Origin of the sequence: Marinococcus halophilus, from assembly GCF_900166605.1 — a bacterium.
Lineage (GTDB): Bacteria > Bacillota > Bacilli > Bacillales > Marinococcaceae > Marinococcus > Marinococcus halophilus.
In genome coordinates, this window is the sequence record NZ_FVZD01000004.1 from 57,672 (window position 1) to 173,014 (window position 115,343).

Sequence of the window (115,343 nt, forward strand, 5' to 3'; positions counted from 1 at the left end):
AGCATGGAGTCAAACCAGCGCGTGGAAAAATATCCTGCCACTGCAATAGCGGCAATACCTGCAATACGGACACTATGCCACGGCACGTATTTTAGAAGCAGATAAAAGCTGATTTCTACCACAAACAGGCAGGTTAAAAACCAGATAGCCGGGTTATAGGTAAGCAGATAGTTGTCTCCGGCAGAATAAAAAATGCCAAGAGCGGGGATAGCAGCGTCGATGTCATCTTTGCCCAGAAGAGGGCGCTCCAGGAAAAACCAGAAGGCATATGTAATAATGGAGAAAGAGAAATACGGAATAAGCAGTGAACGGCCTTTTTTCCGGGCGAAATCAACTGGCCGAAGATCTGTATAGCTGCCTTTAAAGGTCACGCCGGATAAAAGAAAAAATAAAGGCATATGGAAGGCAAAAATATACTGCCGCAAAATATCATCAATGGGAGCGTGGCCAAGGACAACGAGAATAATGCCGAGTCCTTTAGCGACATTGACCCATTCAAAGTGCTGATTCATCATTATCACCTGCGTCAACTGTTAATTTTAGTGCTGAGGCTGCTGAGAATAAAGCATATCATGAAGAAAAAGTGAGAACTATCGCAGTCGTGTGTAAAAAAATAAAATGCTTTTAGGAGAAAAGCACTCTATTTTATATACCCTGTATATTGTTATTGTATACGATAAAATAAAACAATACTGTAAATAAACACAGAAAGGGGCCTATCCTCATGCAGGAATATCGCCTGACTAAAATAAAACTCGAAAGCCCGGGAAAAACGATCAGCATTTCGCGCGGCTCTCTGACCGTTTATAACGATGAAGCGAGCCTATGGTACGCAGAAATCGAACAGCCATCCGAGGTGGAAGTATTTCACGAATGGAAGAAAAGTAACCAGGAAGAGGAAGTTACGTTTTTTACAGATGGCCACAGTGCAAGAATCGGTTATGCCAAAATTACAAGAATAACAGAAAGCAGCTCGGGAGTCAGCGCGAGCTTTAAGGGAGAAGGAGAGCTGAGTCTGGTGGGGGCCAAATAGTATTAGGGAAATCTGCAGCAGCTGAATGAGCGTCTAGATTGGTTAATGCCCCCGTAGAGCAAGCAAATAAAATGCAAGCGCTTTAAATTACTTTTAAAATGTGTGAAAATAGGGAAAAGTATTAGGAAAAATAAAATACAGAACCGGCTTGGAAGTCTTTAGATCTCATTAAGGGGGGCGTTACCGGTGAAAGAGTATCGCTTGACGAGACTGAAGTTTGAACATTCGCACACACCATTGACGTTCGATAAAGGACTTTTAACGGTATATGATTACGAACCGGCAGAAGTATGGTATGTAGAACTCGAGAATCCGCATCATATCGGGCTGTTTGAAGAAATGCACGAAAACTGTGATGTGCGCAGCATGATTTTTTACACCGAACGAAACAGTGCACGGGTGGGCAAAGCAAACATTACCAGAGTGTTAAAAAGCGACGGGAAAGTAAGTGTCAGTATTAAGGGTGAAGAAGCATTAAAGCTTGTAGGCAGCTAAACAGTGGAATCCGGGGGACGGTCCCGGGTTCTTTTTTGACCTAACCTGCCAAAAAACAGGTTCCGAAAGAGCCCGAACGGGAAAGAACAGAGCAGAACACATAGAAACAGAATGGAAGATGGAAGATGCTGATAGATGTCAAAAAAGAATGGGAAAAAATCATTGGGCCGTTTACAAGCGTGCGATTAACGGGAGGATTTAGCCATCACACTTTTTTAATCACCCAACCGTCTGGCCAGCGCGTATTGAAAATTGAAAAGGGGAGAAGCGGCTATCTGCGCCGGGAGTACGAGGTGCTTGAAGAGCTGCGTGGTTCTTCCTTCTTGCCGGCACCAGCCGGCCGTTTGCAGCTCGGTGATTATTTTTCGTTTATGCAAAGCTATCATGAGGGAGAAAATGTTTCCCAATTGAATTCGCAATCATCCTACTGGTCCGAAGCTTATAAAAAACTTGCTGTCACGCTTGCTTCGAAAGTACACAGCCGGCCGGGAAATATTCGGGAATATGACCGGAATGCAGCGCCTCTTCGTCGGCGAAGAGAGACTTTTGTGCCGGAGGAAATGCACGATAAGGCTGTAGATATTTGGGAGGCGCGTACGCCGGTGGGAACGACATTTATCCACGGTGACGCCGGCCCTCATAACGTAATTCTGAATAAAAAAGGAAATATAATCCTGATTGATTGGGAATGGGCAGGGTGGAATGATCCAATGGTAGACATTAGCTGGGCGTTGTGGAACGCAGCTTTTCATGCCCCAAAAAAGTACCATGAACTCCGCCGTATCTTTTTGAAGGCCTATGGAAGCATCCGTCCGGTGGAAATTACGGACGCTAATATTAAAGCTTATAGTCTTGTGGTGATTTACCGGGCGCTCGGCAGAGTAAAACATTCTCCAAAAGCTATTCAGCGCAGGTGGATAAAAAGGCTCGAATGGACTTTGCACAGTAGCTGGGAAAAGGGGGGACCGCTTTGAATATTCAACCAATGAAAGAAATTGGCTGGCAGAAGAAAAAAGATTTCTTTGCCACCTGCTGGGACACAAATGAGATGCATGTTAATAACCAGACGTATGTACTGCCGGAGCTTGAAGGATTTTGTATCCAGGAGGATGGTGTAATTACTGCGGCGGTTACTTATACATACGAAGGCAGCATCGGCTTAATTGTATCTTTGGACAGCATAATTGAAAAACAAGGGTATGCTAGTCACTTGCTTATGCATACAGAAGAATATTTGAAAAAGAAAGGAGTAGAAGACCTGCGGGTTGTAATTACTAACGAAAATGAATATGCTCTGCGTTTTTACCGGCGCCGGGGCTTTCAGCTGGCGAGCGTGCACGTGGATGCTGCCAGAAAAGCAAGAGAGGATAAACCGTCTATTCCGCTCGTTGGAGTAAACGGAATAACCATCCGTGATGAATGGCATTTAAGAAAATGGTTATAGCAAAAGAGAGCCGCGCATGATGCGGCTCTCTTTTTAAGATCCAAATATTGGAGAAGCGGCCTGCTCTTCACAAAGATTATACGGTAGGCAGAGAGGCATGCCCGAACGGGGGTCTTTAATAATATCGCTTTTAATGCCAAATACTTTTTCAATAATGCCTGCTTCCATCACTTCGTGGGGAGTACCCGTTTTTACGACGTTGCCATGTTTAATGGCAACAATATGATGGGCATAGCGGCTGGCATGATTCAGGTCGTGCACGACCATTACGATCGTCCGGTGCTCCTGTACGTTCAGTTTTTCAAGGATGTTCAGCACTTCCATCTGATGGGCCATATCAAGAAAAGTCGTGGGCTCATCCAAAAATAGGGTCTCTGTTTCCTGTGCCAGTGCCATGGCAATCCACGCCCGCTGGCGTTGCCCGCCGGATAAATGGTCAATCGGGCGATTGGCAAACTCCCGCATGCCAGTAATTTCGATGGCCCAGCCAATCATTTCTTTGTCGTGAGCTTTTAACGAACCAAAGCCACGCTGATGGGGAGCACGTCCATATGTTACAAGCTCCGTAACAGTTAAACCCTGAGGCGCTTCCGGATTTTGGGGAAGAATGGCCATCTGCTTGGCAAGCTCCTTTGTTTTTTGGCTGTGAATAGAGCTGCCGTTTAAGTAAACGACGCCTTTTGAAGGCTTCATCAGTCGTGACAGAGCTTTTAAGATGGTAGACTTTCCGGAACCGTTCGCGCCGACAAGCGCGGTAATTTTACCAGAAGGAATCTCAATATTTAAATCGTTTACGATTGTCTGCTGATCATAACCAATATGGAGTTGATCTGTTTCGATCATCGCATAAACATCCTTTCAGGGTGATAAAGTTAGACATTGCTTCTGGCAAGCAGGTATAGAAAATAAGGAGCGCCGATAACGGCCACAACAATTCCCGCGTGAATCTCCGACGGTTGAATAATAGTCCGGCCGAGCGTGTCTGCAAACAGGAGCAGCAGCCCTCCCAGGAGGGCTGAAGCAGGCAGGGCCAGCGCATGGTTGGGGCCGACCAGTCTCCGTGCTATATGTGGAGCAATCAGCCCGACAAAGCCGATGCCGCCGCTGATAGAAACTGCCGAGGCTGCAAGCGCTACAGAGGCGAAGGTGAGCAGAAGGCGTTCTTTTTCCACCCGAAGGCCAAGCCCCTTCGCCATCTGTTCGCCGAATGTAAGCGTATCGAGAGCCCGCCACCGGTAATAAATAAAAACCGACAAAATAATAAACCAGGGAAGAAACGAATATACATAAGGCCAGGTGGAACCGTAGATTCTTCCCGCCAGCCATATAGCCACAAAGTCAAACTGCTCCGGCTGCAGACGCAGCATCAGGACGGTCATTAGGGCATTAAGCCCGGCGGCTACTGCAATGCCGGTCAGTATCATTCTCATTGGCACAAGCCCGAGCTGCCGGTCATAAGCAAGAATATAAATTAGCGCTGCAGCAAGCAGCCCGCCAATGAGTGCGAATACCGGCAGCAGATACGGAGAAGCAGCACTAACAGTACTGAAAAATGAAATATACAAAACAACGAATAATCCTGCCCCGGTAGTAATACCGAGAATGCCCGGGTCCGCCAGGCTGTTACGGGAAATTCCCTGCAGTACGCATCCCGAAACGGCTAGAGCGGCGCCGACAAGCAGCGCGATAACAATCCGGGGGAGGCGGAATTGAAATAACACGAGACTTTGGTTACTGTTGCCGAACCCAAACAGCGTCTTTAATACTTCGAGCGGCCCTAACGGGGTTACTCCAGAATTCATGCTGAACAGCAGCACGGTAAATATTAGAACAGCAAGCGAACTGAACACGAAAATGCGGCGTCTGCGGCGCTTGCGTTCCCACTCGCCTGAAAATATAGAATGCATTTAGAGCTCCCTCCTCTCGCGGCGGGCGATGTATAAAAAGAATGGTACGCCGATAAGAGCAAAAAGAGAGCCGAGAGGAGTTTCATATGGCGGATTAATGATCCGGGCGCCGATATCGGCAAGCGACATGAAAATGCCGCCTGTCACAATGGAGCACGGAATGATAGCCCTGTAGTCGACCCCTACAAAAAAACGGACGACGTGAGGGATAACCAGGCCGACAAATCCGATGGGACCGGCAATAGAGACTGCAATACCGGCGAGAAACAGAACGGCAAGCGTGCAGAGTAATTTAATCAAGCCAACACGCTGCCCCAGTCCTGAAGCAATGTCGTCCCCAAGGCTTAAAATAGTAACGGACCGCGAAAGGGTGACCGCAAACAAAAGCGCCCCTCCCATCCATGGCAGGGCGGGGAGCAACTGCTCCCACCGGACGCCGGAAAGCCCGCCGGCATACCAAAAGGCAATGTCCTGGCTGAGATCAAAGTGAATGGCGATACCTTCGCTTAGCGCAGTAAACAGAGCATTGATTGCGGCCCCGGCAAGCACCATGCGAAGCGGAGTTAAGCCGATGCGCGAAAGTGAGGCGATGCCAAAGATCAACCCCATGCTGATTGCCGCTCCCAAAAACGAAAAGACAATCAGCAGATTATAAGAAAGACCCGGCAAAAATGCAAAGCAGATCGCTACCATGAAAATCGAGCCTGCGTTAATGCCGAGAATCCCGGATTCTGCCAGAGGATTTCTTGTCATTCCCTGCATAATAGCACCGGCTACGGCAAAGCAGGCACCAACAATAACATCTGCAATAGCTCTGGGGAGACGCAGCTCGCGTATAACAACATGGTCATTTATGGAAGCGTCGTAATGAAACAAGGCGTTCCAAACAGTCCCAAGCTCCACATCTGCTGCGCCTACAGAAATTGAAAGTAAAAATATAAAGCCCAGTATAGGAAGGCCGATAATAAACATTAGAACAGCTGTTATAGGACGTGAAGTAATATCGTCTTTATAGGTGGACGGTTCTGTTTGTTGACGCATGTTATATCCTCTTTCAGCACTAAAAAATCATTCTGTAGTGATAATCATTATCAATCAATACTTATCATATCAGCTGTATTTCTTTCTGTCCATGTTTTCCTGTATAAGCAGCGGCAATACAAAAATCCGGACTCTTTCCAATCGAATAGAGTCCGGATTTGTATGAGTTTTATTTCTTCCAATTATCTTATTTAAAATCTAAATAATTATGTGAATTAAACTTTTATTCAGCCAGCCGGCTCATCTGTTCAGCAGGCAGGACAGTATCCGGAGAATTTGCCGTTACGCAGATGACAATACCTGAGGGATCGTTGACATAAAAAGCATTTTCTTCGCGGTGAAATGAATAGCCGGCTGCTTCCAGCCGTTCGGCGACGGGTTCGAGAGCGGGGGCAGAGGAAAGCATAATCGTGTACATGTCAAGTCCCGTGTTTTGTATGGAAGCTTTAGGGGCCTGTCTTCCGGCCCATGGGTTGAGCCCAACGTGATGGTGATAGCCGCCGGCGGCTATAAAAAAAGCAGGAAATTTCTTCGGATCAGCAGTTAATTCAAATCCAAGCCCATTAACATAAAAATGATAAGCCTCTTCCATGTCGTGGACATGCAAATGAACGTGGCCCATTTTCGTGCCGGACGGAACTCCGTGCCACTTTATCCCTTCTCCCTCCTGGAGCAGCTGATGTTCGTGCAGGGGGTCCACCGTCATGTGCACGAACCCGTCAGCATCATATTTCCATTCCTCCCGTGCCCGGTCACGATAAACCTCGATGCCGTTGCCGTCCGGATCAGTCAGATAAAGGGCCTCACTGACACTGTGGTCGGCAGCTCCGAAATGCTCGCCCACATCGTGGAGATGGTGTATGAAAGCTCCCAGGGAGGCGCGGTCCGGAAGCAGTACAGCAAAGTGATACAGGCCGGCATAAGTGCGCGGAGGGGTAATGGAACCTTCCACTTTCCGCAGCATCACGAGCGGGAGCCCGTCCGATGGCACGCCGAGCACGGCAGCGGAAGATGAACGCCCGAGTAACCTTAGGCCGATTACATGCTCATAATAGGCAGCTGCCCGGTCGATATTCTGTACTCTAAGCTGCACGGGCCCGAGAGAAAAATCGGTATCAATTACATTAGTCATGCTGCATTCTCCTTTAATTTTTAGAATAGAACGAAAGCAGGTCTCAGTTTCATCATACTGGGAAGAAGGGTGGGAATGGAAGTGCCCACTTTAAAGTGGTATAGTACCCCAAATGATACTAATGAGCACCATTTCTGCAAAAGGTATAATAAAGGGTTTCTTTTATCCCGGGCAGGAGAGAGTGGGGGGGAACGAGAAGAAAACAAAAACACTTTTATTACAGGCAAGGGGGCAGAGGGATGAACGAGAAAAGCAGTTTATCAGCAGTCGACAGGTACAATTTTTCTGGTACGCCCGAAGAAAGGGAGCTTAAGAACGCGATTGTTTCTGCAGAAATTGAAGGGTTTATTTTTTCAGAAAAAGACATCGAAGCCGTGCGTAAGCTCCGCGACGGGGAAATGACTATTAAAGAAGTGACAGCTTTTGTAGCGGAAGGGCGTTTATAATATGGGTGAATCCTATTATACGTATGGGGACAGCGGCGTGCTTGTGAACAAGATGAATTTTCGGGAAAAAGCCAAAGCAGAGAAAATCGAACAGATTATTACTACGTACCGTCTGCAGCAGATGATGACGGCAAAAAAAGTGCTGGGATCCTTCGATGAAGAGCATATACGGCGTATTCACCGTCGGCTGTTTTCCGATGTATACGCCTGGGCAGGAGAGTTCCGTACGGTGGATCTTGCTAAAGGAAGAACATCCTTTCTACCCGCAGCGTTTATTGACCGAGGTCTGCGCCACCTCAAGGAGTCTGTCCAGGAAAAAAATCAAAAAACGTATGCAGAAAGGGAAGCTTTTGCCGAAGCCTTTGCCCCAATCTACAATGACCTTAATCACATTCATCCATTTCGGGAGGGGAACGGTAGAATGCAGCGGGAGTTTATTCGCCAGCTTGCCTGGCACCACGGCTACGATATGAACTATACCCCTGTTCAACAGAAAAAACTGTTTGAAGCCTCCGTGGATGACGATGAAAATAAAGCCGCTGGAGCACTGGTGGAAGGGTTGATCGAAAGCTGAAAAAGCAGCCTCCCATGGGAAGCTGCTTTTGGCTTATTGCTTTTCAATTAAACCGCCCTGTCGTGAAGAACGTGGCTTCGGGCTTGCAAGGGGCCGCGAAGCGGCAATTTTTCCTTTAGCTGTACTGAGGACAAAAGCGGTGGCTATAATGGAAAGCGTGGAGTAAGCGCCTGCGATTAAGCCGACAGAAGCGAGTCCTACAGCTACAGCAATTACATCAAAAGATAAATTGACTTTACCGGGGTTCCACTGGAGCCGCCGCTGAAGGAATAAAGCGAGTATGTTCGCGCCTCCAAGCGAGGTGTTATTCATAAATAAAATCGAAATGCCTGCTCCTATGCTGATCCCGCCGAAAATGGCTCCGGCAGCAGGTTGTATACTGAAAGCAGGAAGAAAATAATCAAGGCTTGTAAGAGCAGAAAGCAGAGACACGGCGGCGATTGTATTCAACGTGAACTTCCACCCCATATGCACGATAGAAAACACGTAAAAAGGCAGGTTAATCAAAAAGAACACGGCCGAAAAAGATAGCGGGAGTAAATACGTTAATCCAAGCGCCAGGCCTGCGGTGCCCCCTGTGACCAAATCAGCGTGCTGAAGCAGAATAATGCCGAAGGCAGCTAACAAACATCCGGCGAGGACTTGTAGTAGATTGGTTATGTTTATCAACGGTCGTCTCTCCTTCAACAATAGGTTACTTTAATTATAAGAAAGAACAAGGAACGAGTGAATGGTTATATGAAGGATAATTAGCCTAAAATGAATAAAAATGAATACATATTTGATTATTTACATTCAATAAGAAAGGTGTAGTGCATTCATATGGATCAAATTGATATCAGCATGCTTGAGATCCTCCAGGAGGATGGGAGAATATCCGTAAGTGATTTATCCAAAAAATTAAATTTAAGCCGTCCAAGCGTGTCAGAACGAATGATAAGGCTGCAGGAAAAAGGAATTATTGATCAGTTTAGTGCCGTGGTTCCGCCGGCTGCTGTAGGTCGGGACACGCTGCTCATGATTCAGGTAAGCGAACTGAAGGACACCATTCAGCATTTTGAAAAAATGATCGCAGAGGATACCCGCGTGCTTGAGTGTCACCGTGTGACCGGCGAGGTCAGCTATTTTATTAAAGCGGCAGTAGAGGGAATGGAAAGCTTAAGGGAGCTGGTCGATACCCTGATTTCCTATGGAAACATTAATACATCGATCGTACTGAAATCACCGGTTGAACGCAGAAAAATACTGCCTGAACACCGGGAGGAGGAGTAGCCGGTTTTCTTCCGCGGACAGAGTAATTGTGATAAGATTAATATGAATTATAGAGCGAGAGTATATACAATAATAGGGGGAGAAAGATATTGGTGAACGAACGTGAAGCGTTGCAGCGTGTCATCGAAAACGTGCAGCAGGTTGTAGTCGGAAAAAAAGCTGAGATTGAATTGAGCCTGACTGCACTCCTGGCCGGCGGGCATATTCTGCTTGAAGATGTCCCCGGCGTGGGAAAGACGATGATGGTACGGGCGATTGCCAGGTCCATTGGCGCTAGTTTTAAACGAATACAATTTACTCCGGATCTTCTCCCGTCAGACGTTACAGGCGTTTCTATATACAATCAGCGGACGATGGAGTTTGAATTCCGCCCCGGCCCTTTAATGGGAAACGTTCTGCTGGCAGACGAAATTAACCGTACCTCTCCAAAAACACAGTCGGCTCTGCTGGAGGCTCTGGAGGAAAAAAGCGTGACGGTGGACGGGGAGACGCGAAACCTTGAGCGTTTATTTTTCGTAATGGCCACACAGAATCCTGTGGAATACGGAGGGACGTATCCTCTTCCGGAAGCGCAGCTCGACCGCTTCCTCTTTAAGCTGCGCCTCGGTTACCCGACAGAAGAACAAGAAATCAAAGTGCTTGAACGGGTGGAATTTACACATCCGATTGACGAGCTCTCCTCTGTTATGAGCCTTGAAGATGTCTTGAAGGCTCAGGAACTCGTGAAAGATGTACATGTGGATCATTCGGTGAAACAGTACATTGTCTCTATCGTGCGGGAAAGCAGAAACCACCGCGATATTTATCTTGGTGTAAGTCCGAGGGGTTCCATTGCGCTGATGAAGGTGTCACAGGCGTATGCTTTTGTGAGGGGAAGAGACTACGTGACACCCGATGATGTAAAGTATCTTGCTCCCTTTGTAATGGGGCACCGTCTCATTCTGCAGACAGATCAGCAGATGGCGGACAAAGACGGGGAGAGCGTGGTGAGAGATATCTTATCAAGTCTTCGCGTGCCTTCCTCGGACAGTGATTCGGCGGTACGGCCATGAAAAGGTTTTTGCGGATTGGCAGAAAAGTAATGCAGCTGGCAGCTGTTGTGGCTGCATTAGCTGTATTATTTATTTACGCCATGTTTCAAGGGGGGTTTGTCAGCTGGTTTTTGTTCTACAGTGTAACGACCCTTGCGGTGATGCAATTATTATTATTAGTTTATCCCCTCCGTTCCTTAAAGGCTGAGCGCAGGCTCGGTGCTGACATGCTTTCATTTAACGGGCACACAGAGGCTGTAGTGACGTTAGAGAAAAGAATTCCGCTTCCGCTGATGTATGTAAAGATTCGGGATCATCAGCCATATGGAGTCCGGGATTGGGAAGCGTCAGCTGAAACTCTTGTTTTTCCTTTTTTTCAAAAGCGGGTATCCTATTCGTACAGCCTGAGGGGAAGAAGACGGGGAAAGCACAGCATCGACTATCTCCAAGTCCGTTCCGGCGACTTGTTTGGCTTTGTAGAAAAAGACTATGACATTTCGGTGTCTTCGACGGTAGTAGTACTTCCAAGAATGAGAAAGCTGGCAAACTGGAATACGGCGGCAGACAATTCTTCAGAATCAGTATCGCTTTCGCAGCGGATAAAAAACGAATCTGTCAACGTGGCAGGGGTCAGAGATTATACACCCGGGGACCGGATGGCCAATATTGACTGGAAAGTGACAGCCCGAGCTGGAAAACTTGTTACAAAAGAATTTGAAGCTGAAAAAGGAGAGGGTTATTTTCTGCTGCTTGAAAATGCAGCTGATATGTCTGCTGAGCCATTTGAAGCAGCGGTGGAATTTGCTGCTTCGTTAACCGAATACGCCTACCAAACGAAGATGCCCGTTGGTTACGGGGTCACGGCTTCCGAACAGCCCCTGCAGCAGCCAGATACCTCGAAGGAGCATTTCCAGCGTATTTATCAAGGCCTGGCGTATGTGGAGTTGATTCCAGAAACGGAAGCTTCGCCGTTTTTACGAAAAGCCCCGGGGCTTGAAGCGTTAATTTACGTGACCCCGGTACTAACTAATACTAGAATCAAAGAGTTAAAGCAGTGGGCCGGGCAAAAGCGTTCAATTATTGTAGCACTGCTTCCTGACGAAAGCGGGTTCTCCCGCCGTGAAAGTGTGGAAGCGCTGCGGCATGCCAATATTCATATTTACTATGTTCAGCCGGGGGATGCTGGCTTTGAGGTGCTATAGAGGAGGCATAATTATTTGGTTAAACCGGAGCATACCTGGAAAAAGTTGATTGTTTATATTCTTGGTTATTTTCTATTGGCAGAATGGCTGCTCCCTTTGCCGGAAGCAACCGGAACAGGGTCAGTGACCGTGTTTATGGTGGTTTCTGCAGCGTTTTTTATTGTAATTTATCTGCGTCCGCCCTGGTGGGCAGTAGTTGGCAGTATACTGCTGATTATAATGGCAGGGGTAAACAGCGTTTTTTATGAGGGATCGCCGCTGCAGCTGAACTGGCTGGTTTCTATGGTGGCGGAAGTGCAGACAAATGTTGTTTATATCATCAGCGGCCAATGGTATGCACTGACAGATATGTTCCGGAGTGTACTGTTTATGCTTCTGCTCGCTATCATGAGCTACTTGATTTATTTTTGGGTGGTGCAGTCTCGCAGGATTTTACTGTTTCTGACATTCACAATTATTTATATTGGGGTCATGGATACATTCTTTGAGTACGATGGAATGTTTGCGATTATACGTACCTTCGTTATAGGGTTTCTGCTTTTGGGGATGCTTCAGTGGGAGCGTATTGTGTTACGCGCAACAGACAGGAAGGCCCAGAGAACAATTTTTGTACGGTGGACGCTGATTATGGCTGCCTTTTTAATTACTGCCGGAGGTGTAGGGGTGCTTGCCCCTAAAAGCGAACCCCGGTGGCCTGACCCCGTTCCGTTTTTAACATGGGGGGAGAGCAGCACCGGAAGCTCCCAGGGCGTGCAGAAGATTGGATATGACGGCACCGATGAACGGCTTGGCGGCGGCTTTCAAATGAGTGACATGCCCGTGTTTACAGCCTCCGGGGATATTAACGGATATTGGCGGGGGGAAGCAAAAAACGTATATACCGGCCTTGGTTGGGAAATAGATACCCCTGGCGAAACGTCTTTAGAAGCTGGTTTATACGATGAAAGTATCGAAACAGAAGAACAGGAAGTAAATATTGAAATGGCGGAAACCCAGGAGTTTGATTTTGCCTTTTATCCGGGCTCTTTTTTGTCTATTGAAGAAGACGTGGAAACGTCAGCGAATGCTTGGACGACCCAGGTATCGTTTGGGGCCGAAGGGGAGGCGGCATCATTAAATAATTATACTGTAGCGTATGAAACGGCAGACTTTCCAGTGGAAGAGATGAGCGCCGTTACTGATAATACAGAGGACCCGGAAGAAATCATCGAATATTTTACACAGTTACCGGAGGATCTGCCTGGAGAAATTCAGGAGCTTGCTGAAGACCTTACAGCTGATGATGACAACCGCTATGCGAAAGCGAGAACGGTGGAAAGATATTTACGGGGCCCTGATTTTTCCTACCAAACGACAAATATTCCAGCTCCATCGGAAGGCGGGGATTACGTAAGCCAGTTCTTGTTTGAATCACGCGCCGGTTATTGTGATAACTATTCGACTTCGATGGCTGTGCTGCTTCGGACGCTTGATATACCCACGCGCTGGGTCAAAGGTTTCACAGAAGGTGACCAGGCGCCGGGAAATGAAAATGAGGTAGAGGTCACAAATGAAAATGCGCATTCCTGGGTGGAGGTGTATTTTCCTGAGGTCGGATGGGTGCCGTTTGAACCGACGAAAGGTTTTTCCTCAGATTTTAACTACACGTATGAAAACAATGAAGCTGCAGAAGAAGCTCCAGAAATTGAAGAAGAGGAGCCGCAGGAAGAGGAAGCCGCCCCTGAAAAAGAAGAGGCAGCACCTGAGGCAGGGAATGTAGGCGATGAACAGGAGGATGCATCCGGAGAAGAAAGCTTCGACTGGAAGCTTCTGCTATGGGCGCTGCTTACAACAGCAGTTCTCCTCGTTGGAGCGGGATGGCTCTTCCGGAAAAAGCTGCTGAGTGCCTACTTTCTTTTCAAATACCGTCATATGAAGTCTGACACAGAATTTATGAACGCCTATCAGGCCCTGATACGGCTTCTGCAGACAGCGCGCGTGAAACGAAATGCTGGCGAAACGCTGCGGGAATTTGCTGGACGGGTGGACGAAGTCTATGACACAAGCGATATGGAGCGTCTGACGGAAAAATATGAGCGACTGTATTACGGACGCAAAACAGGTGACGGAGCCGAGCCGGAAACGGTGGCAATATGGAAACGAATGGTAAAGAAAATCCGTTCTTGACCGGCCTGAAGCCGGCTGTTAAAATTTATTTCATGTTTACAGGTGAATACCTCGTATAGTTTGGGATCAGGCTCAAATGTCTCTACCCGGCCGCCGGAAAATGGCTGGACTACGAGGGCAGTGAGAGGCAGTCGGCAGCAGAAGCCTAGCTGTATGCCTCCAAGTTGAAGCTGCTTTCGTATATTACGAAAGCAGCTTTTTTTGGTCTGCGAAGGAAAAATTATTACTGAAACATCCGAGGCCCGGGGAGCTGCAATCGAAATCAGACAGTTGCCGGGAAGCGGTCATTCCTTTAAAGTAAACCTTGCACGTACATATTTGAAAAACAGTTAGGGGTAAAAACAATGAGCGTAGGAAATATCAGTGAAACGATTATTGTCCTGGACTTTGGCGGCCAGTATAATCAATTGATTACACGCAGAATCAGGGATCTCGGCGTTTTTAGTGAGCTGCATCCGAATACGATCAGCGCAGAAAAAATTAAAGAATTAAATCCAGCGGGGATTATCTTTTCCGGCGGCCCGAACAGCGCGTATGCCGAAGGCGCGCTTACCTGTGATCCAGCTATTTTTGACCTGGATATTCCTATTTTGGGAATTTGCTACGGTATGCAGCTGATGACGCTGCATTACGGAGGAAAAGTGGAAAAAGCCCAGCATAGGGAGTACGGCAAGGCAGATATCCATGTGCAGGCGAACCCGGTGCTATTTGAAGGCCTGCCGAAAACCCAGAACGTGTGGATGAGTCATGGGGACTTAATTGTCGAGCCGCCGGAAGGTTTTACGGTGGATGCAACCAACCCATCATGTCCGGTAGCTTCCATGAGCGCTCCGGAAAAGAAAATGTATGGCGTTCAATTCCATCCGGAAGTACGCCACACTCAGTTTGGCGATGACATGCTGAAAAACTTTGCTTACCGTATTTGCGGATGCTCAAGCGAATGGACAATGGCAAATTTCATTGATGAGCAGGTGGACGTTATTCGTGAGCAGGTGGGCAGCCGTAATGTTCTTTGCGCATTGAGTGGCGGTGTGGACAGCTCGGTAGCCGCAGCACTTGTTCATAGGGCAATCGGGGACCAGCTTACATGCATGTTTATCGATCACGGCCTGCTGCGCAAAGAGGAAGCTACAGGCGTTATGGAGTCTCTTGGACGTGGTTTTCAAATGAATATCGTGAAAATAGACGCGGCAAAACGTTTTCTCGATCAGCTCAACGGCGTGAGTGATCCAGAACAAAAACGGAAAATTATCGGTAATGAATTCATATACGTGTTTGAAGAAGAGGCAGGAAAGCTTGAAAATGTGGATTTTCTTGTTCAGGGTACGCTGTATACAGACGTTATTGAAAGCGGAACGGATACAGCACAGACGATCAAGTCCCACCACAATGTTGGCGGCCTGCCGGAGGACATGAAATTTGATCTGATCGAACCTTTAAATACGCTGTTTAAAGATGAAGTCCGCAAGCTCGGCACGGAACTTGGAGTGCCGGATGAAATTGTTTGGCGGCAGCCGTTCCCAGGGCCGGGACTGGGGATTCGTGTGCTCGGAGAGATCACGGAGGAGAAGCTTGAAATTGTGCGTGAATCAGATTATATACTGCGGGAAGAAATCAAAAATGCCGGCCTTGACCGTGAAATCTGGCAGTACTTCACGGCGCTCCCGGATATGAGAAGTGTTGGCGTAATGGGCGACAGCCGTACGTATGACTACACTGTCGGTATTCGGGCGGTTACGTCGATTGACGGTATGACTTCAGATTGGGCCCGTATTCCATATGACGTTCTCGAAAAGATTTCCACAAGAATTGTCAACGAAGTCCAGCACGTTAACCGTGTAGTGTATGATGTCACGTCTAAGCCGCCTTCGACGATTGAGTGGGAGTAAGGTTTACAGCTTAACCTCCAAGATTAATATATAATAGAACAAGAGAGAGTTTTGCCTGGGGAGAGGAAAGAGAGGAAGAGATAAGAGTATGGATCGTTTTTTTGAATTTGCGAAGAATGAGACGAACTACAAGAAAGAATCGTTAGCCGGTTTAACGACTTTCCTTGCGATGGCGTATATTTTATTCGTCAACCCCAGTATTTTAGCCGAAGCCGGAATGAACGAATCCGCCGTTTTTGTGGCAACAGCATTAGCAGCGGCCATTGGGACACTAATTATGGGGCTGCTTGCCAGGTATCCGATAGCTCTGGCCCCGGGGATGGGGCTTAATGCCTTTTTCACATATTCCGTGGTGTTGACAATGGGGATTCCCTGGGAGCTTGCTTTATTCGGGGTGTTCTGCTCCGGAATGATTTTTATCGGTTTAACAACATTTGGCATTAGAGAGAAAATTATCAATGCGATTCCAGAGGAGCTGAAGTATGCCGTCTCTGCCGGTATTGGGCTGTTTATCGCCTTTGTCGGCCTGCAGGGGGCACAGATTGTGGTAGCGGACGAGTCTACTCTCGTCACGCTCGGTACACTTACTTCCGGACCGGCTGCTCTTGCGGCATTCGGGCTTCTTGTCACTGTCATACTGATGACGCTTGGCGTCCGCGGTGGGATTTTTTACGGAATGGTGGTGACAGCGCTGGCTGGAATTCTCGTGGGCCAGATTCAGCCGCCGGGCCAGATTGTCTCCGGGGTGCCAAGTATTGCCCCGACCTTCGGAGCGGCTTTCACCTCTCTTGCTGACTTTTCGTGGGACTCAAGCTTTATTATTGGATTCATCATCGTTGTCCTCACGTTTTTGTTTGTAGATTTTTTTGATACAGCAGGGACGTTGTTCGCGGTAGCCAATCAGGCTGGATTTGTAAAAGACAACAAACTTCCGCGTGCCGGCCGCGCACTGGTGGCCGACTCATCGGCGACCGTCATCGGTTCGATTCTGGGAACATCGACGACGACAGCATATATTGAATCTTCAGCTGGTGTAGCTGTCGGTGGCCGCACTGGCTTTGCTTCCATTATTACAGCGCTGCTTTTCCTTACCGCTTTGTTTTTCTCACCGCTGCTTGGCGTAGTAACAAGTGCTGTAACGGCTCCGGCTCTTATTATTGTTGGGGCGCTGATGGTATCGTCGCTTCGTTTAATTGAGTGGCATCGTCTCGAAATTGCCGTGCCGGCTTTTTTAACCGTGGTATCCATGCCGCTTACCTACAGCATTGCGACCGGTATTGCCATGGGCTTTATCTTCTACCCGATCACGATGGTTCTGACTGGGAGAGGAAAGCAGCTGAACCCGATTATGTACGTTTTGTTTTTTGTATTTATTATCTTTTTCCTATTTTTAACACCGTAGCAAGCAGCACGTGCTTCCTGAAGGAGGCGCGTGCTTTTTGTTTTTTTATCTTCTGCATGGAATGAAGCTTTAATGGGAATAGGAGAAAGGATTAAATTATGGAGGTGGAAATATGAGCACATTTAAGGCATTGGTCGTGGATAAAAACGAGCAGGGAGAAGTTACAAAGGAAGCACGCACGCTGGAGGAAGGGGATCTGCCTGAAGGCGACGTCACCATCGATGTACACTATTCAAGCATCAATTATAAAGACGGCATGGCGGCAGCATCTGGAAGCCAGATTGCGCAGGGGTACCCACTTGTGCCGGGCATCGACCTCGCCGGTACTGTGGCTTCATCCAGTGATTCAAGATATCAGCAGGGAGATGAGGTACTCGTCACAGGCTATGAATTAGGAGTCGCCCACCACGGCGGCTATGCGGAAAAAGCAAGAGTGCCTGCTGATTGGGTAGTCCGGCTTCCGGAAGGAATGACGCCGAGAGAAGCAATGATTTTTGGCACTGCCGGATTTACAGCGGGCTTATCAGTCGTTCGCCTTGAGGAAGAGGGAGTTACCCCGGACCAGGGCGAAATCGTCGTGACTGGCGCTACCGGTGGTGTCGGTAGTATGGCAGTAGCTATGCTGCATTCGCTCGGATATGAGGTGGCAGCTGTCACGGGAAACGCCGAAGCCCATGATTACCTCCGGGATATCGGTGCTTCGCGCATTCTCTCCCGCGAAGATGTGAATCCCGATAAACGGAAGCCGCTCGGGAAAGCAACGTGGGCCGGAGCTGTAGATCCCGTTGGGGGAGAAACGCTTGCCTACCTGCTGAGTACAATGAAATATCACGGTACTGCAGCTGTCAGCGGCCTTACCGGAGGGACAGATGTTCCCACGACAGTTCATCCGTTCATTCTCCGCGGAATAAATCTGGCCGGAATTGATTCTGTTTACTGTCCGTCAGAAAAAAGACAATATGTATGGAATCGCCTCGCCAGCGACCTGAAAGTTCAATCGCTTCTTGACGCAATCGCCAGCGAGACTACATTGGATCACTTGGCAGAAGATCTTGACGCTATATTGGAAAGCCGCATTCAGGGCCGTCGCATCGTGGCTCTGAAATAACAGCCCTCATGCCCTCCACCTGGAAACGTAAGGATTACCTGTTTCAAAAAAGCGCCACGGATAATGACGGGCTTCACCGCTCCCGGAAATGCCAACTCGTGGACCGTTTTCCACTGCAGGTTCAGATTCCTTTGGAGACAAATAGAGTGGTGGCTGGTCAAGTTCATGGCCGTAATAGCTCATATCAATACCAAGCGCTTTCGTTAGTTTGCCGGGGCCGTTTGTCTGCTGAATTCCGCGGGCGCGGTGCCGGCGTTTTTGAATGAGTTCAAGGCCTGTTACGGGCTCTATAGCACGGATAAGCACGGCTTCGGGGGAATCTTCCACTCCGCTGACGATGTTTAAAAGCGCGTGGGTATGCATAGTATACATATAGACGTGGCCCGGCGAAAAAAACATGACATTTGTCCGTTTGGTTCTGCGGTAATTATAGCTGTGCGCTGCACGGTCTACCGGTCCTATATAGGCTTCCGTTTCAACGATTCTGCCAGCTGCAGGGCCCTCCGGCGTTTCATGTACAAGCACGCAGCCGATCAGCGCTCTGGAAAGCTCGAGGGTCGGTTTTTCATAAAAGCTTTTTGGAACAACAGAATAAAGTGTCATTGGGAAAGAATCCTTTCTTTTGGTGTATACGAAAAGGAATATATTGATTATGATAGAAATATAATGTATATGCTTTTACATAGCAATCAGCAAGCGTTTTTTAGTGTACCAAATCCCGGGTCATAGTAAAAATATTAAGGCAGGAGATGGAAGAGGTGCTCATATGGGTATAGCGGTCACGGTTATTATAGCTTTAATTATTATTGGAGCAGTCATTTTAATTCAGCGCGATCAGTATTTAAAGAAAGTCCGGCAGTATGACAGAAAGATGGAAGAAGAAATCGAAGGAAAAAGCTCGCAGTATCGCGAGGATATTCAGGCGATACGTGGTAAATACGAAGAAGAAAAAGGGAAACTGACAGATTACATCTATCACCTGGAGAAAATTTCCCGGGAACCGGAAGAGATGAAAACACATGAACTGCTTCGAAGCATTAAAAATGATCTTGTCGAAGCAAATAAAATCGCCGTAGATGAAATGTTGATTTCCGGACACGTATACGTGCCGCTCGATGAACGGTCAGAGCTTTCCACCCGCCAGGTGGACCACGTTGTTTTGACGACCCGGGGGCTGTATGTGCTTGAGACGCAGAAATGGAAAGGCCATATTATTCACGGGGTCAGTAAGCACAATGCCGGAACGCTTGATTTTGTGCTTGATACGCTGTATCCCGATCTCGAAGAAGATGTGGAAACGACGATGGTTTTTCAAAATACGAGCCGGGGGCACGTTCGTTCAGGAACGTTCGAGGTGCACGACAGTCCAATAGAGCATGCGAAAGCGACAGCTTCGATTACGGAAAACTTTCTGCGCAGGGAAAAGCACAATCCGGGAGAAGTCACGCCGATTATTTTTTTCGGCCATTCGAACACGCAGGATGACCGGTTTGTCCAGGACGTTTCGGTGGATGCTTTCACCCACCGGTTCACGACAGAGGCAGCACTGCGGGCCTTCTTTCATGAACAGTTTTCCCAGAACGAGCCCCTGTATTCCCAGGAGCAGTTGTATCAGATGGAACGCTCTATCATTACAACGAATTACGTCTCCTAAAATGCTTTCAGGCAAGAAACGCCGCAGCCAATCGCTGCGGCATTTTTTTGTGCCAAAATACGGCTGCACCTCTCCATTCCTAAAGGAAATTTAAAGATTTTCCGCTTTTGAAAACAGTAAACTTTTTCTTATGTTAAGCTACTTTTGACATGCTTAAATAGTATATAATGGAAAATAGATAATAATGGTTAGAAGGGATATTATTATGGCGAATCAATATCAGGAAACCTTTATTGCAAATATTAAAAAACAGCACGAATACTTAGAGCAAAAACAATATGAAGATTTTAAAGAAATGTACAGATGGCTTCATACAATTAAAGGCACCGGAGCCACGCTGGGCCTGGGCCAGGTGGCTGAAACAGCAGAGGAAGCGATGTGGAGGCTCAATGCTGGCACTCCGGCAGAAACCCGGAGTGCCTATGCAGAAAAAATTATGAACATGCTGGAAGAGGGAGAGCGTGCAGATAAATTCACCATTTCCTATTATGCTTTAGAGGAAGAATCTTCATTTGTGCTTCTCGGCCATACGTCTCTGCACGTTTTGTATGAGGTGAAAGAGCAGCTTGAAGCGCTTGGGCATCATGTGCTGCTTGCCTCTGACCGCAGGAAGCTGGTGGAGAAAATCGAAGAGTACCATCCCGAAATGATTCTTCTCTCTGAGGCTTTAGCCATGCGGGGGCGCCGGACCATTATTAAGCGCATTAAAGATGCAGCGAGAGATGAGCTGCTGCCTGTCGTCGTATTTTGTAACGGCGGAATAGACACAGAGAGAGCAGATCAGTTTTATAAAGACGGGGCTGCTTTTGTGATCAAGCCCCCTTATTCCACGATGGAAATGGTGCAGGTTATTCACCGCCATCTGGAATGGCAGGCGCCGATGAAAGAAGCGTTAACGGTAGATGAGCTCACGGGGGCCTATAACCGGAAAATGCTCGAAATGGAGGAAAGTCGTCTGTGGGCGGAGTTTAAACGGAGCGGTAAACCTTTCTCTATAGCATTAACGGACCTTGACCATTTCAAGCAGATCAATGACAGCTACGGCCACGAGGAAGGCGATCAGGTGCTCAAATGGTTTGTCAGCCATATGCTTTCCCGGAAGCGCCCGAGTGATCATTTGATCCGCCTGGGCGGGGACGAGTTTTTGTTTATTTTTCAGCAGACGTTTGCGGAAGAAACAGAAAAGATAATGAAGCGGCTTCAGCAATCCTTTGCGGAATTTGTATCAGCCCGGCGCCTGCCGTACCGGCTCGGATTTACAGCTGGTATGTCTACAGCGACTACTGTGCACGCTTCCTTGCAGGAGCTGATCAATGAAGCAGATGCAGCGATGCTCGAAGCAAAAGGCTCCGGCCGGAATGCAGTCGTTTCCTATTCGGGAGAAACGACCATGGATCTTCCTTACATAAACGTATTTATTATCGATGATGACGAAGCAATGGCTTCCTTTGTCGCCGATCAGTTTCATCAGTTAAATGTTGCGAGGTACCGGGTACGGACAACATATTTTTCCTCTGGCGAAGCATTTTTTGAAAAAGAAAATTACGAACGCGGGCAGCGCTATTTTGTTGTGCTGGACGTTACCATGCCTGGGATGGATGGATTTGCAGTGCTTGAGAAGCTTCGGGGAAAATATCCGTCGAGTAACATGATTGTATTAATGCTCACAGGCAATCGGAACGAAGAGGATATCGTTCATGCGCTGGAACTTGGAGCGGATGATTATTTAATGAAGCCATTTCGAAAAGAAGAACTGGTCGCACGCGCGAAACGATTGATACAGCGGGTGCTGTGAACTGGGAAAGGCGGGGGAAATGTATAAAATACTAGTAGCCGACGATGCGGAAGTACTTCGCATGCTCATCGTAGATACTTTAGAGGACGAAGAAGAATACATGATCGACGAAGCGGCAGATGGAAGGGACGCATATGAAAAAGCGAGTGCTGCTTCCTATGATCTTTTAATTATCGATAATATGATGCCGGAGTATAACGGAGTGGAAGTAGTCTCCATGCTTCGGGAAGACGGTAGGCTTGAAAATATGAAAACGCTGATGATTACAGCGAAAACCCAGGACAAAGATAAAGAGGAAGCAAGAAAAGCAGGTGTGATGGAATTTGTATCCAAGCCGTTTAGCCCGGCTCTGCTAATTACGATCGTGGAGGAAATGCTCGATGCGTAACTACATAAAAAGCCGGCTTCACCGAAGATTCAGTATCATCTTTCTACTCGTGCTCGTGCTTGCCGCTGCTGGAGGCATTGGGCAGCATATCTATATGAGTGCGAATCAGCAGGGACTCCAGAATGAATCGAGGCAGTGGCGGGAAACACAGAACGTTCTGGCAGATCTGGAGTTTTATACCCAGCAGATTATTATCGCAGGTCGCGGCTACCTTGCTTTCGGAGACGGAAGTGAACTGGATGACACTGAACGGAACCTTAGTGCTGCACGGGCTCAGCTCGAGGAATACCGGAGCCTGGGCAAAGCGGATACCGATCTGGTGGCTCAGACAGAAGAATTTTTGAACGATTATAAAAACGAATGGCTGCCTCAGCTGACTGAAGCAGTGGAAGCCGGAAGCACCACGATTGAGAATCGCGAGCAGATAAGCTCTCAGGCCGGAGCCCTCATTAACAGCTTATCGAGCGGCCACGATCAGGCTGAGGCTGCACGAATGAACGTAAATGACCGGTATTTTGAATTGAACGAGAATTCGAATCTTGCCTACCTTCTGTATTTGATTGGCATGTTGAGTGCGCTTGGCGTTATTGTATGGCTGCTTCTGCGAAAAACTACCGGTCCGCTATGGGAGATGAAAAATGCTGCTGCCAAAGTGGGGAGTGGTGAAGAGATAGCAATTTCCGACAATCACCGCAGTGATGAGATAGGAGAATTGAGCCGTTCCTTTAATGCGATGGCATCGAGTATTCAGCAAAACCAAAACGCGATTATGGATCGAAACGAAGAGCTGGTCGTTCAGCAGAACGAGCTTCAGGAGCAGCAGGAATACCTGCGGACATTAAACGAACTGAACGAAACGTTCAGCGGTTCGATGGGCAAGCAGGTGCTGATGGAGCAGCTGCTTGCAAAAATGTACGATCTTTTTCATTTTGACAAAGGAATGGTTGCAGCTTTGGAACCGTCCTGGCAGGCTGCCTGGTACGGAATGAGTGAAGAGGAAAAACAGCATTTCGAGACCCATTCCGCCGATAGTCCGTTTGCTTTAATCGAAAACACGAAAAAGGCCCATGTAATTGAGCGGAAATCATACGGAGGAGAAGAAGGGCTGAGTACCAAAGAAACGACAGTATATGAAATGTATCTGCCGGTGTTCAGCAGCAAGCAGGAAATGATCGGAGCGGCGGTATTTACTAGGACCGGAAAGAATTTTTCTGGGCGGGAGCGTGAGACCATGCAAGGAATTCTCCGCCAGGCCTCTATTTCCTTCGGGCGTATTCTGTTGTTTGAGAAAACAGAAAAGGAGCGCTTTTTGTATCAGCGTATTATCGACAGCGTCGATGAAGGTATTCAGTATATTGATGAAAGCGGAACGCTGGAGCATGCGAATCATTGGACGTGGAGCATGATCGGAGCCGGGGCGCAGAATGAGGCTCAGGCGCTGCCGTTTGGGGAATGGACCTCTGAATGGCTGAAGCAGATCGATGAAGACTGCCGGGAAAAAGTAGAGAATTATTTCCAGGCGTTTATCGATAATGGAACAGGACCGGATTTCAGCATCGAGTACAAAATTACAACAGACAGCTCCGTGCATGTGTACGAGCTGTATGGACGTAATGTACAAATGGAATCTGAAGAAAAGGGAACAATCTTTGTGCACCGCAACCGGACGAAAGAATTCGAGCTTGACCAGATGAAATCAGATCTTGTCAGCACGGTGAGCCACGAACTTAGGACTCCGCTTTCGAGCATTTTAGGCTTCGCCGAGCTGCTGCTCGTTAAAGATTTGAAGCCGGCCCGCCAAAAAAAGTATATAGAAACCATTCACCGGGAAGGGGGAAGGCTGACTTCATTAATAAATGATTTCCTGGACCTGCAGCGGATGGAAGCGGGACGACAGGAATATGAGATGGAAGAAGTTGATCTCAGCAGCCTGATGCTTGAAGTGGTGGATACATTTGAACCCAACCAGCCGGAGCACACGTTTGTAGTAAAAGACCGGCTGCAGTATGGACGTATCCATGCAGACAAAGGTAAAATCGTGCAGGGCGTTACTAATATTATTGGCAACGCGGTAAAGTTTTCTCCAGAGGGCGGGGAAGTGAAAATTGAGCTTGCCAATGAGCAAAATATGGTTCGTGTGAAAATTTCCGACGAAGGCCTTGGAATACCGGAAAAAGAACTTCCGCATCTTTTTAGTAAGTTTCATCGTATAAATGATGAAGATCGGCGGAAAATACGGGGTACCGGCCTGGGCCTTGCAGTAACAAAACAAATTGTAGAAGACCACAAGGGGCGGATAGAGGTTGCTTCGACGGAAGGGGAAGGCAGCAGCTTCTGCTTATTCTTCCCGCTGGCAGGAGTGGAATTTGATATGGAAGAACTGCCGGAAGGAAGTGAGCTGCACTCGGTGTTGATACTCGAAGACGACCGAAGCCTTGGGATGCTTCTTTCAGAAGAGCTTCGTCATGCCAGGTATGAAGTGGTGCACTACTTTAATCCTTACAAAGCGCTGGAGGCGCTAAAGCGGGGGCTGAGGCCGGAAGTTTTTGTGGTGGACCTGATGCTTGGAGAAGAGATGGACGGATGGAAGTTTATTGAACGGTTGAAATCGTTCCGACATACTGAAGATGTGCCGATTATTGTTTCCTCGGCCCTTCACGAGGATAAAGAACGAATGGCCCGTATGGATGTGCGGCATTACCTGACCAAGCCGTATCCGCCCAATAGTTTGTCCCAGCAGGTGCGCCGCATCATTGAGCAGACTGATAACCATGGCGAAGTATACGTTCCTGATTTTAATGAAGTGTAACGTTTTTTCCGTTGTGTTAGGCTGAGAGAAAAGAAGGAGTGATGATGCTTTGGGTAACGAGGGATTCAGCAGGCAGCGTCTGCTTCAGACAGTTGAGGAAAGCAGGGGCTTTCCCTCAATCGATCCCGAAGTTCTGGCCGCCCGCCTGGCAGAAATGGCAGCGGTCGGCTGGACGGAAGAAGGCGGTATTACGCGTTATGTTTATACAGAGGATGAACAGAAAGCAAAAAATCTTTTCCGTTCCTGGATGGAAGAAGCTGGGCTGAGTATAAGAGAAGACGGCGTGGGTAACATCTACGGCCTGTGGGAGTCAGCCCGGGCCGGAGCTCCAATTATCCTTACCGGTTCCCATTTAGACACTGTGAAAAACGGAGGTGCTTTTGATGGAGCCCTCGGGTGCGTATCGAGCCTGATGGCTGTAGAAGCGTTGAAAAAAGAAGGCGCTGAGCTGGATTGTTCCGTAGAGATTGCCGTCTTTGTAGATGAAGAGGGCGCACGCTTTGGAAGCGGCCTGCTCGGAAGCCGGGCAGCCGTTGGCGATATATCGAAGGATGCCTTTTTTCAAATGCGTGATGATGAAGGAATTACAGCAGCGGAAGCAATGAAGCTGATGGATTATTCGCCGAACAAGCTCGAAAATAATATTTACCCGCGCGAACGTCTGCGGGCGTATTTGGAACTGCATGTTGAACAGGGGAAACAGCTCGAACAACAGGAAGCCAGCATCGGAGTGGTTGAAGGAATTGCGGGACCCTCCTGGCTTGAGGTTCATTTTTTCGGGGAAACAGATCATGCCGGCAATACTCCGATGAACATCCGGAAAGACGCAGCAGCCGCGGCTGCAGAATTTATTCTTTATTTAGAGCAGCTTCCGGCCATGCACAGCGACACGGCTGTAGCAACAGTAGGGAGGCTCTCTTTGGAACCGAATGGTTCAAACGTGATCGCCGGCGAAGCCCGGCTGACAGCCGACATCCGGGATCTTGATGAGGGCGTTCGGGATCAGATGATCACCCAGGCACGAAGCGAAGCTGAAAGAATAGCAAAACGCCGCGGGATTACTGTCTCTCATGAAGTGGCTTTCAGAGTAAAACCAGTACCGGTGCCTGAGTGGATCCGGCGTTCAATTGAGGATGCTTCCCAAAATATTGGTCTTGCTACCGAATCGCTCGTATCGGGAGCCAGCCACGATGCTATGATGTTTGGTGCTTACGTGCCGTTTGGCCTTCTGTTTGTGCCGAGCTTTGAAGGTAAAAGTCACACGCCGGAAGAATTTACCGAATTAAAGGATTGTGTAAACGGGGTGGCTGTTTTAAAAGAGACCATACGAAAGATAGGCACAGGGAAATAACGATAAATAGACGAATGAAGCGGAAAACGGTATTCTGCTTCATTCGTTTTTTTTAGAAAAAACCTGTTATAATTAAAATGTTGAAGTAAAGTAATAAGGAGTAGCGAACTGAATGGCAAAAAATAAACAAACTTTTTATGTAGAGGAAGAAGAAACCGTAGAAGAATGCCTCGCCCGGATTACTGCCGAAGGTTTTATGCCGGTACGCCGGATGGAAAAGCCCGTATTTGAAGAACGTACCATTAATGGAGAGGTGCAGTATGTGCCGGTAAGGCAGGAAATCAGCTTTGAAGCAAAAAGGAAATAAACGAACGATTATGCTTTGTTGTTTCTGATTGTTCGATTTTTGATTGACAGATAATATAACAACTTGTTAAGCTAAAACACGTAAGCTAGAAAAGCAGAACGATGACAATCCTCATATACTTTCGGGAATAAGGCTCGAGCGTCTCTACCCGGCAACCGTAAATTGCTGGACTATGAGGAGAATGATCAAACGAAGCCTTTGTCTGAAATAGTAGAAGCTTCGGCTTGAATTTTTCTTCTATAGTAGAGCTTATACGTTCACGAGACCTTCCCCGGCGTGTGGAGGACTATCCTTTTTAAGGGTGGATCCGGCACCGGGGCTTCTTTATGTCAAAAAGTACGTGAGGAAAAGTAAAGGAGTGGCGCAAGTGGAACCTCAGGTAGGAGTAGTTATGGGCAGTACGTCCGACTGGGAAACAATGCAGAAGGCATGCGGGGTGCTCGACGAGCTCGGAGTACCGTATGAAAAAAAAATCGTATCTGCTCACCGGACGCCGGACTATATGTTTGAATACGCGGCAGCAGCAAGAGGGCGTGGCTTAAAAGCGATCATCGCAGGGGCCGGCGGAGCAGCTCATCTGCCAGGGATGCTGGCGGCAAAAACGACTCTTCCAGTCATTGGGGTGCCAGTCCAGTCCAAAGCTTTGAGCGGATGGGACTCGCTTTTATCCATCGCCCAGATGCCCGGCGGCGTGCCGGTAGCGACCGTAGCAATTGGAACGTCCGGGGCAACAAATGCGGGGCTGCTTGCCGCCCAGATGATTGCAGCCTTTGACGAAAAGCTGGCAGATAAACTCGGTCAGCGTAGAGAACAAATGCGTAAGCAGGTCATGCAGTCAGGAGATGAACTATGGAACGAATAATGAAGCCAGGACAGACAATCGGAATACTTGGAGGCGGACAGCTCGGACGGATGATGGCGTTTGCGGCTAAGCCGATGGGCTACCGGGTTGCCGTGCTTGAACCAAAAACAGGCTCCCCTGCCGGTCAGGTGGCAGATGTTGAAATTGAAGCTTCTTACGACAATCGTGCAGGAGCGGACAGAATGGCAGAAGCGTGTGACGTATTAACTTATGAGTTTGAAAATATTGACGCAGAAACAGCCAGACATCTGGAAAACATCCTTTATCTTCCGCAGGGAAGCTATCTCCTTCATACGGCGCAGCACCGCCTGCGCGAAAAACATGCTATTGAAGCAGCGAATATTAAAGTAGCCCCGTATCACCAGGTTACCTCCCGCGAGGAGCTTGCGGCAGCGGTAGAGCAGATCGGCGTGCCCAGCGTATTAAAAACATGCCGCGGCGGCTACGATGGTAAAGGCCAGGTAGTGTTAAAAGCAGCAGAGGAAGCAGAAGCGGCGTTTGAAACTCTTGGCGGAACCGATGGCAAAGAGCTAGTACTCGAGGCATGGATCCCGTTTCAAAAAGAAATTTCCTGCATTGTCACCCGGAGCGTACACGGCGAGACCGGCGTGTTTCCAGTCGGAGAAAACATCCATGTTAATAACGTGCTGCACCAGACCATTGTACCGGCACGAATCTCGCGGTTCGTGAACGAAGAGGCGATCCGTATCGCCCATCGGCTTGCCGAGCATGTGGATCTTATTGGCACCCTTGCAGTGGAAATGTTTGTTACAGATGATGAAACGGTGTATGTAAACGAAGTGGCGCCGCGACCGCACAATTCAGGCCATTATACGATTGAAGCCTGTGAAACCTCCCAGTTTGAACAGCACATCCGTGCCATCTGCGGTCTTCCACTTGGCCCTGCCGGACTGAAGCAGCCAGTGGTGATGACCAATATTCTCGGTGAACATGTCGAAGCAGTGACCACGCATATGGAAGAGTGGAGCAAGGACCATGTGCATCTGTACGGCAAGGATGAAGCCAAGCCTGGCCGGAAGATGGGGCACTGGACAGTGCTGAGGGAAAATCTTCAGGATGCGCTCGACCGGTCCACAGACGTATGGAAGCAGTACATAGAGAAATAATTATTAAAGAGAAGAGTGGAGGAACCTGACTATGATCGATCGTTACACACGCCCGGAAATGGGAGCCGTCTGGACTGAGGAGAACCGCTTCAACGCCTGGCTGGAGGTCGAAATCTGTGCCTGCGAAGCCTGGTCGGAGCTTGGGGATATTCCAAAGGAAGATGTGGAAAAAATACGGGACAACGCTTCGTTTAATATCGAACGGATCCAGGAGATTGAAGAGGAAACACGCCATGACGTTGTGGCGTTTACACGGGCGGTGTCAGAGACGCTCGGCGATGAGCGCAAATGGGTTCATTACGGCCTGACCTCGACTGATGTGGTGGATACAGCTCTTTCTTATTTAATTAAGCAGGCCAATGATATTTTGCGGGCCGATTTGGAACGCTTTCTCGAAATTTTAAAAAACAAGGCAAAAGAGCATAAGCATACGATCATGATGGGGCGCACCCACGGAGTGCACGCAGAGCCAACCACCTTCGGCATCAAACTCGCTCTCTGGTATCAGGAAATGAAGCGCAATATCGAGCGCTTTGACGCAGCGGCCGAGGGCATCCGCGTTGGGAAGCTCTCGGGAGCAGTGGGCACATTTGCCAACATTCCGCCGGCTATCGAGGAATCGGTTTGCCGGAAGCTTGGCCTTCAGGCGGCGCCGGTATCGACGCAGACGCTGCAGCGGGATCGTCATGCAGATTACATGAGTACGCTCGCGTTAATTGCTACTTCGATCGAAAAAATGGCCGTCGAAATCCGCAGCCTTCAAAAAAGTGAAACCCGGGAAGTGGAAGAATTTTTTGCCAAAGGACAGAAGGGCTCCTCGGCGATGCCGCATAAGCGCAACCCAATCGGATCAGAGAATATGACTGGACTGGCCCGGGTGATCCGCGGCCATATGCTGACCGCTTATGAAAATGTGCCGCTCTGGCATGAACGTGATATTTCCCACTCTTCGGCCGAACGGATTATTATTCCAGACGCGACTACGGCACTTAACTACATGCTGAACCGTTTTGGCAATATCGTGAAGAACCTGACAGTGTTTGAAGACAACATGAAAGCAAATATGGACAAAACGCTCGGCCTTGTCTTCTCCCAGCGCGTGCTGCTTACGCTGATCAACAAAGGCATGGTCCGCGAGGAAGCGTACGACACTGTACAGCCTAAAGCGATGGAAGCATGGGAAAAAGGCATTCCATTCCGGGAGCTTGTAGAAAATGAACCGGCCATTACGAATGTGCTAAGCAGTGAAGAAATTGAGGAATGCTTTGACCACCGCCATCACATGAAGGAAGTCAATACAATCTTCGCCCGTGCCGGTATCGAATAACAAGGGATAGTCCAAAGGAGGAGCCTGCAATGGAAAAACGCGCTCTATTGTATGAAGGAAAGGCCAAAAAATTGTATGAAACAGACGTAGAAAATACGCTCTGGGTAGAGTACAAAGATGATGCGACAGCGTTTAATGGAGAGAAAAAAGAAGTGCTGGTCGGCAAAGGCAAGTTAAACAACGAAATATCCTCCCTGTTGTTTCAAAAGCTGCATGAAGAAGGCATAAACAATCACTTCGTAGACCGGCTCTCCGAAACGGAGCAGGCGGTTAAAAAAACAACGATCGTTCCGCTCGAAGTTGTAGTGCGAAATATTGTCGCCGGCAGCCTCCACCGTCGCACCGGCATTGAGGAAGGCACGGAAGTGGACCGGCCAGTAGTGGAATTCTATTATAAAGATGACGAGCTTGGGGACCCTTTAATCAATGATGATCATATCCGGCTGCTGCAGGCTGCTTCTCCGGTGCAGGTGAAGGACATGAAGCAGGTGGCCGAGCATGTGAATGAAACGCTCAAAAAGCATTTTTCCGACCACGGTCTGCTTTTGGTGGACTTCAAAATTGAATTTGGCACGACAGAAGACGGGAAGCTGCTGCTGTCTGATGAAATTTCCCCGGACACGTGCCGGCTGTGGGATAAAGAAACCCGGCAGAAATTTGACAAAGATCTATTTCGTTACGGCATTGGTTCTCTGCAGGAAGGCTACACCGAAATATTACAGCGATTAGGAGGAGCTGCACATGGTTAATGTTCAAGTGTATGTGACATTAAAAGAGGGAGTGCTTGATCCGCAGGGAAGTACGATTGAAAACGCTCTGCAGACGATGGGGTACCATGAAGTGGCATCTGTGCAGACCGGCAAATATATTGGACTTGAAATAGAGGAAGGAAACGACCTTGAAGCCCGGATCGAAGAAATGTGTGAAAAGCTTCTGTCCAACCCTGTGATTGAAGATTATACGTATACGATTGGAAAGGGCGTGTCCTGATGAAGTTCGCGGTTATCGTGTTTCCAGGCTCCAACTGTGACGATGATATGTACTACGCAATCCAGGAAGGTCTCGGGGAACCGGTAGATAAAGTCTGGTACACCGAAGAAAGCGTTGCGGACTATGACGGTATTCTTCTTCCCGGCGGGTTTTCCTACGGAGACTATCTGCGTTCTGGTGCAATTGCCCGTTTTGCCCCGGTCATGGCTAGCGTCGTGGAGCAGGCGGAAAAAGGAAAACCGGTTCTTGGCGTGTGCAATGGCTTCCAGGTGCTGCTTGAAGCCGGCCTGCTTCCGGGAGCGATGCAGCGGAACCGATCGCTGAAGTTTATCTGCCGTCCGGCCCGTCTGGTGGTGGCAAATCATGAGACCGGCTTCACCTCCGAATATGAAGGGGAGGAGAGAATTACGATCCCGGTAGCCCACGGTGAAGGAAACTACTACTGTGACGATGAGACCCTGAGGGATCTGCAGACCAACAGCCAGATTGTGTTCACCTACGAGGACAATTTTAACGGCTCCAAAGAAGCGATTGCCGGCATTGTAAACAAGCAGGGCAACGTGATGGGCATGATGCCGCACCCGGAACGCGCAACCGATCAGATTCTTGGCAGTGACGACGGATTGAAAATCTTTCAGTCAATATTGAAGCAATGGAGGAAATCCCATGTCCTTACTACTTGAGCCTTCTGCAGAACAGATTGAACAGGGAAAAGTTTATCAGGAAATGGGCGTTAAAGACGAAGAATTCGAAATGATTAAAAAAATTCTCGGGCGCCTGCCAAACTATACAGAAATCGGCCTGTTTTCGGTCATGTGGTCGGAGCACTGCAGCTATAAGCATTCAAAAGCCCAATTGAAAAAGTTTCCGACAGAGGGAGAGCATGTGCTGCAGGGCCCCGGCGAAGGGGCCGGCATTATCGATATCGGCGACGAGCAGGCCGTGGTCTTCAAAATGGAAAGCCACAACCATCCGTCAGCGATTGAGCCTTACCAGGGCGCAGCTACCGGCGTCGGCGGCATTCTCCGGGACGTGTTCTCGATGGGGGCCCGTCCGGTCGCTATTATGAATTCACTTCGTTTCGGGGAGCTGGTCAAGCCGCGGGTGAAGTATTTATTTGAAGAGGTTGTTGCCGGGATTGCCGGATACGGTAACTGCATCGGCGTGCCGACGGTCGGAGGCGAAGTGCAGTTTGATCCGAGCTACGAGGGTAACCCGCTCGTTAACGCTATGTGCGTCGGGCTTATTGATCACAAGGATATCCAAAAAGGTATTGCCAGCGGAGCTGGAAACACAGTGATTTACGTTGGGGCAAGCACCGGTAAAGACGGTATCCACGGGGCTACTTTTGCTTCGGAAGAAATCAGCGACGAATCGGAAAGCAAGCGTCCATCCGTACAGGTGGGGGACCCGTTTATGGAAAAGCTGCTGCTTGAAGCATGCCTTGAACTCGTGAAGTGTGACTCGCTCGTGGGGATTCAGGACATGGGAGCTGCAGGGCTGACTTCTTCTTCAGCAGAAATGGCCAGTAAAGCAGGATCGGGCATCGAGATGAACCTCGATACGGTGCCGCAGCGGGAACTTAACATGAGTCCGTATGAAATGATGCTTTCCGAGTCCCAGGAGCGGATGCTTCTGGTCGTTAAGCAGGGAGAAGAAAAGGAAATTCACGACATCTGCAGTCATTGGGGGCTTCATTCAGCGGAGATCGGGCGTGTAATCGATGAACAGCGGCTTGTACTCTGGCACGGCGGGGAGAAAGTAGCGGACGTGCCCGTAGATGCGCTCGCGGAAGACGCACCGGTGTACCATCCTGAGTCCAGGGAGCCGGAAGCGTTCCGCAAACGGCAGGAGCAAAAGGCGTGGCGGCCGGATGTGAGTGATGCGAAAGAAACGCTCACGGCTCTGTTAAAGCAGCCGACTATAGCGAGCAAGGAATGGGTGTATGACCAGTACGATTACATGGTCCGTACCAACACAGCTGTTCAGCCTGGCTCTGATGCGGCGGTGCTCCGGGTGCGTGGCAAAGACAAAGCGCTCGCGATGACGACCGACTGCAACGCGCGCTACCTCGGGCTTGACCCGGAACAGGGCGGCAAAATTGTCATCGCAGAAGCTTCACGGAACATTATCTGCTCAGGCGGCCTGCCACTCGGCCTGACGGACTGCCTGAACTATGGGAATCCGGAAAAACCAGAGATCTACTGGCAGTTTGAAAAGTCGATTGATGGTATAACTGAGGCGTGTAAAACTCTTGAAACTCCGGTCATTGGCGGAAACGTTTCGCTTTATAATGAAACGCAGAATGGCGCAATTTACCCAACGCCGGTCGTTGGCATGGTCGGCTTGATTAAAGAGCTTGCCCACATCACGACTCAGGAATTTAAGCAGGCGGGAGATGCCGTATACATTATCGGTGAAGCAGGAGAAGACTTCGGCGGCAGTGAGATCCAGGAAATGCAGACCGGATCGATTGACGGACGGGCCCCGGAGCTTGACCTTGAAACGGAACTCCACAGGCAGCGCAGCGTGCTGGAAGCTATTCAAAAGGGTCTGGTTCAGTCAGCACATGACGTATCCGAAGGCGGACTTGCTGTGGCGGTGGCGGAGAGCACGTTTGGCACCGGCCTTGGTGCTGAGATAGTAATCAACGGAAACGTTATGGAGGAATTGTTTGCAGAAACGCAGTCCCGCTATGTAATTTCCGTAGCGAGAGAGAATCAGGAAGCCTTCGAACAAATAGTAACAGACGCCAGGTATGCCGGCAGCGTGACAGAAGAAGCGACATTGCATTTATCTAAAGAATCGGGAGAGACGATTCTTCAAGCTTCTGCCAAGGAGTTGGAGAACGCCTGGAAAGGAGCTATTCCATGCTTGGTGAAATCAAAGGCTTAAATGAAGAATGCGGCGTGTTTGCTGTCTGGGGCCACGAGGAGGCAGCACAGCTTGCTTACTACGGGCTGCACAGTTTGCAGCACCGCGGTCAGGAAGGGGCAGGCATTGTCGTCAGTGACGGCGATAAACTGTCGAGCCACAAAGGACTCGGTCTGATTACGGAAGCCTTTAAAGAAGGAGATCTCGAACAGCTGCAGGGAAGCTCGGCCATTGGCCACGTACGCTACGCGACGGCAGGCGGAGGCGGCCTTGTGAACTGCCAGCCGCTGCTTTTCCAGTCGCAGACGACAGGACTTGCAGTTGCGCATAATGGAAATCTCGTGAATGCAAACCATGTGAAAGAGGAGCTCGAAAGGAAAGGGAGTATTTTCCAGTCGACCTCTGACACTGAAGTGCTCGCCCACTTGATTAAGCGAAGCGATGAAACCCGCTTTGAAGATCAGTTGAAGGATGCCTTGTCCTACATTGAGGGTGCGTATGCCTTTGCGGTAATGACCGAGGACAAGCTGCTGTGTGCTATGGATCCGAACGGCCTGCGCCCGCTTGCGATAGGGACAATCGGCGATACGTACGTGGTAGCCTCGGAAACATGCGCGTTCGATGTAATTGGAGCTGAATACCTGAGGGATATGCAGCCGGGAGAAATTATAAGCATCGATGACTCAGGCATGCATTCGGAATTGTTTTCCACCGCTACTTCCCGGGCGATCTGCAGCCTGGAGTATGTTTATTTTGCCCGCCCGGACTCCAACGTGGACAATATTAACGTGCATACGGCGAGAAAAAACCTCGGCAAAGAAATGGCCAAAGAAGCGCCGGTGGAAGCAGATGTCGTGACCGGTGTGCCGGATTCTTCGATTTCTGCGGCTATTGGCTACGCCGAAGCTACCGGCACGCCGTATGAGCTCGGCTTGATTAAAAATCGGTACGTGGGCCGGACCTTTATCCAGCCGTCGCAGGCGCTGCGTGAGCAGGGAGTGAAAATGAAGCTGTCCGCTGTACGCGGAGTCGTTGAAGGCAAACGGGTCGTTATGGTGGACGATTCGATTGTCCGGGGGACGACCAGTAAACGGATTGTCCGGATGCTGAAAGAAGCAGGAGCGACGGAAGTGCATGTACGCATTACTTCACCGCCGATTACGCATCCGTGCTTTTACGGAATAGATACGTCAACAAAAGCAGAATTGATCGCCTCGAATTACACTGTTGATGAAATGCGCGATTTAATGGGAGCGGATTCGCTTTCATTCATCAGCATCGAAGGCCTGCAAAACGGGATCGGCCGGGATAAGAGCGAGCCGAACTGCGGCCAGTGTCTTGCGTGCTTTACCGGCAAATATCCAACAGAGATTTACGACGATACGCTTCATCCGCACGACAAAATTATGAATGGTTGATAAAGGAGGGGCTACGGATGTCTGAAGCTTACAAGCGGGCCGGGGTCGATGTGGAAGCAGGATACCAGGCGGTAGAGCGGATGAAAAAACACATTGCCCGAACCGGGCGCCCCGAAGTGATGGGGGCCCTCGGCGGTTTTGGCGGCATGTTTGATATTTCCTCGCTTCCTTACAAAGAACCGGTCCTTATTTCAGGGACAGACGGCGTCGGAACGAAATTGATGCTTGCTTTTCAAGTGGACAAGCACGATACAATCGGCCAGGACGTAGTGGCGATGTGTGTGAACGATATCGCCGTTCAGGGGGCTGATCCCCTCTATTTCCTGGATTATCTGGCCCTGGGAAAAGCAGATCCTGAAAAAATTGAGCAGATTATCAAAGGTGTGGCAGACGGCTGTGAGCAGGCAGGGTGCGCTGTTATCGGCGGAGAGACTGCTGAAATGCCGGGCATGTACAGCGAAGAAGAGTACGATCTGGCAGGATTTGCCGTCGGTGCAGCCGAGAAGGCGGATATTCTGGACGAGCCAAAAGCCAGGGACAAAGATGCGATTATCGGGGTAGCCTCTTCGGGTATTCACAGTAACGGATTTTCCCTTGTACGCAAAGTACTGTTTGAAGACGGTCTGTTTACAATGAATGACACGGTGCCTCCGTTTCAGCGTCCGCTCGGGGAAGAGCTGCTCGAGCCGACAAAAATTTATGTAAATGCGGCGAAAACAATTAAACAGCTGGGCACAGCCAGAGGGATGGCTCATATTACCGGCGGCGGTTTTTTTGAAAACGTTCCGAGAATGCTCCCGGAAGGCTGCGGTGCGATGTTTGACGTCGACAACTGGCAGCAGCCGGAGATTTTTTCTTTCATTCAAAATGAAGGCCATTTATCCCCGGATGATATGTTTGGCACCTTTAACATGGGGATTGGTTTGATGGTCGTCGTAGCAGCCGAAGAAAAAGAGAACATGCTTCAGGCCTTAAAAGAGGCCGGAGAAGAGGCCTGGGACATAGGAGAAGTGACAGATGGCGGCGGTGTCCAGGTGAAGGGGGCTACGTGCTGATGAAGCTGGCTTTATTTGCCTCCGGTACCGGCTCGAACGCCCGTTCATTGGTCCGTGCAGCCCGGGAGCAGAGACTCGAAGCAGAGTTTGTGCTGGTTGTCTGTGATAAGCCGCAGGCCCCGGTCGTTGCCTTTGCCGTAGAGGAGGGCATTCCGGTGTTCGCTTTTTCGCCGAAGAAGTACGAGAACAAGGCGGCGTTTGAAACTGAAATCGTAAAGGAATTACATGATAAAGGGGCGGAGCGCATCGTGCTTGCAGGTTATATGCGGCTCATTGGGGATACGCTGCTTACGGAATACGGCGGACGGATGATTAATGTCCATCCGTCACTGCTTCCGTCTTTTCCTGGAAAAGACGCCATCAGACAGGCGTGGGAGGCCGGAGTAAAAGTGACCGGCGTCACCATTCACTACGTTGATGAAGGTATGGACACAGGGAGCATCATTGCCCAGGAGCCAGTCGGGGTGAAAGACACGGATTCACTTGAGACACTTACTGCTGGCATTCAGGCTGTCGAACACCGGCTCTATCCGGAAATCGTCCAGCGGTGGATTACCCGTCCCTTGAAAAAAGTACAAACCAATACGGAGGGAGCCAACCATTCATGAAACGAGCGTTAATTAGTGTGTCAGATAAAGAGGGCATTGTCCCCCTTGCCAAAAGCCTCGAAAAGCAGGGCATCGAAATTATTTCCACGGGGGGAACGAGCCGCGTGCTTGAGGAAAGCGGCGTGCAGATCACGGGTATTTCAGACGTTACCGGTTTTCCCGAGATACTTGACGGCCGGGTGAAGACCCTGCACCCAAACATACATAGCGGACTGCTTGCACGCCGCAGCAACGATGACCATACATCTCAGCTGCGGGAGCACAGCATCGAACCGATTGACCTGGTAATAGTAAACCTGTATCCGTTTAAAAAAACGATTGAGAATCCCGATAAATCGTTTGAAGATGCGATTGAAAATATCGATATCGGCGGCCCGGCAATGCTCAGGGCAGCGGCGAAAAACTTTGAAGACGTCACTGTAGTTGTCGACCCGGATGATTATGAGCTTGTACTGACAGAGTTAAAAGATGGCGGCACGGTATCAGCAGAAACAAACAAAAAGCTGGCGGCCAAGGTTTTCCGTCACACTGCCTCCTATGATGCGTTAATTGCAGACTATTTAACTAAAGAAGCGGGAGAAAAGCATCCGGAGATGTACACCGTGACGTATGAGAAAAAGCAGGATCTGCGCTACGGGGAAAATCCTCATCAGGAGGCTGCTTTTTACCGGGAGCCAATTGGGCCGTTAAGCTCGATTGCAAATGCCTTCCAGCTGCACGGCAAAGAGCTCTCCTATAATAATATTAATGATGCCGAAGCAGCGCTCAGTATGATCCGCGAATTCACGCATCCGGCTTCTGTAGCTGTTAAGCACATGAATCCGTGCGGGGTCGCGATCGGGGAAACGCTTGAGGAAGCCTACGACAAAACGTATGCCGCAGATCCGGTCTCGATATTTGGCGGCATTGTCGCTTTTAACGGTGAAGTGACAGTGGCTATTGCAGAGAAGCTGAAAGAAATCTTCCTTGAAATTGTCATTGCTCCGAGCTTTTCGCAGGAAGCTCTTGATTTGCTGACCCAGAAGAAAAATATCCGTCTGCTGACTGTAACGCTTGAGGGATTGGCGGAGACCCGCTCTCAGCTGACTTCCATTCACGGCGGCCTGCTGGTACAGGACGAGGATACTAAGGGTTTTCTGGACGCAGACGTGCGGGTGGTAACCGAACGGGAGCCGACAGAAGCGGAATGGGAAGATTTAAAGCTTGCCTGGAAAGTAGTTAAGCATGTGAAATCCAACGCGATCGTATTGACGAAAAACGTTCAAACGATAGGAATTGGCGCTGGCCAGATGAATCGGGTCGGCTCGGCTGAAATCGCTATTAACCAGGCTGGAGAGGAAGCGGCGAACAGTGCTCTCGGCTCCGATGCTTTTTTCCCAATGCAGGACACGGTGGAAACAGCTGGGGAAGCCGGCATTTCGGCGATTATCCAGCCAGGCGGATCAATCCGGGACCAGGAGTCCATCGACCGGGCGAATGAGTTGGGAATTACTATGGTATTTACCGGCATGCGCCATTTTAAGCATTAAAATCGGCAGAACAGCCCGGAATTCTGTTTCCCGGGCTGTTTTTTAAAATGGCAGAGGGACGATGAGAACGGTTTTTGAACAGGAGGATCGCGATGAATGTTTTAATTGTAGGAGCAGGCGGCCGGGAACATGCCCTTGCTTATGCCTTTGCAAAAAGCGCAAGTGTAACCCGCGTGTACGCAGCGCCCGGGAATGCGGGAATGGAAAACCATGCAGAGTGCGTTGATATTGCTGAAACCGATGAGGATAGCCTGGTGGCTTTTGCCAAAGACAGATCGGTGGAGCTGACGGTGATCGGGCCGGAAGCGCCGCTGTTAGCGGGACTTGCTGATCGCTTCGAACAAGAGGGCCTGCGTGTCTTCGGCCCGAAAAAGAAGGCCGCTATGATTGAAGGAAGTAAGACATATGCCAAAGAAGTCATGGAACGCTACCATATCCCCACCGGTACTTATGCGTCATTTTCAAAATACAACGAAGCCGAAGCATATGTGCGCAGACAGGGCACACCAATCGTCATTAAGGCTGACGGCCTGGCCGCCGGAAAAGGAGTCACTGTGGCGATGACTGAAGAAGAAGCGTTAAAGGCACTCGAGGAAGTGCTGAAAAATCATAAATTCGGCGAGGCGGGGGCTGAAGTAGTCATTGAAGAATTTTTAGAAGGCGAAGAGCTGTCTTTAATGGCTTTTGTGCATGGCGAAACGGTCGTACCCATGGTAGCGGCCCAGGATCATAAGCGCGCCTATAATAACGATGAAGGGCCTAATACTGGAGGGATGGGCGCTTACAGCCCCGTACCCCAGTTTACCCAAAAAGACATTGATGAAGCGGTGGAAAAAGTGCTTCAGCCGGCAGCCTCCGGCCTGAGGCAGGAAGGGTCGCCGTTCACCGGCGTTTTGTATGCCGGGTTAATGATGACCGCTGCGGGACCGAAGGTAATTGAATTTAATGCGAGGTTTGGCGATCCGGAAGCGCAGGTGGTGCTCCCCCGGCTCGAATCTGATTTGGCCCAGCTTCTAATAACCCTTCTTGAAGGAGAAAAACCTGAACCTGTATGGTCGGAAGAAGCAGTACTGGGAGTAGTAGCTGCCTCTAAGGGCTACCCGGGGAGTTATGAAAAAAACCATCCTATTCAGCAGGTGCCGGAGAGCCCCCTTCTCTTTTTTGCAGGCGTAGAAAAGAAAAACGGCATATATGTAAACAGCGGCGGCCGGGTGCTGCTGCTATCCGAAAAGGCAGCTACCCTGGCTGAAGCGCAGGAAAAGGTATATGAAAAATTGAACGAACTTGATACGGGTAATTTGTTTTACCGCACCGATATTGGTTTTCGGGCACTGCGGTAAAGCGCGGAAGAACTGTTTCTGCTGTCAGCAGAAGCAGTTTTTTTATGAACATTGCAAAGCGAATATGAATTTTATGTTATATTTATTGCCATTTTCTTTCTCCCGTAAGCAAGAGTCTGTTACAATAAGCAGGATAAAAACATTAGTACAGTTTTATCGCTTTCATTATAATTATTCCTAATGTTTTGAGTGAATTCTGACAATTAAATTAAACTGTGTCATTATTTTTGTGAAATTATAAAAACAGTTGTAAAAAAGGAAAACGTTTCAAAATTGTCACCTGAAAATATAAAAAAGCGTTTACATTTGTGATATGATAGGGAAAATGAAGTCGAGTAACGAACTGTGTGCAAGAGGAGAGATGTTTGAATGGCAAATAAGCTGTATCATTGGAGCAAATCAACATTGAGAGAGCATCTTTCCGTGATGAGGGGCGAGAAGGCTCCCTCTATTATTTTAAAAGATGCAACGTACTTAAACAGTGCCCGCAAAAGCTGGAGTCGCGGACATATCTGGATATATGACGACCGCATTATGTACGCCGGGCCGGAATGGCCTGAGAAAACAGAGGGTTCAGAAATAGTCGACTGCGGCGAGAAGTGGGTGGTACCGGGTTACATTGAGCCGCACGCTCATCCGTTTCAACTCTACAGCCCGCAGACGCTGGCGGAATATGCTTCTGTACGCGGTACCACCACGCTTGTAAATGATAATTTGTTTCTGTTTTTAAATATGGAAAAATACCAGGCATTGGCTGCTATTGAAGATCTCGGGGAGCTGCCTACATCCATGTTCTGGTGGGCCCGCTATGATTCGCAGACTGAACTGGAAGAAGAAGACAGATGGTTTTCGCCGTCCAACATGAAGGACTGGCTGGAGCATCCACTGGTTGTTCAGGGCGGGGAACTGACTTCCTGGCCTAAGGTACTGACCGGCAACGATACGATTTTACACTGGATGCAATATACGAAGGAATTAAATAAACCAATTGAAGGGCACCTGCCGGGCTCTTCAGTATCAACGATTACACAGATGGCGCTGCTGGGCGTGGACGGCGAGCATGAAGCAATGACAGCGGAGGAGGCACTTCGCCGGCTGGACGCGGGGCTTGTGACTTCCCTTCGTTATTCTTCGATCCGCCCGGATCTTCCGGAAATGATTGAAGGCCTGCTGGAGGCTGGAATTACAGATTTCCGGCGCTTTACGCTGAATACTGATGGGTCTACTCCAGCTTTTTATAAAAATGGAGTAATCGATCGAACGATTCAAATCTGCCTGGATAAAGGCGTGCCGGAAATCGATGCGTATGAAATGGGCTCGTATAATGCGGCGGTTCACCTGGGACTCGACAATTTAATCGGTATGATTGCGCCGGGAAGGCTCGCCCATCTGAATATTTTATCGGATAAGCGAGACCCGAGACCGGAGGCCGTGCTCGCCAAAGGGCAGTGGGTGTACAAGGACGAAACGAACCTGTATCCGAAGAAGCCGTTTGAATGGGAAAAGTACGGAGTGACGCCGCTTGAAATTGATTGGAAATTAAAGGAGAGCGACTTTCACTTTTCCATGCCGATGGGAATTGAACTGGTGAATTCCGTTATTTTAAAGCCGTATCATATCGGTATTGAAGCAAATAATGACGAGCTTTGGAAAACACATGATGAATCCTTTTTCATGGTCATTGACCGTTACGGGAACTGGCGTGTTAATACAATCTTAAAAGGGTTTGCGACTAAGGTGGACGGATTTGCTTCTTCTTTTAATAACAACGGCGATATTATTATGATCGGTAAGCACAAGGAAGATATGGAAAAGGCTGCCGGGGAACTGATAAAAAATAAAGGCGGAATTTTTCTGGTTGAAGACGGGGAAGTGGTGGAGCATATCTCCCTGGATATTTTCGGCCTGATGTCCTCGAAGCCGATGGAAGAGGTTATTTTTGAGCATGAAAAAATTGTAGCCGCGCTGAAAAACAGGGGCTATCCACACGATGATCCAATTTATTCTCTTTTATTTTTTGCAGCGACTCATCTCCCGTACATCAGGGTTACACAAAAAGGTATATATGACGTTCATAAAAAAATGGTACTCTTTCCTGCCATTATGCGTTAAACTGTAAAAGCAGGTACTGATATCAGCTAGTTTCAGCTTGCATGGAACTGTTTCGCGCGTCGTTATATGAATAAATGCCTTCGTCTGTCACGTAGCCAAAAAGGAGTGTAGTGTGTTGCAGATTGACAAATTAAGGGGAAAAGAGCTCGACCAGCTCTTTCAGGCGATCCTTTCGTTAAAAAATATTGATGAGTGCTATGAATTTTTTGACGATCTATGCACGATTAATGAAATTCAATCACTTGCCCAGCGGCTTGAAGTAGCGAGAATGCTTCAGCACGGATATACGTATCATAAAATTGAATTGGAAACCGGTGCGAGCACCGCAACCATATCACGTGTGAAACGGTGCCTGAATTATGGAAACGACAGTTACCAAATGACTCTCGACCGCGTGCACAATGAAAAACAGGAGCAGGACTCATAATAGAGCGTAACAGACAGACGCATATAAAACTCCCATCGGACTGCCGGTTGGGAGTTTTTTTGCGGCAACAGCCAAATAAGTTTATTTAGTAACAGCAGCGGATTTGGTATAATGAAAGACTGAAGAACGAAAAGCAGAAAGGCCCGGAATATTTGGATGTTTCAAGCATCAGACGCTTTCAATCCGGTCTTATCTATTTTCATAAAGGGAGTACAAGAGGATGCTATCATATTCAGAATGGGAACATGCCTTCAAGCTGGATCCGGCGAAGTCGATCAGCGACGAAGATTTAGAACAAATATGTGAATCTGGAACAGATGCGGTGATTGTAGGAGGAAGCGATGGAGTCACTCTTGATAATACATTAAACCTTTTGGCCCGGGTGCGGAGGTTCCCGGTCGCATGCGCACTTGAAATTTCAAATATAGAGGCGGTGACTCCCGGCTTTGACTGCTATCTCGTACCAACGGTTCTAAATGCCGGAGATGCCCAATGGATCACCGGGCTGCATCAGAAGGCTCTGAAGAAAATGGGGCCGGCCCTGGAGCAGGAGGAAGTGCTCGCAGAGGGCTACTGCATTTTAAATCCTGAAGCTAAAGCTGCAGTTTTGACAGACGCGGAGACTGAACAGACGGAAGAAGATATTGAAGCGTACGCCGTGATGGCGGACCGGTTATTTCACCTTCCGATTTTTTATATAGAGTACAGCGGGACGTATGGAGACGTACGAATGGTCCAGGAAGCACGTAAAACATTAAACGAAGCAAGGCTTTTTTACGGCGGCGGCATTCGTTCGAAGGAGCAGGCGGCGGAGATGGCTGCTTATGCCGACACGATTGTAGTCGGAGACATTGTGTATGAAGATATCAAAAAAGCAGTGCAGACGGTTAAGGCAGCCAGAGCGTAGCGTGAATCACAAATATTCGGTATACTGTACAGGAACATATGTTCCTTAACACTTATGAAAGGCGGTGGCATCATGCAGCGACAAATCATTGAGCGCATGTTATCCGGAATGAACGAGCCGCAGAAACGCGCGGTCCAGCATACAGAAGGTCCGCTTTTGGTCATGGCCGGAGCGGGAAGCGGAAAAACCCGGGTATTAACCCATCGGATTGCCTACTTAATTAGAGAAAAAATGATCCCGCCTTACGCGATTCTTGCGATTACTTTTACAAATAAAGCAGCCAAGGAAATGAAGGAGCGTGTTGGCAAGCTTGTCGGTCCGGTTGCTGAGGATATTTGGATGTCTACCTTCCACTCGATGTGCGTCCGCATTCTCCGCCGGGATATCGACCGGATCGGCTATAACCGGAATTTTTCGATCCTGGATTCAAGCGACCAGTTGTCTGTGATCAAGCAGATTTTAAAGGATCAGAATATCGACTCGAAAAAATTTGAGCCACGGGCCATTCTCGGCATGATTTCATCCAACAAAAACGTGCTTGAAACGCCGAAGCAGTTTGCAGAAAGGGCAGAAGGCCCATTCGAAGAAATTGCAGCGGACGTGTATAAAGAGTACCAGCGACGGCTCCGGAACAACCATGCTCTTGACTTTGACGACCTTATTATGAAGACCATCCAGCTGTTTGAGGACGTGCCGGAGGTGCTGCAGTTTTATCAGCGGAAATTTCAGTACATTCATGTGGACGAATACCAGGATACCAACCGGGCGCAGTATATGCTTGTGAATATGCTCGCAGCAAAGCGCCACAATCTCTGTGTCGTGGGGGATTCAGATCAGTCCATCTACAAATGGCGCGGGGCGGACATACAAAATATTCTTTCCTTTGAGCGCGACTATCCGGAATCCGTCACTGTTTTTCTCGAACAGAATTACCGGTCGACGAAGACGATTCTTCGCGCGGCAAATGAAGTGATTAAAAACAATGCCGGAAGAAAAGAAAAGACGCTTTGGACATCGAACCCGGACGGAGAAAACATCTATTACTTCCAGGCCTCCAATGAACGGGACGAAGCGTATTATGTGGTGGACAAAATTAAAGAAATTACGAGAAAAAAAGACATACGCCACGGTGATATTGCCGTATTATACCGGACGAACGCCCAGTCCCGTGTAATTGAGGAAATGTTTGTCAAATCAGGCGTCGAATACAACATGATCGGCGGTACCAAGTTCTATGACCGTAAGGAAATCAAGGACCTTCTCGGCTATTTGCGGACAGTTGCAAACCCGGACGACGATATCAGTCTTGGGCGGATTGTGAACGTACCGAAACGCGGCATCGGGGCTTCCACGATGGAAAAGGTGACCAAATATGCTGCGAGTCAGGACATTTCCCTCATCCATGCCCTGCAGGAGGCCGATCAGATTGGTCTTGGCGCCGGCCCGACAAAGAAACTGCAGTCCTTTGCCGAACAGATGAACCACTGGATGCAGATGCAGGATTACCTGTCGGTTACCGAGCTGGTTGAAGAGCTGCTGGAAAAAACCGGATACCGGGAAGCGCTGAAAAATGAACGTTCGCTTGAGTCGCAGAGCCGCCTCGAAAACCTGGAGGAATTTATGACAGTAGCACAGGAGTTCGAAAAACGGAGTGAGGATAAATCATTAATTTCCTTTTTAACAGACCTGGCGCTCGTGGCTGATTTGAACGAAAACGATGACACAGACGTGCGGGACAAGGTAGCAATGATGACTCTTCACTCCGCCAAGGGACTGGAGTTTCCGACAGTGTTCCTTATTGGAATGGAAGAAGGAATCTTTCCGCACAACCGGTCACTTTTCGAGCCTGAAGAGATGGAGGAGGAGCGCCGGCTTGCCTATGTCGGGATGACCCGGGCCGAGCAGGAGCTTCACCTGACCCATGCCTCCATGCGGATGCAGTACGGACGAACGCAGGCGAATCCGATGTCGCGGTTTATCCAGGAGCTTCCACAGGAGCTTCTATCCGAACGCGAAGAAAAACGGCAGGCGCCTGCCGCCGGGAAAACGGCTTCCCCATTTGAGCGTAAGCGCCAGGCCGCAACAGCGGCCCCCCGGGAAAGCAAAGCACCGACGCCAAGCGGAGGAAGCGACCTGGCCTGGAGTATCGGTGATAAAGCTAAGCACAAAAAATGGGGCACTGGCACGGTGGTCAGCGTACGCGGTGAAGGCAATGACATGGAACTTGATATTGCCTTTCCGAGCGAAGGCGTCAAAAGGCTGATGGCTACATTCGCTCCGATTGAAAAAGCGTAGAAAGGAAGAAGCCGATGGAGAGAAAACAAGCAGAAGAACGCGTGGAAAAACTCCGCCAGCTATTGGATAAATACGGCTATTATTACTATGTGAAAGACGATCCGATCGTGCCGGATGCGGAATACGATGAACGCCTGCAGGAGCTGATCCAGCTTGAAAATGATTTTCCGGATCTGCAGGCTCCCGACTCTCCAACGGTTCGGGTTGGCGGGGCCCCTCTGGAGGGGTTTCGCAAGGTGCAGCACCGGATTCCGATGTTGAGCCTCGGTAACGTGTTTAATGAACAGGATGTCCGGGACTTTGACCGGCGGGGGCGCCAGGTAACCGGCGATAATGTAGAGTATGTGTGTGAATTGAAAATCGACGGCCTGGCAGTGTCGCTTTCCTATGAAGACGGCCAATTCGTTCTTGGGGCTACCCGGGGTGACGGCACTACCGGGGAAGATATCACCCATAATCTGAAAACCGTCCGGGCGATTCCTCTGCGTCTTGACGAGGCAGTGGATATTGAAGTGCGCGGGGAAGTGTTTATGCCTGAACGCTCGTTTCTCAGCTTGAATGAAGACAAAGAAAAAAATGGTGAAGAACCGTTTGCGAATCCACGCAACGCAGCTGCGGGGTCGCTCCGGCAGCTTGATCCGAAAATTGCGGCTAAACGGAACCTGGATATCTTTCTTTACGGCGCTGGCAATGATGATGAACTGGATGTGAATACGCACGCCGAGTCGCTTGATTATATGGATCAGCTCGGGTTCAAAGTAAATCCGGAAACCAAAAAATGCCGGACCATTGAAGAAGTGCTGGAGTTCGTGGACTACTGGACGGAAAATCGCAACGGGCTTTCCTATGAAATTGACGGTGTTGTAATTAAGGTGGACGACCTGGGACAACGGGAGGATCTTGGCTTTACGGCCAAAAGCCCGCGCTGGGCAACAGCATATAAATTCCCGGCGGAAGAAAAAGTGACCACACTTGAGGATATTATTTTGAGCGTTGGACGTACCGGCGTTGTAACTCCGACGGCGAAACTGACACCGGTTCAAGTGGCGGGGACGACGGTGCAGCGGGCGTCACTCCATAACGAAGACCTGATCCGGGAAAAAGGAATCAAGCTTGGCGATCAGATCGTCGTCAAAAAAGCCGGAGATATTATCCCGGAGGTTGTACGGGTGCTGACAGAACTCCGGGAGGGCGATGAACAGGAGTTTGAAATGCCGACGGAATGCCCTTCCTGCGGGACAGAACTCGTGCGCCTCGAGGAGGAGGTGGCTCTTCGCTGCATCAACCCTAATTGCCCGGCCCAACTGCAGGAAGCGCTGATTCATTTTGTTTCCCGGGGAGCGATGAATATTGATGGCCTCGGGGAGAAAGTAATCCAACAGTTGTTTTCGCACCAATTAGTGTCTGGTATTGAAGACATCTATAAGCTTGACCGGGACGAACTGCTCGAGCTTGAGCGGATGGGGCAAAAATCCGTTGATAATCTGCTGAACGCCATTGAAGCGTCCAAGGAAAATTCGCTGGAGCGTTTACTGTTCGGCCTTGGGATCCGGTTTGTTGGCTCCAAAGCAGCCCGGACCCTGGCCGAGGAGTTCGGTACGATGGAGGCGCTTGAACAGGCGGATAAAGAACAACTGCTCGCTATTTATGACATCGGCGAGAAGGTAGCTGATTCCATCGTCAGTTATTTTGAACAGGACAATGTTTCGGAACTGCTTGAAGAGCTGCGCCGGCTCGGACTGAATATGGAATACAAAGGTCCGCGGAAATCAGAACAGGCGACAGATACAGTATTTAGTGGGAAAACAGTGGTCCTTACCGGAAAACTCCAGGAGCTGGCCCGAAAGGATGCTAAAGCACGCATTGAAGCGTTAGGTGGTAAAGTCACCGGCAGCGTCAGCAGTAACACTGATATCGTAGTGGCAGGAGAAGAAGCCGGCTCTAAATTGGAAAAAGCGAGAGAGCTGGATGTCACAATCTGGAACGAGCAGCAGCTGATTGAACAGACAAGAGAATAAAAAGAAGATAAAAGTAGCTTGTTTCACTCGGCCATACCTTCTAAGATAGAAAGTGAAAAGAAAAAATGTAAACCTCTGGATGCAGAAAAGAGGGAAAAACTTCTGCAAGGAAACGCCGGGAATGGAGGAAATGATATCATGCGGAAAAGAGCCGGCCTTGTTATAGCTGCTTCCGTGTTTGCATTGTCAGGATGCGGGTTGTTTGGCGGGGGGGAGTCGGAAACAGAGGACTCCCAGCCGGAATCAGAAGAAGATTTATCACTAAGCGCCGGTATTCCCAGTTTGGATGAGTACTACCGGGCTGTACTCACCGATGACGGGGAATACGTTACCGGTGAATCACGCGGGCTCAGTAGTGCCGTTGTTTATAACCGCTTTGACCTTGAGCGGATGGAAATTGGCATGCAGGAGCTTGCCTCGGAAGAATTCAGCCAGGACAACTATTACTTCCGGGAAGGCCAGATCATTAAACGTGATGAATTAAACAACTGGCTGCTCCGGGAGGGAGAAAAAGAAGACGGACAGTCAACGACAAGGCCGAGCGGACTGAACCCGCCGCTTGCCGGAAGTGAGGGTGATGGGTTTGAGGAGCGCGAACGCGGCCAGCCGAGAACCATGTCCAACCTGCTTGAGCATAACTATATGGAAGAAGGAAGCAACGGCAGCCTTGAGCTCGGCGGCATTGTTATTGGGCTGTCTATGAACGAAACATATTACTTCCGCGAAGAATATGAAGACGGTACATACGGTCCGTGGCTTGAGGAATCCATCAGTGAGGAAAATGCCCTCGAGGATGCCAAGCGTATTGCGGGGGAAATTACCGAACGTCTGCGGAACAATGATCGCGAAAATGCAGATCGGATCGAAGAAGTTCCGATTATGTTTACTGTCTTCCAGGAGGCGCCAAGGGATTCAAGCGTCCCGGGTACATTTATTGCCACCGGGATGGCAGAGCCGGGGCAGGAGCCTGGAAACTGGAACGAGCTGAATGAATCAAACTACCTGTTCCCTTCCTCGGAGGCAGAGGAAAACAACCGTTCTGATTCGGAAATGTTTAATGAATTTTCGAACGAAGTGAACACCTTTTTTGCTGAGACGGTCGGGGTTGTCGGCGAGGGGCATTACGTCAATGGCGAACTCGACAGCATGAGGGTTGATATCCCGATTCAATTTTACAGCAAAACAGAAATCATCGCCTTTACCCAGCACGTAGCGGATAAAGTGGAAGACATTTTCCCAAGCAGCCTGGAAGTAGAAGTGAATATTAATTCCTCAGCCGGCCAGGAAGCGTTAATTACTAAAGAGCCGGGAGAAGATATGTACGTTCACGTATACAATGAATAATTTGTGAACGCGGGAAGTGGGCACAGTTGCCCGCTTTCCTTTTTCTTTGATATGATCAGAGTATTGTCACGACAGAAGAACGACAGAAGCATTTAAAGGAGGAGAAATTAATGGCTCATATTTCAAAAGAAGACGTGGAGCATGTGGCCCATCTGGCACGACTTTCTGTTTCAGATGAGAATGTGGAAAAGCTGACTGAAGAGCTTGATGCGATCATTGGATTTGCTGAACAGCTCGATGAACTTGATACGAGTGACGTGGAGCCGACATCCCACGTACTGGATATTCACAATGTCCTGCGTGAAGACACCATTCAACCATCGCTTGACCGGGAGGAAGCATTAAAAAATGCTCCGGAACAAAAAGACGGCCAGGTCAAAGTACCATCCGTGCTGGAGTAAAAGAAGGGAGATAACGTATGTCCATTTTGGAAGAAAGTGTAGCGTCGTTACATACAAAGATAAAAAATCAGGAAGTAACAGTCGCCGAATTGGTAAAAGCTTCATTTGCCCGTATCCGTGAAGTGGATGCAGACGTAAAAGCGTTTTTGACACTGAATGAAGAACGGGCACTCGACCAGGCAGAAAAGCTCGACAAGCAGATACAAAACGGCGGCGAGGTACCGTTTTTATTCGGCCTGCCGGCAGGAATTAAAGACAATATTATTACTGAGGATCTGCGTACTACGTGTGCAAGCCAGCTGCTTGCAAACTTCGAACCGGTTCATAATGCGACCGTGATGGATAAGCTTGGAGAGGCAGAGACGGTAACCATCGGGAAGCTGAACATGGACGAATTCGCCATGGGGTCCTCGACGGAAAACTCCGGCATGCAGGAAACGAGAAACCCGTGGAATACCGATTACGTTCCAGGCGGTTCGAGCGGTGGTTCGGCAGCCTCTGTGGCAGCCGGCGAAGTGCTGTTTTCGTTAGGGTCTGATACAGGCGGATCCATCCGCGAGCCTGCCTCCTACTGCGGAGTTGTCGGGTTAAAGCCAACCTACGGGCGCGTATCCCGGTACGGTCTCGTTGCTTTTGCTTCTTCTCTGGACCAGATTGGGCCGATTACCCGTTCGGTGGAAGATAATGCTTATGTATTGCAGCAGATTGCCGGCCATTCGGAAAACGACTCAACCTCTGCAGATGTGCAGGTGCCGGATTATTTAGAAGCACTTGGCAAGGATGTCAAAGGCCTGAAAATTGGGGTGCCGTCCGAATACATCGGAGAAGGCGTGGATGAAGGCGTCAAACAGCGGGTGCTTGAAGCGCTGAAAGTTCTGGAGCAGCAGGGCGCTGTATGGGAAGAAGTTTCTCTTCCGCATTCGAAATACGCGGTTGCTGCCTACTATTTAATCGCTTCTTCAGAGGCCTCAGCCAACCTGGCCCGCTTTGACGGCGTCCGTTACGGTGTCCGCGATGAAAATGCAAAAGACCTGGTGGAAATGTATAAAGAAACCCGCAGCAAAGGATTCGGTGAGGAAGTGAAGCGCCGGATTATGCTCGGCACATTCGCGCTGAGCGCAGGTTATTACGACGCGTACTATAAGAAAGCTCAACAGGTGCGGACGCTGATCCGCCGGGACTTCGAAAAAGTATTTGCTGATTATGACGTTATCGTCGGTCCGACAGCGCCAACGACCGCGTTTAAGCTCGGAGAACAGCTCGATGACCCGCTCACCATGTACGCCAACGACATTTTGACTATTCCGGTAAACCTGGCTGGTATCCCGGCTATCTCTGTTCCGTGCGGCTTCTCGGATAACATGCCGGTCGGCCTGCAGATTATAGCCAAGCCGTTTGCCGAAGAAACAATTTATACAGTTGCCCATGCATTTGAGCAGGCAACTGAACACCATAAAGCCAGACCGGAATTATAGGGGAGGAACCAGGATCATGAACTTTGAAACAATCATTGGACTCGAAGTCCATGCAGAGTTAAAAACAAATACAAAAATTTTCTGTAACTGCTCAACTGAATTTGGTGCTCCTCCGAACACGCATACTTGCCCGGTCTGTCTGGGCCACCCGGGAGTGCTGCCGGTTTTGAATGAGCAGGCAGTGAACTTCGCCATGAAAGCAGCGCTCGCAATGAACTGCGATATTGCCGGAGAAACGAAATTCGACCGGAAAAACTATTTTTATCCCGACAATCCAAAAGCCTACCAAATCTCCCAATTTGACCAGCCAATTGGAGAGAACGGATGGATTGATATTGAAACAGAAGAAAACGGGCCAAAACGTATCGGTATCACCCGCATTCATATGGAAGAAGACGCAGGGAAGCTGACGCACGACGAAGACGGCGGGCACTCTCTCGTCGACTTTAACCGTGTCGGCACGCCGCTAATCGAAATTGTATCCGAGCCGGATATTACGACCCCGGAGGAAGGATACGCTTATTTGGAAAAACTAAAAGCGATCCTGCAATACACGGACGTTTCCGACTGCAAAATGGAAGAAGGTTCTCTCCGGTGTGATGCAAATATTTCTATCCGTCCGGCAGGGCAGCAGGAATTCGGTACGAAAACCGAATTGAAAAACTTGAACTCGTTTACAAACGTGCAAAAAGGGCTGGCGTTTGAAGAAGAACGCCAGGAAAAAGAACTGCTTGCTGGCGGGGAAGTACTGCAGGAAACGCGCCGGTGGGATGACGCGAAAAAAGAAACGATTCTGATGCGTATCAAAGAAGGCTCGGATGATTACCGTTACTTCCCGGAGCCGGACCTGGTCACTTACTATATTAATGAAGACTGGAAATCACGAATCCGTTCACTAATTCCCGAGCTGCCGGACGCGCGGAAGAAGCGTTACATTGAGGACTTCGGTCTTTCCGAATATGACGCATCGGTGCTGGTACAGTCCAAAGCAATCGCGGACTTTTTCCAGGAAACCGTTAATGCCGGAGCGGACAGCAAGCTTACAGCCAACTGGCTGATGGGCGAGGTGAGCGGGTATTTAAACAATAACGATATGGATATCGAAGAAACGGCGCTTACGCCGCAGTCGCTCGCCAAGCTGATTGAGCTCATTGAAAAAGGTACCATTTCAAGCAAAATCGCCAAGCAGGTTTTTGCTGATGTGATGGAACAGGGTGGCGATCCGGAACAGATCGTAAAAGACAAAGGGCTCATGCAGATCTCCGATGAAGGAGAGCTCAAGCAGGTAGTCGACGGCATACTAGATAATAACCCGCAGTCGATTGAAGACTATAAAAACGGAAAAGATAAAGCGCTCGGCTTCTTAGTCGGCCAGGTGATGAAAGAAACGAAAGGAAAAGCCAACCCGCAGATGGTGAACTCTTTAATTCTTGAAGGCATGGAACAGCGCTAACGAGGAAAAACCCCGCAGCTAAAACTGCGGGGTTTTTGTTGTAGGCTCTATCCCGGCATCGAGGATAGCGGGAAACCAAAAGCGTGAACGCATGGTATAAACAACGTGGTCCACGTAATGATCATACAGCCATTCAGCATTACGTACATATTTGTATTTTTCGAAACCGAGACGCTCGGGAATCGAACGGCTGGGCTGGTTATCCGGAGCTACGCAGATATCTACCCGCCGGAGATGAATGTCCCGGAACGCGTAATCGGTTAATGTCTGTACGGCACGGGTCATAATGCCTCTGCCCTGAAACGAAGCGGCCAGCCAGTAGCCGATGACGGTGCGCCGGGTGAGCCGGTACACGTGATTGAAGCTGATCGCGCCGGCAAGGCTGCCTTCATACCAGATGCCAAACGTATAGGAAGAGCCGCGGCGGGCGAGCTTAGCACGGTATTCGAAAAAGCGGAGCACGTCGCGCAGTTCTCGTGTCTTATCGACCCAGGGGAGCCAGTGCCGTAAGTAAGAACGATTCTCCTCGACGAGCTGCAGGTAATCGGGAGCATCCTGTTCCTTAAATGGACGAAGGTATACTTGAGAATCCACGGTGAACTCAGCCATTTGTTATCCCCTCCGAAAACTATAGGTGGAGGTTATTTTCCCGATATTCTACCAAATGTAACCCATTTTCTAATCATGCGGAAAGCCTGGCCCATTCTCGCAGCCGCCAGCGCATATAAACGAACTGGTTTGGGGAAATATGCTGAAACATATCAACTAAAAGCCCGTAGCAGACAGGGTCTTCCTCAAGTGCCTCCTGAAAAATTGGGGGATGCTTGTGCCAGAGTGTTCCCATCATTTCAATATAAGGAAGGCGGGTATCGATGCGGGCGCCCTGGGTAAATACACGGTCGCGGAGATGGGAAAGCTCGGCTGGTTCATCCGCGCGATCCAACTGGTACAAGAATTGATCTACAAAGTAAGCAATCTGTTGATCCCGATGCATGGCTGCTCCTCCTATGTCGATGAATGATCAGTGATTAAGTAATAAAAAAGAATCCCCTGCCAGCTAAACTGCAAGGGATACAAAAAATATAACAGGGGTAAGCTTGGTTAATGGTGTGAAACGTGTCGAGGGTGACGGTTTGCACTTATTTAAAAATAATTACATTATTCCTGGCAAGTTAACTAGTAACTGGAAATCGCCAGCAGCGCCAGCCATCGTTACTAACCCTATAGCTACAGTCAATTTAATTAAATTAGCTTTCACTGAAAACAACCCTCCTACAAGAAACTCTGTAATTATTTTCTATATGTATTATGACATATACGAACAAAAATATCTTTGGGCGCCTAAAGCGATCATCGCACAATAATTAGGAGAAAGCTCTGGAATTGTGGTAAAATCAAAGATAATGAGAACTATAGTTCTTAAAAGGTGGTTATATGAAAGAAGCAAATATAGGGAAAAAATTAAAGGATTTAAGACAGTACTACGAGGTTAGTCAAAGAGAACTGGCTGAAAATATTTGTTCTCAAAGAGCTGTTTCCAAGATTGAACGGGGAGAAATGCAGCCGACCGCAGAAATTCTCCATCAAATGTCAATAAAACTGGGAGTGAAAATCAGCTATTTTTTTGAAGATCATGAAGCACCCCGATTTAACTATATACAAGAGACGAAAGATAAAATTGATAAATTGGTGCGTATATATGAATTAGAAGAAGCAATGAAAATCATTAGACAGGAACTAAAAAACCCGCTGTTTCGAAAGCCTGTTCACCTTAAATATTTGTTATGGAAAAGAGCAGCCTGCCACTCTAAATTAACATTTGAAAAAGAAGAATCTCTGGAATTATTACAATTAGCCTTGGATGTAGATACGGGTGCTTTAAGTATTACGGAAGAAGATATTGGTATTTATATAAATATTGGCACAGTTTATATGGACATGAACGAATATGAAGACGCCATTTATTATTTTAATAAGGCCCTCGTTCTATATACAAAAATTCCAGTGGCGCAATGGGATACTTCCAAAACAAAAATTTATATGAATTTGTGTATCGTATATTCTAAAGCCATGCAGTTTGAAAAAAGTCTAGAAATAGCAAATGAAGGATTAACTTATATATATGACATAGAATCAGTATATCTATTGGGTGAACTATATTATCAAAAGGGCGTAGCTTTATTTTATATGGGTGAATATAAAAAGGCTTTGCGGTGCATGGAGAAGTCGATGTTTATCTTAAAAGATAAAGGGCAAAAGATGTTTTATGATTTTATAGAAGAAAATTACCTGCGATTTCAAAGGGCTACCTTTGCACAACACTCCAAGTTTAAACCGAAAAACATCGATCCTACAGCCGCGACTGTTTAATGAATCAACAATAGTATACAATTAATTAGTGACGTGTGTAACAATAACGGCCAAAGATAGTGCTTTTATATATGATTCAAATTGAAATGAAATCTTCGATGTAATAGGGGTTATAATATGCGAAAACGAGCGAGGGTGATCTACAACCCAACGTCCGGCAGAGAGCAGATGGAACGGCAGGTGCCTTATATTTTAGACCGAATGGAGCAGGCCGGTTACGAGACCTCGGCCTTCATGACCCGGGGGGAAGGGGATGCCCGGGCTGAGGCGCGGCGTGCTTCAGAGGACAGATTCGAAGCAGTAATTGCAGCGGGCGGGGACGGCACTATTTTTGAAGTCATTAACGGGATCGCCGAACAGGAGTGGCGGCCTAAAGTAGGGCTCATTCCCGCCGGCACGACAAATGATTTTGCGCGGGCACTGGGTCTGCAGGGAAAAGAAATGAAAACTGTTTGTGATGTGGTCGCGCGCGGGCGTACTCAGGGAATCGATGTAGGAAAAGCGAACGGGTCGTATTTTATTAATATTGCCGCAGGCGGAAAACTGACAGAACTTACCTATGATACACCAAAGGGGCTGAAAACAGCCCTTGGGCAGGCCGCGTATTTTATTAAAGGGTTTGAAAAGTTTTGGTCGCTGCAACCGCAAATGACAACCGTTAAATATGACGGAAAAGTCCTTGAAGAAGAAATCACAATGTTTCTCGTATCCAACACTAATTCCGTCGGCGGGTTTGAAAAGCTGCTGCCGCAGGCAGAGTACAATGACGGCTATTTTGACGTATTGATCGTACAGAAAATGACCATGTTTGAATTCAGCCAGCTGTTGCGCCAGGCCGTGCGCGGAAAGCATCTGGAAAATCCAAAGATTAAATACTTTAAAGCAAAACAGCTTCACATTGAAGCACGGGGGGATATGCAGCTGAATCTTGATGGGGAATACGGCGGTCACCTGCCGACATCGTTTGAAAATTTACATCAGCATATCGAACTGTTCTGCCCATAAATAAAAAACAGCCGCATCGCCGGCTGTTTTAATTATTTTTCCACTCTGATTTTAAAATAGCGTAGATCATTACGTCCCGTCGTTCGCCCTGAATCAACAGCGACCGGCGCAGTGTGCCTTCGTGCACCATGCCGACTTTTTCCATAACTTTGGCTGAAGCGGTATTTTCAATGAAGCACCGGGCTTCAATACGGTGCAGGCCCATGGCTTCAAAGCCGAAGCGGATAATTTCCCGGGCTGCCTCCGAGCCAAACCCCTGATTCCAATGGTCCGGGGAAAGCGTATAGCCAATTTCTCCGTTAGAATGACCGCGATCCCAATGAACAAAATCGATGGTGCCTATCACTTTCCCGGAATCCTTGCGTTCGATGCCAAACGGCGCCCGGTCGCCGTACTTGTAGGAGTTCATCGTGATATTTAAAAAATCCTTTGTCTCCCCGCGGCTTCTGTGGGCATCCCATAAAACGTTACGGGAGACAAGTGGATTAGAAGCATATTCGTAAATATCCTCAAGATCTGAATAACGCAGGGCCCGGAGGCGAAGCCTTGACGTCTCCAGGGTGGGGAAGGGTCTAAAAGGTGATGTTGATGAATGATGCATAGGCCTTCATCCTTTACTGTAGCGCGCCCTCAAACGGTGCTTATTTCTTTGTTAATTATAGAATAATAAGAAATGCCCGAAATGACAATAGGCACAGAAAGCAGAAAAAAGGCATTCTGCGCAAATACAGAATGCCTCAATGGTTAAACAGGAGAATTTTGTTCAAGCTCTGTGCGTTCTTCTTCAGAAAACACCCGCGAGCGGGTCAAGAATCGTTTGCCTTCCGGTCCTTCAAGGGAAAACATCCCGCCCCGGCCATCGACAACGTCTATAATCAGCTGCGTGTGCTTCCAGTATTCAAACTGATCCTTCGACATATAAAACGGAGCGCCGCCAATATCGCCCATATACATGTCGCTGTTACCGGTTTTAAAATCGCCCTCCGGGTAACACATCGGGGCGCTGCCGTCGCAGCAGCCACCGGACTGGTGAAACATTAACGGGCCGTGTCTTTTCGTCAGCTTGTTGATCAGTTCAAGGGCAGCGTCAGTAGCGGTTACACGCTCTACTGCCATAACACTTCCTCCTTTTTAAATGCTCCTGGCCGCCGGATGCTTAAAAGAACCCTTTAGGCTGTTCGCTGTAGCTGACCAGAAGGTTTTTCGTCTGCTGATAATGGTCGAGCATCATTTTATGGTTCTCCCGGCCGATACCTGATTTCTTATAGCCGCCAAACGCTGCGTGTGCCGGGTAATCATGGAAGCAATTGGTCCATACGCGGCCGGCCTGGAGAGCACGCCCGAACCGGTACGCGGTGTTTATGTCCCGGGACCAGACGCCTGCGCCGAGGCCATATAGCGTATCATTGGCGATTTCCATGGCTTCTTCCTTTGTTTTAAAGGTAGTCACACTCAATACCGGGCCAAAGATTTCCTCCTGAAATACGCGCATTTTGTTGTTTCCTTTAAATATGGTCGGCTGCACGTAATATCCCTGCGAACGGTCTTCGTCGTCCACCTGGGCCGCTTCGCCTCCAACGAGCACTTCTGCGCCTTCCTGTTTCCCAATATCCAAATACGAAAGGATTTTATCCAGCTGTTCCTTGGAAGCCTGGGCTCCCATCATAGTGTCAGTATCAAGCGGATGGCCGACATTGATGGCTTTGACGCGTTCAATGGCACGCTCGATAAATTTGTCATAGATGGATTCCTGAATGAGGGCACGGGACGGACACGTGCACACTTCCCCCTGATTTAAAGCAAACATTACGAACCCTTCGATCGCTTTGTCGAGATACGAGTCGTCTTCGGCCATCACATCTTCGAAGAAAATGTTCGGTGATTTGCCGCCGAGCTCAAGCGTTACTGGAATAATGTTCTCTGACGCGTACTGCATGATCAGGCGGCCGGTGGTTGTTTCACCAGTGAATGCCACTTTGTCGATGCCTTCATGCTGGGCGAGCGGCTTACCGGCTTCGACCCCGAACCCGCTGACTACATTCAGTACCCCCGGCGGAAGAAGATCTTCGACCAGCTCGAGTACCTTATAAATCGAAGCAGGCGTCTGCTCGGCTGGTTTCAGCACAATGCAGTTCCCGGCAGCTAGGGCAGGAGCGATTTTCCAAATGCCCATAAGGATTGGAAAGTTCCAAGGAATAATCTGCCCGACGACGCCAAGCGGCTCGTGAAAATGATAAGCTACTGTATCATCGTCAATTTGGCCAATTGTTCCTTCCTGGGCACGGATGACGCCCGCAAAGTAGCGCAGGTGGTCGATAGCAAGCGGTATATCAGCATTCAGCGTTTCACGTACCGCTTTACCATTTTCCCAGGTCTCGGCAACCGCAAGCATTTCAAGGTTTTCTTCCATCCGGTTCGCCATTTTATTTAAAATATTGGAACGTTCTGTAGTCGAGGTCTTGCCCCAGGCTTCTTTTGCTTTATTTGCTGCCGCTACAGCCGCGTCAACGTCCTCTTTCGTTGACCGGGCGACCTGGCAGAAAACGGTACCGGTGACCGGGCTGACATTGTCGAAATATTCGCCCTGGGCCGGCGCCCTGTATTCGCCTCCAATAAAGTTGTCATACTTGTTTTTAAAATGTACCAGGCTTTCAGGGGTGTTTGGTGCATCGTATCTCATGCAAAATCCTCCTTCGTATTAGAGAAAAATTGGAAACGTTTACACAAGTTCATTATAGCACCAATTAAAAATAATGAAAATATAGAAGTTTAAAAAAAAAAAACCCGCCGGTGCCGGCGGGGATTGTTTTAATGAAGGCCTGAGGTAACGTGTTCGATCTCCTGCAGGGTGCTGTCAATTTCGTCAAGCAGGCTGTCTGAAAGCTCAAGCTCTGCCGCTTTTAAATTCTCGTCAAGCTGTTCGGGACGGCTCGCCCCGACGATGGTAGAGCTTACGCCCGGTTTTCGGAGAATCCAGGCAAGAGCAAGCTGGGAAAGCTTAACGCCGAGTTCGTTACGGGCCAAATCCTCCAGTTTCACGACATTTTCAAGAATGCGGTCGTCCATGAAGCGTTCCATCGCAAAATTAATATCTGAATTAGCAGCCCGGCTGTCGGAAGGAGGCTGTTCCCCCGGACGGTACTTGCCGGTTAAGATGCCCTGGGCGAGAGGGGAGAAGACGACCTGGCCGAGTCCTTCCCGTTCGCTGATTGGAAGGACTTCTTTTTCAATGTAGCGCACGAGCATATTGTAGATTGGCTGATTCGACACCGGCCGGTGAAGATTCCGCTTATCGGCCACGTGGGCTGCATCGCTGATTTGGGTGCCGGACCATTCGCTGAATCCGTAATACAATATTTTCCCCTGGCGTACGAGGTCGTCAAGGGCCATCATTGTTTCTTCTAAAGGAGTATCAGGATCATAACGGTGGCATTGGTACAGATCCATATAATCAGTTCCCAGCCGCTGGAGGCTCGCATCGCACTGCTCCATAATATGCTTACGGGAAAGCCCGCGGTCGTTCGGGCCATCTCCCATTGGAAAATACACCTTTGAAGCGAGCACGTAGCTGTCGCGCTTGTAGGAGCTGAGTGCTTTACCTACGACTTTTTCTGCTTCACCTCTGTTATAGACGTTTGCCGTGTCAAAGAAATTAATGCCGTTTTCATAAGCATGCTGAATAATGTTCCCGGCGGTCTGGTCCTCCACGGATGAACCGTAGGTGAGCCAGCTGCCGAGGCCGATTTCACTTACCTTCAAGCCTGAATTGCCCAATCGACGATATTTCATACCAACACGTCCTTTTCATAAGTATAATTCGCTGCGGCAAAAAGACAGGTTACGTGAAGGGTATTCCTCTGTTTAAAGAATTGTAAACAAGCCGGAAACAAATGTTGAAGCAAACAAAAGAAAAACAGGTATGTTATTCTAGGAAAAAAAGCAGGATAAGAGAGGGATGCAGGTGGACTATTACATAACGAGAATGCAGAAGGAGCACTGGCCCGAGGTCCGGGACATATACGAAATGGGCATTATGAGTGAACACGCCACTTTTGAAACGGAGGCACCGTCGTGGGAGCTGTGGTCAGCAACGCACGACCTGGCCTGCCGGCTCGTTGCCATTGACAGCACGACCGAAAAAGTAATCGGCTGGGCCGCACTCGCACCAATTTCCGGAAGGGAAGTATATGAAGGTGTAGGCGAGACGAGTGTCTATATCCACCAGGACGAGCGCGGCCGGGGCGTAGGCGGCACGCTGTTGGAGGCATTGATTGAAAAAGCGGAAGCGGAGGGCTACTGGATGCTTCAGGCCGGCATTTTTCCGGAAAATGACTACAGCCTGCGGATTCACCGGCGTAAAGGCTTCCGTGAAGTAGGCATACGGGAGCGGATCGGCAAGATGCAGGGGCGCTGGCGTGACGTGGTGCTGCTTGAACGCCGCAGCCAGGTGATCGGCGTAGATGAGGAAGACAATTATGATGATTGATCTTCCTCTTTTTTGTAGCGCTCCTTCCACTTTTCGATTGAAGCAATCATGTCATCCATTTCTCTGGTGGTAATTTTCGGGTAGCGGTTTAGGGTTTCCTGCACGTGCCGGGCTTCGGGTGGAAGCGTACGGTTGTCACGGGAGAAAAAGGCAGCTACGGTTCCGGTTACAACACCGATCAGGCCGATGCCGACGATCATCAGAATGCTTGCAATAATTCTGCCGGCTGTTGTCACAGGAATGAAATCCCCGTACCCGACTGTGGTAGTGGTGACAATTGCCCACCAAAGCGCCTCCTCATATGTGTGAAAATCGGGTTCAATCCAGCGCATGGAAAGACTGGCCGCAAACAGAAGCACGCCGACAATAATGACAGCCCTGTCTATATGGTATTTAGAAAAAAACACGTCAAACGGAGAGTGCTTCCGGCTGAAAAGCACAATCAAACGCAGAACTTTTAAGAGACGAACGAGGCGGGCAGCACGGAAAATTTCCCCGAGCGGTAAAATAGCAATCAGCTCCAGCGGGTTGTTTTTAATGTATTTCCATTTGTTGTCGCTTGCAAAAAAACGGACAGTAAAGTCAATAACAAATAATACATAAATAAATATATCGAGTGCCCGTGCCTGGTCCGACGGCAGATCTACCGTCAATGAAAACATTAAAAGAGCGGCAAGGATCAGCTCATAAATTGCTTCAAATGAAATACGCACAGTGTTGCCCCCTTCTACAGCAGTTTAGCCATCATGATTTCGTTAACGTACGTGCCGTGGGCAAAAAGCGAGTCCTGTTTAACTCCTTCTTCCTGAAAGCCAAAATGCTCGTATAGCGCCCGGGCCCCAGTATTGTCCTCTATAACGGTCAGCTCCAGGCGGCGGAGCCTGCGCTCTTTGGCCCATGCTTCGAGATGCCGGAGCAGCCGTTTTCCAATGCCCAGGCGATGGTATGCCGGGAGCAGGCCGATAACAACAGAGGCGGTCCGGCAGTTGCGAATGGTGCTGCCCCCAACGCCCATTGCGTGTCCAACAACTGTACCCGCATCCTCCACGATAAAAAGCACAAGGCGGTCCTTCATAATAAACTCGTTCACCATATGCTGATGCTGGTTGGCCGTTGGCTTGCGTTCTCCCGGCTCCATCAGCATATAAGAAGTTTCATTATCGAGCTGTTGCGTAAACGCCAGGTGATCGTTGGCGTCGGCTGGCTCGATCAGCCGAATCTTCATATGTATCTCTCCGTTCTAAGCTGTTTGCTTCGGGTATTCCTACATTATAGCGTGCGAACAGACGGACGCCAAACCGTTCCTGTGTTACAATTTTGCTGACAGACTAGAATGAACGGAAGGAACGAAATAATGAGTAAGCAAAACAAGCCGGAAGCCCCGGTAGAAAAAAATGAATTAATAGAGACTACAATTGAAGATTTAACTCACGAAGGACACGGGGTAGGGAGAGTCGAAGGATACGCACTGTTTATCCCTTACGCTCTGCCTGGCGAACGAATCCAGGCAAAGGTGATTAAAACGAAAAAAGGATATGGCTTTGGAAAGCTGATTACCGTTCTTGAAGAAAGCAGCGAACGGACGGAAGCGCCTTGCCCGATCTACGTAAAATGCGGCGGCTGCCAGCTGCAGCATATGACCTACGAGGCACAGCTCCATTATAAGCATAAGCAGGTGAAGGACGCGTTCGAACGTATCGGTGGCCTCAACGAAGCAGTGGTCCGCGATACAATCGGGATGGAGGACCCATGGCGCTACCGCAATAAAGCCCAGGTGCCGATCGGTGTGAAAGAAGACGGACGGTTGAAAGCAGGATTTTACCAGAAACGGACGCACAACATCATTGATATGGATGAGTGCATTATTCAGCAGAAAGAAAACGACGGTGCTGTCCAGCAGGTAAAGGATATCGCCAGCCGGTTTGGCATGAGCGCCTACGATGAAGAAAGCGGACGCGGGTTTCTCCGCCACGTCGTAACACGTTATGCACCGACCACCGGCCAGCTGATGATTGTCGTTATCACAAACGGAAAGAAAATCCCGGACGAGCAGGCTTTTATCGAAGCTGTGCGTAATGAAGTAAAGGATACCGCAAGCATCGTTCAAAACGTGAATACGAAGCGCACGAACGTGATCTTTGGCGAAAAAACAAAAACGTTATGGGGCGAAGACTACATTTACGACCACATTGGCGGCGTGAAGTTTGCGATCTCCGCGCGGTCCTTTTACCAGGTGAACCCGGTCCAGACAAAAACGCTGTACGATAAAGCGCTGGAGTATGCGGACCTGCGCGGTCATGAAACGGTTATTGATGCTTACTGCGGCATCGGTACTATTTCCCTGTTCCTCGCAGAAAAAGCCCGTCAGGTGTACGGCGTGGAGGTAGTGCCGCAGGCCGTGAGTGATGCCAAGCGCAACGCCCAGCTGAATCATTTTGATAATGTAACCTTCGCGGCAGGGAAAGCAGAGGAAGTGATGCCGTGGTGGGTCAAAGCAAACGACCTGCGTCCGGACGTCGTTGTGGTGGATCCGCCGCGGAAGGGCTGCGACGAACAGCTGCTTGATACAATGCTTGAGGTAGCGCCTGAACGTATCGTATACGTTTCCTGTAACCCGGCGACACTCGCCCGGGATTTAAAGCACCTCGTGGAAGGCGGCTATGAGGTCGTCGAGGCCCAGCCGGTAGACATGTTCCCGCAGACGACGCATGTGGAAGTAGCCACGAAATTAGTGAAAAAGTAAAGTGGGAGCCTGCAGAAAGCACGCCGGCAATTCAACTGGATACCAAAAACAAGGAAGGTCCCGGGCGGGGCCTTCCTTGTTTTATTACTGATTATCTTCCCCAAAAGCTTCCGGCAGCATTTTAAAACCTTCAATCTCTGCGTCCTCTTCAATCTCGATCATAATGCACCGCTTTCCCTGGTAATTGACTTGTCTCACGTATTCAAGATCCTGCGGGCTGATGGCGATGTTGGCGATTTTCGTGTTGATTTTAATGGATTTAGAGTTGTATTTCGGCACGATGCTGCTTGCTTTCAGCTCGTACGTTTCGTTATCGGTCACCCGCTGAAAGGCCGTTTTTACTTTATCGGTCTCCACCTGCTCGCCGCTCTGCTGGAGTACCCGTTCGACGTCTCTATAGTCAAGCGTCGGCGAGGTATCCTCTTCGTTTTCTTCGACGACCCGGTGAATTTCTCCGTAGACGTTCGCAAGCGTGGAAGGATTCACCTGGTCGCCGACCACGTCTCTTACAATATCCTCGAATACCGTTTTGTTTTCTTTGGCCGTGATGATCTCTTCGCCGTTCAGCACGTCCTCAATGAACCGGTAGTCCGGATCATTGGGCTTTGAGGCCGCGTAAAGCACATGATTGACATCGGCGGCCCCGTCGGTCATTGCAGGAAACAAAAAGCCGGCCAGCGGATGTTTAAGATCGATAACTGGATCGGCCTCGACCTTGTATTTGAATTCCTTCTCAATATAGTCGAATTGCATTTCTTTTTGCGGCTCTTCTGTTTTATTAATACTGCAGAGAATAAAAGCATTGGAATACACCGCATCACGGTCACTCGTTTCTGCCTCCTCGTTCCGCTGCTTTGCCGGCTTTAAATAATCGGCACGGATAAAGGTAATAACGGTATCTTTTTCATACGGATGGTCTTCGATCATTTTTTCAGTTATGCGAAGCATCTGTTCCTTCCAGTCTTCAACATTGCGGCTCAAAAGGCCTTTGTGAAGAATGAGCTGGCTGGAGTCTTCAATGTCCCGCTGAAATTTCAGCTCGAATAGCTTTTCATCGAGCTGCCCGGTGAGAACTTTTTTGAAATTGGCCATAAACAGCTCCTGCTGGTCGTTGTCGAGCATTTCGAACGGGTGGCTCTGGTGGTGGTAAACCTCGGTTGTTTCTTTCATTATGTAGACATTAAAAATGTCGGAAATGGTTAGCAGGTCATTGTCTGTTTTTAATTGCCTGCGAAGATCGGCAATGTCTTTTTTATCCATTGGTAGTCCACTCCTGAGCTGTTTGAAGAATTATTAGCTTATTAATTTTAACATATCATAGAGATTCTGGTTCCGGCTGGTATAAAAAAGCCCGCTGCATTTAAGCAGCGGGACTCTCGCATTTATCTGTTCGATGGGCTGCCGAAGTGACGGCGGATTTCTTCGCCGTAGTCATCGGTCAGCGTCATGGAGGATTCGTAATCAGGCGAACGTTCTACAGCTTCGCGGCTCACACTGGCAGTGGCACTTTCGTCAATAGCACTGAACTGATTAAACCGTTCCACTGGAACAAGAGAGTGGTCACTTGAAAGGGCACCAGCGGTATCGATTTCGATAAACTGAACACTCCAGTCGTTTGTGTCAAAAACAACGTCAGAAATGGTGCCGATGTTTTCACCGCTCACATCGACATCATAGCCGCGGAGATCCTTCGTACTCTGCAGATAGTAGTCTTCTTTGTTCCGGGCAGCTTCCATTTCATTTTCTTCTGCGCCGGTGACCGCTGTGTCACGTGCAGGACGCGCATTATTATCATCGTCATCCGTCGGGGCAAACGGTCCGCCTACAGGCATGGCAGGTCCGGTGCCGGTGCTTCCGGCTGTTGGGATCCAATAAGGCTCCAGGTTGTAATAATTTAACACTGAAGATTCATACGAACGGGAAATAGGTTCATGTTCGTCCGGCTTCGGGCTGTCTTTAATCTGGTCTTTCGAAGCATTCATCTGAATGGCCTGGCCGGCCAGATCCATCCGGTCAATTAGTTTGGGACTGAGCAGAACTTTTCCGCCCACAAACCACGTACGGGTATCAGCAACGATAAATCTAACTTTCCATTCGCCTCTGGAATCAAAATAAACGTCAGAAACCGTTCCAACAGCTTCCTCATTGGTAGCTGAAATCCAAAACGCCTGAAAATCTTTTGTGCGTACGAGCAATTACTGCACCTCCTGAAGAAAATAATTGCTGATACCCGGCTTATTGCCTGAGAGGGATGTTTTTAAACTAAAGGCTGGCTTGTTTTAAGTTACATGATTACTAAGTCTCGATTTCAGCGGGGGAAGGGGAATAGACCTAACAGATCGTGAAGGGAAGGGCCAACCTTTGTATCAATTCTCCAAAAGACATTGACTTTGATAATCATTTTCAATTAGTGTATGCACTGTAAATAAGAGCTTGAAACGGAGCTTTTATTTTTTTGAATTAATTGATAATGATTCTCATTATCTGCAAATACCAAATAATGGAGGAGACGATATGCCGGTTGTGAAGGAAGAGTCCCATACCGCATTTGATAATGAATTTCTAACCAACGTTGGTGATCAGGGCAGAATTCTTGAAATGTTAACCCGGACGTCTGCCTATATAGCGGAATTTTTCAAAGAAAGTGAAAGGCCTGTGCCCGCAGCAGGAGAGTCGCAGATGAAGCATTTCTTTCAAGATATAAAGCAGGAACATGCATTTGATAGTGTGCTTAAGGAAGTAATGGAGCATATTATGAAACGCTCTTTAAACATCAGCCACCCTCATGCGATGGCGCATCTGCATTGTCCGCCGCTTTTGTCCGGGGTGTGCGCAGATGTAATTGTAAGTGCTCTAAACCAGTCGATGGATTCCTGGGATCAAAGTCCGGCAGCGACAGCAGTAGAAATAGAAGTAGTGAATTGGCTGTGTGAATTGTACCAGCTGCCTCAAGCTGCTGCGGGAACATTTACGACTGGAGGCACGCAGTCGAATTTTATGGGGCTGCTGCTTGCAAGAGACCAGTACTGCGCACGGAAATTGTCCCATGATGTAAAAGCCGATGGCCTTCCTTCGGAAGCAGCACGATTTAAAATTTTTTGTTCAGAGGAAGCACACTTTACAGTCAAAAAATCGGCAGTTCAGCTTGGCCTGGGAGAACGGGCAGTAATAGGAGTGCCGGCAGATGAGCATAAAAAGATGAGTACCGAAAAGCTCGAAGCCTTTATTCAGGAGGCAAGGGAAGCCGGTGATCATCCAATTGCTATAGTAGCTACTGCCGGGACTACTGATTTTGGAAGCATTGATCCACTCGAAGATATTTATCATACGGCAGATAAAGAGAATCTGTGGATGCATGTGGACGCAGCGTTTGGCGGGGCGTTAGCGCTCTGCAGTGATCACACTGCCAAACTTGAAGGAATAGAGAACGCAGATTCCCTGGCGGTGGATTTTCATAAACTATTTTATCAGCCGGTCAGCTGCGGGGCCTTTTTGGTTAGGAGCCGGGATAGTTTTCGTTTTATCAGGCATGGGGCGGAGTATTTGAATCCGGAGGATGACAGAGAGCAAGGCTTTACGAACCTTGTGGACTATTCGATGCAGACAACCCGCCGATTCGATGCACTTAAATTATTGATGACGATCCGTACTGTTGGCACGAAAAAATGGTCGGAAATGATTGGCCATGGGTTAAAACAGGCCGGGTGCCTCGCGGAAAAAATTAACGATGAGCCAGCGCTGCACCTGGTAATGAAGCCGGAAATGAATGCAGTGGTGTTTAAATACGACCCTGAGCATTCCTTTGCAAAAGCCGAAGAGGATGAGATCAATAGAGAAATTCAGCAGCAATTATATGCTTCAGGCGAAGCGGTCATTGCCAAAACAAAAATAGATGGCAGGCAGTTTTTAAAATGCACTCTGCTGAATCCTTTAACGACAGAAAAAGATATTGATCATGTAATCGAGGCGGTCATTGAAGCAGGACGGGAAATTGAACTTCTACGAAGGAGGAAAAGTGTTGAATTTTAAACAGAAAGCAGCAGAAGCTTCGATGCAGAGCTTTATCAATTGTTATTTGCGTGAAACCGGAAGCGGCGCCTGGGGAGAAGCGGAATGCCGCGTGGAGCTGTCCCATCAAAAAATTGAACTGATCCTGCCGGTAAAATACCGCTCGTTGACCCACCGGCATATCTTTCATTTTCCGCTTTATTATAAAACCCTGGAAAGCGGCCCCCTCCTTGAGCTTGATTTGCTGACCGCCGGGGCTTTGCTTTTGAAGGAACTTTCGCTTGAATACGGTGATAACGGAGGAGAAGAAGAGATGATGCAGCGGGTGCTGCAGAGCTTTGAGCTCACAGAGTGGTTTTTGGAAGCACGCAAAGAGCAAAAGGGAGAAATCATCTCCCGTTACATTGATTCAGAACAGGCCCTGCTGCTCGGGCATCTACTGCACCCGACCCCTAAAAGCCGTCAGGGAATGGAACGCGAAGAGGAAAGAAACCTGTATTCTCCGGAAACCGGCGGACGTTTTCAGCTGCATTTCTTCCGGGCGCCATCAGAGCAGATAGAGGAAGCATCGATGGAAAAAGAAAGCGCGGCGGCTATCGTAAAAAACGAGCTCCAAAATGCTCCAGAGACAGAGGAATTATTTAAAGAGGACTATTGCCGTTTGGATGATGGCTATGCCCTGCTTCCGGTGCATCCGCTTCAAGCAGAGGCTCTGCTTCGGAAGGGCTCCATTCAGCGGAAAATAGAGCAAGGAGAATTAGCGTATCTTGGCCCGGCCGGCCGGAGCTTTACAGCGACTTCCTCGATCCGGACCCTTTACCATGAGCAGTCACCGTATATGCTGAAAGTCTCCATTCCGGTGAAGATTACTAACTCCCTGCGTGTCAACCAAAAAAAGGAAATGGCGCGCGGCGTAGAAGTGGAAAAGCTGATGCTGAGCAGGATTGGAAAAGAGACATCACAATTTTTCCCGGGGTTTGAAATTGTTCGTGATCCGGCATATATCGCCCTTAAAGGTGAAGAAGAAACAGGCTTTGAAACGATTATCCGGCAAAACCCTTTTCAGGAAACTATGGACGACCAGGTGTCACTGACCGCAGGGCTGGTGCACGATGCTTACGGAGAAGGAAGTATGCTGGGCAATCTGATCCGAAGCCTTGCCCGGGCAGAGAACCGGAGCACTGCCGAAGTAAGCCGGGACTGGTTCCGGCGGTATTTATCAATCTCCCTGCATCCGATGCTTTGGCTGTATATGACCCATGGCATTGCGCTTGAAGCCCACCAGCAGAATTCCGTTGTGCGTTTTACTGGCGGCTATCCGCAGGTGTTTTACTACCGGGACAACCAGGGCTACTATTTTGCACGCTCGAAGGAAGCACACTTAAAAGAGTACGTGCCGGAGTTGAATGCCTCAAGCGATACTGTATGCGCAGATGATATTGCAGACGAGCGCTTTCGTTACTACTTTTTTATCAACCATTTGTTTGGACTGATTAACGGCTTCGGAGCTTCAGAATTAATTGAAGAAGCGGAGCTGCTGCGAATACTCCGCGAGGAGCTTAAAGATGCAGAAAAAGCGTTCGGCCGTTCCTCTTTAACTGAAAGCCTTCTTGAACAAGAAACAATCCCTTCCAAGGGTAATCTGCTGACCCGCTTTTTTGATATGGATGAATTGGTCGGCTCCCTTGCGGAACAGTCCGTTTATATTCTTATTTCAAATCCGTTGACCGAAAAGGAGTGCTTGCAGCATGAAAGCCCAGCCATCTAATTCTCATATTTTTAACCGGGAGCCGGACGGGGCTGAAGGTGAACGTATTCAATTCCGTGCAGTTGATGAAACGGCCGACTTTCACATGCTGCACGGCTGGATGCACGAGACCCACGTGGTGCCGTTTTGGCAGCTGAATATGGGTGAAAGTAAGTATCGGACCCATCTGCACAAGGCGCTAAATGATCCCCACCAGACACTTTACATCGGAGAGCTCGACGGGCGCCCCGTCAGCTACTGGGAAGTGTATTGGGCGGCGGATGACATAATTGGTTCCTATTACAGGGCGGAACCGGCAGATCAGGGCGTGCATCTTTTGATTGGGCCTCCGGAAGAAACAGGGAAAGGCTACGCCCTGCCGCTTTTAAAGGCTATGCTTTCGGTGCAGTTCCAATACGCCCGGACTGCCCGGATTATCGCAGAACCCGATATCACCAACGACAAAATGATTCATGTGTTTAAAAAAGCGGGGTTTGAGTCTGTGAAGCCGGTAGACCTGCCGGATAAACGGGGGCTTCTCATGGTTTGCAGACGGGAGACATTTGAAGGAGGTACAGCCGGTGGGAGCTGAAACAGAAGTATATGATGTACTTGGCATAGGCATTGGCCCATTCAATCTGGGCATGGCAGCGCTTGTGGAAAACGTAGCGGAAATCCAGGGCGTATTCCTGGATGAAAATGAAGTGTTTGAGTGGCACGGCGGCATGCTGCTTGATGGCACCAGCCTGCAGGTTCCTTTTCTTGCTGATCTGGTCACGATGGCAGACCCAAAGAGTCCCTACTCCTTTTTGCAATATTTGCAGGAAAAGGACCGGCTGTATGCTTTTTATTTTTATGAAAAATTCCATATCCCGCGTCTTGAATACAACGACTACTGCCAGTGGGCAGCGGAAAAGCTTTCCTCTTGCAGGTTTGGCCGGCGTGTGACCAATGTATCCTTTTTAGAAGAAGGCAGACTGTATAAAGTGGAAGCGGTGCGTTCGAATGCTGAGACACCAGAATACTACTATGCCCGGCACATCGTGACGGGCACGGGCACAAAACCGTCGCTTCCTCTCTGGGCAGAAAAAGGAGAAGATGTCTGTCATTCTGCTGATTACCGGTACCGCAGGAAGGCACTGCTTCAAAAGAAGAGCATTACGGTGGCAGGCTCCGGCCAGAGCGCCGCTGAAGTTTTTCTCGATCTGTTGAAGAAGCGGCCTGAGTACGGATACAGGCTGCACTGGTATACAAGGTCTTCAGGATTTTTCCCGATGGAGTATTCCAAGCTCGGGCTGGAGCATTTTTCGCCGGAATATATTAGTTATTTCTACCACCTTGATTCTTACACCAAGGAGCAGCTGCTTCAAAAGCAGGATCTTCTGTATAAAGGGATCAGCGCTGACACCATTGCTGCGGTGTACGATGAGCTTTATGAGCAGACGATCGGGGGGGAGAGCGAGGACATCACTCTGCAGGCAAATACGGAAGTGATGAGCACGGAGAGAACGCTGGCCGGCAAAATGAAGCTGTTTTTAAAAGAGATTAACTACGGTATGGAATACACCGAAGAAACGGAAGGACTAATCGCGGCTACAGGCTATCAGCCGTCTCCGCAGCCGTTTTTAAGAGGTATTGAAGCAAGCCTGCGGCGTGATAATCACGGGCGTCTGCAGATTGATGAAAAGTACCGCGCTGTACAGACTGAAAAGAACCATCATGTGTTTATTCAAAACGGGGAAATGCACACGCACGGCGTTGGAGCTCCGGATCTTGGGCTTGGAGCGCATCGGAATGCGGTCATCATTAATCAAATCGCGGATCGGGAAGTTTATCCTGTCCGTTCTAAAAATGTTTTTCAGCAATTTAGAAGAGAAAAGACCGGGGTTTTCGCGTAAACCTGTAAGCCTAATCTTAAAAAGAAGGGAAGAAAGCAGATGAATCCATATACGGCTGAATCCTTTGGAGCCGTCCAACAGCGGCACTGGGAGGAAGCGAACCAGCGGTTAACAGCGAAGATGCTGCAGGAATTTTTGTATGAAGCTATTATAGAAGCAGAGATTGTAAAAGAAGGATCCCCTCAAATGCTTCAAGTAGAAGCGTCTGGAGCGGTTTATACATTTTCTGCACGCAAGCGGCTTTTTGACAGTGTCTACGTGTACCCGGAAAGCATTGTAAAAAAAGAACACGATATGGAAGTACCTGTGCGGGCAGATGCTTTTCTGCTTGAACTTCAGCAAATGGCACCAATCTCGAGTGAGACCGCCGGCCATTTACTGAAAGAATATTATCATACCCTGACCGCAGACTGCCATTTGCTGGACAAACAAACGACAGCTGCCGAGCTTGCGGAAATGGATTATTTGCAGCTCGAAGGAGAAATGGGCGGGCATCCATGGATCACTTACAATAAAGGCCGCATTGGCTTCAGCTTTCAGGATTACCTTTCTTATGCTCCTGAACACAAGCAGGAGGTTCGTTTGTTCTGGATAGCGGTCCATCAGGAAGCAGCTTCGTTTCAAACGGTACACGCTGATGGCTACCATCGTTTAATAGAAGAGGAATTGAGTGGAACCAAACGGGAGCATTTTAGCGATCTTATCAACCGGGCTGGGCGAGAGCCGGAGGACTATTATTACATGCCGGTGCATACCTGGCAGTGGGACAATCACATTGTGACGCTTTACGCTGAGTATATTGCCAGAGGATGGATCATTCCACTGGATTATGCGGAGGATACGTACCTGCCCCAGCAATCAATCCGCACGTTCGTAAATACAGAGCATAAAACAAAAAAACATGTAAAGCTTCCGGTCAGTATTTTGAATACGCTGGTGTACCGGGGGCTTCCCAGTGAGCGGACCATGGCGGCCCCGGAAGTGACGAAGTGGATTCAGACGGTCAGAGACGAGGATTCGTTCCTGAGGAATACGTGCAGGGTGGGGCTCCTCGGGGAAACAGAGACGATCGATGTGCCGCACCCTGCGTTTCACCATCTGCAGGGAGTGCCGTATCAGTATACAGAAATGCTTGGGGCTGTCTGGAGAGAAAGTATTTATATGGCTGTGGAAGAGGACGAAAAACCAGTAACGCTGGCGGCCCTTCTGCACGAGGATGCGAATGGAAAGCCTCTGGTGCTCGAATACGTGGAGCGGTCGGGATTAAGTACAGAAGCCTGGATTAAACAGCTATTTGATGCCGTGCTTCCTCCGCTGCTGCATTACATGTATAAATACGGCACCGTTTTTTCGCCACACGGCCAGAATACGATCGTGGTGTTAAAGAACTACAAGCCGCACCGGCTTATTATGAAAGACTTTGTGGATGACGTAAATGTGAGCGATCAGCAGCTGCCGGAGCTCAAAGGCTTGCCGGCCCGGCTGAAACAGGTTTTACGCTGCGAACCGCCGGAAGGACTCGTGCAGTTTATCTTCACGGGGCTGTTTATCTGCCATTTCCGCTACCTGTCGGATCTGCTTGACCGGGAAAACTTACTTGCAGAGCATACATTCTGGAAAATGATAGTTGAAACAATTGAAGCGTATCAAAAACGTTTTCCGGAGCTTGCTGAACGTTTCCAGCTTTTTAACCTTTTTCAGCCAGCCATGGTGAAGCTTTGCCTGAATCGGAACCGCATGCTTGATTACGGGTACGGAGACGATGGTGATCGGCCGCACGCTTCAGAGCATGGATTCGTTGAAAACGCGCTATATATGGTTCGCGTACCTTACACTTAAGCCAGGGAAGCTCCCTGGCTTTTTGTATGAAAAAATATAATAAGTATGCATTTATATCATACTAAAGACATATGGATTGTTTGAGCGGAAGAAAAGTATTATAATAATTCTAATGTGCAAGTCACCCCACAATCAATCTAAATGTTGGAGGAACATAAATTGCAAAAAGAGTATAGCCTGGATTCGACTGAATTTCCGTCGCTTAAATCCGTTTCGCAGAAAATATTTGATATTATAGCAGATCAGCTTGATGTTAATACAGCTTACATCACCAAACGAGGCAACAATGAAATGACTGTTATCAGCACGTTTAATAAGAAAGAAGAGATTATTCCAGAAGGCTATTCGGTAAAATATAGCGACACATATTGCAGAAAGATCATTATGAATGAAGAAGATGCTTTCTGTACCGAGAACTTGACCAGAGACGTCATGACAAAGGAGCTGGAGGTCACCTCCCAGCTTCAGATGAAAGGCTTCCTCGGCGTCACGCTGACCGACCTGGATGGTAACGTATTCGGTACCTTGTGCGTCATGGATCCGGAAGAGAAAATATTCAGCCAGGAGGACGTGGATTACTTAAAAGCTATGGGGAATGTGCTTGCCCATATCATCGAACTCGACCATACACAGTACAATCTCGGTTTTTTGAATGTGCCGATCATTCCGGTCCGCACTGGCATATCTATACTCCCGGTCCAGGGCATCATTGATGAAAAACGGGCGGAGATTATCACCCGGACTGTTCTGGAGTACGCGGCGAACCAAAAAATTGAACACCTTGTAATTGATCTGTCCGGGCTGGTAATTGTGGATGGTGAATTTCCACACGTGTTTATTAACGTCATTCACGCCCTGAAGCTGATGGGGGTTAACATTTTACTCACAGGTATATCCCCGGCGATCGCCCAGCACGAATTAAGCAATAATGAAATTTTAAAAATGAACATCCATATTTCAAGAAATCTTGAAGCTGCATTGGAGCATATTGGTTTCCATCTCCAGTCTCAATGAAGCCGGTGTCCACACCGGTTTTTTTGCTATCAAAGGTATTGTTGGCGTTTTCCCGTAAATAAATCTATAAAGACAGCATCTCATGGATTTCTTCTTTAATCATGCTCCAGGCCTCTGTCTGGATATCAGTAAGCATAAAATGCTCTGCGTCGGGAAGCTCAAGATACTTGATGGGCCGGTAGCCGATTTTTGCCGCCTGGTTATATTGGGCGCTGATGCCAACAGGTACGTTCACATCGAGCGCTCCGTGCACAAGTATCTGGGGGACATCAATAGGAATCAGGTCAAACGGCGACGTCTCAGTATAGCGCTCAGGAAATTCATCCGGGGAGCCGCCGAGCAGATCTGCGACAGGGTCCATGGGCTCCTGGGCGTTTGTGATTTTGTTGCGGTAATCGTGTATCTCGTGCATGAGGTGCATATCAAGCACACCGGCGAGACTCACAGCCCCGTACATGGATAACGGTTCAGCGAAATGGGATAATTCGCTGGTAGCCGGCAGGAATGGCCGGGCAGCGAGCCACAAGGCGAGCTGTCCCCCTGCGGAATGGCCAATAGAAAATATCCGCCGAACGTCGATAGGGTGAATGGCTGCGAGCTCACGTACGTAGTCTGCAGCCCTGCCAACATCATTAAACGTACCGGGCCAGCCACCTCCTTCATGGCCGATGCGACGGTATTCAATGTTCCATGTGGCGATCCCCTCCCGGGTTAAATCCTCTGCCACGTCCTGAATAATATCAAGGCCGAATGGCTTTTTCCAAAACCCGCCGTGAATAACCACAGCTAAAGGAAAAGGCCCTTCACCTTCCGGAATGCGAAGATCCCCGAATTGTTCTGTATGCTTACCGTAATAAATTCGTTCCATATTTTTCCCTCCTGTTCTCCTTTTATCATACCTGCTTTTGGTACAATAGATAATAGAAAATGCTGAGGAGGAGAGACGTGAGAATAAAAACGTTTTACGCCATAAGCGATAAAGGGCTTGACAGGAAGGTGAACGCTTTTCTGGACGACGCAGGCATTGAAGTAACGGATATTCAGTTTGGAATGAATTTCTTTTATTTCAGCGCGATGGTCGTATATCGGGATAACCAGGAAATAAATGGAGGGTAACTATGCAGTCATTAGTAAAAGCAATTGAAGGGGAGCAGCTGTATCTGCGTCCATATACGAAAGAAGAAGTACCGGCTTTGTATGAAGCATTTAACAATAATCAGATTGCCCGCCAGTTTACAGGAACGAATCATATTTATACGCTGGAGGATGTAGAGCGCTACATTGAAGGGGGCGATGCCCACGCAGATGTCCGCCTCGGCATTTTCATGCAGGGAAATGATCAATTAATCGGAGACACTTCGTTTATTGACATCGACACGCCGGCAAGCCGCCAGGCAAGGTTTCAAATGGTCGTTTTTGACGATTATATAGGACAGCGTTTCGGCACAGAAGCAACCAAGCTGATGCTTGAATATGGGTTTGGGAAATTGAATTTCCACCGGATTGAGCTCGAAGTCTTCTCGTTTAACACCCGCGCGATTCATGTATACGAAAAGCTTGGATTTGTTCACGAAGGAATGAAGCGTGAGTGCCGTTACTACGATCATCAGTACTACCACGCTGTGATAATGAGCATACTTGAACAGGAATACCGGGAAAAGTATCGCTAAGCCGCCTGCAGCCAGGCGGTTTTTCACTTTATGAAACCCAGCGGGAAAATAATTATTCAATGAAGGTGACAATGTGAAAGAAATTTACAGTAGCGTGGTGCAGTTTCGCGGCACCCATTACGAATTTGGCAAATACCAGGGAGAACGCCTCGCCGGGTCATTGTCTGTCGAAAACCGGGACAAGCAATGGAAAATACGCAAGCCCCGGTTTCAAGTGGACATAAATGAAACCAAAGAAATGTTTATGAATCTGGCGCCCGGCATCTGGGAAGAGCTTGAAGGTCTGCAGGACGGCTTAAAGTGGGATATGGAAAAAATTATTATGCATTTTTCCGGCTATCGTCTTGAAATACCTAAATCAGGCTGCTCTATTATGACAGGGGATAATTATCTGGTTCGTAATTATGACTATCACCCAAAAACCTACGAGGGCAGGTACACGTTGTTTCAGCCGACGGATCAGGGCTATGCGATGGTTGGCCCTTCGCAGCGGGTAACCGGCCGGATGGACGGAATGAACGAAAAACAGCTTGCGATGGGCTATAATTTTATGCACCGGAAAAAGCCGGGAGATGGATTTATCTGCTCAATGATTGGGCGCCTAATATTAGAGGTGTGTGCTTCTGTGGAGGAAGCTGTCGACATGCTGAAGGAAATACCGCACCGCCACTCGTTCAGCTACGTGGTGCAGGACATGAAGGGAACCTCTCAAGTTGTGGAGGCATCGCCGCGTGGAGTGATTGCACGGGAAGACCATGCATGCACCAACCACTTTGAAAAAATGCCGGAAGAGAACCGTCATTATCTGGTGGATTCAAAAGCCCGCCAGGCGGTGATGAAGCAGGAAAAGCAAACAGCTCCTTCGGCGGAACAAGCGTACCGGCTGCTGAACAATACCGAAGGCGGCGTTTTTTCGGATAATTACCATAGCTGGGCGGGCACCATTCACACATCCGGCTATCTTTTGCGGGAACAAAAAGCGTGGTTCGCGCTTGGAGGCGACCAAAAGCCGTATGAAATCGATTTTTCCCGCTGGCTGAAAGGTGAAGATGTACCTGAGAAGTATATGTACGGCCAGGTGGATACCGGCATGAAGTTTCTTCATATGGACCAGAACGTAAAATAAACCGGCACCTGGCCGGTTTATTTTTTATATACGGGCGTCCCAGTTTTTCTGTTCCTCCTGCTTCATCTGGTCTTCGGCCTCCTGTGGATATGCTGTGCGGAAGGCATGATGATCTGCTTCCACCACTTCGACCATTTTCGCAATCATGTCATCAGGATCAAACTGGCTGTCGAGAATTTGTTCCATTTCGCCGATCGACTTTTCAGGCGTGAAATTTTTCTTAGGATCGTACCATTTCCATTTTTCTTCAAACATCCGGTCATTAAAGCCGGTTTCATACGGACCGGGATTGATGGTTGCTACCTGGACGTTAAATTCTTCAAGCTCTGCCTTCATCGCCTTGGCGATAGCCTCAATGGCATGCTTGGTGGAGGCATAAGCAGCAAGGTAAGGCATGCCTACTATGCCGGCAATGGAGCTAAGAAAGATTATTTTGCCCCGGCCTTTTTCCACGAATTTTTTTGCGGCGATCTGGGCGTTTTCGAGCGTGCTGAATACGTTGGTTTCGAAAATATCGCGAACGCGGTCAACTGGTATTTCAGCTATCGGCCCGCCTTCACCAATGGCTGCGTTTGCAACGAAAATATCGTAGTCATAGTCAGCGACCAGTTCCTGGTCCCGTTTGTTGGTAATATCAAGCTTAATTACTTCAAGATTTACTCCTGCTGCTTCTGCTTCCTCCCGCAGACTGGTAATCTGCGCCATTATCTCGACTGCTGCAATTACGTGGTGGCCCTTTTTAGCCAGCCCAAGTGCTGTGCCTTTTCCAAGCCCTGTACCGGCACCGGTAATAAATATTGTTTTACTCATGAATCGTATGCCCCCTTATGGAAATCATGGTAGTAATGAGCCGTTTCCGTTTGGATGAAAAGCGAAACGCTCCTTGGGCCGGATACATTGCGGTCAGCTTCAGCTGTGTGAAAGGGAATGCGCAGGCTCCCGGCGAATTACCTACTAAGGGTGTTCAGCACTTATGAAATTTTAATATCGGAGGCTGATTATATGAATAGAATTAATCTGATTACCCTTGGGGTCAGGAACATGACTGTTTCCGTGCAATTTTACCGGGATGGACTCGGCTTTGAAACTAATACCGAAGAGGACGCCCCGGGCATTGTTTTTTTTAATAACGAAGGCACTAAGCTGGCGCTTTATCCACTAAAGGAGCTGGCGAAAGACACTGGGGAGAAAGTAGAGGACCCGGGCCGGGGTTTTTCAGGAATGACTCTTGCATATAATGCCAAGTCTGTTGAAGAAGTGGATGCCATTATTCAGCAGGCTGCCTCTGCAGGCGGAAGGGTGGCAAAAGAACCGGAATGGGTATTCTGGGGAGGTTATAGTGGTTATTTTAAAGATCCGGATGGTTACATTTGGGAAGCGGCATATGCAGAATTTTGGAAGTTTGATGAGCAGAATATGCTGATTTTAGAATAAAGGAGAAGATGGAATGTTTTCATATAACATTACGGAACGTTTGGAGCTCTTGCTGCTCCAAAAAGAGCATGCAGAAGAGCTGTTTGCCCTGATCGATAACAATCGCCAACACTTAAAAGAATGGATGAATTGGGTGGATCGTGTCCAATCGGTGCATGATACCGCCGCCAGCATCGAAAAAACGCTCCAGCAGGCAGCTGAGGGAGGAGGATTCCGAGCAGGTTTAATATTTGATGGAAAGCTGGCGGGCATTATTAATTACCATGAAATAGACTGGGGAAACAAAAAAACAAGCCTCGGCTACTGGCTCGGGAAGGAATATGAAGGAAGAGGCCTCATGACTCAGGCGGTTCAGGCTTTTACAAAGTATGCTTTTAACAGTATGGGCCTGCACCGGGTGGAAATCCGCTGCGCAGAAGAAAATAAAAAAAGCAGGGCTGTCCCCGAAAAACTGGGTTTTAAAATGGAAGGGGTCTTAATAGAATCGGAACGCCTCCGGGAAGGCTATGTAAACCAGGTAGTCTATGGGTTGGTCAATGCAGAATAGAACCAGTGAAGTGACTTCCGGGAACTATCGGTGTTTACTTATCGGTGAATCGAGGTAAAAAGGGTAAGCGTTCACTAAGAGAGCAGCGAAACCAGTGCTGTGAGGAAGGTAAAACACTTTTGACGAAAAAAGTATTTTCAACAGAGCCGGTAATCGGGTAAAGAGAGAGTAGAAAATACTGGAGGGATACAAATGATTACGGCAGAACAGGAAAAAACATTAAAAAACCAGCTTTTAGAAATGAAAGAAGAAAATAAAGAAAAAATTGAAGTTGAAGAAACAAGGGACGAAAATAATAATACAGAAACGATCGGTGAACTGTCGGAGTACAGTAACCATCCAGGCGACCAGGGCACCGAACTGCATGAAATGGAAAAAGATGCAGCATTGAACAATCAGGCGCGCGAACAGCTCGAAAATATCGATCATGCCCTTGAAGCAATGAAAAACGGAAATTACGGCAAGTGTGAAATTTGCGGCAGGGAGATTCCATACGAACGGCTTGAAATTGTTCCCGAAACGATGCGGTGTGTAGATCATGCGAGCAGTGACAAACCCGAGCAGGACCACCCGGTGGAAGAAGATGTAGTCAACCCGGGGCCAGAACGTGAGCAGCGGCAGGAGGAAAATGTAGCTTTCGATAAAGAAGATGCGTGGGAAGCAGTAAGTGAGCACAGTACCTCCCAAACGCCGTCCGACGATCCGGAAATGACCGGCTACACAAGTGAACAGGAAGAAGAGGAGGAAGAAGAAGGACGGGTGGAAAAAGTAGAAGACGCCTCCGTTGCCGACATGGAAGGAGAAGATACAGGCAATACCGCCGACCAGAAAGAACAGTGGCAGGGAAGCCGGAATTCTGCTGAAGAAAGAAAAAAACAGGAAAAAAACTCGCAGGACAAAAAATAAAGCAGATAAACCAAGGGCAGCCCGTAATGATAACGGGCTGCCCTTGGTTCATAAGAATGGCCGTTTGGGGACCAAAATATTAATTTACCAGGCTGTTTCCTTTCATGCTCATTATTTTACTGCGCAGGTAATTATGATAAGGGTATTCAAAAGCCCCGACGATAACCCCGGCAATCACAGCTCCTACCCATGTTTCCGCGCTGTTGCCAGTGAAAATCAGAACAGTCAGCAATACTAATACAAATACGAGGCCGATATCTGCAAGCACAGCCGTAGGATTTTTCACACGGGGGATCATCATTAAGTCGCCCCCGTAAGAAAGAAGAGTGAGCACGACAGCTAACAAAACGATAGTCCAGCCGGGCAGAAGTGAAAGTACAGCACCGAGCAGCAGGCCAAGCGAAACAGCCATCGCAACAAACTTAATAAAAAGTGGAAGTAAATGTGGCAAATGGTTCACCTCCTAATATGAGATCAGCCGGAGACTGCAGCGTATAAAAAATAAAAAAACCGGAAAAGAGTAGTCTCTTTTCCGGCTCACGGGTTAGCTTTAATTCCAACCGTTTTCACCGACAGTGTATTCATCTGGGTCTCCAGCTTCATAATATGGTTCTGGTATACTTAATAACCGTTAAACAGTAAAATGAAACGTGACAACCCTCACGTTTTGAATTGACAGCGTTTTCTTTTCGTGCTAAAGTTTTTTTAAGTTAATAAATCGGGCTGAGTCGAATGAAAGCCGCACACTAATTAGCTCTGCATGGGCAAAGTGTGCGGTTTTTTAGTCGTTTTAAGGCGATGAAACGGCTTTTGATACTTATGTCTGTAAATTACAAACGCTTACAAGGGAGCTGGAAAGATGTCGATATACTTAGCGGAAGTCATCGGTACGATGATACTTATTATTTTTGGCGGCGGGGTTGTGGCAAATGTTAACTTAAACAAATCAAAAGCTGAAGGTGGAGGCTGGATTGTTATAGCGCTTGGCTGGGCGTTTGCTGTAGCAATGGGAGTGTACGCTGTGGGCCAGTTTTCCGGCGCGCATTTGAATCCAGCTGTTACTCTTGGTTTTGCTTCTATTGGTGCTTTCCCGTGGGCGGATGTGCCCGGCTATATCGTGTCTCAAATTATAGGGGCGGGACTTGGCGGAGCCGTTGTCTACTGGCATTTCCTTGGACACTGGAAGGAAACAGAGAACGCTGATGTGAAGCTGGCGGCGTTTTCGACAGACCCAGCGATTCCTAACCGATTTGCGAACTTTTTAAGTGAGTTTATCGCGACAGCCGTATTTTTACTCGTATTAAACAGTATAGGGGCAAACGAGTTCACGGAAGGCCTGAACCCGCTTATTGTCGGTTTTCTTGTAGGTGCTATCGGGCTGTCGCTCGGCGGCACGACTGGTTACGCGATCAACCCGGCCAGGGATTTAGGTCCGCGTATTGCTCACGCCCTGCTGCCTATTGCAGGTAAACGGGATTCCAACTGGCCATACGCCTGGATTCCGGTTGCTGCACCCGCGCTTGGCGGTATTTTTGGCTCACTTGTTTACCGGGCCGGCTTTTTAGGAGAGGGCTATGGCGTGCTGGCACTATTCAGTATTGTGGTCCTTATCGTCCTCGGCGCACTCTACACTACGAATAAAAGAGCTACAAAAGTCAGCAATCCGGACGTGAAAAACTAATTACCGTAAACTGCAATCTCCATCCACGGAGCATTGCAGTTTTTTATTGATTGTAGGGGAAAAGAAGCGGAAGTAACAGTAATAAATAAGACAACGATAATTAAAAATTTGTAAAAATATGTAACTACTCATGTGTAACCTGCGGGTTGTTCTGTCGACTAATCCCAGGAAAGGCACGTATTTAGAACCTACAGGATAAGTCCAACGCTTTTAAATATATGGAGGATAAAATGAAAAAATCAAAAGGAAGTGTGCGGCTGCATGCGCCCGCAGGGATTTACGAAGGCTGTTTATACAAACATGTCCAGGAGTATCTAGGAATAAAATACGCAGAAGCGGAGCGGTTCAAAAAACCGGAACGCTTAGGCGGAGCGATGAAAGTATATAATGCAGCAGAGTACGGGCCCGCCTGCCCGCAGTCCGTGGAAGGTCTTAAAAAGGGGAGGGAATCGGAGGACTGCCTGCACTTAAATATTTGGAGACCGGATGAAGAGCCGGGACACCGGCGGCCGGTGATGGTATTTATTCACGGCGGGGGATTTAATAGCGGCTCGAACCGGGAGGCGTTATATGACGGAAAATCTCTGGCTGCCCGGGGAGAAGTCGTAATGGTCAGCATTAATTACCGGCTTGGCATATTTGGCTTTTTGGATGCCGAAAGTATATGCGGGCCGGAAAAAGCCTACATGAAAAATCTCGGCCTGCTTGACCAGATAGAAGCACTCCGGTGGGTGCAGGAAAATATTGAAAGCTTTGGCGGAGATGCCGGTAACGTCACTATCTTCGGAGAATCTGCGGGCAGTATCAGCGTAACAGCGCTTCTTGCAGCTCCTGCTGCCCGGGGGCTTTTTCAGAAAGTAATTGCTCAAAGCGGGGTGATTACCGGGCTTGGCCGTTCGGTTGAGGACGCGGCAAATATTTCCGACCAGCTCATCTATAAGCTCGGCCTGCATTCCATGAATGATATTTGCACCATTCCGGCGGAAAGCCTGGTAAAAACCACTGTTTCATTTGTAAACAAAAACTTCACCTCCAACGGCCCGTACAATGGGTCAAGGATGTTTGCCCCAACGACTGATGGAGAAATTATTCCGTTTGACGTAAAGCGGGCTATTCAGGAAAACGCAGGAAAAGTACAGTTGCTTCACGGCTCAAACGCCAACGAAATGCATTTTTTTAAGCTGTTGATTCCGGAGCTGCGACAGAAACATTCAGTAGCTACATACGTATTATTTTATCTTCGAAAATACGAGCATATGTCAGAGGAAACCACAATGGCGGTTTACCAGGACTATAAAGAAAGATATCCGAAATGGAGCCGCTCGAAGATTTTTATGCAAATGTTTACAGACCGGGCATTCCGCCTGTATCACACGGAACTGAGCGAGCTTTATTCTAAAGCAGGAGGCAAAGTGTACCAGTACCGCTTCAGCGTGGAAGCCCGCTGGTTGAAAGCCTGTCATGGCCTGGAGTTGGGATATTTGTTTAACACAGTTAAAACAGCCTTTTCCTTTCGGAACCGCACGCTGCTCGGAATAAACGAAAACCCGGGGCTCACCCGACGCATGCAGGACGCCTGGGTGCGTTTCGCAAGTGAGGGAAATCCCGGGCACGCTGGAATCCCGGAATGGAAGCAGTATACAAAGGAACGGCCGGAGACGATGATTATTGGGAAGAAGTGGGTGCCTAGGCGTCATGATCATGCGGAGGATGATTTTGCGTGGAAAGCCCGGGTGCCTGAAACATACACCCAGCGGTCCGCTTATAGAAGCTATTAATACGCGTATGCTATACTAATACAAAACGTAATGCGGACTTTCCCAAAGTCCGCATTTTACATAGTACAGATAGTTTGATGACAGAGGAGAGCGTCGAGATGAAAGCCCCAACAATAAAAACGCATTACCGGACACCGGTCCAGCAGTTAAAAAAGAGACAATCCCCGTGGAAGGAAAAGCAGTACAGCTGCCGGGCAAAGGAATGGCTTGGAGATGACTATGGAATAACGATTCGCATTGAAATTGGCAATGACCGGCTGCCAAAGCGTATTGAAGAAGAGTACTCTTTTATTGAATGGGCGTCGGGACCGGAATGGGAAAACCGGATCAGGGTGCCGCTTCGTTTTTTTGCGGCAGATACGCGAAACGGACGGAGTTTTTCGACATTTGAAGGCTTTGTGCCGTACGTCCTGTTCGAGAAGCTGGACACCGCTGTGCCATTTAAAGCCATCGGATTTGCCGTGCTTTCAAGCCGCCAGGAAGGCATTCGTTTTCGTCTAAAAACGGGACGGAGCGGGACGACCTGGCTGCAGAAGGGAACGATTGGTGTAAATGAGAAGGGTTGGCTGTTCAGGCCGGTGGTCAACAAATTTAACAACCTGGAACTGAGGGTTACCAGGCCGTCCGGAAAAAAAGTTAAACTTTTCCCGGCTTACTTGATGGATGTAGAAAAAGTCAGCATCGGGTGGAAGCTGCTCGGTACGGCTCCCAGGCATCTGCTTGAAGCAAACGGCTGGCCGTCAAAGCTTCAGCTGATACTGAAAAAGCGCGGAGAATCCCAGAAATATTACTACCCTGTTGAATGGGAGAGCGATAAATGGTGGTCGGCAGTCGTTGAGCTTGATCCTTCAAGCCATTTTACAGGGGTATGGGATTTTTATATCGCAGATGGCGGTGATAAACCATTATGGAGGCACCGTCTTCATATGCCAGCTAAAGATATAGCAAAAGCATCTAAATGGTATGCCCCGCACTATGAAAAAGGAGCAGTCAGCTTCCGGCTGTACCGCACCCAGAATTATTCAGCTTCAATCATGATTCAGACGGAAAACGTTAAGCTGTATACAGTGCGGGCAAGCTACGAGCAGGGAAGCATTCACTTCCGGGGTACGCTTTACTGGAACCGCTATACTCCGGATGCCTGGCAGCTCGTCTGGAAAAACCGGGACACCAACGAAGAGGCTGTTGTGCCTGTGCATATGTATAAGCTTCATTCCAAACGGGCACAATACGTCTTTCACGGCGAAGTGACGGATTTATTTAAAAATGAAGCAGGCACAGGGGGGGCGCCCTACCGGCTCGGTCGATCCGATCTCTATCTCCGTGTGAGAAGCGATGAAGAGGATATTGACTACCGGCTGCGTTCCAATAATAGAAAACTTGTGAAAAATACAAAGCACGAATGGTATCATCAGAATAAAATTTATCGTCACCAGTTTTACCGTACAACAAGCAAACGTGTTGCTTTCTCCATTGATGAAATCGATATTGCCAAGGACATTACATCGATGAAGGTAAAGAACGGGAAATTCATTATTGAAGGGCAGGCTCGTTTTACAACACTAACACGTAATCTGCGGCCAAGGCAGCAAGCATCTGTAGTAGTGAAAAACCGGGAAACAAAAGAGGAGCATCACTTTTCTATCAAAAGTCAACACCTGAAAGATAACTGGATACAATTTGAAGCGGAAGCGGCTTTTGAAGATTTTCGGTGGCTCCACAGTGACAAAGCCGTTTTGGATTTGCATATTCGTCTGCATGCCGGGGAATTCATGCACGAACGAAAGCTTGGGAAAAAAGATTTTGTTTATTATAAAGATGAAATTCTGCATTCCTATGTGCTTGAAGAAGGAGAGCGGGCAATTTCCTGGTATGTTACCTACACCCCGAGAGGCAATGTAAAAATCGAAACAATAACATATCCGCGCAGGCAATTTCTAAAGCTGCAGGAGGAAAATGAAAAGATGAAAAAGGCCGGGGCACAATCCAGAGTCTGGGTGGTGGGAGAGCGTCCCGACACCGCGCAGGATACAGGATATCATTTCTTCAAATACTGCCGGACAGCTCATCCCGAAATAGAAGTGTACTATGCCATCGAAAGTGACTCTATGGACCGGGAAGCCGTGGAAGAGCTCGGAAATGTATTGATTATTGGAAGCGATGAGCATGTGGAGGTGTGCCTGCGGGCAACTGCCTTTTTCGGATCGCATGATATCGAATACTTTCTTCCGTTTAAAGGAACATTGATGGAATCCTATCGGCATGGCCTGCGAGTTTTTCTGCAGCACGGTGTTCTTGGGCGCAAGCGTGTGGAATATAACCAGGAATATTATAAATATCCGTTTCATTTATTTTGTGTAAGCTCGAAAAGTGAAAAGAGAATGGTTATGAAAAAAATGCATTACGACGAAGAGACAGTGCAGGTGACGGGCTTGTCGAGGTTTGATAATCTCCTTGAAGGCCCTCCGGCAGAGCGGAAAATTGTTTTTATTCCGACCTGGCGGGAGTGGCTGCATTCTAGAGAAGCCTTTCTGGAGTCAGAATATTATCGCCGGTACAAAAGCTTTCTGGAAAATCCGAAGCTGCACCGGTTTTTAGAAAAACACGATGTCGTGCTGCAGTTTTATCCGCACTACCGCATGCAGCAATATACGGATGCTTTCGATAAAATCAAAAGCGAAAAAATTGAAATAGTTAAACTGGGTAAAAAGACGGTCCAGCAGCTGTTAAAGGAAAGTATGCTGATGATTACTGATTACTCAAGCGTTTCGTTCGATTTCACATATATGCAGAAGCCCGTCATCTATTATCATTTTGATACGAAGCGGTTTTTCCAGGGAGGGAGTCTCCGGCCACTGGAAGAGACTTTTCTTGGGGATGTGGTGCATTCTGAAGAAGAGCTGTTAAAAAGTCTGCGGCGCCATTTAAAACGAGGGTGGGCTGAAAAGAAAGCTGTCAGTGAAAACAGGAGGATGATTTTTAGCTATTCTGACAAACAGAACGCCGCACGCATTTTCCAGGCCGCCAAAGAGCTTGAAAAAGAAAACAGATGACGGAGCGGGGGCACTCTTTTTCGTTTTTGAGGGATTCGACTGTTCATAAACTATATTAAAATATCTTTAAATGTGTGAAAAGATGTAAAGCTTGTGCCTTCTGTCACATAGTTTTATAGAAAGTTGGCCCCACTTCCCACGATTAGACGACATGTTTGGCAAGGTATATGTGTTACAATTAACGCGTCAAGTTGATAAATGTAAATTTTTAATGAAGAATTTGTTGAGGAAATTATTTGTGTAGAAGAATAAAATACAGAGTAAAAATTAACGGAATATAGGGGGGCACTACTATGAAAAAAGTATTGACTTACGGCACATTCGATTTGCTTCATTGGGGGCATATTAATCTTCTCCGCAGGGCAAAAGAGCTTGGAGATTATTTGGTGGTAGCAATATCGACAGACGAATTCAATGACTTGAAATCCAAAAAAGCATATTACACGTACGAGCAGCGTAAGCTGATTTTGGAAGCGGTTCGTTATGTAGATGAAGTCATCCCGGAAGAAAACTGGGAGCAGAAAATCGATGATGTGCTCGATCATGACATTACTACATTCGTGATGGGTGATGACTGGCACGGGAAATTCGATTTTCTCCGCCCGTACTGTGAAGTAGTGTATCTGCCGCGTACTGCGGATATTTCAACGACAAAAATTAAACAAGAATTACTGCTCGTAAACTATTAAACTTCACTCAAAAAGGCTTCGCCTTCCTAAGCGGAGAACCTGAGCAGACAGGGAGGGAGAGTTGTTCTCTCCCTTTTTTTGTTGCGATGAAAATTAAACAATGATTTACAAAAACTTAAACCTGTTTTGTAAGTTTGTCGTTTTTGTTAAGCTCTTTTTTGATAGAATGGAAAAGGATATGCTTCAAAGCATCTAAAATATAAACTTTTAAAAAATTGAGGGACGATAATGGCAAAAAAGAAATGGACGAAAAAATATAAAAAGAAATTTAAACGCTCGTGGCAGAATATAAAAAAACGGACAAAGAAGCGATGGAAAAAAATCAAAAGGCTCCGCAACGGTAAAAACTTCTATAAAGCGGTGCTGTCAGTACTAGGAAAGCTTCCCAAAAACGAAAACATCATTGTTTTTGAAAGCTTTTACGGCAAACAGTACAGCTGTAACCCGCGGGCCATTTATGAACAGATGCAGCAGGACTATCCGAAGCTCCGCTTTTACTGGAGCATTGACCACCGTTACAAAAAGCTTTTTGAAGAACGGGGATTAAAAACAATCAAGCGTTTTTCTTTCCGGTGGTTTATTGTGTTGATGCGCGCCCGGTACTGGGTGTTTAACAGCAGACTGCCAAAGTGGATCCCCAAGCCGGATAAAACGGTGTATATTCAAACATGGCACGGCACGCCGCTCAAAAAACTTGCTAAAGACATGAACGAAGTAACCATGCCGGGCACGACGACGGAAAAATACAAACGAAACTTTCTGTTTGAAGCCGGGCGCTGGGACTACCTGGTAGCCCCGAATCCTTACTCCGCCCAAATCTTCCGGAGAGCATTTGAATTCAAGCATAATCTGCTTGAAACTGGTTATCCAAGAAATGACTACCTGCATCATTATTCAAATGCAGATATGGAGAAGATTAAAGAAAATCTTGGTATCCCGGAAGACAAAAAAGTCATTTTGTATGCTCCGACGTGGAGAGATAATGAATACTACTTTATTGGGAAGTACAAATTCACCCTTTCCATGGATCTTGAGGAAATGAGAAAACGTCTTGGAGACGAGTATGTACTGCTGCTGCGCCTGCATTACCTTGTTTCTGACCATCTGGATGTGACCGGATACGAAGATTTCGCAATTGACGCTTCTGCATATGAGGATATTCGGGACCTTTATGTAATCAGTGATGTACTGATTACCGATTATTCCTCGGTGATGTTTGATTATGGCATTTTGAAACGCCCGATGATATTTTATACGTACGATATCGACAGCTACCGCGACAAGCTGCGCGGCTTCTATTTTGATTTTGAACAGGAAGCACCGGGACCGCTTGTCATGAATACCGAAGAAATTATTGAAGAGGTTAAAAACAGTGGCACTATCCGCGAACGTTACCATAAAGAAGTGGCCGATTTTGAAAAGCAATTCAATCAATGGGAAGACGGTTATGCTGCCAAACGCGTAGTGGAAAAAGTGTTCAACGCAAATTAACTAGTTGGGCAGAGGATAAAAGAGGGAAACGATATGAATGCAGTACTAACCGTAGCGAAAGAATTATGGACGAGCATTCCGCTGATCAACCGGCTGGCGGTGTATGAAACAAAAATTAAAAACAAAAGTAATTATCTTGGTTCATTCTGGGAAATCATCAGTCCGCTTCTGTTTATCGCTATTTACTGGTTTGCTTTTGGCTACGGCATCCGTCAGCGGAGCGATGTTGATGGTATTCCTTTTCTGACGTGGATGCTTGCGGGCATTATACTATGGTTTTTTATCCAGCCGGGAGTAACTAATGGATCAAAAGCTATCTTTTCAAAGATTAAAATGATTTCCAAAATGAACTTTCCGACGAGCATCATCCCGGCCTATGTAGTAATCTCAAGACTCTTTCCGCATTTGGCGCTGCTTGCGATTACGATCGTTTACATGCAGTTTGCCGGGCACCCGATCAGCATTTACTACCTGCAGATCCCGTATTTTCTTGTGGCAGCTATTATGCTTGTCATCAGCGTGGTAATGATCACCTCCACGCTCACAGTGATTGTCCGGGATTTCCAAGTGTTTATCCAATCTTCCATCCGGGTGTTTTTGTATTTAACCCCGATACTGTGGCCGATGGACAACCGTCTGCCTGACTGGCTGATTCCTGTGATGAAAATCAATCCTATGTATTATCTCGTGGAGGGGTACCGGGCGAGCTTCTTTTACGGGGAATGGTATTTCATCACCAACGCCAGCTATACGCTGTATTTCTGGGCGCTGGTTTTCGTGCTTTTCAGTATTGGCGCTGTACTGCACGTGCGTTTCCGCCGGCATTTTGTGGATTTTCTGTAAGCTGGCCGGGCGGATGGTTTTACAAATTACACAACGAGGATAGAGACGGGGGAAAGCAAATGAAAAAATCCGTCGTAGTGAAAAATGTCTCAAAAAAATACAAGCTGTATGATACGCACGCCGAGCGGTTGAAGGATCTTCTTCTGCCAAAAAGCTACGGCGAAGAATTTTACGCGCTCCATAACGTTTCATTTAAGGCAGATAAAGGGGATATTATTGGACTCGTGGGGGTTAACGGGTCCGGAAAATCAACTCTTTCCAACATTATTGCCGGAACTATTCCGCCGACGAAGGGGTCAGTAAAAACGAACGGGGAAGCCGCGATGATTTCCGTTTCCACCGGCTTGAACGGAAAGCTGTCAGGACGGGAAAACATTGAGCTGAAATGCCTGATGCTCGGTTTTTCCAAGCGGCAGATCCGGCAAATGGAGCCCGACATTATTGAATTCTCCGAACTCGAACAGTTCATTGACCAGCCGGTGAAATCATATTCGAGCGGGATGAAGTCGAGACTTGGCTTTGCTATTTCAATTACTGTTAATCCTGATATTTTTATTGTAGATGAAGCTTTATCGGTAGGAGACAAAGCCTTTGCACAAAAATGCCTGGATAAAATGCATGAATTCGAGCAGCGCGGCAAAACCATGTTTTTTGTCAGTCATTCACTGACACAGATGAAAGAATTCTGCAATAAAGTAATTTGGCTTGAATTTGGCGAAATAAGGGCGGAAGGAGAAGCTTCTGAAATTTTAAAACAATATGAAGCTTTCTTAAAAGAATATAACGCTTTTACCCCGAAAGAAAAAAAAGCGTTCCGGAACCAGGGGTTTGAAAAGCAAAGCGCTGTCCGGGCAGTGACCGAGTAAGCAGCATCCCGAGGGGTGCTGCTTTTCACTTTGGGCTAAAGGCTTAGAATGATATGATGAATATATCTCATTAAAGGAAATGGAGCTAATACATTGCGTTTGACAGGTGAGCAGTTTGAGCTGGAATTGCTGGAAGAAAAACATACGGAGTCGTTGTTTAAGATTGCTTCAGAGCCGTCCAATTGGACATACATGACGAGAAAGATGCATAATGAACAGGATATGAAGCTAATTGTTCAAGAGGCTCTTAAGCTGCATCAGCAGGGAGATACAGAGCCGTTTATTGTAAGGCGGAAAAAGGACGGGGCAATTGTCGGATCAACCAGGCTTTATGATATCTCCATGCCCCGGAAAACAGCTGAGATTGGTTCTACGTATTACAGTGAAAGCGTGCGTTCCACCGGCGTGAACACGGAGTGTAAATATTTACTTCTCACATATGCGTTTGAAACTCTGGGGGTTGTTCGTGTACAGTTTAAAACAGATGAACAAAACAAAGCCGCCAGGAAAGCCATTCAAAAACTGGGCGCTTCCGAGGAGGGTATTCTGCGCAATGAGCGTATGCTGCCGGACGGGCGTGTGCGCAATGCGGCAGTTTACAGCATTATAAAAGAGGAATGGCCCGAGGTAAAAACGAAATTAACGGAAAGCATTGAAATCAAGAAAAAGGGGCACGAATAACATGGCATTGATGGACGATTTAGTAGAAGCATACCTACAGCAGTTTGATGAGTTCATGTTCGTTTTGGATAAAAAGCTTGGGCTCGTCTTTGTAGAAACGGTTTCTGAAGACACGCCGCTTTCCTGGAGTTCGGAGGAGAGCGCCAACTTAGTGGCAATTCCAACGATTACGAAAGCAGAAAGTACGCGTCTGATGCAGGAATTTGCTTCAAAACAGCCGGACGATAAAGAAAATACGCTGCAAAAAGCTTTGGAGGAAGAGGACCGGTTTTTATCTTTCGAAAAAAAGATTGAAGAATTCGGGCTCGAAAGCGAGTGGGAACAGTTCGAACGGGACAATGCCAAAAAATATGTCCAGGACTGGCTGCAGCTGCTTCAGCTCGATTATGATGAGCTGAATGAAAAACATGCGATCCATGCAACAGAAGAGTAAGCGGGGCGGATAATATGGCTGTACATGAAGAACTGCAGGCAATTCTGGAAGAACAGGAAAGCATGATGCAGATACACGAATTGACTCCGGTGGAAGCCCGGGGCCAGTTTAACGACAGCATTGATGTTATAACTTCACATGTAAACGTTGATGAAGCCGGCGGTCTCCGGGATGTGATGACCACGGGGGAATACGGTGAGATCCCGCTTCGGATTTACTATCCTGATACGGAAATGGATCGCTACCCAACCATGGTTTATTATCATGGCGGTGGGTTTGTGATTGGAAATATTGGCACCCACGACCATATCTGCAGGGCTATCGCTAAAGAGTCGGACTGCGCGGTTGTGAGCGTGGACTACCGGCTTGCTCCTGAGCATCCGTTTCCAGCAGCGCCAGAGGATGCGTACAATGCATTATTGTGGCTGGTGGAAAACGCTGAGCCGCATAATCTGGATGCGGAAAGAATCGCCTTGGCCGGAGACAGTGCCGGCGGTAATCTGGCGGCTGTAACTGCTATACGGGTACTGCAGGAAGACGGCCCTAAAATCGCTTCCCTGCTGCTCTTTTATCCAAGCGTCAGCGGGGAGCATGATTTTCCGTCGGTTGATATGTTTGCCGGTGGGTACGGTTTGTCGCTCCGGGATCTGGAATGGTTTATGGAACAGTACGCCGACGGGGAGGACGAAGATAATCCGCACCTTTCCCCGCTGGCCTTTGAACGCCTTGGTGAACTTCCGCCTACGCATATCGTTACTGCAGAAAATGATGTACTGCGGGATGAGGGAGAGGCGTTTGCCAAAGCCATTGCTCAAAAGGGCGGGCAGGTCAGCCTGCGCCGGGCAGAAGGCATGATTCACGGTTTCCTGCATTGGACACGGGCCTTCCCCGAGGTGGATGAAGAGCTTCTCGCTGCGTTAGAGCCGGTGAAAGACGTTCTCGCGGAATGAATAAATATTGAAAAAAGATCCCTCCTGTGTAAAATCCCGCAGGAGGGATTTTTGTATTATATGTAAATTTAATTTACATATAATACAAAAAATTATTGTTATTTCACAAATTATTACCTAAGATAATAGTAGGGGGTTAGGTATATGTACTTAAATAAGGAGGAATTTGTGTGTCAAAAAAATGGCTAGTGAGTCTATTCAGCGCAGGGGTAATTTCATTGGGAATTTCCGCGCCGGCATCGGCGGATGATGAAAACTGTTCAGATTTTAGTGATGGACAAGAAGTTTTGGCCTTCTGGGAAGACAACAACTATGGGCCAGGTGACGATCCACATAACTTAGACGCAGATAATGACAACTTACCATGCGAAGGATTAACAGAAGGTATGGAAAGTGAATTTGATGCGGCAGCTGAAGGTTCTGAAGAAAATGAAACTACAGAAGACGGTTCCTCCGCTGACACAACAGAAGATACCACTTCTACTACAGAAGAAGAAACCTCTTCCTCCGACGAAGGAACTACAGAAGAAACGACTAATGAAGAAGAAGCTGCTTCCACAGAAGCTTCCGATGAAAATATGACTGAAGAATCTGCAGAAGAAGGCGGCGAAATGCCGGAAACAGCTACAAATCAACCAGCCTGGGCCCTGGCGGGAACAGCAGTGGCCGGCCTGGGAGCTCTTTTACTTGTACGCAGACGGATAACGTCCCACTAATTATTATCGCATATCCTGCTCCCTAACCGTTGCGCCATGAGGTGCGGCGGTTTTTTATTATGTGTTTTATTTAAAGAAGTAAAAGGTATGAGGAATGTAGGAGAGGAGGCTCATAATGAAAGCAATTGTAATCGAACAGTACGGCAGTGCCGATGAACTAGTGGAAAGAGAAATGGAAGCGGAAACTCCCGGAGACAAACAGGTGCTTGTAGATGTGTATGCCACGTCCATCAACCCGATCGACTGGAAACTGCGGGAAGGATACATGAAAGACGATATACCTTTCGAATTTCCTATTATTTTAGGATGGGACGTAGCAGGGGTCATCCGCACAGCTGGAAAAGACGTAACCTCTTTTGGACCAGGGGATAGAGTGTTTGCACGGCCGAAATTGACGGCACGCGGTACTTATGCAGAACAGACAGTGGTGGATGAGGAGCTATTAGTAGCCATTCCCGAGCCAATGTCCTACGAAGAGGCAGCCGGCATTCCACTCGCTGGAATGACAGCGCAGCAGTGCCTTCTCGAATTTGGAGAAATCACTCAAGGCAGTAAGGTCCTTATTCAGGGAGGTTCCGGTGGCGTCGGCCATTTTGCGATACAGGTGGCTAAAGATATGGGTGCCTATGTCGCAGCTACAGCAAGCGGAAAAAACCAGGAATTCTTAAAACAAATGGGTGCCGATGTGGCGATCAATTATGAAGAAGAAAACGTGGTGGATGTCATTTCTGATTATGATATGGTATTAGATACAGTAGGGGAAAGTGTGCATGAGGAAAGCTTCCAGGTGCTCCGTCCTGGTGGAAGACTTGCTTCGGTAGCTGCGCCGCCTTCCCAGGAAAAAGCAGAAGAAGCTGGAGTTACTGCCCAGTTCGTATGGCTGCAGGAAGCAGGCGAAAAGCTCCAACGCTTAACTTCGCTGTATAATAAAGGCGCTTTGCAGGTGGAAATCAACAGCAGGCATAAATTTTCAGAAAAAGGGCTGCGATCTGCACATAAAGAGAGCGAAGCAGGTCGTGCTCGTGGTAAAATAGTCATTAAGGTCCGCTAGAGATCTATGAGGCGTATTCGTTTCCTCCGGGAAATGAAACGTCTTCTACATAACAGGGGAATAGCAGAGAAAAATAGGACTTTAATAAAGAAAAAAATTTCCTGCTATTGAAATATTAGTGCATAATAAAGGTAAAGCTTTTGAATCATCGACAGACAGGGGCGATTCGATGTCAAACGGACAACACAATCGTTATACGCGTCTTGCTAGGATTACACGACTGATCAATGCCAATTTAGACATTAAAACACTCCTTGAACACGTCGTAACAGCTATATCAGAAGAAATTATCCAATGCGATGCGGTTGGTATTTATCTCCCGGAGGATGGAGAGCGCTACAGAGGTTACGTCAGCAAGCCGGAAGTACTGAGCGGTATGACTATAGACCTGCATGTAGTTGATCCTCAGGTGGACCACCTGGCCCGTGAAGTAATCAGCTCAAGGCAGTCGATCTATATTGCTGATACGTCCAAAGATAACAGACCCGATGCCAGAACGATCGATTTCTTTCAGATCCGGTCGATGCTTACAGTTCCGATTTCTCACGGGGACGAATTATTCGGGCTCGTATATTTGTTTGATTACGGGGTCCCAATGAATTTAACAGAATCTGAAATAGAAACAGTGGAAGCATATGTACACATGGCTGCGGTAGCGATTCGTAACAGCCAGGCGATGCATAACATTGAAGAACTCCTGCACGAAAAACAGACGCTCATCGAAGTGATGGAACAGCTCGCACATTCACAGACGTCTGACTCAGCGATTGATGTTTGTTTTAATCATATAGGTGATGAGCTTCATAATCACAATGTGAGTCTGCATATCATTGATCCCGTTTCTAAAGAAACAGTTATGCCTTCAAAGCTCAGCCGTAAAAGCGATTTCGAACAGAATGAATGGTTAAACATTCACGAACGTATGCAGATGGACCAGACGAACGACGAGCTTTTCCAACAGGTAGTTCAAACAAAGCAATCGTTATTTGTAGAGGATGTGGCCCAGGAGAACAGAATATTTCAGGAAATCTGTGACGTTTTTAACATCAAAAGTATTTTTATGGTGCCAATGATTTCTGTCGGCCGGGTACTCGGCGTTATCGTTGTCGCCCACCTCGGTGAAAAGCCGGCCCGGTATACAAAAGCCCAGCAGCGCAGGGTGGAGTCAGTTGTCAATGCGACTGCACCTGTACTCATTCATTTATACAACCTTGAAAGCCAGGAAAGCATCATTGCACGCCGGACAGAAGAAATACAAAGTAAAAATGAAGAGCTTCAGCGGCTGATTTTAGAAATGCGCAAGGTCAATACAGAAAAAGAATTGATCATGAATACGGTAGATGAAGGGATTATCGGTTTTTCGATGGAAGGCACTGTCATGTTTTCCAATGAAGCCGCCGAACACATGCTTGAAACAGACACCCAATTATTCCACAGCATTCAGTCCTATGAAGAGATTCTTGATCATATAGAAAATGAAGAAGAAGCTCTTTCTGATGTTTTCGCTTCTTATCTGAATTCAGATTCCATTCAGCCAGTGAGCGGGGAAGCATATATGAGTCATCCTGAAAAAGGGCTGGTAACACTTGAATACACTATTTCGAGCCAGATTGAAGAAGGCGCAGTAGTCGGGTATGTACTGACAGTCAGGGACGTAACGGTGCGAAAAGAAATGGAGCAGCGCATTGAGTACTACGCTTACTACGACGGTACCACCGGCCTGCCCAACCGGATGCTCGTTCATGACCGTCTGAGCCAGACGCTCCGGGAAGCCAAAGAGCACGACCAGGAAATGGCCGTATTGTTTCTCGATCTGGATCGTTTTAAACAAATTAATGATCGTTTCGGCCATGCCGGTGGAGATGAATTATTAACTGAAGTTGCCTACCGTCTCCAGGAAATGGTGAGCGGAGCTGCCACTGTTGCCCGCCAGGGAGGAGACGAATTTATTTTAATCCTTCCCCGGTTGGATAACATGGCCCAGGCTACGACTACTGCAGAACATATTCTGCGTGTGTTCCGCAATCCGTTTTACCTTGAAGGAGAAGAAGTGTATGTAAAACCGAGTATTGGTATCAGCTTCTTTCCACTTGATGGACAATTGGCAGATGACTTAATTCAGAACGCCAATTCGGCAATGCATAAAGCAAAGGAAATGAACGGCAATACGTACCGGGCGTTTTCTTCCGAGCAAATGGGACCAGATATGAAAAAAATCCGGCTTGAAAATGATTTATACCGGGCACAGGAAAATAATGAGCTTGAATTATTTTACCAGCCTCAGGTCCGTTTAAGTAAAAGCATTGTCACAGGGGTAGAAGCACTTGTGCGATGGAATCATCCCGTCTACGGAAAAATCCCTCCTTCGGAATTCATCCCGATAGCTGAGGATACTGGCTTAATTACGTCTATCGGCGAATGGATTTTAAATGAGGCGTGTTCTCAGGCAAAAAGCTGGCATGACCAGGGACTTTGCAGTCTTCGGGTGGCGGTAAACATTTCCGCGCAGCAATTTCAGCGGGAAAGCCTGGTGGAAACTGTGAAAGAAGTGCTTGCCCGCACCGGGCTAGAACCAGAATTTTTAGAAATTGAAATTACGGAAAATACGCTGCTGCTGAATACGGAAGAAACAGTTACAACAATGAGAAGGCTTAAAAGCATCGGCGTCCGCATTTCGATAGACGATTTTGGTACCGGTTACTGCTCGTTGCAGTACCTCCGGGAATTTCCAATTGATACGCTGAAAATTGATAAAGTATTTATTGATGACATTAAATCGGAAAGCAGCTCCGCCCCTATTACAACTACGATTATTGCTCTTGCTCACAGCCTCGGCCTTCATGTGATTGCTGAAGGGGTTGAAACGCTTGAACAGCAGAAATTCCTGCAGGCAAATAAATGTGATTTAGTTCAAGGTTTCCTGTATAGTAAACCAATACAGGCAAGTAAAATTCCTGAATTTTGTAATAACTAGTAAAAATTAGTGGGGGGATAAACGGAATGAAAGCAGCTCAGTGGATAATTGATTATTTGCGGCAGGGTGGACTGGACTACGTCTTCGGTATTCCGGCGGGATCGGTAAATGCTCTTTTTGATAAAATGTATGAGCACGCTGATATTACGCCAATTATTACAAAACATGAAGGGGCAGCCGGATATATGGCTGCCGCCTACGCGAAGCGTTCGGATAAGCTTGGAGTTTGTATAGCGAGCAGCGGCCCCGGGGCAACGAATCTTCTCTCTGGTGCAGCAAATGCAATGAGAGAGCAGACCCCGGTACTGTTTATCACTGGCTCTGTGCCAACATCGACAGTAGGCTTGAATGCTTCTCAGGAGCTTGACGTTGTTCCGATGTTTGCCCCGGTCGCTAAATACAGCCGGCGGGTGGAGAGCATCCACGAAGTGCGTGAAGTATTTAAGGAAGCAGTATGCAAAGCATTCGCCGGGATACCCGGACCAGTGCACGTAGCGGTTCCGATCAACATTCAATTATCTATGCTCGAAGGCAGCACTGAGCTGCTGGAATATCCAGCCAAGCGCCGGCTCTCACCAGTTGAAAGCAACGTGTCGGAGGCAACCCGTATACTTTCGAGTAACCGTCAGGGCATCATTTTCCTTGGCCAGGGTGCTAAAGACGCAATGCCGGATATCATGAATCTGGTGGATTATTTGGGCTGGCCGGCGGTTACTACACCGCAGGCTAAAGGACTTGTGCCGACAAATCACCCGAATGCACGTGGTGTTTACGGTTTTGCCGGCCATCAAACAGCCACAGAAGTAATGGAAGACAGAGAGAATTCCATTATCTTCATTATAGGCTCAAGCCTTGGGGAAACGGCCACAAACAACTGGAATCCGGCTTTGACTGCTGATCGGTTTGTCATCCAGCTCGATCATGACCCGACGGTGTTTGACCGCAAATATAAAGTAGATATCTCTCTACTTGGCGACGCCCAGACAACGATCCTGGAAATAAACAATAAACTTCGCCTGCCGGCAGCCGGGGAAAAAAGTCAGGCGCAGGCAAAAATTCCTCCACAAGCAGTAAACGAAAAATACGAAACGCAAAACGTGCTCCAGCGTTTTCAGTCCCACGTGCCAGAGAATACGCTTTTTACGGTGGATATCGGAGAGTTTATGAGCTATGTGATTCATTATATGGACGTAAAAAAACCAGATACGTATGACATCAATGTACATTTTGGCGCCATGGGTTCAGGAATTTCCAATGCCCTTGGAGCGAAGCTTGCAGATCCTGAGCGCCCGGTGGTAAGCATTACGGGAGATGGCTGCTTCTTTATGCATGGGATGGAAGTGCTCACAGCCAAAGAGTACCAGCTGCCTATTTTGTTTATCGTGATGAATAACGCAAGGCTCGGAATGGTGTATCACGGCCACCGGCTTCAATACGGCAGAATGCACGATCGATTTGAACAATCGATGGTTCCGGTAGCGGCTATTGCAGAACAAATGGGGGTAAAATATGCTACTGTCCGCAGCATGGAGGATATTACTCCGGATCTTTATAGAGATCTATGCTCAGACAATTGCCCGGCTGTGCTTGAGATTCAGCTTATTGATGAGCAGACGCCTCCAATGGGAGACCGGGTGAAATTTTTATCATCCTTTAGTAAATCCTAAAAAGAAAACGCTCCGTGCCTTAGGAAGGCCGGGGCGTTTGCTGTTGTTCGGGCTGCTCGGGAAAATGGAGTTCCTCAAGCTCTTCAAGTACATCATGAATGGATAACAAAGCAAAAATAATAATAACGTCTGTGGAAAAGTGGTGATGATATTTTTTTATATTTGGGCGTGAGGCATGCTGGCGTTTTTTCCAAAAGCAGCGGTCGAGACGTTCAATCAGCCGGAATTGTTCCTCGGGAATCTGTTCCCCAAAGTGATGAATTGTCTGTGACATTGCGGGAATAATATCGCTAATCAGCTGAATCTCCTCTTTTGTAAACGTATAGCCATCTGTTTCAAAATTAAATAGACGGTTAATATGGTAGCTGATCCGCTCTAGAAAATGAAGCTGACGCTGCTCCCGGGTGAATCTTCTGGCTTCTGTATCCTTTTTCTTATGATATTTCCATTCCTCCTGCTGGTAATAAGAAAGCTGAATGGCCCGTTCCAGGTCGCTTTCAAGCTGGTGATATTTATCCATCACCTGCGCTGAGGGGCGTTGGCCGTTCATAACTTCCTTGAGCCGCAGTTCAAAAATTTCAGCGGTCTCTACAAACATTTTGCGATTCTGCTCAGCGAGCAGGGAAGAAAATTTTGGAGGGAGGATCGTTAAATTGATTACCGTGGAGATTGCGAGCCCGATAAAGGTCGTGCCGACCCGTTCGACAAAAGTTAAAAAATAATGATCACTCGCTGTCGGAATCATTGCCACAGCTGTAATGGTAGCGACAAGCATGCCATCCCGGAGCCGGAACATATTACAAAAATAAAGTGTTAAAACGGAAGCAGTCATATAGGTTACCGGGGTAGGCCCGAATAAATAAACGGTAATCATTGCAAGAGCTGCTCCAATGACGGTGGCTGGAAGCCGTTGGGCGCCTTTACGTATAGAAGCAGCTGCTGTCGGTTCAAGCGTGACGATGGCAGTAATGACCGCGAACGCCTGCGGGAGATCAAAAATGCCGCATACAAAGGCAGTGAGTAGAACAGCAATGCCGGTTTTGATCAGTCTTCCGCCAATGAACCGCCGCTTAATTTTTCTCCAGTAGTGCATAGTAAGCCGCCTTCTTTATCATAATTTCTCGCCTGTATTTAGTGTAGCATGAACATGCAGCGGTTTCATCAGCGTGCTTGAAGTAAAAAGAGCCGCCCGCAGAAAAGCGGACAGCCAAGAGGCTTCAGATGGATTTTTCGACCTGTTCATACGCTCCCTGCCGCCTGGCGGAAATTATTTTAAAGACGTACCAGGTAAGCACGAATACGGTCAGCACAGCTCCAATCGTCATGGAAAGGCCGTATGGAAGGCCAAAACCCTCCGGAGCGTAAAAGATATAGGAGCAGACTACAGCAGTCATAAACATCGCCGGAACGCCGCAGATGAAATGATTTTTACCGGCATAAAGCAGGTACATGCAGCCTGTCCAAAGCATCACAGTAGCGACCAGCTGATTGGTCCATCCGACATATCTCCACAAAAAGGAATAATCAATCATGGATAAAAGTAATGCCGGAATAACAACTGGCACGATGGTTAGGATTAAAAGCGGCTTTCCTTTCAGGGAGACGGCGTTTGCCACGAGTTCGGCAAGCATCATCCGTGAGGAACGAAGGGCAGTATCCCCTGTGGTAATAGGAAGCAAAATAACGCCAAGGACGGCCAGTACACCGCCGAGCGTGCCAAGAAGGCTTGTCGAAATTTCATTAACAGCTCCGGCCGGGCCGCCGGCAGCTATGGCAGCCTGAAGCCCTCCGGTTCCTCCGAAAAAGGCCATACCGGCGGCAGCCCAGATAAGGGTGATGACGCCTTCGGCAATCATGGCTCCGTAAAATACTTTACGCCCCTCTGATTCTTTTTTGAGCGTACGGGCAATAATTGGGCTTTGGGTACTGTGAAACCCGGAAATGGCACCGCAGGAAATCGTCACCATAACCATTGGCCACACCGGCAGTTCCTCGGGATGGAGATTGGCAAGCGTCACATTTGGAATCGTGGCGTCTGAAAATACAAGTGCACCGGCAATGCTGACCGCCATAAAAATAAGCACCGCCCCGAAAAGAGGATAAATCTTTCCAATGACCCGCTGAATCGGAAGAAGGGCAGCTAATAAAAAATAAGCAAAAATAGCAAAAATGGCGGTAAGAAAACTGAGCGGTGTCAGGCTGGCAATTAATTCGGCGGGACCGGCAATAAAGGCAGCGGCCACAAGAATCATTAAACAGATGCTGACGATGTTAATAAAGCTCTGCATCGGGCGGCCGAGATATTTACCTACGAGCCCTGGAAACTGGGCGCCGTTGTGCCGAAGAGAAAGCATGCCCGAGAAGTAGTCGTGTACGGCTCCGGCGAAAATAGTGCCGAGTACGATCCAGAAAAATACGACGGGGCCATACAAGGCTCCAAGGAGCGCCCCGAAAATCGGGCCGAGCCCGGCAATATTCAATAACTGGATAAGGCTGCCGCGCCACCAACTGAGAGGCGAGTAATCGATATGCCCTTCGTTATGATACGCGGGGGTTTTGTTACGGTCATTGATGCCGAACGTTTTTTCCACGAAGGAACCGTAAACAATGTAACCGGCAATTAACAGGATAATAGCAATAAAAAAAGATAACATAAAAAGCCCCACCTTTGCTGCAATGTACTAGAGAAAACCATTGTTATAAATTCTAACTTGTTCTTTCCAAAATGACAATCGTCTATGTGGAAAAAACAAAACTTTTTTCATATAAAAGTAATAGAAGCGCGAAAAGTTGAATAAAAAGTGATTTCTGGTCCTGTTGGCAGGAAGCAATTCTTTCTCACGCCTTGGCCTCGTTGGTAAAAAGGGGGTAAGTATAGTACTGGTGCCCTGTGGGGTGATACAATGATGATAAATAGTGAACGGAAGGAAGAGCGGGCAATGACCATGGACCGTATTGAAACGAAAAAAATAGCTGAAGTTATCCGGGAAAAAATTGAGGATATGATCAAGCGGGGAGAGGTGAAGCCTGGCGAAAAGCTCGACTCTGTTGTCGCTCTCGCAGAGAAATTCGATGTAAGCCGTTCAGCCGTCCGTGAAGCATTAAGCGCGCTGCGTGCAGTAGGAATTGTAACCATACGCCAGGGGGAAGGAACCTTTGTGAATCAATATGATTTTTCTACTATTACGGACATGATGAACAGCCGTACTCTTATTTCGAAACAGGAAATGAAGGAGTTGTTCGAAGTCCGGCATGTGCTTGAAAAAGGGGCTTCCGAGCTTGCAGCGGTGCGGAGGTCAAAAGAAAATCTCGAGCAGATGAGCACCGCTCTTGACCAGATGAAACAGGCGTCAGCAGACACCGACGATCTTGGGGAACAGGCAGACGTCCGTTTCCATCTTGCGATCGTTGAGGCGTCCGGAAACACTTTATTAAAACAAATGATGGGCCGGCTCTCTGACACCATGCAGAAAACAATGTATGAAACAAGGAAAGTATGGCTATTTTCGGAAAAACGTTCATTCCAGCGGCTTCTTGACGAACACCAGCGAATTTATACTGCGATAGATGAGCAGAAGCCGGAAGCGGCTGCAGATGCAATGAGCGCTCATTTAACGAACGTGGAAAAAGTCCTCTCCAAAGGCATTGAGCATATGAGCGACTAATGCGTCCGGCTCCGGGCGTTTTTTTGTGGAAGATTAATTTCCAGTTCTTCACCCGCTAATACTTGACGAATGAAAGTTCAGGGGGTAAACTACTAAATAGTTCAGGGGGTAAACTACTAAATAGTTCAGGGGGTGTACTAATGAAGGACCAAAAAATGGAGGAAGCGGTGGAACTGTTCGCAGAAGTAATGATTCTCGGCAGAAACCGCATAACAAATGAAATACCCGATAATTTATTAAACCAAATTTCTCCGGAACAGGTAGAGCTGCTGGATTTTTTAATGAAATACGGGCCAATGACGTCGACAGAAATCCAGAACAGGATGCTCGTCGGAAAGAGCGCTCTATCCAATCGCCTGAAAAAAATGGAAAACAACGGCTATGTGAAATTTGTGCCGAGCAGTGAAGATCAGCGGGTGAAGTACGTGGAAATTACCGCGGAAGGAAAAACATCTCACGAGCGGCATACCCGTCTCGTAAATGAGTATGTCTCCGATCTGCTTCAGGACATAAACGCAGAGGAAGTAGAGCAGTTTATCCAGACCTTTCACAAAATACGAAGCATACTACAAAAAGGTGGACAGCAAAGATGAAAACAATACTACAGTTTCGCTGGTGGGTAGCTGCATTAATAGTTATTTTCACCGTAGCCCTTACCGTCGTTTCCCCGAGTTTATCCAATTTGGCCGCCGATAAAGAAACGCTGCAAATACCGGAAGAAGAAACGTCTTCTCAGGCTCAAGAAATATTGGACGAAAACGGTGAGGGCGGCAACACCATCAGCGCCGTGATTCAAACAGAAAACGAGGCTGGCGAACAAGAGCAGGAAAACATACAATCACTGATTACTGCCATTGAAGAAGAAAACATTGAAGGGATTTCAGAAGTCACGGACCCCTTTGGCAGTGAGGAAACAGAAGAACAGCTGGTTGCCTCAGAAGAAAATGTTGTTGTTATTCCGATCTCGATAGAAGGGGACAATGATACAGCGGTTAATGCAGCTGAAGAGATTCGTAGTCTTGATGAAGCTTCGAATATGGAGATGTACGTTACCGGGGAGTCGCTTTTAAACCAGCAGGTAAATGAAGCGAGCCAGGAAGGACTCGAGCGTACGGAAGTGATTACAGTAGTGCTGATTCTGGCGCTGTTGTTTGTTGTGTTCCGTGCGGTTATTACTCCATTTGTACCGCTTATTGCTGTCGGTCTTACGTATTTGATCAGCCAGTCGATTATCGCATATTTGGTAGACTGGTTTAACTTTCCGGTCTCCAACTATACGCAGATTTTTCTGGTAGCTGTGCTGTTTGGCATCGGCACCGATTACTGTATTCTTCTGTTGAGCAGGTACCGGGAGGAATTAGCCGCTGGCCTTGACTATAAAAAAGCTATCATAAGGACGTACAAAACAGCCGGTAAAACGATGGTTTACAGTGCGCTCGCCGTGCTTGTCGGCTTTACGGCAATCGGTTTTGCTAACTTCTCCGTCTTTCAGTCCGGCGTTGGGGTGGCGGTCGGCATTGTGGTGTTAACGGGCGTTCTTTGGACGATTCTGCCATTCTTTATGCTGACATTAAAAAAAGCTTTATTTTGGCCGTCGAAGCTGCACAATGGCCATGCTGACAGTAAAATATGGAAATGGCTGAGCCACATCTCTGTGTTCCGTCCGCTGCTTGCTATTCTAATTGTAGCTGTCGTTACGGTGCCGCTATTGTTAACATTTGATAATTCGCGGTCTTACGACACGATTGATGAAATTGACCAGGACACGGAAGAAGTTACGGGCCTTAACTTAATTGAAGAAGGTCTTGGCTCCGGGCAGGCGCTTCCAATGCAGATCGTCATCGAATCGGACGACTCGGTGATGGAGTCGGACACGCTTGCGTATGTAGAAGACTTGAGTCGTTCAATCTCCAATCTGGAAGAGGTGGAGGCGGTGCGCAGCGCCACACGCCCGGCAGGAGATATTATTGACGATTTTTATGTAAACAATCAGCTCGAGGAAGTGAGCAATGGCATTAGTGATGCCCGGGATGGCATTGAAGAAACCGAGAGCGGGCTGCAGGAAGTCGAAAATGGCCTTAGCTCCATCCAGGAACAGCTTGGAAGCAATGATACGGAGAATTCGTCTCTGCAGGATGCTGCTGACGGCCTCGGAGAAGTGAATACAGCGCTTGAGCAGGTGAGCACGCAGCTGGCAAACGCTTCTTCCCCGCAGGAAGCAGCAGCAGCTTCAGAGCAGCTGGTCGGCATTAGTCAGCAGCTTACAGAGATTCAAAGCGGGCTTGAAGAAGGCCAGCAGGAGCTTGATCAACAGACGGCAGAGCTCGAGCAGCTAGCCGAAACGCTTGGAACACTCGAAAACGGGGTGTCTGATTCCCGTGACGGGCTGACCGAAATCAGTGACGGCCTTGAAAGTGCTGAAACCTTCACCGGAGAGGTGTCTGAGGCAAATTATGTTGAAGGCACCGGTGTATACCTTCCGGAAGATACCATCGAGAATGAAGACTTCCAGGACGGTGCCTCCAATTACGTATTCGACAATGAAAATGGCATGACCATTGAAGTTGGCTTGAATGCGGATCCTTATTCCAAAGAAGCCATCCAAAGTGCGGAAGAAGTCAAAGAGGTTGTGGAAATGAATACGCAGGGCACGCCGCTTGAAGATACGACGATCGAATATGGAGGCGTGCCGAGTGTGAACAGCGACCTACAGTCGGTCAGCTCCAGTGATTTTGACCGGACGGTATTGATCGTTCTTGTCGGTATTTTTGCGATACTCATTATTTTGCTTCGTAATATTATTCAGCCGCTTTATATTATCGGCGGACTCGTGCTCGCATACTTTACAGCGATGGCTGTGACAGAACTGATTTTTGTAAATGGGCTTGGATATCCGGGCATCGCCTGGCCGGTACCATTCTTCGGATTTGTTATGCTTGTAGCGCTCGGGGTGGATTATTCCATCTTCCTGCTAAGCAGGTACAATGAAGAAGCTAAAGCCGGTATACGTACAGGGATGCAGACGGCAATGATCAAGATGGGCACGGTGATCATTACAGCAGCGATCATTCTGTCAGGAACGTTTGCAGCAATGCTTCCTTCGGGAGTGCTTACTCTCCTTGAGGTAGCAACGGTTGTCATTACCGGACTGCTGCTGTTTGGGCTTATCGTGCTGCCATTATTAATTCCGGCATTAATCAGCTTTAACTCCGAAGAAAAAAATCCAAAGAAAAAACAAAAGCAACAGGAGCGATAAAAAAGAAACTCTGCCTTTCATGGGGCAGAGTTTTTTGCGCTATAAGGTATGCCGAAAAACGTAGCTTGAGGCGTGATAACCAAGACGTTCATAAAAGCGATGGGCGTCTTCGCGCTGCAGGCCGGAGGAGAGAATTACTTCTGTGCATCCGTGATTCTCTGCGTGTTGATGAATAGCCCGGAGAAGTCTCTCGCCGTGACCATTGGAGCGTGCGTGCTCTGCCGTCACAAGTTCATGAACCCAGGCGTGTTTCCCCCAGGCGAGACTTTCCAAAAGCTCCACTCCGGATACTGAGACTACCACGCCATCTTCTTTTAAGGCGAGCAGCTGGTATGAAGGATGACGGGAGAGGTAATCGTGGAAGGCTTCCCAGCTGAGAGAAGGACGCAGGGTTTGAATAATTTCATATGCTTTTTTGTAATCGGACCGTTTATTTAAAAATGTAGTAGTCATAGTCATAGATGGGATGTCCTTTCCGTACGAAAATAAGGCCCGGAAGGCCGGGCCTTATTACGTAGTGATAATTATGCATGCTGTTCGAGATTTTTTCTTACTTCTTCCGCAGCACGGACCATGTTTTTAAGAGCTTCAATCGTTTCCGGCACATCACGTGTTTTGAGTCCGCAGTCCGGATTTACCCAAAACAGGCTGCTCGGAAGCACGCGCAGGGCTCGGTCAATCATTTGAGTCATTTCTTCCACGTCCGGCACACGCGGGCTGTGAATGTCATAAACACCAAGGCCGATGCCTTTGTCATAAACAGCTGTTTCAAATGTTTCAATAAGTTCCCCGTGGCTCCGGGAAGTTTCAATCGAGATGACGTCGGCATCGAGCGCGCGGATCGACTCAATCATATCCTGAAACTCACTATAGCACATGTGTGTATGAATCTGGGTGGTGTCTTTGACAGAAGAAGTAGAAAGGCGGAAGGCGTGAACGGTCCATTCCAAGTACTCGTCCCATTCTGCCCGTTTTAACGGCAGTCCTTCGCGAATAGCGGGTTCGTCCACCTGGATCATTTCAATGCCTTCGTTTTCAAGCGCGAGCACCTCATCATTCAGGGCTCGTGCAATTTGAAAGGCTACTTCTTTTTTCGGAATGTCATTGCGTTCAAAGCTCCAGTTCAGAATCGTTACCGGGCCGGTAAGCATTCCCTTCATCGGCTTTTCGGTCAGCGTTTGGGCGTATTTGGTTTCTTTTACGGTCATTGGTTCTTTAAACTCGACATTCCCGTAAATGACCGGCGGTTTGACACATCGTGAACCATAGGATTGTACCCAGCCGTTGGAGGTGAAAGCGAAGCCGCCTAATTTTTCCCCAAAGAACTCTACCATATCTGTACGTTCAAACTCTCCATGCACAAGAACGTCGAGTCCGATCTCTTCCTGAATATCGACCCATTCCTGCATTTTATTTTGAATGTACGTTTCGTATTCTTCTGCGGAAATTTCACCTTTTCTCATCCGCCGGCGTTCGACCCGGACCTCACGTGTCTGCGGAAAGCTTCCGATAGTAGTGGTAGGAAGCTTTGGGAGCTGAAACTTTTCCTGCTGAAGCGGACTTCTTTCCTCGAATGAAAGCGGCCGGGAGGAAGGAATGTCGCCTGTAGCGTTGCCGGCTGTTTCCTGGCGCCACGGAGCGTTTTTAACACGAGCAAGCTGAGCGGTATTTTCTTCGATTTCTCCTGCCGTGTCTTCCCCGTTTAACGTGCGTGTGACGAGGTCGATTTCTTCGAGCTTTTGATCAGCAAAAGAAAGAGCATCCAGCAAAAGCGGATCAAGCTGCGTTTCGTGTCTGGTCGTCACCGGTGTATGAAGAAGACTGCAGGACGGCTGGATTTCGACATGTTCACTGCCCGTTTCTGCCTGAATATCTTTGGCAAAAGCGACAGTGGCCTTCACGTCTGCTTTCCAAATGTTGCGTCCGTCAATTACCCCTGCGCCCAGTACTTTGCCTGCAGGGAAGCCGTGATTTTGAATGTTTGCCCAGTTGCCTTCCTTACCGTGGACAAAATCAAGGCCGAGACCTGCGATTGGAAGAGAAATAATGTCTTTATAATGAGAAACGCTATCGAAATACGTTTGTACAAACAGGTCTAGTTCAGGTACTTCGCGGTTGAATAACTCATATGCTTTCCGGATTAATGGAATATCTGTTTCGGGAAAGGACTGAACAAATGCCGGCTCATCGATTTGAACGCTTTTCGCTCCTGCGTCCTGCAGCTGCCGCAGTACTTTTTCATAAAGAGGAAGAAGGTCATTAAACAGCTGTTCAAACTGATGGTCTTCATAGCCTTTGGAAAGCTTCAGGAAAGTATAAGGACCGATTAGGTATGGACGTCCTTCAATACCTAATTCAGACGCTGCCTCCTGATAAGCTTTTAACGGGTAGTTATCCACTAGGCGGGGCTTTGCGTTTTGAAGCTCCGGCACAATGTAGTGATAATTGGTGTTAAACCACTTGGTCATTTCACTTGCCGGCGATGCTTTCGTACCGCGGGCTACAGCGAAATATGTAGATAGGGAGGAATAGCCCTCGGAAGCATCAAAGCGCTCCGGCACAAGCCCAAACATCACTGAAGTATCAAGTACGTGATCATACAGCGAGAAATCACCAACGGGGATCGAATCCACACCGCGCTCCTGTTGCTTTTTCAAGAAATCCAATCGGAGTTCTCGGATTTGTTGTTGAAAAGAACCCTTATCCAGCTTTCCTTTCCAGTAGGATTCCAATGCTTTTTTCCATTCACGTTTTTCACCTAACCGTGGGTAGCCCAGGTTGCTGCTTGTCCATGTTGTCATTAAATTATTTTCTCCCTTCCAGTAGTACTCGATTGTCCTCCTATTCTTTATGTGAGAGGCATCCATGTAGCCAAACTATATCTTTTTCTGTGTTAAAGTGTCAAGGTATTTCACAGAATATTTCCACGTTTAATACAGTAAAAGACACTCTCAGCCATTGCTGAGAGTGTCTTTGTTAAATTAGGAGAGTTTATGCTTTGCTTTCTTTTGTGCTGCTTTTGTTTCCACGAACCTCGCGTTTTTCCATCGTATCCGGTCTTGTGTTTTTAAGAAAGAATGAAAGCACAAGGCCGACCACAGCGGCAATTAAAGCTACGAAAAAAGCCACATTAATGCCATGAATTAAGGCGCCGGTCTGGCTTGACACTTCGCCTGCCCGGGCAGCACCAGAAGCGCTCTGGGACATCACGGTAATCAGAACGGCAGTACCAATGGATCCTGCTACCTGGCGGAGCGTATTCGTCATCGCCGTGCCGTGGGCGATTAATGAATTCGGAAGCTGGTTTAGGCCGGCAGTCGTCATTGGCATCATGACCATTGCGACACCGAGCATGCGGAGGGCAAACATAACGGTCAAGAAGACGATGGATGAGTCTTGCGTTAAAAACATATACGGAATGGTGCCGATTGTTAACAGGGAGAGGCCAGTGATAGCGAGGCCTCGGCCCCCGACTTTATCAAAAATGCGCCCGGTAATAGGACTCATCAGCCCCATTAAAAGAGCACCCGGCAGAAGCATCAGGCCGGAATCAAGGGCGGAAAAACCACGTGCGTTCTGAACATACAGCGGGATGAGAGTCTGGGAGCCGACCATGGAAACAAAACAGGCCATGGCTACGACCACTGTCAACGTAAAGATAGGGTTTTTCAGCACACGGAACTCAAGTATAGGGCGTTCCACATGAAGCTGTCTCCAAATGAACAAGAACAAGGCAACTGAGCCTATCGCAAGCGTAGTTAATACGGTGGCACTTCCCCAGCCGGTGTTTCCGGCAGCGCTGAATCCATACAAAAGGCCGCCGAATCCGGCAGTCGAGAGCATAATCGATAGTAAATCGAGCTTTGGATGCTTAAGCTCCGTTACATTTTTCAGCAAAAAGTACGCTAAAATAATGTCAACAATGGCGATCGGAAGAATAATGTAAAACAACGTGTTCCAGGAATATGAATCCACGACCCAGCCGGAAAGAGTAGGGCCGAATGCCGGTGCAAATGCAATGGCGAGTCCGGCAAGCCCCATAGCCTGGCCGCGCTGGGAAATAGGGAACATGGTCATAATAGATGTCTGCATTAACGGAATCATAATACCGGCACCAACGCCCTGAATTACCCTTCCGGCCATGAGCAGGCCGAAGGTTGGGGAGAGGGCTGCGAACAGAGTTCCAAGCGCGAAGGAACACATGGCAAATAAAAATAGCCCGCGGGTAGTAAATTTTTCAATAAGAAAGGCGGTGATTGGAATCATAATGCCATTAACAAGCATAAATACGGTCGTTACCCATTGTGCTGTGTTGGCGCTCACGTTTAAATCGGCCATAATGCTTGGAATGGCCACGGCGAGCAGGGTCTGGTTTAAAATAGCGATAAACGCTCCGGTAAGAAATACCGCTATAATTAAATTTCTTGTTTTAGCAGGTATTTGTGTAGCTGCTTCTTCTGGCATGAGAAGCCCTCCTTCGATGATGTAATACATTTTTCGAGTATAAATTGTCTATAAAACGAAACGGTTTTTAAAGTACTTTTTAGTTTTCGTCAGCATATAATAACGCCAGCCACAGGAAAGATCAAGAAACTTGTTTCAGGACAAACAAATATCTGACTTTTTGTGCTGACGGTTTGAGACTTGGCTGTGAAGATTTAAAAGTCGGTAAAGCAAGAAAACCGCAATAAATGAACGATACCGGTATCCGAAAGCTACTGAATAATCTCCCGCAGAATATTAATATTACTCTGCAGTTCTTCTTTCTTCTCGAGAAAACAAAACAATGATTCCATGACAATTGTTTCAGGTTCGGGTTCGTAAAATTCCTGGTTTAGACGATCTACTGCTTCGACCCACTGCTTTTTTTCATAGGACGGAAAGCGGTAATGAATGAAAGCCCGTACCTGCTGAATGGTCCGATCCCATAAATCCTTTTGATCAATTTCGCCGTAATGACCCTGAAGATTGAAAGGCTCCATATCCTCGCTTGAAAAGACAGAAGCCGAGGACGTCTTGTGTTTGATGATACTTTCAATGTTGGTGACTAACACTTCAGCAAGACGGTCAAAATCAAAATTATGCCGGTCAACCTTTTCAGCAAATGCAATCATTTCTCTGCTCATTCCCTGCATGCATATCGCAAGGTCCCAAACGAAAGGCTCTATATCGGTGCCAAATGCTTCGAGCAGTGTATCCTTATGCCAGTTCACCATAATAAGCTGGCCTTGTTTTAAAAGGGCCTTAATGTCGTCAGACTGTTTGTTGATGGAAGCAGATTGGTAAAGCATCCATACGTATTCCCGGTGCTCCACGAGGCCTTCAATTTCCCTCGACAGCTTGGCAATCAGCTGATCCCGGGGCTGCTTGGACTGCTCGTTACGGGCGTAATTGGCACGATGAATAATATGGTTTAAATTATCCCTTACAATTTGGGCGAGAATGTCTTCTTTAGAATGAAAAATTTTATAAATAGAAGCTTTGGACATCCGGCACGCTTCAGCAATATCCTGTACCGAGGTGTGAAAGAACCCCTGGTTGGAAAACAGCTGCATTGCAGTCTGCTGAATGTATATTTTCTTTTCATCCATGCCCATGCCCCCTTAAAACTATATAGTTTTTTTAGTACCTTTAAGTTTCAATTCATTAATAATAGTAAATTTTCGTTACAAAAGCAACATCTTTGACTATCTTTAAAAAAATATTTAAGATAAAGAACGTAAAACTGACTAAAAAGATAGGAATGGGGGATTATAATGGCAGTAACAGTACAGCCCGTTTCCCAGCAGGAAACTGCCGAGAAAGCTTCCAAGAAACTGGGAGCTCCTCAAAATAAGCTGGTTACCGGCGGGTTGATCGTATTTGCTATCTTAACTTTATATCTTGCATTAACCCAGGCGATCGTACAGCCACTTTTGCTTACTATTGGGCTGCTTTTGGGATACACACTATTTCACGCCAGGTTTGGATTTACATCAGCGTTTCGGCGTTTGATGTCTGTCGGTAATGGCCAGGCGCTAAGAGCTCACATGGTAATGCTGGCGGCAGCAGTCACCCTGTTCGCGCCAATTCTTGCTATTGGTTCAACATTTTTTGGAGGGGAAGCTGCCGGCTACGTCAGCCCTGTTGGCGTGAGTGTTGTCGTTGGTTCATTCATGTTTGGGCTGGGAATGCAGCTCGGAGGAGGGTGCGCTTCCGGAACGCTGTATGCAGTAGGCGGCGGTCGGACGAATATGTTCATTACGCTGCTCTTTTTCATTGTTGGCTCTACCGTTGGGGCGTATCATCTTTCGTTCTGGACAGATGAAACACCTTCCTTCGGCGCGATATCGCTGGCAACGTCCACCGGTCTTGGATACACGGGAGCCTGGATAGTATCTTTGCTTATTTTTGCCGCTGTGATCGCAGTGACATTAATTATTGATAAAAAGAAAAACCCGCCGGCAATGGCTACTCTGCCTACAGCGAGCGGCTGGAAACGCATTTTCCGCGGTTCTTGGCCAATGATGATTGCAGCAGTAGTTCTTGCTGTATTAAATGCTTTAACCCTGCTTACACGCGGCCAGCCGTGGGGAATTACCTCGGCGTTTGCACTTTGGGGATCCAAAGCAGCTGAGGCAGTAGGCATCAATGCTTCAGGCTGGGATTATTGGAGCGGGGAAAGTGCGCAGGCTCTGCAGACTACCATATTTGCCGACTCCACTACTGTACTGAACTTTGGCGTAATTTTAGGCGCATTTATTGCTTCAGCAGCAGGCGGTTTGTTTAAGTTTACAAAAGTGACCATCGGCAACGCTTCTGCCTCTATTATCGGCGGCCTTTTGATGGGTTACGGAGCACGGCTCGCTTTTGGATGTAACATCGGTGCTTACTTTGGTGGTATTGCCTCCTTTAGTGTCCACGGCTATGTATGGGCAGTATTTGCGTTAGCCGGTACATTCCTGGCTCTTTTCCTACGGCCGTTGTTCGGTCTTTCTGTACCCAAACCAAAAGATACGTTCTGTTAATACGAAAAAACCTTCCTGGCGTTCAGGAAGGTTTTTTTATGGAAAATGAGCTTTTCATTCAAAAATATTAATTTTTTCTTTGATGGATGTTCGTGGTTTTGCTTTTGGCGTTTTTTCAAAATAGCCAAGCTGCAGCATGCCGACAATAGTTTCTTTCGGTTCGATACCAAGGGACTTCTTGAAACGATCTGAATATATATAATCTCCCGTTTTCCAAATCATACCGATATTTTGCTCCCAGCTTAACAGCTGAAAGTTTTGAATAAGAGTAGAGGCCGCGCCAAAATCCTCTTCCCATTTTTCCGTTTTTTCCTCTGCCTGGTTGACGACAAGCAGGGCCCCGGGGAGCTCGGAAATTTGGGCCCGCACTTTTTCGGGTTTTTTTGAACCTTCGTGCTCCTGGTAATCGGCGAGAGCCTCTGCAAGTTTTTCTGTACCGCTGCCAAGAAAAAGCAGAAAGCGCCACGGCTCACGTATGCCATGGTCAGGCGCCCATTTGGAAACTTCAAGTAATTCAAGAATTGTTTGTTTATCTACCGGCTGCTCTGTAAACTTTTTAATGCTACGCCGGGATTGAATGGTTTGTGCAAGTGGGGTGCTGGCTATATCGGTCATAAGAGGTGCCTCCTAAGTTGAAAATGATTATCATTTACTATTTTAACATATAGACGAATTAATAGAAGAGCCTGAGCTGGCTCATTTGAATATATACGACGGTGTATTATTTGGTACTTACACCTAGGGGCGGAGGTCTTCACTATGAAGTAGAGGATTATTATGCAGAAATGGAAGAAATACAGTTAAAAGGTTTGCAGGCAGCACTGTTCGGCTCGTGCGACTTCATGTATCTAAAATATGGGCGGGCCCTCGACTTGATAGAGGGCCGGTTCCAAAAGCATGGAGCGCAGATAGTAGCTGCGCCGCTGAAAGTGGAAATTGATCCGAGAGAGGAAGAAGCCAGGGCGGCCCGTAAACTTGTAGATGCGTTACTGCAGAAAAAGAAAGTGAAAACCAGCGCTATTTCATAAAAAGAAGCATCCAGCGACGACTGGAAGCTTCTTTAGTTACATATACGCATTTGTTTCTAGAAGAACGTCTTGAATAGAAGCCCCGGGGAAGGTTAAATCTGCCCGCGAATCGAGATCTGTATCTTCCTGGTTTACGATAACAAGCCTGGCTCCGTTCTCTTTTGCTTCCATTGGAAACAGGGAAGCAGGTGCTACCTGGAGGCTTGACCCGAGCACGATAAATAAATCACAGGACGAGGTAGCCTCCTGCGCTTGTTGAATATCATGTTCCGGCAGCATTTCACCAAACAGGACAATACCTGGCCGCAGTTTGCCGCCGCAATTCGGACAAAGAGAAGATCTGTTTAAAAAATCCTCCTGCGCTGCCGGCCGGCCGCAAATGTGACAATGGATCTCCCGCAGGCTGCCGTGCAAAGCAGAAACATGTTGCTGGCCGGCCGCCTGGTGAAAACCATCTACGTTTTGGGTTATGACATGCTGCAGGATGCCCTGCTGTTCCCAATGGGCTAAAACTTCGTGGCCTTTATTTGGAGATGCTTCGAGTAAGGACTGCAGGCGCCATTGGTAGAAGCTTGTGAATGCTTCATTTTGGTGTTCAAGGGCTTCGACCGTGGCTAACTGCTTTGGGTCATAATTGCTCCAAAGTCCCGAAGATGAACGGAAATCCGGGAGCCCGCTATCCGTAGACATTCCCGCGCCGGTCATTACAACACTGTAATTGGATGCTTGAAGCCATTCTGCCAGCTGTCTGCTCAACTTAATCCTCCTAACGTCTGCTCATTGATTACTGCTGTAATTCAATACCCGTCTTTACCCACTGCTTACACCAATAAAAGGGGAGGTGTCTGCGGGGAAGTTCGTGATAGAATAAAGGGATAAAAGCATAAAAAAACACCAGCCTGAAAAAGCCTGGTGTATTCGTTATATAAGGAATGGTGCGGATGAGAGGATTCGAACCTCCAAGAGCGTAAGCTCACACGGACCTGAACCGTGCGCGTCTGCCAGTTCCGCCACATCCGCAAGACAAATTCTATTATAACCAGTAGTAGCGAATTGTGCAATAGAAGATTTGCTGTTTTTTTTATAAATATAGTACGATTAAAGCTTAGAAGAAAACAAATAGGAAAGCGAGTCTTTAATTATGGGTGAAAAGAGGGACCAGGAATTTGGGAAGAGACTATATGAAGCCATTATGGTGATACTTGCCATTCTATCTGTAGGCACTATTTGGTACGACACAGAAGTGTCCGGCTATATTATTTGGACCACCTGGGCATTATTCACGCTTGATTATGCTTTCCGATTTTTTCGGGCAGAGCGGAAATGGGAGTTCGTTAAAACACACCCGTTTTTATTAATAGCTATTATACCATTAGATGCGATCTTTCAGTTTGCACGACTGGCAAGAATTATTCATCTGTTCCGGCTCAAAACGATTACTAAATTTTATACAATGCCGCTTATTCGGTATTTAAGCCGTCAGCATCAGTATTATGTCTGGGGCAGTATTTTAATATTATACATCTGTTTCGTGATCTGGGTGTGGGGGATCGAACCTCCGGCAGATTCCCTGTGGACCTCTGCCCTGAGCGTACTCATGGCGCTTGTCATGTTTGGGCGCTCTAACATTGAGCCGGTTACGGCACTTGGTCAGGGAACAATGGTAGTGCTGAGTCTGTTCGGAGTTATTTTATACGGTTTGATTTTAACTTATATATTTGAATACTTTTCCGTCAAGTATTGGAAAAATAAAGTGAAGAAGTGGTTTCCCTTTAATTAAATTTCAGTCTTTCGGATGAAGAGCCCCTCTTGGCCAAGGAGAACAGAAGATATACTGAAAAATAACACAAAATTGTTGCAAACGTGTGACAGGGGAGTATGATAGAAATATATCAAAAGGAGGGATAACATGTGGGCTTTGCATCTAGTTCAGAATATGCGCTTTGTCATTATGGGGCTCTTATCCCTTTCGGCACTCAGCATTTTTGCTTTTCAGTCGGTAGAAATTGTACATGCTTTTCTTGAAACATTCAGGCGCCGCTAGTGAATAATATCCTGCATTAGGAATACCCGGTTTTTGGGTATTCTTTTTTTGTATGTGTGGACGTCCGAAAGCAACAAGAAAAAACCTCTCTCCAAAAAGGAGAGAGGTTTATATATGGCTTAATTAGTTTTTAGTGACGTTTGCAGCTTGTGGGCCGCGGTCGCCTTCTACTATTTCGAATTCTACCGTTTGTCCTTCTTCTAAGGTTTTAAAGCCTTCTTCCTGGATAGCGGAGAAGTGAACGAAAACGTCGTCTGCGCCTTCGCGCTCGATGAAGCCAAAACCTTTTTCTGCGTTAAACCACTTAACTGTACCTTGTTCCATAAAAATAATCCTCCTGCGTGCCCTGTGGCACAAATAATACTTATCTTGCAAACCGCATAGTTCCAAGTTCAGAAGCTAAAACCCTAAGCTTGTTCAAACTAACGGATCAAAATAGTAAATTCATTGTATCATGTCACCCAAATTATAGCAACAAACTTTAATATTTAATTATAAAAAGGGTAGTTTTTTTGAAAAGAAAAAGCTGCTCTCTAATTTAAGAGAGCAGCTGGATATGACTTAATTAGTTTTTAGTGACGTTTGCAGCTTGTGGGCCGCGGTCGCCTTCTACTATTTCGAATTCTACCGTTTGTCCTTCTTCTAAGGTTTTAAAGCCTTCTTCCTGGA

General features: G+C 47.9%; 108 protein-coding genes, 1 tRNA gene and 2 riboswitches (2 of these 111 cut by a window edge). Of the genes, 78 read left to right on the top strand and 31 right to left on the bottom strand.

The features are described 5' to 3' along the window. On the bottom strand, positions 1 to 515 hold the 5' portion of the coding sequence (locus B5066_RS01455) for an acyltransferase family protein (protein ID WP_079474188.1). The gene continues 490 nt to the left of window position 1, outside the view; 515 of the gene's 1,005 nt are visible here — the first part of the coding sequence; its start codon is at positions 513 to 515; the stop codon falls past the left edge of the window. Positions 516 to 724: 209 nt separating this feature from the next. Here B5066_RS01455 and B5066_RS01460 point away from each other — a divergent pair, with 209 nt between their 5' ends. From B5066_RS01460 to B5066_RS01475, 4 genes are all read left to right on the top strand, one after another. Then, positions 725 to 1,033, top strand: a complete 309-nt coding sequence (locus B5066_RS01460) for a hypothetical protein (protein ID WP_079474189.1) — start codon at positions 725 to 727, stop codon at positions 1,031 to 1,033. A gap of 186 nt (positions 1,034 to 1,219) precedes the next feature. Continuing rightward, positions 1,220 to 1,528, top strand: coding sequence for a hypothetical protein (locus B5066_RS01465; protein WP_079474190.1), 309 nt, complete (start codon positions 1,220 to 1,222; stop codon positions 1,526 to 1,528). A gap of 125 nt (positions 1,529 to 1,653) precedes the next feature. Then, positions 1,654 to 2,502 (top strand): phosphotransferase family protein, encoded by an 849-nt coding sequence (locus tag B5066_RS01470; RefSeq protein WP_079474191.1) that lies wholly within the window; start codon positions 1,654 to 1,656, stop codon positions 2,500 to 2,502. Continuing rightward, positions 2,499 to 2,972 (top strand): GNAT family N-acetyltransferase, encoded by a 474-nt coding sequence (locus tag B5066_RS01475; RefSeq protein WP_079474192.1) that lies wholly within the window; start codon positions 2,499 to 2,501, stop codon positions 2,970 to 2,972. Before B5066_RS01470 ends, B5066_RS01475 begins: the two co-directional genes overlap by 4 nt. A gap of 33 nt (positions 2,973 to 3,005) precedes the next feature. On the opposite strand, the gene B5066_RS01480 is transcribed toward B5066_RS01475, so the two are convergent. The 4 genes from B5066_RS01480 to B5066_RS01495 all read right to left on the bottom strand — a co-directional run bounded on the left by B5066_RS01480 (position 3,006) and on the right by B5066_RS01495 (position 7,052). Continuing rightward, complete coding sequence (locus tag B5066_RS01480) at positions 3,006 to 3,815, bottom strand: ABC transporter ATP-binding protein (RefSeq protein ID WP_022793739.1); 810 nt, start codon at positions 3,813 to 3,815, stop codon at positions 3,006 to 3,008. 29 nt (positions 3,816 to 3,844) lie between these two features. Next, on the bottom strand, positions 3,845 to 4,879 hold the full coding sequence (locus tag B5066_RS01485) for a FecCD family ABC transporter permease (RefSeq protein ID WP_079474193.1): 1,035 nt from the start codon (positions 4,877 to 4,879) through the stop codon (positions 3,845 to 3,847). Beyond that, positions 4,880 to 5,920 carry a FecCD family ABC transporter permease gene (locus B5066_RS01490; protein WP_079474194.1) on the bottom strand — a complete coding sequence of 347 codons (1,041 nt, stop codon included), beginning with the start codon at positions 5,918 to 5,920 and terminating at the stop codon, positions 4,880 to 4,882. A 223-nt stretch (positions 5,921 to 6,143) separates the two neighbouring features. After that, on the bottom strand, positions 6,144 to 7,052 hold the full coding sequence (locus B5066_RS01495; RefSeq protein WP_079474195.1) for a VOC family protein: 909 nt from the start codon (positions 7,050 to 7,052) through the stop codon (positions 6,144 to 6,146). Between the two features lie 239 nt (positions 7,053 to 7,291). Between B5066_RS01495 and B5066_RS01500 the strand changes: the two genes are divergently transcribed. Both B5066_RS01500 and B5066_RS01505 read left to right on the top strand, forming a co-directional pair. Next, positions 7,292 to 7,498, top strand: coding sequence for a hypothetical protein (locus B5066_RS01500; RefSeq protein ID WP_079474196.1), 207 nt, complete (start codon positions 7,292 to 7,294; stop codon positions 7,496 to 7,498). Position 7,499: 1 nt separating this feature from the next. Beyond that, on the top strand, positions 7,500 to 8,072 hold the full coding sequence (locus B5066_RS01505; RefSeq protein WP_079474197.1) for a Fic/DOC family protein: 573 nt from the start codon (positions 7,500 to 7,502) through the stop codon (positions 8,070 to 8,072). A gap of 33 nt (positions 8,073 to 8,105) precedes the next feature. Here B5066_RS01505 and B5066_RS01510 read toward each other — a convergent pair whose 3' ends face one another. Further along, complete coding sequence (locus tag B5066_RS01510; RefSeq protein WP_244897325.1) at positions 8,106 to 8,741, bottom strand: YitT family protein; 636 nt, start codon at positions 8,739 to 8,741, stop codon at positions 8,106 to 8,108. Positions 8,742 to 8,894: 153 nt separating this feature from the next. On the opposite strand from B5066_RS01510, the gene B5066_RS01515 reads away from it, so the two are divergent. The 7 genes from B5066_RS01515 to B5066_RS01545 all read left to right on the top strand — a co-directional run bounded on the left by B5066_RS01515 (position 8,895) and on the right by B5066_RS01545 (position 18,142). Then, positions 8,895 to 9,344, top strand: coding sequence for an Lrp/AsnC family transcriptional regulator (locus B5066_RS01515; RefSeq protein WP_079474198.1), 450 nt, complete (start codon positions 8,895 to 8,897; stop codon positions 9,342 to 9,344). A gap of 92 nt (positions 9,345 to 9,436) precedes the next feature. Further along, positions 9,437 to 10,396 carry an AAA family ATPase gene (locus tag B5066_RS01520; protein ID WP_079474360.1) on the top strand — a complete coding sequence of 320 codons (960 nt, stop codon included), beginning with the start codon at positions 9,437 to 9,439 and terminating at the stop codon, positions 10,394 to 10,396. Next, positions 10,393 to 11,577, top strand: coding sequence for a DUF58 domain-containing protein (locus tag B5066_RS01525; RefSeq protein ID WP_079474199.1), 1,185 nt, complete (start codon positions 10,393 to 10,395; stop codon positions 11,575 to 11,577). The genes B5066_RS01520 and B5066_RS01525 overlap by 4 nt, the downstream gene beginning before the upstream one ends. 15 nt (positions 11,578 to 11,592) lie before the next feature. Next, positions 11,593 to 13,743, top strand: a complete 2,151-nt coding sequence (locus B5066_RS01530) for a transglutaminase TgpA family protein (RefSeq protein WP_079474200.1) — start codon at positions 11,593 to 11,595, stop codon at positions 13,741 to 13,743. A 31-nt stretch (positions 13,744 to 13,774) separates the two neighbouring features. After that, positions 13,775 to 13,875: riboswitch (purine riboswitch) on the top strand. A gap of 212 nt (positions 13,876 to 14,087) precedes the next feature. Continuing rightward, positions 14,088 to 15,632: a glutamine-hydrolyzing GMP synthase gene (guaA, locus tag B5066_RS01535; RefSeq protein WP_079474201.1), complete on the top strand. Its 1,545-nt coding sequence runs from the start codon at positions 14,088 to 14,090 to the stop codon at positions 15,630 to 15,632. An 88-nt stretch (positions 15,633 to 15,720) separates the two neighbouring features. Further along, positions 15,721 to 17,034, top strand: coding sequence for an NCS2 family permease (locus tag B5066_RS01540; RefSeq protein ID WP_079474202.1), 1,314 nt, complete (start codon positions 15,721 to 15,723; stop codon positions 17,032 to 17,034). A 112-nt stretch (positions 17,035 to 17,146) separates the two neighbouring features. Beyond that, positions 17,147 to 18,142 (top strand): acrylyl-CoA reductase family protein, encoded by a 996-nt coding sequence (locus tag B5066_RS01545; protein WP_079474203.1) that lies wholly within the window; start codon positions 17,147 to 17,149, stop codon positions 18,140 to 18,142. Positions 18,143 to 18,148: 6 nt separating this feature from the next. Here the strand turns inward: B5066_RS01545 and B5066_RS01550 are convergent, their stop codons facing one another. Further along, a complete protein-coding gene (locus B5066_RS01550; protein WP_079474204.1) occupies positions 18,149 to 18,745 on the bottom strand; it encodes a DNA-3-methyladenine glycosylase in 597 nt (198 codons plus the stop codon). 163 nt (positions 18,746 to 18,908) lie between these two features. Here B5066_RS01550 and B5066_RS01555 point away from each other — a divergent pair, with 163 nt between their 5' ends. From B5066_RS01555 to gatB, 27 genes are all read left to right on the top strand, one after another. Then, positions 18,909 to 19,796, top strand: a complete 888-nt coding sequence (locus tag B5066_RS01555) for a nuclease-related domain-containing protein (RefSeq protein WP_079474205.1) — start codon at positions 18,909 to 18,911, stop codon at positions 19,794 to 19,796. 205 nt (positions 19,797 to 20,001) lie between these two features. Further along, positions 20,002 to 21,591 carry a diguanylate cyclase gene (locus B5066_RS01560; protein ID WP_179124007.1) on the top strand — a complete coding sequence of 530 codons (1,590 nt, stop codon included), beginning with the start codon at positions 20,002 to 20,004 and terminating at the stop codon, positions 21,589 to 21,591. 19 nt (positions 21,592 to 21,610) lie between these two features. After that, positions 21,611 to 21,979, top strand: coding sequence for a response regulator (locus tag B5066_RS01565; protein ID WP_079474207.1), 369 nt, complete (start codon positions 21,611 to 21,613; stop codon positions 21,977 to 21,979). Next, positions 21,972 to 24,788 (top strand): ATP-binding protein, encoded by a 2,817-nt coding sequence (locus B5066_RS01570; protein ID WP_079474208.1) that lies wholly within the window; start codon positions 21,972 to 21,974, stop codon positions 24,786 to 24,788. The genes B5066_RS01565 and B5066_RS01570 overlap by 8 nt, the downstream gene beginning before the upstream one ends. A gap of 49 nt (positions 24,789 to 24,837) precedes the next feature. Continuing rightward, the gene (locus tag B5066_RS01575) at positions 24,838 to 26,139 is read left to right on the top strand and encodes a Zn-dependent hydrolase (protein WP_233133366.1); all 1,302 of its coding nucleotides are present in this window, start codon (positions 24,838 to 24,840) and stop codon (positions 26,137 to 26,139) included. 112 nt (positions 26,140 to 26,251) lie between these two features. Next, entirely contained in the window at positions 26,252 to 26,446 is a 195-nt protein-coding gene (locus B5066_RS01580; protein ID WP_079474209.1) for an NETI motif-containing protein, read from the top strand. 91 nt (positions 26,447 to 26,537) lie between these two features. Then, positions 26,538 to 26,639: riboswitch (purine riboswitch) on the top strand. Between the two features lie 174 nt (positions 26,640 to 26,813). Further along, positions 26,814 to 27,308 (top strand): 5-(carboxyamino)imidazole ribonucleotide mutase, encoded by a 495-nt coding sequence (purE, locus tag B5066_RS01585; RefSeq protein WP_079474362.1) that lies wholly within the window; start codon positions 26,814 to 26,816, stop codon positions 27,306 to 27,308. Continuing rightward, a complete protein-coding gene (gene purK, locus B5066_RS01590) occupies positions 27,296 to 28,435 on the top strand; it encodes a 5-(carboxyamino)imidazole ribonucleotide synthase (protein ID WP_079474210.1) in 1,140 nt (379 codons plus the stop codon). The genes purE and purK overlap by 13 nt, the downstream gene beginning before the upstream one ends. Before the next feature lie 31 nt (positions 28,436 to 28,466). Next, the gene (gene purB / locus B5066_RS01595; protein ID WP_079474211.1) at positions 28,467 to 29,762 is read left to right on the top strand and encodes an adenylosuccinate lyase; all 1,296 of its coding nucleotides are present in this window, start codon (positions 28,467 to 28,469) and stop codon (positions 29,760 to 29,762) included. Positions 29,763 to 29,791: 29 nt separating this feature from the next. Then, positions 29,792 to 30,511 (top strand): phosphoribosylaminoimidazolesuccinocarboxamide synthase, encoded by a 720-nt coding sequence (purC, locus tag B5066_RS01600; protein WP_079474212.1) that lies wholly within the window; start codon positions 29,792 to 29,794, stop codon positions 30,509 to 30,511. Continuing rightward, a complete protein-coding gene (purS, locus tag B5066_RS01605) occupies positions 30,504 to 30,752 on the top strand; it encodes a phosphoribosylformylglycinamidine synthase subunit PurS (RefSeq protein ID WP_079474213.1) in 249 nt (82 codons plus the stop codon). The genes purC and purS overlap by 8 nt, the downstream gene beginning before the upstream one ends. Then, the gene (purQ, locus tag B5066_RS01610) at positions 30,752 to 31,435 is read left to right on the top strand and encodes a phosphoribosylformylglycinamidine synthase subunit PurQ (RefSeq protein ID WP_079474214.1); all 684 of its coding nucleotides are present in this window, start codon (positions 30,752 to 30,754) and stop codon (positions 31,433 to 31,435) included. Before purS ends, purQ begins: the two co-directional genes overlap by 1 nt. Next, positions 31,419 to 33,647: a phosphoribosylformylglycinamidine synthase subunit PurL gene (gene purL / locus B5066_RS01615; protein WP_079474215.1), complete on the top strand. Its 2,229-nt coding sequence runs from the start codon at positions 31,419 to 31,421 to the stop codon at positions 33,645 to 33,647. Before purQ ends, purL begins: the two co-directional genes overlap by 17 nt. Continuing rightward, positions 33,623 to 35,044: an amidophosphoribosyltransferase gene (purF, locus tag B5066_RS01620; protein ID WP_079474216.1), complete on the top strand. Its 1,422-nt coding sequence runs from the start codon at positions 33,623 to 33,625 to the stop codon at positions 35,042 to 35,044. Before purL ends, purF begins: the two co-directional genes overlap by 25 nt. Before the next feature lie 17 nt (positions 35,045 to 35,061). After that, the gene (gene purM, locus B5066_RS01625) at positions 35,062 to 36,099 is read left to right on the top strand and encodes a phosphoribosylformylglycinamidine cyclo-ligase (RefSeq protein WP_079474217.1); all 1,038 of its coding nucleotides are present in this window, start codon (positions 35,062 to 35,064) and stop codon (positions 36,097 to 36,099) included. After that, positions 36,096 to 36,707: a phosphoribosylglycinamide formyltransferase gene (gene purN, locus B5066_RS01630; RefSeq protein ID WP_079474363.1), complete on the top strand. Its 612-nt coding sequence runs from the start codon at positions 36,096 to 36,098 to the stop codon at positions 36,705 to 36,707. The genes purM and purN overlap by 4 nt, the downstream gene beginning before the upstream one ends. Next, a complete protein-coding gene (purH, locus tag B5066_RS01635; RefSeq protein ID WP_079474218.1) occupies positions 36,704 to 38,236 on the top strand; it encodes a bifunctional phosphoribosylaminoimidazolecarboxamide formyltransferase/IMP cyclohydrolase in 1,533 nt (510 codons plus the stop codon). Before purN ends, purH begins: the two co-directional genes overlap by 4 nt. A gap of 92 nt (positions 38,237 to 38,328) precedes the next feature. Beyond that, positions 38,329 to 39,576 carry a phosphoribosylamine--glycine ligase gene (gene purD / locus B5066_RS01640; protein WP_079474219.1) on the top strand — a complete coding sequence of 416 codons (1,248 nt, stop codon included), beginning with the start codon at positions 38,329 to 38,331 and terminating at the stop codon, positions 39,574 to 39,576. 369 nt (positions 39,577 to 39,945) lie between these two features. Continuing rightward, entirely contained in the window at positions 39,946 to 41,688 is a 1,743-nt protein-coding gene (locus B5066_RS01645) for an adenine deaminase C-terminal domain-containing protein (RefSeq protein WP_079474220.1), read from the top strand. A gap of 115 nt (positions 41,689 to 41,803) precedes the next feature. Beyond that, the gene (locus B5066_RS01650) at positions 41,804 to 42,115 is read left to right on the top strand and encodes a YerC/YecD family TrpR-related protein (protein ID WP_079474221.1); all 312 of its coding nucleotides are present in this window, start codon (positions 41,804 to 41,806) and stop codon (positions 42,113 to 42,115) included. A gap of 220 nt (positions 42,116 to 42,335) precedes the next feature. Continuing rightward, positions 42,336 to 43,022, top strand: coding sequence for a heptaprenylglyceryl phosphate synthase (gene pcrB / locus B5066_RS01655; RefSeq protein ID WP_079474222.1), 687 nt, complete (start codon positions 42,336 to 42,338; stop codon positions 43,020 to 43,022). A gap of 72 nt (positions 43,023 to 43,094) precedes the next feature. Next, a complete protein-coding gene (gene pcrA / locus B5066_RS01660) occupies positions 43,095 to 45,317 on the top strand; it encodes a DNA helicase PcrA (protein WP_079474223.1) in 2,223 nt (740 codons plus the stop codon). A gap of 14 nt (positions 45,318 to 45,331) precedes the next feature. Beyond that, complete coding sequence (ligA, locus tag B5066_RS01665) at positions 45,332 to 47,335, top strand: NAD-dependent DNA ligase LigA (protein ID WP_079474224.1); 2,004 nt, start codon at positions 45,332 to 45,334, stop codon at positions 47,333 to 47,335. Positions 47,336 to 47,473: 138 nt separating this feature from the next. Further along, complete coding sequence (locus B5066_RS01670; protein WP_143745376.1) at positions 47,474 to 48,679, top strand: CamS family sex pheromone protein; 1,206 nt, start codon at positions 47,474 to 47,476, stop codon at positions 48,677 to 48,679. Between the two features lie 110 nt (positions 48,680 to 48,789). Beyond that, the gene (gene gatC, locus B5066_RS01675) at positions 48,790 to 49,080 is read left to right on the top strand and encodes an Asp-tRNA(Asn)/Glu-tRNA(Gln) amidotransferase subunit GatC (protein ID WP_079474226.1); all 291 of its coding nucleotides are present in this window, start codon (positions 48,790 to 48,792) and stop codon (positions 49,078 to 49,080) included. Positions 49,081 to 49,097: 17 nt separating this feature from the next. Next, complete coding sequence (gene gatA, locus B5066_RS01680) at positions 49,098 to 50,555, top strand: Asp-tRNA(Asn)/Glu-tRNA(Gln) amidotransferase subunit GatA (RefSeq protein ID WP_079474227.1); 1,458 nt, start codon at positions 49,098 to 49,100, stop codon at positions 50,553 to 50,555. A 16-nt stretch (positions 50,556 to 50,571) separates the two neighbouring features. Then, positions 50,572 to 52,008: an Asp-tRNA(Asn)/Glu-tRNA(Gln) amidotransferase subunit GatB gene (gene gatB / locus B5066_RS01685; RefSeq protein ID WP_079474228.1), complete on the top strand. Its 1,437-nt coding sequence runs from the start codon at positions 50,572 to 50,574 to the stop codon at positions 52,006 to 52,008. Positions 52,009 to 52,026: 18 nt separating this feature from the next. Here gatB and B5066_RS01690 read toward each other — a convergent pair whose 3' ends face one another. Together B5066_RS01690 and B5066_RS01695 are read right to left on the bottom strand one after the other, a co-directional pair. Next, positions 52,027 to 52,617, bottom strand: coding sequence for a GNAT family N-acetyltransferase (locus tag B5066_RS01690; protein WP_079474229.1), 591 nt, complete (start codon positions 52,615 to 52,617; stop codon positions 52,027 to 52,029). A gap of 73 nt (positions 52,618 to 52,690) precedes the next feature. Further along, the gene (locus tag B5066_RS01695; protein WP_079474230.1) at positions 52,691 to 53,002 is read right to left on the bottom strand and encodes a hypothetical protein; all 312 of its coding nucleotides are present in this window, start codon (positions 53,000 to 53,002) and stop codon (positions 52,691 to 52,693) included. A gap of 103 nt (positions 53,003 to 53,105) precedes the next feature. Between B5066_RS01695 and B5066_RS16545 the strand changes: the two genes are divergently transcribed. The 3 genes from B5066_RS16545 to B5066_RS01705 all read left to right on the top strand — a co-directional run bounded on the left by B5066_RS16545 (position 53,106) and on the right by B5066_RS01705 (position 55,383). After that, positions 53,106 to 53,372, top strand: a complete 267-nt coding sequence (locus B5066_RS16545; RefSeq protein ID WP_143745377.1) for a hypothetical protein — start codon at positions 53,106 to 53,108, stop codon at positions 53,370 to 53,372. A 70-nt stretch (positions 53,373 to 53,442) separates the two neighbouring features. Then, positions 53,443 to 54,378, top strand: a complete 936-nt coding sequence (locus tag B5066_RS01700) for a helix-turn-helix domain-containing protein (RefSeq protein ID WP_079474231.1) — start codon at positions 53,443 to 53,445, stop codon at positions 54,376 to 54,378. A 117-nt stretch (positions 54,379 to 54,495) separates the two neighbouring features. Continuing rightward, positions 54,496 to 55,383, top strand: a complete 888-nt coding sequence (locus tag B5066_RS01705) for a diacylglycerol kinase (RefSeq protein WP_079474232.1) — start codon at positions 54,496 to 54,498, stop codon at positions 55,381 to 55,383. Positions 55,384 to 55,411: 28 nt separating this feature from the next. Here B5066_RS01705 and B5066_RS01710 read toward each other — a convergent pair whose 3' ends face one another. The 4 genes from B5066_RS01710 to B5066_RS01725 form a co-directional block, all read right to left on the bottom strand. Then, positions 55,412 to 55,984 (bottom strand): GNAT family N-acetyltransferase, encoded by a 573-nt coding sequence (locus B5066_RS01710; RefSeq protein ID WP_079474233.1) that lies wholly within the window; start codon positions 55,982 to 55,984, stop codon positions 55,412 to 55,414. A gap of 143 nt (positions 55,985 to 56,127) precedes the next feature. Continuing rightward, on the bottom strand, positions 56,128 to 56,499 hold the full coding sequence (locus B5066_RS01715) for a DUF779 domain-containing protein (RefSeq protein ID WP_079474234.1): 372 nt from the start codon (positions 56,497 to 56,499) through the stop codon (positions 56,128 to 56,130). Between the two features lie 40 nt (positions 56,500 to 56,539). Next, positions 56,540 to 58,063, bottom strand: a complete 1,524-nt coding sequence (gene exaC / locus B5066_RS01720) for an acetaldehyde dehydrogenase ExaC (RefSeq protein WP_079474235.1) — start codon at positions 58,061 to 58,063, stop codon at positions 56,540 to 56,542. Positions 58,064 to 58,191: 128 nt separating this feature from the next. Then, positions 58,192 to 59,172 (bottom strand): aldo/keto reductase family protein, encoded by a 981-nt coding sequence (locus B5066_RS01725; protein WP_079474236.1) that lies wholly within the window; start codon positions 59,170 to 59,172, stop codon positions 58,192 to 58,194. A gap of 166 nt (positions 59,173 to 59,338) precedes the next feature. Between B5066_RS01725 and B5066_RS01730 the strand changes: the two genes are divergently transcribed. Further along, entirely contained in the window at positions 59,339 to 59,869 is a 531-nt protein-coding gene (locus tag B5066_RS01730; protein WP_179124008.1) for a GNAT family N-acetyltransferase, read from the top strand. On the opposite strand, the gene B5066_RS01735 is transcribed toward B5066_RS01730, so the two are convergent. Both B5066_RS01735 and B5066_RS01740 read right to left on the bottom strand, forming a co-directional pair. Then, the gene (locus B5066_RS01735; RefSeq protein ID WP_079474237.1) at positions 59,857 to 60,582 is read right to left on the bottom strand and encodes a potassium channel family protein; all 726 of its coding nucleotides are present in this window, start codon (positions 60,580 to 60,582) and stop codon (positions 59,857 to 59,859) included. The two genes, B5066_RS01730 and B5066_RS01735, sit on opposite strands and share 13 nt — an antisense overlap. 14 nt (positions 60,583 to 60,596) lie before the next feature. Beyond that, complete coding sequence (locus B5066_RS01740) at positions 60,597 to 61,094, bottom strand: GNAT family N-acetyltransferase (RefSeq protein WP_079474238.1); 498 nt, start codon at positions 61,092 to 61,094, stop codon at positions 60,597 to 60,599. Between the two features lie 129 nt (positions 61,095 to 61,223). Here B5066_RS01740 and rlmD point away from each other — a divergent pair, with 129 nt between their 5' ends. Then, a complete protein-coding gene (rlmD, locus tag B5066_RS01745; RefSeq protein ID WP_079474239.1) occupies positions 61,224 to 62,612 on the top strand; it encodes a 23S rRNA (uracil(1939)-C(5))-methyltransferase RlmD in 1,389 nt (462 codons plus the stop codon). A gap of 84 nt (positions 62,613 to 62,696) precedes the next feature. Here the strand turns inward: rlmD and B5066_RS01750 are convergent, their stop codons facing one another. Beyond that, positions 62,697 to 63,872 (bottom strand): DUF4317 domain-containing protein, encoded by a 1,176-nt coding sequence (locus B5066_RS01750; RefSeq protein WP_079474240.1) that lies wholly within the window; start codon positions 63,870 to 63,872, stop codon positions 62,697 to 62,699. A 122-nt stretch (positions 63,873 to 63,994) separates the two neighbouring features. Beyond that, positions 63,995 to 64,807 (bottom strand): PRC-barrel domain-containing protein, encoded by an 813-nt coding sequence (locus tag B5066_RS01755; protein ID WP_079474241.1) that lies wholly within the window; start codon positions 64,805 to 64,807, stop codon positions 63,995 to 63,997. Positions 64,808 to 65,126: 319 nt separating this feature from the next. On the opposite strand from B5066_RS01755, the gene B5066_RS01760 reads away from it, so the two are divergent. The 6 genes from B5066_RS01760 to B5066_RS01785 all read left to right on the top strand — a co-directional run bounded on the left by B5066_RS01760 (position 65,127) and on the right by B5066_RS01785 (position 73,118). After that, the gene (locus B5066_RS01760; protein WP_079474242.1) at positions 65,127 to 66,641 is read left to right on the top strand and encodes a pyridoxal phosphate-dependent decarboxylase family protein; all 1,515 of its coding nucleotides are present in this window, start codon (positions 65,127 to 65,129) and stop codon (positions 66,639 to 66,641) included. Next, positions 66,628 to 68,388, top strand: a complete 1,761-nt coding sequence (locus B5066_RS01765) for an IucA/IucC family protein (protein WP_143745378.1) — start codon at positions 66,628 to 66,630, stop codon at positions 68,386 to 68,388. Before B5066_RS01760 ends, B5066_RS01765 begins: the two co-directional genes overlap by 14 nt. Continuing rightward, entirely contained in the window at positions 68,369 to 68,959 is a 591-nt protein-coding gene (locus B5066_RS01770) for a GNAT family N-acetyltransferase (RefSeq protein ID WP_079474243.1), read from the top strand. Before B5066_RS01765 ends, B5066_RS01770 begins: the two co-directional genes overlap by 20 nt. Further along, positions 68,949 to 70,265 carry a SidA/IucD/PvdA family monooxygenase gene (locus B5066_RS01775; protein WP_079474244.1) on the top strand — a complete coding sequence of 439 codons (1,317 nt, stop codon included), beginning with the start codon at positions 68,949 to 68,951 and terminating at the stop codon, positions 70,263 to 70,265. The genes B5066_RS01770 and B5066_RS01775 overlap by 11 nt, the downstream gene beginning before the upstream one ends. Before the next feature lie 39 nt (positions 70,266 to 70,304). Next, a complete protein-coding gene (locus B5066_RS01780; RefSeq protein WP_143745379.1) occupies positions 70,305 to 72,104 on the top strand; it encodes an IucA/IucC family protein in 1,800 nt (599 codons plus the stop codon). Between the two features lie 159 nt (positions 72,105 to 72,263). Beyond that, on the top strand, positions 72,264 to 73,118 hold the full coding sequence (locus B5066_RS01785; protein WP_244897326.1) for an STAS domain-containing protein: 855 nt from the start codon (positions 72,264 to 72,266) through the stop codon (positions 73,116 to 73,118). Between the two features lie 64 nt (positions 73,119 to 73,182). On the opposite strand, the gene B5066_RS01790 is transcribed toward B5066_RS01785, so the two are convergent. Then, positions 73,183 to 73,986 (bottom strand): alpha/beta hydrolase family protein, encoded by an 804-nt coding sequence (locus tag B5066_RS01790; RefSeq protein WP_079474246.1) that lies wholly within the window; start codon positions 73,984 to 73,986, stop codon positions 73,183 to 73,185. A 77-nt stretch (positions 73,987 to 74,063) separates the two neighbouring features. Here B5066_RS01790 and B5066_RS16645 point away from each other — a divergent pair, with 77 nt between their 5' ends. From B5066_RS16645 to B5066_RS01800, 3 genes are all read left to right on the top strand, one after another. Then, positions 74,064 to 74,234, top strand: coding sequence for a hypothetical protein (locus B5066_RS16645; protein ID WP_179124009.1), 171 nt, complete (start codon positions 74,064 to 74,066; stop codon positions 74,232 to 74,234). A gap of 2 nt (positions 74,235 to 74,236) precedes the next feature. Beyond that, positions 74,237 to 74,788, top strand: coding sequence for a GNAT family N-acetyltransferase (locus B5066_RS01795; protein ID WP_079474247.1), 552 nt, complete (start codon positions 74,237 to 74,239; stop codon positions 74,786 to 74,788). 73 nt (positions 74,789 to 74,861) lie between these two features. Then, positions 74,862 to 75,914, top strand: a complete 1,053-nt coding sequence (locus tag B5066_RS01800; RefSeq protein ID WP_079474248.1) for a C45 family autoproteolytic acyltransferase/hydrolase — start codon at positions 74,862 to 74,864, stop codon at positions 75,912 to 75,914. A gap of 24 nt (positions 75,915 to 75,938) precedes the next feature. Here B5066_RS01800 and B5066_RS01805 read toward each other — a convergent pair whose 3' ends face one another. Next, positions 75,939 to 76,724, bottom strand: coding sequence for an SDR family oxidoreductase (locus B5066_RS01805; protein WP_079474249.1), 786 nt, complete (start codon positions 76,722 to 76,724; stop codon positions 75,939 to 75,941). A gap of 192 nt (positions 76,725 to 76,916) precedes the next feature. Between B5066_RS01805 and B5066_RS01810 the strand changes: the two genes are divergently transcribed. The 3 genes from B5066_RS01810 (at position 76,917) to B5066_RS01820 (ending at position 78,801) form a co-directional block, all read left to right on the top strand. After that, positions 76,917 to 77,348: a VOC family protein gene (locus B5066_RS01810; RefSeq protein WP_079474250.1), complete on the top strand. Its 432-nt coding sequence runs from the start codon at positions 76,917 to 76,919 to the stop codon at positions 77,346 to 77,348. 13 nt (positions 77,349 to 77,361) lie between these two features. Further along, positions 77,362 to 77,895, top strand: a complete 534-nt coding sequence (locus B5066_RS01815) for a GNAT family N-acetyltransferase (protein ID WP_079474251.1) — start codon at positions 77,362 to 77,364, stop codon at positions 77,893 to 77,895. A gap of 192 nt (positions 77,896 to 78,087) precedes the next feature. Further along, a complete protein-coding gene (locus tag B5066_RS01820; protein ID WP_079474252.1) occupies positions 78,088 to 78,801 on the top strand; it encodes a TraR/DksA C4-type zinc finger protein in 714 nt (237 codons plus the stop codon). A gap of 79 nt (positions 78,802 to 78,880) precedes the next feature. Here B5066_RS01820 and B5066_RS01825 read toward each other — a convergent pair whose 3' ends face one another. Next, positions 78,881 to 79,252 carry a DUF2512 family protein gene (locus B5066_RS01825; RefSeq protein WP_079474253.1) on the bottom strand — a complete coding sequence of 124 codons (372 nt, stop codon included), beginning with the start codon at positions 79,250 to 79,252 and terminating at the stop codon, positions 78,881 to 78,883. A 408-nt stretch (positions 79,253 to 79,660) separates the two neighbouring features. On the opposite strand from B5066_RS01825, the gene B5066_RS01830 reads away from it, so the two are divergent. The 14 genes from B5066_RS01830 (at position 79,661) to B5066_RS01895 (ending at position 97,674) form a co-directional block, all read left to right on the top strand. After that, complete coding sequence (locus B5066_RS01830) at positions 79,661 to 80,482, top strand: MIP/aquaporin family protein (RefSeq protein ID WP_079474254.1); 822 nt, start codon at positions 79,661 to 79,663, stop codon at positions 80,480 to 80,482. Positions 80,483 to 80,712: 230 nt separating this feature from the next. Then, entirely contained in the window at positions 80,713 to 82,260 is a 1,548-nt protein-coding gene (locus B5066_RS01835; RefSeq protein ID WP_179124010.1) for a carboxylesterase/lipase family protein, read from the top strand. Between the two features lie 98 nt (positions 82,261 to 82,358). Then, positions 82,359 to 85,313, top strand: a complete 2,955-nt coding sequence (locus B5066_RS01840; RefSeq protein ID WP_179124011.1) for a CDP-glycerol glycerophosphotransferase family protein — start codon at positions 82,359 to 82,361, stop codon at positions 85,311 to 85,313. A 293-nt stretch (positions 85,314 to 85,606) separates the two neighbouring features. Continuing rightward, complete coding sequence (gene tagD / locus B5066_RS01845) at positions 85,607 to 86,002, top strand: glycerol-3-phosphate cytidylyltransferase (protein ID WP_079474257.1); 396 nt, start codon at positions 85,607 to 85,609, stop codon at positions 86,000 to 86,002. Between the two features lie 228 nt (positions 86,003 to 86,230). Then, positions 86,231 to 87,493: a CDP-glycerol glycerophosphotransferase family protein gene (locus tag B5066_RS01850; RefSeq protein ID WP_079474258.1), complete on the top strand. Its 1,263-nt coding sequence runs from the start codon at positions 86,231 to 86,233 to the stop codon at positions 87,491 to 87,493. Between the two features lie 33 nt (positions 87,494 to 87,526). Then, a complete protein-coding gene (locus B5066_RS01855) occupies positions 87,527 to 88,336 on the top strand; it encodes an ABC transporter permease (protein WP_079474259.1) in 810 nt (269 codons plus the stop codon). A gap of 59 nt (positions 88,337 to 88,395) precedes the next feature. Then, positions 88,396 to 89,202 (top strand): teichoic acids export ABC transporter ATP-binding subunit TagH, encoded by an 807-nt coding sequence (gene tagH / locus B5066_RS01860; protein WP_079474260.1) that lies wholly within the window; start codon positions 88,396 to 88,398, stop codon positions 89,200 to 89,202. Between the two features lie 93 nt (positions 89,203 to 89,295). Next, a complete protein-coding gene (locus B5066_RS01865; RefSeq protein WP_079474261.1) occupies positions 89,296 to 89,883 on the top strand; it encodes a GNAT family N-acetyltransferase in 588 nt (195 codons plus the stop codon). 1 nt (position 89,884) lies between these two features. Next, positions 89,885 to 90,316 (top strand): UPF0158 family protein, encoded by a 432-nt coding sequence (locus B5066_RS01870; RefSeq protein WP_079474262.1) that lies wholly within the window; start codon positions 89,885 to 89,887, stop codon positions 90,314 to 90,316. Positions 90,317 to 90,330: 14 nt separating this feature from the next. Continuing rightward, the gene (locus tag B5066_RS01875) at positions 90,331 to 91,266 is read left to right on the top strand and encodes an alpha/beta hydrolase (protein WP_079474263.1); all 936 of its coding nucleotides are present in this window, start codon (positions 90,331 to 90,333) and stop codon (positions 91,264 to 91,266) included. A gap of 170 nt (positions 91,267 to 91,436) precedes the next feature. Next, positions 91,437 to 91,982, top strand: coding sequence for an LPXTG cell wall anchor domain-containing protein (locus B5066_RS01880; protein WP_079474264.1), 546 nt, complete (start codon positions 91,437 to 91,439; stop codon positions 91,980 to 91,982). Positions 91,983 to 92,097: 115 nt separating this feature from the next. Beyond that, positions 92,098 to 93,033 carry an NADP-dependent oxidoreductase gene (locus B5066_RS01885; RefSeq protein WP_079474265.1) on the top strand — a complete coding sequence of 312 codons (936 nt, stop codon included), beginning with the start codon at positions 92,098 to 92,100 and terminating at the stop codon, positions 93,031 to 93,033. 169 nt (positions 93,034 to 93,202) lie between these two features. Next, positions 93,203 to 96,007: a bifunctional diguanylate cyclase/phosphodiesterase gene (locus B5066_RS01890; RefSeq protein ID WP_079474266.1), complete on the top strand. Its 2,805-nt coding sequence runs from the start codon at positions 93,203 to 93,205 to the stop codon at positions 96,005 to 96,007. 26 nt (positions 96,008 to 96,033) lie between these two features. Beyond that, a complete protein-coding gene (locus B5066_RS01895) occupies positions 96,034 to 97,674 on the top strand; it encodes a thiamine pyrophosphate-binding protein (RefSeq protein ID WP_079474267.1) in 1,641 nt (546 codons plus the stop codon). A gap of 19 nt (positions 97,675 to 97,693) precedes the next feature. On the opposite strand, the gene B5066_RS01900 is transcribed toward B5066_RS01895, so the two are convergent. Both B5066_RS01900 and B5066_RS01905 read right to left on the bottom strand, forming a co-directional pair. Then, positions 97,694 to 98,767, bottom strand: a complete 1,074-nt coding sequence (locus B5066_RS01900) for an FUSC family protein (protein ID WP_079474268.1) — start codon at positions 98,765 to 98,767, stop codon at positions 97,694 to 97,696. A 124-nt stretch (positions 98,768 to 98,891) separates the two neighbouring features. Continuing rightward, positions 98,892 to 100,328: a carbon starvation CstA family protein gene (locus B5066_RS01905; RefSeq protein ID WP_079474269.1), complete on the bottom strand. Its 1,437-nt coding sequence runs from the start codon at positions 100,326 to 100,328 to the stop codon at positions 98,892 to 98,894. Positions 100,329 to 100,580: 252 nt separating this feature from the next. Between B5066_RS01905 and B5066_RS01910 the strand changes: the two genes are divergently transcribed. From B5066_RS01910 to B5066_RS01920, 3 genes are all read left to right on the top strand, one after another. Beyond that, entirely contained in the window at positions 100,581 to 101,339 is a 759-nt protein-coding gene (locus tag B5066_RS01910) for a FadR/GntR family transcriptional regulator (RefSeq protein WP_280522695.1), read from the top strand. 140 nt (positions 101,340 to 101,479) lie between these two features. Continuing rightward, positions 101,480 to 101,932 carry a MarR family winged helix-turn-helix transcriptional regulator gene (locus tag B5066_RS01915; protein WP_079474270.1) on the top strand — a complete coding sequence of 151 codons (453 nt, stop codon included), beginning with the start codon at positions 101,480 to 101,482 and terminating at the stop codon, positions 101,930 to 101,932. Then, positions 101,929 to 104,595: an MMPL family transporter gene (locus tag B5066_RS01920; protein ID WP_079474271.1), complete on the top strand. Its 2,667-nt coding sequence runs from the start codon at positions 101,929 to 101,931 to the stop codon at positions 104,593 to 104,595. Before B5066_RS01915 ends, B5066_RS01920 begins: the two co-directional genes overlap by 4 nt. A 39-nt stretch (positions 104,596 to 104,634) precedes the next feature. Here the strand turns inward: B5066_RS01920 and B5066_RS01925 are convergent, their stop codons facing one another. The 4 genes from B5066_RS01925 to B5066_RS01940 all read right to left on the bottom strand — a co-directional run bounded on the left by B5066_RS01925 (position 104,635) and on the right by B5066_RS01940 (position 110,186). Beyond that, positions 104,635 to 105,054, bottom strand: coding sequence for a GNAT family N-acetyltransferase (locus B5066_RS01925; protein ID WP_079474272.1), 420 nt, complete (start codon positions 105,052 to 105,054; stop codon positions 104,635 to 104,637). 65 nt (positions 105,055 to 105,119) lie between these two features. Further along, positions 105,120 to 107,396, bottom strand: a complete 2,277-nt coding sequence (metE, locus tag B5066_RS01930; protein WP_079474273.1) for a 5-methyltetrahydropteroyltriglutamate--homocysteine S-methyltransferase — start codon at positions 107,394 to 107,396, stop codon at positions 105,120 to 105,122. Between the two features lie 190 nt (positions 107,397 to 107,586). Further along, the gene (locus B5066_RS01935; protein ID WP_079474274.1) at positions 107,587 to 109,059 is read right to left on the bottom strand and encodes an MDR family MFS transporter; all 1,473 of its coding nucleotides are present in this window, start codon (positions 109,057 to 109,059) and stop codon (positions 107,587 to 107,589) included. A 251-nt stretch (positions 109,060 to 109,310) separates the two neighbouring features. Further along, a complete protein-coding gene (locus tag B5066_RS01940) occupies positions 109,311 to 110,186 on the bottom strand; it encodes a TetR/AcrR family transcriptional regulator (protein ID WP_179124012.1) in 876 nt (291 codons plus the stop codon). A 165-nt stretch (positions 110,187 to 110,351) separates the two neighbouring features. Here B5066_RS01940 and B5066_RS01945 point away from each other — a divergent pair, with 165 nt between their 5' ends. Beyond that, the gene (locus B5066_RS01945; RefSeq protein WP_079474276.1) at positions 110,352 to 111,602 is read left to right on the top strand and encodes a YeeE/YedE family protein; all 1,251 of its coding nucleotides are present in this window, start codon (positions 110,352 to 110,354) and stop codon (positions 111,600 to 111,602) included. Between the two features lie 54 nt (positions 111,603 to 111,656). Here B5066_RS01945 and B5066_RS01950 read toward each other — a convergent pair whose 3' ends face one another. After that, positions 111,657 to 112,217 carry a nitroreductase family protein gene (locus B5066_RS01950; protein ID WP_079474277.1) on the bottom strand — a complete coding sequence of 187 codons (561 nt, stop codon included), beginning with the start codon at positions 112,215 to 112,217 and terminating at the stop codon, positions 111,657 to 111,659. A 101-nt stretch (positions 112,218 to 112,318) separates the two neighbouring features. On the opposite strand from B5066_RS01950, the gene B5066_RS01955 reads away from it, so the two are divergent. Then, positions 112,319 to 112,630, top strand: coding sequence for a flavodoxin domain-containing protein (locus B5066_RS01955; protein WP_342351575.1), 312 nt, complete (start codon positions 112,319 to 112,321; stop codon positions 112,628 to 112,630). Between the two features lie 36 nt (positions 112,631 to 112,666). On the opposite strand, the gene B5066_RS01960 is transcribed toward B5066_RS01955, so the two are convergent. Both B5066_RS01960 and B5066_RS01965 read right to left on the bottom strand, forming a co-directional pair. Next, positions 112,667 to 113,386, bottom strand: a complete 720-nt coding sequence (locus B5066_RS01960) for an NAD-dependent deacylase (RefSeq protein WP_143745380.1) — start codon at positions 113,384 to 113,386, stop codon at positions 112,667 to 112,669. Positions 113,387 to 113,563: 177 nt separating this feature from the next. After that, positions 113,564 to 113,650 (bottom strand) — tRNA-Leu (locus B5066_RS01965). Between the two features lie 121 nt (positions 113,651 to 113,771). Here B5066_RS01965 and B5066_RS01970 point away from each other — a divergent pair. Beyond that, complete coding sequence (locus B5066_RS01970) at positions 113,772 to 114,410, top strand: hypothetical protein (RefSeq protein ID WP_079474279.1); 639 nt, start codon at positions 113,772 to 113,774, stop codon at positions 114,408 to 114,410. A gap of 129 nt (positions 114,411 to 114,539) precedes the next feature. Further along, positions 114,540 to 114,674 (top strand): hypothetical protein, encoded by a 135-nt coding sequence (locus tag B5066_RS16980; RefSeq protein WP_261763931.1) that lies wholly within the window; start codon positions 114,540 to 114,542, stop codon positions 114,672 to 114,674. 123 nt (positions 114,675 to 114,797) lie between these two features. Here B5066_RS16980 and B5066_RS01975 read toward each other — a convergent pair whose 3' ends face one another. Both B5066_RS01975 and B5066_RS01980 read right to left on the bottom strand, forming a co-directional pair. Beyond that, the gene (locus B5066_RS01975) at positions 114,798 to 114,998 is read right to left on the bottom strand and encodes a cold-shock protein (RefSeq protein ID WP_027847408.1); all 201 of its coding nucleotides are present in this window, start codon (positions 114,996 to 114,998) and stop codon (positions 114,798 to 114,800) included. Between the two features lie 241 nt (positions 114,999 to 115,239). Then, positions 115,240 to 115,343 carry the 3' portion of a cold-shock protein gene (locus B5066_RS01980; protein ID WP_027847408.1) on the bottom strand. 97 nt of this gene lie beyond the right edge of the window, so 104 of the gene's 201 nt are visible here — the last part of the coding sequence; its start codon lies beyond the right edge, outside the window; it ends in the stop codon at positions 115,240 to 115,242.

Excerpts from the sequence above, each read along its gene's own strand:
- B5066_RS01940 (WP_179124012.1), bottom strand. The coding sequence starts at position 110,186 with ATGGATGAAAAGAAAATATACATTCAGCAGACTGCAATGCAGCTGTTT.
- B5066_RS01805 (WP_079474249.1), bottom strand. The coding sequence starts at position 76,724 with ATGAGTAAAACAATATTTATTACCGGTGCCGGTACAGGGCTTGGAAAA.
- B5066_RS01690 (WP_079474229.1), bottom strand. The coding sequence starts at position 52,617 with ATGGCTGAGTTCACCGTGGATTCTCAAGTATACCTTCGTCCATTTAAG.
- B5066_RS01855 (WP_079474259.1), top strand. The coding sequence starts at position 87,527 with ATGAATGCAGTACTAACCGTAGCGAAAGAATTATGGACGAGCATTCCG.
- B5066_RS01900 (WP_079474268.1), bottom strand. The coding sequence starts at position 98,767 with ATGCACTACTGGAGAAAAATTAAGCGGCGGTTCATTGGCGGAAGACTG.
- B5066_RS01875 (WP_079474263.1), top strand. The coding sequence starts at position 90,331 with ATGGCTGTACATGAAGAACTGCAGGCAATTCTGGAAGAACAGGAAAGC.
- guaA (WP_079474201.1), top strand. The coding sequence starts at position 14,088 with ATGAGCGTAGGAAATATCAGTGAAACGATTATTGTCCTGGACTTTGGC.
- B5066_RS01840 (WP_179124011.1), top strand. The coding sequence starts at position 82,359 with ATGAAAGCCCCAACAATAAAAACGCATTACCGGACACCGGTCCAGCAG.
- B5066_RS01580 (WP_079474209.1), top strand. The coding sequence starts at position 26,252 with ATGGCAAAAAATAAACAAACTTTTTATGTAGAGGAAGAAGAAACCGTA.
- gatB (WP_079474228.1), top strand. The coding sequence starts at position 50,572 with ATGAACTTTGAAACAATCATTGGACTCGAAGTCCATGCAGAGTTAAAA.
- B5066_RS01970 (WP_079474279.1), top strand. The coding sequence starts at position 113,772 with ATGGGTGAAAAGAGGGACCAGGAATTTGGGAAGAGACTATATGAAGCC.
- B5066_RS01830 (WP_079474254.1), top strand. The coding sequence starts at position 79,661 with ATGTCGATATACTTAGCGGAAGTCATCGGTACGATGATACTTATTATT.
- purK (WP_079474210.1), top strand. The coding sequence starts at position 27,296 with ATGGAACGAATAATGAAGCCAGGACAGACAATCGGAATACTTGGAGGC.
- gatA (WP_079474227.1), top strand. The coding sequence starts at position 49,098 with ATGTCCATTTTGGAAGAAAGTGTAGCGTCGTTACATACAAAGATAAAA.
- B5066_RS01820 (WP_079474252.1), top strand. The coding sequence starts at position 78,088 with ATGATTACGGCAGAACAGGAAAAAACATTAAAAAACCAGCTTTTAGAA.
- B5066_RS01945 (WP_079474276.1), top strand. The coding sequence starts at position 110,352 with ATGGCAGTAACAGTACAGCCCGTTTCCCAGCAGGAAACTGCCGAGAAA.
- B5066_RS01835 (WP_179124010.1), top strand. The coding sequence starts at position 80,713 with ATGAAAAAATCAAAAGGAAGTGTGCGGCTGCATGCGCCCGCAGGGATT.
- B5066_RS01885 (WP_079474265.1), top strand. The coding sequence starts at position 92,098 with ATGAAAGCAATTGTAATCGAACAGTACGGCAGTGCCGATGAACTAGTG.
- pcrB (WP_079474222.1), top strand. The coding sequence starts at position 42,336 with ATGCTATCATATTCAGAATGGGAACATGCCTTCAAGCTGGATCCGGCG.
- B5066_RS01565 (WP_079474207.1), top strand. The coding sequence starts at position 21,611 with ATGTATAAAATACTAGTAGCCGACGATGCGGAAGTACTTCGCATGCTC.
- B5066_RS01570 (WP_079474208.1), top strand. The coding sequence starts at position 21,972 with ATGCGTAACTACATAAAAAGCCGGCTTCACCGAAGATTCAGTATCATC.
- B5066_RS01725 (WP_079474236.1), bottom strand. The coding sequence starts at position 59,172 with ATGAAATATCGTCGATTGGGCAATTCAGGCTTGAAGGTAAGTGAAATC.
- pcrA (WP_079474223.1), top strand. The coding sequence starts at position 43,095 with ATGCAGCGACAAATCATTGAGCGCATGTTATCCGGAATGAACGAGCCG.
- metE (WP_079474273.1), bottom strand. The coding sequence starts at position 107,396 with ATGACAACATGGACAAGCAGCAACCTGGGCTACCCACGGTTAGGTGAA.
- B5066_RS01975 (WP_027847408.1), bottom strand. The coding sequence starts at position 114,998 with ATGGAACAAGGTACAGTTAAGTGGTTTAACGCAGAAAAAGGTTTTGGC.
- B5066_RS01920 (WP_079474271.1), top strand. The coding sequence starts at position 101,929 with ATGAAAACAATACTACAGTTTCGCTGGTGGGTAGCTGCATTAATAGTT.
- B5066_RS01560 (WP_179124007.1), top strand. The coding sequence starts at position 20,002 with ATGGCGAATCAATATCAGGAAACCTTTATTGCAAATATTAAAAAACAG.
- tagD (WP_079474257.1), top strand. The coding sequence starts at position 85,607 with ATGAAAAAAGTATTGACTTACGGCACATTCGATTTGCTTCATTGGGGG.
- B5066_RS01810 (WP_079474250.1), top strand. The coding sequence starts at position 76,917 with ATGAATAGAATTAATCTGATTACCCTTGGGGTCAGGAACATGACTGTT.
- B5066_RS01470 (WP_079474191.1), top strand. The coding sequence starts at position 1,654 with ATGCTGATAGATGTCAAAAAAGAATGGGAAAAAATCATTGGGCCGTTT.
- B5066_RS01780 (WP_143745379.1), top strand. The coding sequence starts at position 70,305 with ATGAATCCATATACGGCTGAATCCTTTGGAGCCGTCCAACAGCGGCAC.
- B5066_RS01490 (WP_079474194.1), bottom strand. The coding sequence starts at position 5,920 with ATGCGTCAACAAACAGAACCGTCCACCTATAAAGACGATATTACTTCA.
- B5066_RS01700 (WP_079474231.1), top strand. The coding sequence starts at position 53,443 with ATGAAAGAAGCAAATATAGGGAAAAAATTAAAGGATTTAAGACAGTAC.
- purH (WP_079474218.1), top strand. The coding sequence starts at position 36,704 with ATGAAACGAGCGTTAATTAGTGTGTCAGATAAAGAGGGCATTGTCCCC.
- purF (WP_079474216.1), top strand. The coding sequence starts at position 33,623 with ATGCTTGGTGAAATCAAAGGCTTAAATGAAGAATGCGGCGTGTTTGCT.
- B5066_RS01645 (WP_079474220.1), top strand. The coding sequence starts at position 39,946 with ATGGCAAATAAGCTGTATCATTGGAGCAAATCAACATTGAGAGAGCAT.
- B5066_RS01760 (WP_079474242.1), top strand. The coding sequence starts at position 65,127 with ATGCCGGTTGTGAAGGAAGAGTCCCATACCGCATTTGATAATGAATTT.
- purC (WP_079474212.1), top strand. The coding sequence starts at position 29,792 with ATGGAAAAACGCGCTCTATTGTATGAAGGAAAGGCCAAAAAATTGTAT.
- B5066_RS01870 (WP_079474262.1), top strand. The coding sequence starts at position 89,885 with ATGGCATTGATGGACGATTTAGTAGAAGCATACCTACAGCAGTTTGAT.
- B5066_RS01550 (WP_079474204.1), bottom strand. The coding sequence starts at position 18,745 with ATGACACTTTATTCTGTTGTTCCAAAAAGCTTTTATGAAAAACCGACC.
- B5066_RS01505 (WP_079474197.1), top strand. The coding sequence starts at position 7,500 with ATGGGTGAATCCTATTATACGTATGGGGACAGCGGCGTGCTTGTGAAC.
- B5066_RS01695 (WP_079474230.1), bottom strand. The coding sequence starts at position 53,002 with ATGCATCGGGATCAACAGATTGCTTACTTTGTAGATCAATTCTTGTAC.
- B5066_RS01715 (WP_079474234.1), bottom strand. The coding sequence starts at position 56,499 with ATGGCAGTAGAGCGTGTAACCGCTACTGACGCTGCCCTTGAACTGATC.
- B5066_RS01890 (WP_079474266.1), top strand. The coding sequence starts at position 93,203 with ATGTCAAACGGACAACACAATCGTTATACGCGTCTTGCTAGGATTACA.
- B5066_RS01705 (WP_079474232.1), top strand. The coding sequence starts at position 54,496 with ATGCGAAAACGAGCGAGGGTGATCTACAACCCAACGTCCGGCAGAGAG.
- B5066_RS01460 (WP_079474189.1), top strand. The coding sequence starts at position 725 with ATGCAGGAATATCGCCTGACTAAAATAAAACTCGAAAGCCCGGGAAAA.
- B5066_RS01910 (WP_280522695.1), top strand. The coding sequence starts at position 100,581 with ATGATAAATAGTGAACGGAAGGAAGAGCGGGCAATGACCATGGACCGT.
- B5066_RS01950 (WP_079474277.1), bottom strand. The coding sequence starts at position 112,217 with ATGACCGATATAGCCAGCACCCCACTTGCACAAACCATTCAATCCCGG.
- B5066_RS01495 (WP_079474195.1), bottom strand. The coding sequence starts at position 7,052 with ATGACTAATGTAATTGATACCGATTTTTCTCTCGGGCCCGTGCAGCTT.
- purL (WP_079474215.1), top strand. The coding sequence starts at position 31,419 with ATGTCCTTACTACTTGAGCCTTCTGCAGAACAGATTGAACAGGGAAAA.
- B5066_RS01770 (WP_079474243.1), top strand. The coding sequence starts at position 68,369 with ATGAAAGCCCAGCCATCTAATTCTCATATTTTTAACCGGGAGCCGGAC.
- B5066_RS01935 (WP_079474274.1), bottom strand. The coding sequence starts at position 109,059 with ATGCCAGAAGAAGCAGCTACACAAATACCTGCTAAAACAAGAAATTTA.
- B5066_RS01710 (WP_079474233.1), bottom strand. The coding sequence starts at position 55,984 with ATGCATCATTCATCAACATCACCTTTTAGACCCTTCCCCACCCTGGAG.
- B5066_RS01540 (WP_079474202.1), top strand. The coding sequence starts at position 15,721 with ATGGATCGTTTTTTTGAATTTGCGAAGAATGAGACGAACTACAAGAAA.
- B5066_RS01850 (WP_079474258.1), top strand. The coding sequence starts at position 86,231 with ATGGCAAAAAAGAAATGGACGAAAAAATATAAAAAGAAATTTAAACGC.
- B5066_RS01795 (WP_079474247.1), top strand. The coding sequence starts at position 74,237 with ATGCAGTCATTAGTAAAAGCAATTGAAGGGGAGCAGCTGTATCTGCGT.
- B5066_RS01815 (WP_079474251.1), top strand. The coding sequence starts at position 77,362 with ATGTTTTCATATAACATTACGGAACGTTTGGAGCTCTTGCTGCTCCAA.
- purQ (WP_079474214.1), top strand. The coding sequence starts at position 30,752 with ATGAAGTTCGCGGTTATCGTGTTTCCAGGCTCCAACTGTGACGATGAT.
- B5066_RS01730 (WP_179124008.1), top strand. The coding sequence starts at position 59,339 with ATGCAGGTGGACTATTACATAACGAGAATGCAGAAGGAGCACTGGCCC.
- tagH (WP_079474260.1), top strand. The coding sequence starts at position 88,396 with ATGAAAAAATCCGTCGTAGTGAAAAATGTCTCAAAAAAATACAAGCTG.
- purM (WP_079474217.1), top strand. The coding sequence starts at position 35,062 with ATGTCTGAAGCTTACAAGCGGGCCGGGGTCGATGTGGAAGCAGGATAC.
- B5066_RS01545 (WP_079474203.1), top strand. The coding sequence starts at position 17,147 with ATGAGCACATTTAAGGCATTGGTCGTGGATAAAAACGAGCAGGGAGAA.
- B5066_RS01480 (WP_022793739.1), bottom strand. The coding sequence starts at position 3,815 with ATGATCGAAACAGATCAACTCCATATTGGTTATGATCAGCAGACAATC.
- B5066_RS01905 (WP_079474269.1), bottom strand. The coding sequence starts at position 100,328 with ATGTTATCTTTTTTTATTGCTATTATCCTGTTAATTGCCGGTTACATT.
- B5066_RS01925 (WP_079474272.1), bottom strand. The coding sequence starts at position 105,054 with ATGACTATGACTACTACATTTTTAAATAAACGGTCCGATTACAAAAAA.
- B5066_RS01525 (WP_079474199.1), top strand. The coding sequence starts at position 10,393 with ATGAAAAGGTTTTTGCGGATTGGCAGAAAAGTAATGCAGCTGGCAGCT.
- rlmD (WP_079474239.1), top strand. The coding sequence starts at position 61,224 with ATGAGTAAGCAAAACAAGCCGGAAGCCCCGGTAGAAAAAAATGAATTA.
- gatC (WP_079474226.1), top strand. The coding sequence starts at position 48,790 with ATGGCTCATATTTCAAAAGAAGACGTGGAGCATGTGGCCCATCTGGCA.
- ligA (WP_079474224.1), top strand. The coding sequence starts at position 45,332 with ATGGAGAGAAAACAAGCAGAAGAACGCGTGGAAAAACTCCGCCAGCTA.
- purD (WP_079474219.1), top strand. The coding sequence starts at position 38,329 with ATGAATGTTTTAATTGTAGGAGCAGGCGGCCGGGAACATGCCCTTGCT.
- B5066_RS01790 (WP_079474246.1), bottom strand. The coding sequence starts at position 73,986 with ATGGAACGAATTTATTACGGTAAGCATACAGAACAATTCGGGGATCTT.
- B5066_RS01670 (WP_143745376.1), top strand. The coding sequence starts at position 47,474 with ATGCGGAAAAGAGCCGGCCTTGTTATAGCTGCTTCCGTGTTTGCATTG.
- B5066_RS01555 (WP_079474205.1), top strand. The coding sequence starts at position 18,909 with ATGGGTATAGCGGTCACGGTTATTATAGCTTTAATTATTATTGGAGCA.
- exaC (WP_079474235.1), bottom strand. The coding sequence starts at position 58,063 with ATGAGATACGATGCACCAAACACCCCTGAAAGCCTGGTACATTTTAAA.
- B5066_RS01915 (WP_079474270.1), top strand. The coding sequence starts at position 101,480 with ATGAAGGACCAAAAAATGGAGGAAGCGGTGGAACTGTTCGCAGAAGTA.
- B5066_RS01895 (WP_079474267.1), top strand. The coding sequence starts at position 96,034 with ATGAAAGCAGCTCAGTGGATAATTGATTATTTGCGGCAGGGTGGACTG.
- B5066_RS01750 (WP_079474240.1), bottom strand. The coding sequence starts at position 63,872 with ATGGATAAAAAAGACATTGCCGATCTTCGCAGGCAATTAAAAACAGAC.
- B5066_RS01515 (WP_079474198.1), top strand. The coding sequence starts at position 8,895 with ATGGATCAAATTGATATCAGCATGCTTGAGATCCTCCAGGAGGATGGG.
- purB (WP_079474211.1), top strand. The coding sequence starts at position 28,467 with ATGATCGATCGTTACACACGCCCGGAAATGGGAGCCGTCTGGACTGAG.
- B5066_RS01485 (WP_079474193.1), bottom strand. The coding sequence starts at position 4,879 with ATGCATTCTATATTTTCAGGCGAGTGGGAACGCAAGCGCCGCAGACGC.
- B5066_RS01500 (WP_079474196.1), top strand. The coding sequence starts at position 7,292 with ATGAACGAGAAAAGCAGTTTATCAGCAGTCGACAGGTACAATTTTTCT.
- B5066_RS16980 (WP_261763931.1), top strand. The coding sequence starts at position 114,540 with ATGTGGGCTTTGCATCTAGTTCAGAATATGCGCTTTGTCATTATGGGG.
- purS (WP_079474213.1), top strand. The coding sequence starts at position 30,504 with ATGGTTAATGTTCAAGTGTATGTGACATTAAAAGAGGGAGTGCTTGAT.
- B5066_RS01740 (WP_079474238.1), bottom strand. The coding sequence starts at position 61,094 with ATGAAGATTCGGCTGATCGAGCCAGCCGACGCCAACGATCACCTGGCG.